Origin of the sequence: Natronoarchaeum philippinense (assembly GCF_900215575.1) — an archaeon.
Lineage (GTDB): Archaea > Halobacteriota > Halobacteria > Halobacteriales > Natronoarchaeaceae > Natronoarchaeum > Natronoarchaeum philippinense.
Window position 1 is genome coordinate 887,436 of the sequence record NZ_OBEJ01000001.1, and the last position, 111,262, is coordinate 998,697.

The 111,262-nt window shown below is 65.3% G+C and carries 108 protein-coding genes, 1 tRNA gene and 1 pseudogene (2 of these 110 only partly in view); 63 read left to right on the forward strand and 47 right to left on the reverse strand.

From position 1 onward, the window contains the following. A protein-coding gene (locus CRO01_RS04475) for a LamG-like jellyroll fold domain-containing protein (RefSeq protein ID WP_097007894.1) crosses the window boundary here: on the forward strand, positions 1–2,985 show its 3' portion. The gene continues 1,125 nt to the left of window position 1, outside the view; only the last 2,985 of its 4,110 coding nucleotides appear in the window; its start codon lies off the left edge, out of view; it ends in the stop codon at positions 2,983–2,985. 76 nt (positions 2,986–3,061) lie between these two features. Continuing rightward, complete coding sequence (hmgB, locus tag CRO01_RS04480; RefSeq protein ID WP_097007895.1) at positions 3,062–4,399, forward strand: hydroxymethylglutaryl-CoA synthase; 1,338 nt, start codon at positions 3,062–3,064, stop codon at positions 4,397–4,399. A gap of 34 nt (positions 4,400–4,433) precedes the next feature. Here the strand turns inward: hmgB and CRO01_RS04485 are convergent, their stop codons facing one another. Beyond that, positions 4,434–5,147, reverse strand: coding sequence for a helix-turn-helix domain-containing protein (locus CRO01_RS04485; RefSeq protein WP_097007896.1), 714 nt, complete (start codon positions 5,145–5,147; stop codon positions 4,434–4,436). A 92-nt stretch (positions 5,148–5,239) separates the two neighbouring features. After that, a complete protein-coding gene (locus CRO01_RS04490; RefSeq protein WP_245838499.1) occupies positions 5,240–5,959 on the reverse strand; it encodes an MBL fold metallo-hydrolase in 720 nt (239 codons plus the stop codon). Between the two features lie 182 nt (positions 5,960–6,141). Between CRO01_RS04490 and CRO01_RS04495 the strand changes: the two genes are divergently transcribed. From CRO01_RS04495 to CRO01_RS04515, 5 genes are all read left to right on the forward strand, one after another. Beyond that, the gene (locus tag CRO01_RS04495; protein ID WP_097007897.1) at positions 6,142–6,789 is read left to right on the forward strand and encodes a metal-dependent hydrolase; all 648 of its coding nucleotides are present in this window, start codon (positions 6,142–6,144) and stop codon (positions 6,787–6,789) included. A gap of 69 nt (positions 6,790–6,858) precedes the next feature. Next, positions 6,859–7,299 (forward strand): universal stress protein, encoded by a 441-nt coding sequence (locus tag CRO01_RS04500; RefSeq protein WP_097007898.1) that lies wholly within the window; start codon positions 6,859–6,861, stop codon positions 7,297–7,299. Between the two features lie 64 nt (positions 7,300–7,363). Continuing rightward, complete coding sequence (locus CRO01_RS04505) at positions 7,364–8,041, forward strand: class I SAM-dependent methyltransferase (protein ID WP_097007899.1); 678 nt, start codon at positions 7,364–7,366, stop codon at positions 8,039–8,041. A gap of 47 nt (positions 8,042–8,088) precedes the next feature. Further along, on the forward strand, positions 8,089–9,597 hold the full coding sequence (locus CRO01_RS04510; RefSeq protein ID WP_097007900.1) for a replication factor C large subunit: 1,509 nt from the start codon (positions 8,089–8,091) through the stop codon (positions 9,595–9,597). 100 nt (positions 9,598–9,697) lie between these two features. Then, the gene (locus CRO01_RS04515) at positions 9,698–10,270 is read left to right on the forward strand and encodes an HdeD family acid-resistance protein (protein ID WP_097007901.1); all 573 of its coding nucleotides are present in this window, start codon (positions 9,698–9,700) and stop codon (positions 10,268–10,270) included. Here CRO01_RS04515 and CRO01_RS04520 read toward each other — a convergent pair. Further along, positions 10,242–11,663: a TIGR00341 family protein gene (locus tag CRO01_RS04520; RefSeq protein WP_097007902.1), complete on the reverse strand. Its 1,422-nt coding sequence runs from the start codon at positions 11,661–11,663 to the stop codon at positions 10,242–10,244. The genes CRO01_RS04515 and CRO01_RS04520 overlap by 29 nt on opposite strands. 183 nt (positions 11,664–11,846) lie before the next feature. Here CRO01_RS04520 and CRO01_RS04525 point away from each other — a divergent pair, with 183 nt between their 5' ends. Both CRO01_RS04525 and CRO01_RS04530 read left to right on the forward strand, forming a co-directional pair. Beyond that, positions 11,847–11,990, forward strand: a complete 144-nt coding sequence (locus tag CRO01_RS04525) for a DUF4177 domain-containing protein (protein WP_218839150.1) — start codon at positions 11,847–11,849, stop codon at positions 11,988–11,990. Next, the gene (locus CRO01_RS04530; protein WP_097007904.1) at positions 11,987–13,012 is read left to right on the forward strand and encodes a hypothetical protein; all 1,026 of its coding nucleotides are present in this window, start codon (positions 11,987–11,989) and stop codon (positions 13,010–13,012) included. Before CRO01_RS04525 ends, CRO01_RS04530 begins: the two co-directional genes overlap by 4 nt. A gap of 89 nt (positions 13,013–13,101) precedes the next feature. Here CRO01_RS04530 and CRO01_RS04535 read toward each other — a convergent pair whose 3' ends face one another. Further along, positions 13,102–13,386, reverse strand: a complete 285-nt coding sequence (locus CRO01_RS04535; protein ID WP_097007905.1) for a hypothetical protein — start codon at positions 13,384–13,386, stop codon at positions 13,102–13,104. A 245-nt stretch (positions 13,387–13,631) separates the two neighbouring features. On the opposite strand from CRO01_RS04535, the gene gcvPA reads away from it, so the two are divergent. The 3 genes from gcvPA to nikR all read left to right on the forward strand — a co-directional run bounded on the left by gcvPA (position 13,632) and on the right by nikR (position 16,857). Further along, complete coding sequence (gene gcvPA, locus CRO01_RS04540; RefSeq protein ID WP_097008338.1) at positions 13,632–14,909, forward strand: aminomethyl-transferring glycine dehydrogenase subunit GcvPA; 1,278 nt, start codon at positions 13,632–13,634, stop codon at positions 14,907–14,909. Continuing rightward, positions 14,906–16,366 (forward strand): aminomethyl-transferring glycine dehydrogenase subunit GcvPB, encoded by a 1,461-nt coding sequence (gene gcvPB / locus CRO01_RS04545; RefSeq protein ID WP_097007906.1) that lies wholly within the window; start codon positions 14,906–14,908, stop codon positions 16,364–16,366. The genes gcvPA and gcvPB overlap by 4 nt, the downstream gene beginning before the upstream one ends. A 68-nt stretch (positions 16,367–16,434) precedes the next feature. Continuing rightward, the gene (gene nikR / locus CRO01_RS04550) at positions 16,435–16,857 is read left to right on the forward strand and encodes a nickel-responsive transcriptional regulator NikR (RefSeq protein ID WP_097007907.1); all 423 of its coding nucleotides are present in this window, start codon (positions 16,435–16,437) and stop codon (positions 16,855–16,857) included. Between the two features lie 4 nt (positions 16,858–16,861). On the opposite strand, the gene CRO01_RS16510 is transcribed toward nikR, so the two are convergent. After that, positions 16,862–17,026, reverse strand: coding sequence for a DUF7838 family putative zinc beta-ribbon protein (locus CRO01_RS16510; RefSeq protein ID WP_179747393.1), 165 nt, complete (start codon positions 17,024–17,026; stop codon positions 16,862–16,864). 191 nt (positions 17,027–17,217) lie between these two features. Here CRO01_RS16510 and CRO01_RS04555 point away from each other — a divergent pair, with 191 nt between their 5' ends. Next, positions 17,218–18,399, forward strand: coding sequence for an ABC transporter substrate-binding protein (locus CRO01_RS04555; RefSeq protein ID WP_097007908.1), 1,182 nt, complete (start codon positions 17,218–17,220; stop codon positions 18,397–18,399). Between the two features lie 44 nt (positions 18,400–18,443). Beyond that, positions 18,444–18,977, forward strand: a complete 534-nt coding sequence (locus CRO01_RS04560) for a cob(I)yrinic acid a,c-diamide adenosyltransferase (protein ID WP_097007909.1) — start codon at positions 18,444–18,446, stop codon at positions 18,975–18,977. On the opposite strand, the gene CRO01_RS04565 is transcribed toward CRO01_RS04560, so the two are convergent. Next, positions 18,974–20,704 carry an adenine deaminase C-terminal domain-containing protein gene (locus CRO01_RS04565; protein WP_097007910.1) on the reverse strand — a complete coding sequence of 577 codons (1,731 nt, stop codon included), beginning with the start codon at positions 20,702–20,704 and terminating at the stop codon, positions 18,974–18,976. The genes CRO01_RS04560 and CRO01_RS04565 overlap by 4 nt on opposite strands. Next, positions 20,701–21,651, reverse strand: a complete 951-nt coding sequence (locus CRO01_RS04570) for an MBL fold metallo-hydrolase (protein ID WP_097007911.1) — start codon at positions 21,649–21,651, stop codon at positions 20,701–20,703. Before CRO01_RS04570 ends, CRO01_RS04565 begins: the two co-directional genes overlap by 4 nt. Positions 21,652–22,061: 410 nt before the next feature. On the opposite strand from CRO01_RS04570, the gene CRO01_RS04575 reads away from it, so the two are divergent. Together CRO01_RS04575 and CRO01_RS04580 are read left to right on the forward strand one after the other, a co-directional pair. Next, the gene (locus CRO01_RS04575; protein ID WP_245838500.1) at positions 22,062–22,319 is read left to right on the forward strand and encodes a DUF7553 family protein; all 258 of its coding nucleotides are present in this window, start codon (positions 22,062–22,064) and stop codon (positions 22,317–22,319) included. 53 nt (positions 22,320–22,372) lie between these two features. Then, positions 22,373–22,447: transfer RNA gene (locus CRO01_RS04580), tRNA-Val, on the forward strand. A 273-nt stretch (positions 22,448–22,720) separates the two neighbouring features. On the opposite strand, the gene CRO01_RS16315 is transcribed toward CRO01_RS04580, so the two are convergent. The 4 genes from CRO01_RS16315 to CRO01_RS04595 all read right to left on the reverse strand — a co-directional run bounded on the left by CRO01_RS16315 (position 22,721) and on the right by CRO01_RS04595 (position 27,339). After that, on the reverse strand, positions 22,721–23,491 hold the full coding sequence (locus CRO01_RS16315; protein ID WP_143824903.1) for a hypothetical protein: 771 nt from the start codon (positions 23,489–23,491) through the stop codon (positions 22,721–22,723). Positions 23,492–23,555: 64 nt separating this feature from the next. After that, on the reverse strand, positions 23,556–24,554 hold the full coding sequence (locus CRO01_RS04585; protein ID WP_097007912.1) for a tyrosine-type recombinase/integrase: 999 nt from the start codon (positions 24,552–24,554) through the stop codon (positions 23,556–23,558). 437 nt (positions 24,555–24,991) lie between these two features. Continuing rightward, on the reverse strand, positions 24,992–26,263 hold the full coding sequence (locus tag CRO01_RS04590; protein ID WP_097007913.1) for an AAA family ATPase: 1,272 nt from the start codon (positions 26,261–26,263) through the stop codon (positions 24,992–24,994). Positions 26,264–26,337: 74 nt separating this feature from the next. Then, positions 26,338–27,339 carry a DMT family transporter gene (locus CRO01_RS04595; protein ID WP_097008340.1) on the reverse strand — a complete coding sequence of 334 codons (1,002 nt, stop codon included), beginning with the start codon at positions 27,337–27,339 and terminating at the stop codon, positions 26,338–26,340. 226 nt (positions 27,340–27,565) lie between these two features. Here CRO01_RS04595 and CRO01_RS04600 point away from each other — a divergent pair, with 226 nt between their 5' ends. Further along, positions 27,566–28,360 (forward strand): helix-turn-helix transcriptional regulator, encoded by a 795-nt coding sequence (locus CRO01_RS04600; RefSeq protein WP_097007914.1) that lies wholly within the window; start codon positions 27,566–27,568, stop codon positions 28,358–28,360. 5 nt (positions 28,361–28,365) lie between these two features. On the opposite strand, the gene CRO01_RS04605 is transcribed toward CRO01_RS04600, so the two are convergent. Genes CRO01_RS04605 through CRO01_RS04615 form a run of 3 tightly spaced genes read right to left on the reverse strand, consistent with a single transcriptional unit; the run spans position 28,366 to position 31,352 of the window. After that, positions 28,366–29,463, reverse strand: a complete 1,098-nt coding sequence (locus CRO01_RS04605) for a glycosyltransferase (protein ID WP_097007915.1) — start codon at positions 29,461–29,463, stop codon at positions 28,366–28,368. Position 29,464: 1 nt separating this feature from the next. Then, positions 29,465–30,436, reverse strand: coding sequence for a glycosyltransferase family 4 protein (locus CRO01_RS04610; protein WP_097007916.1), 972 nt, complete (start codon positions 30,434–30,436; stop codon positions 29,465–29,467). 49 nt (positions 30,437–30,485) lie between these two features. Continuing rightward, positions 30,486–31,352 (reverse strand): hypothetical protein, encoded by an 867-nt coding sequence (locus CRO01_RS04615; RefSeq protein ID WP_097007917.1) that lies wholly within the window; start codon positions 31,350–31,352, stop codon positions 30,486–30,488. A gap of 243 nt (positions 31,353–31,595) precedes the next feature. Between CRO01_RS04615 and CRO01_RS04620 the strand changes: the two genes are divergently transcribed. Further along, positions 31,596–32,984 carry an aryl-sulfate sulfotransferase gene (locus tag CRO01_RS04620; protein WP_097008341.1) on the forward strand — a complete coding sequence of 463 codons (1,389 nt, stop codon included), beginning with the start codon at positions 31,596–31,598 and terminating at the stop codon, positions 32,982–32,984. Positions 32,985–33,036: 52 nt separating this feature from the next. Here the strand turns inward: CRO01_RS04620 and CRO01_RS04625 are convergent, their stop codons facing one another. Both CRO01_RS04625 and CRO01_RS04630 read right to left on the reverse strand, forming a co-directional pair. Further along, positions 33,037–33,558: a DedA family protein gene (locus CRO01_RS04625; RefSeq protein WP_097007918.1), complete on the reverse strand. Its 522-nt coding sequence runs from the start codon at positions 33,556–33,558 to the stop codon at positions 33,037–33,039. A gap of 88 nt (positions 33,559–33,646) precedes the next feature. After that, a complete protein-coding gene (locus CRO01_RS04630) occupies positions 33,647–35,218 on the reverse strand; it encodes a sulfatase (protein ID WP_097007919.1) in 1,572 nt (523 codons plus the stop codon). A 115-nt stretch (positions 35,219–35,333) separates the two neighbouring features. On the opposite strand from CRO01_RS04630, the gene CRO01_RS04635 reads away from it, so the two are divergent. Both CRO01_RS04635 and cysE read left to right on the forward strand, forming a co-directional pair. Beyond that, positions 35,334–36,350, forward strand: coding sequence for a lysylphosphatidylglycerol synthase transmembrane domain-containing protein (locus CRO01_RS04635; RefSeq protein ID WP_097007920.1), 1,017 nt, complete (start codon positions 35,334–35,336; stop codon positions 36,348–36,350). A 218-nt stretch (positions 36,351–36,568) separates the two neighbouring features. Beyond that, positions 36,569–37,087 (forward strand): annotated as a pseudogene (cysE, locus tag CRO01_RS16905) (serine O-acetyltransferase); the annotation flags it as partial. Between the two features lie 343 nt (positions 37,088–37,430). Here the strand turns inward: cysE and CRO01_RS04645 are convergent. The 5 genes from CRO01_RS04645 to CRO01_RS04665 form a co-directional block, all read right to left on the reverse strand. Beyond that, the gene (locus CRO01_RS04645; protein ID WP_097007922.1) at positions 37,431–38,594 is read right to left on the reverse strand and encodes an acyl-CoA dehydrogenase family protein; all 1,164 of its coding nucleotides are present in this window, start codon (positions 38,592–38,594) and stop codon (positions 37,431–37,433) included. Between the two features lie 54 nt (positions 38,595–38,648). Then, entirely contained in the window at positions 38,649–39,890 is a 1,242-nt protein-coding gene (locus tag CRO01_RS04650) for an alanyl-tRNA editing protein (RefSeq protein ID WP_097007923.1), read from the reverse strand. 51 nt (positions 39,891–39,941) lie between these two features. After that, the gene (locus CRO01_RS04655) at positions 39,942–40,448 is read right to left on the reverse strand and encodes a helix-turn-helix domain-containing protein (protein ID WP_097007924.1); all 507 of its coding nucleotides are present in this window, start codon (positions 40,446–40,448) and stop codon (positions 39,942–39,944) included. A gap of 109 nt (positions 40,449–40,557) precedes the next feature. Next, the gene (gene dph5 / locus CRO01_RS04660; RefSeq protein WP_097007925.1) at positions 40,558–41,331 is read right to left on the reverse strand and encodes a diphthine synthase; all 774 of its coding nucleotides are present in this window, start codon (positions 41,329–41,331) and stop codon (positions 40,558–40,560) included. Between the two features lie 47 nt (positions 41,332–41,378). After that, entirely contained in the window at positions 41,379–42,773 is a 1,395-nt protein-coding gene (locus CRO01_RS04665) for an NAD-dependent succinate-semialdehyde dehydrogenase (RefSeq protein WP_097007926.1), read from the reverse strand. Between the two features lie 107 nt (positions 42,774–42,880). Here CRO01_RS04665 and CRO01_RS04670 point away from each other — a divergent pair, with 107 nt between their 5' ends. After that, positions 42,881–43,111, forward strand: coding sequence for a hypothetical protein (locus tag CRO01_RS04670; RefSeq protein ID WP_218839123.1), 231 nt, complete (start codon positions 42,881–42,883; stop codon positions 43,109–43,111). A 39-nt stretch (positions 43,112–43,150) separates the two neighbouring features. On the opposite strand, the gene glmU is transcribed toward CRO01_RS04670, so the two are convergent. Next, a complete protein-coding gene (gene glmU / locus CRO01_RS04675) occupies positions 43,151–44,353 on the reverse strand; it encodes a bifunctional sugar-1-phosphate nucleotidylyltransferase/acetyltransferase (protein ID WP_097007928.1) in 1,203 nt (400 codons plus the stop codon). 208 nt (positions 44,354–44,561) lie between these two features. Between glmU and aglJ the strand changes: the two genes are divergently transcribed. After that, on the forward strand, positions 44,562–45,488 hold the full coding sequence (aglJ, locus tag CRO01_RS04680; RefSeq protein ID WP_097007929.1) for an S-layer glycoprotein N-glycosyltransferase AglJ: 927 nt from the start codon (positions 44,562–44,564) through the stop codon (positions 45,486–45,488). Positions 45,489–45,529: 41 nt separating this feature from the next. On the opposite strand, the gene CRO01_RS04685 is transcribed toward aglJ, so the two are convergent. Further along, the gene (locus CRO01_RS04685; RefSeq protein ID WP_097007930.1) at positions 45,530–45,853 is read right to left on the reverse strand and encodes a hypothetical protein; all 324 of its coding nucleotides are present in this window, start codon (positions 45,851–45,853) and stop codon (positions 45,530–45,532) included. A 120-nt stretch (positions 45,854–45,973) separates the two neighbouring features. On the opposite strand from CRO01_RS04685, the gene CRO01_RS04690 reads away from it, so the two are divergent. Further along, positions 45,974–46,183 (forward strand): ribbon-helix-helix domain-containing protein, encoded by a 210-nt coding sequence (locus tag CRO01_RS04690; RefSeq protein ID WP_097007931.1) that lies wholly within the window; start codon positions 45,974–45,976, stop codon positions 46,181–46,183. On the opposite strand, the gene CRO01_RS04695 is transcribed toward CRO01_RS04690, so the two are convergent. Both CRO01_RS04695 and CRO01_RS04700 read right to left on the reverse strand, forming a co-directional pair. Further along, a complete protein-coding gene (locus CRO01_RS04695; RefSeq protein ID WP_245838502.1) occupies positions 46,184–46,618 on the reverse strand; it encodes a hypothetical protein in 435 nt (144 codons plus the stop codon). Between the two features lie 78 nt (positions 46,619–46,696). After that, positions 46,697–47,404, reverse strand: a complete 708-nt coding sequence (locus CRO01_RS04700) for a hypothetical protein (RefSeq protein ID WP_097007932.1) — start codon at positions 47,402–47,404, stop codon at positions 46,697–46,699. Positions 47,405–47,479: 75 nt separating this feature from the next. Between CRO01_RS04700 and CRO01_RS04705 the strand changes: the two genes are divergently transcribed. Further along, entirely contained in the window at positions 47,480–48,172 is a 693-nt protein-coding gene (locus CRO01_RS04705) for a VOC family protein (RefSeq protein WP_097007933.1), read from the forward strand. 8 nt (positions 48,173–48,180) lie between these two features. On the opposite strand, the gene CRO01_RS04710 is transcribed toward CRO01_RS04705, so the two are convergent. Next, on the reverse strand, positions 48,181–48,480 hold the full coding sequence (locus CRO01_RS04710; RefSeq protein ID WP_097007934.1) for a DUF5779 family protein: 300 nt from the start codon (positions 48,478–48,480) through the stop codon (positions 48,181–48,183). A gap of 105 nt (positions 48,481–48,585) precedes the next feature. Continuing rightward, on the reverse strand, positions 48,586–49,041 hold the full coding sequence (locus CRO01_RS04715; RefSeq protein WP_097007935.1) for a ferritin-like domain-containing protein: 456 nt from the start codon (positions 49,039–49,041) through the stop codon (positions 48,586–48,588). Between the two features lie 301 nt (positions 49,042–49,342). Here CRO01_RS04715 and CRO01_RS04720 point away from each other — a divergent pair, with 301 nt between their 5' ends. The 8 genes from CRO01_RS04720 to CRO01_RS16515 all read left to right on the forward strand — a co-directional run bounded on the left by CRO01_RS04720 (position 49,343) and on the right by CRO01_RS16515 (position 57,137). Then, positions 49,343–50,578 (forward strand): LeuA family protein, encoded by a 1,236-nt coding sequence (locus CRO01_RS04720; RefSeq protein ID WP_097007936.1) that lies wholly within the window; start codon positions 49,343–49,345, stop codon positions 50,576–50,578. 445 nt (positions 50,579–51,023) lie between these two features. Then, positions 51,024–52,841 (forward strand): biosynthetic-type acetolactate synthase large subunit, encoded by a 1,818-nt coding sequence (gene ilvB / locus CRO01_RS04725; protein ID WP_097007937.1) that lies wholly within the window; start codon positions 51,024–51,026, stop codon positions 52,839–52,841. 2 nt (positions 52,842–52,843) lie between these two features. Next, the gene (ilvN, locus tag CRO01_RS04730) at positions 52,844–53,464 is read left to right on the forward strand and encodes an acetolactate synthase small subunit (RefSeq protein ID WP_097007938.1); all 621 of its coding nucleotides are present in this window, start codon (positions 52,844–52,846) and stop codon (positions 53,462–53,464) included. Positions 53,465–53,518: 54 nt separating this feature from the next. Beyond that, positions 53,519–54,565, forward strand: a complete 1,047-nt coding sequence (gene ilvC, locus CRO01_RS04735; RefSeq protein WP_097007939.1) for a ketol-acid reductoisomerase — start codon at positions 53,519–53,521, stop codon at positions 54,563–54,565. After that, entirely contained in the window at positions 54,558–54,824 is a 267-nt protein-coding gene (locus CRO01_RS04740) for a hypothetical protein (RefSeq protein ID WP_097007940.1), read from the forward strand. The genes ilvC and CRO01_RS04740 overlap by 8 nt, the downstream gene beginning before the upstream one ends. After that, the gene (gene leuC, locus CRO01_RS04745; protein ID WP_097007941.1) at positions 54,821–56,242 is read left to right on the forward strand and encodes a 3-isopropylmalate dehydratase large subunit; all 1,422 of its coding nucleotides are present in this window, start codon (positions 54,821–54,823) and stop codon (positions 56,240–56,242) included. Before CRO01_RS04740 ends, leuC begins: the two co-directional genes overlap by 4 nt. Further along, the gene (gene leuD, locus CRO01_RS04750) at positions 56,239–56,874 is read left to right on the forward strand and encodes a 3-isopropylmalate dehydratase small subunit (protein ID WP_097007942.1); all 636 of its coding nucleotides are present in this window, start codon (positions 56,239–56,241) and stop codon (positions 56,872–56,874) included. Before leuC ends, leuD begins: the two co-directional genes overlap by 4 nt. A 101-nt stretch (positions 56,875–56,975) precedes the next feature. After that, positions 56,976–57,137 carry a hypothetical protein gene (locus CRO01_RS16515; RefSeq protein WP_179747394.1) on the forward strand — a complete coding sequence of 54 codons (162 nt, stop codon included), beginning with the start codon at positions 56,976–56,978 and terminating at the stop codon, positions 57,135–57,137. A 230-nt stretch (positions 57,138–57,367) separates the two neighbouring features. Here CRO01_RS16515 and CRO01_RS04755 read toward each other — a convergent pair whose 3' ends face one another. Next, positions 57,368–58,234: a hypothetical protein gene (locus tag CRO01_RS04755; RefSeq protein ID WP_143824904.1), complete on the reverse strand. Its 867-nt coding sequence runs from the start codon at positions 58,232–58,234 to the stop codon at positions 57,368–57,370. A gap of 231 nt (positions 58,235–58,465) precedes the next feature. On the opposite strand from CRO01_RS04755, the gene CRO01_RS04760 reads away from it, so the two are divergent. Together CRO01_RS04760 and CRO01_RS16520 are read left to right on the forward strand one after the other, a co-directional pair. Beyond that, positions 58,466–59,446, forward strand: a complete 981-nt coding sequence (locus CRO01_RS04760) for an isocitrate/isopropylmalate dehydrogenase family protein (protein ID WP_097007944.1) — start codon at positions 58,466–58,468, stop codon at positions 59,444–59,446. Positions 59,447–59,517: 71 nt separating this feature from the next. Next, a complete protein-coding gene (locus tag CRO01_RS16520) occupies positions 59,518–59,661 on the forward strand; it encodes a DUF7557 family protein (RefSeq protein ID WP_179747395.1) in 144 nt (47 codons plus the stop codon). A 16-nt stretch (positions 59,662–59,677) separates the two neighbouring features. On the opposite strand, the gene CRO01_RS04765 is transcribed toward CRO01_RS16520, so the two are convergent. The 3 genes from CRO01_RS04765 to CRO01_RS04775 form a co-directional block, all read right to left on the reverse strand. Further along, entirely contained in the window at positions 59,678–60,139 is a 462-nt protein-coding gene (locus CRO01_RS04765; RefSeq protein ID WP_097007945.1) for a DUF5799 family protein, read from the reverse strand. A 144-nt stretch (positions 60,140–60,283) separates the two neighbouring features. Beyond that, positions 60,284–60,661: an OsmC family protein gene (locus CRO01_RS04770; RefSeq protein WP_097007946.1), complete on the reverse strand. Its 378-nt coding sequence runs from the start codon at positions 60,659–60,661 to the stop codon at positions 60,284–60,286. Positions 60,662–60,751: 90 nt separating this feature from the next. Continuing rightward, complete coding sequence (locus CRO01_RS04775; protein ID WP_097007947.1) at positions 60,752–61,474, reverse strand: metal-dependent hydrolase; 723 nt, start codon at positions 61,472–61,474, stop codon at positions 60,752–60,754. A gap of 101 nt (positions 61,475–61,575) precedes the next feature. On the opposite strand from CRO01_RS04775, the gene CRO01_RS04780 reads away from it, so the two are divergent. The 4 genes from CRO01_RS04780 (at position 61,576) to CRO01_RS04795 (ending at position 66,246) form a co-directional block, all read left to right on the forward strand. Next, positions 61,576–61,839: a hypothetical protein gene (locus tag CRO01_RS04780; protein WP_097007948.1), complete on the forward strand. Its 264-nt coding sequence runs from the start codon at positions 61,576–61,578 to the stop codon at positions 61,837–61,839. A gap of 121 nt (positions 61,840–61,960) precedes the next feature. Further along, positions 61,961–64,084, forward strand: coding sequence for an OB-fold nucleic acid binding domain-containing protein (locus tag CRO01_RS04785; RefSeq protein WP_097007949.1), 2,124 nt, complete (start codon positions 61,961–61,963; stop codon positions 64,082–64,084). Positions 64,085–64,258: 174 nt separating this feature from the next. Beyond that, positions 64,259–64,525, forward strand: coding sequence for a hypothetical protein (locus tag CRO01_RS04790; protein ID WP_097007950.1), 267 nt, complete (start codon positions 64,259–64,261; stop codon positions 64,523–64,525). Between the two features lie 62 nt (positions 64,526–64,587). After that, a complete protein-coding gene (locus CRO01_RS04795; protein WP_097007951.1) occupies positions 64,588–66,246 on the forward strand; it encodes a tRNA uridine(34) 5-carboxymethylaminomethyl modification radical SAM/GNAT enzyme Elp3 in 1,659 nt (552 codons plus the stop codon). A gap of 683 nt (positions 66,247–66,929) precedes the next feature. Here CRO01_RS04795 and CRO01_RS04805 read toward each other — a convergent pair. Beyond that, positions 66,930–67,406, reverse strand: coding sequence for an Lrp/AsnC family transcriptional regulator (locus CRO01_RS04805; RefSeq protein ID WP_097007953.1), 477 nt, complete (start codon positions 67,404–67,406; stop codon positions 66,930–66,932). Positions 67,407–67,447: 41 nt separating this feature from the next. Continuing rightward, positions 67,448–69,631: an amino acid permease gene (locus CRO01_RS04810; protein ID WP_097008343.1), complete on the reverse strand. Its 2,184-nt coding sequence runs from the start codon at positions 69,629–69,631 to the stop codon at positions 67,448–67,450. A 316-nt stretch (positions 69,632–69,947) separates the two neighbouring features. Here CRO01_RS04810 and CRO01_RS04815 point away from each other — a divergent pair, with 316 nt between their 5' ends. Both CRO01_RS04815 and CRO01_RS04820 read left to right on the forward strand, forming a co-directional pair. Beyond that, positions 69,948–70,361, forward strand: a complete 414-nt coding sequence (locus CRO01_RS04815; RefSeq protein WP_097007954.1) for an SHOCT domain-containing protein — start codon at positions 69,948–69,950, stop codon at positions 70,359–70,361. 291 nt (positions 70,362–70,652) lie between these two features. Then, positions 70,653–72,053: a S8 family peptidase gene (locus CRO01_RS04820; RefSeq protein ID WP_097007955.1), complete on the forward strand. Its 1,401-nt coding sequence runs from the start codon at positions 70,653–70,655 to the stop codon at positions 72,051–72,053. Positions 72,054–72,086: 33 nt separating this feature from the next. On the opposite strand, the gene CRO01_RS04825 is transcribed toward CRO01_RS04820, so the two are convergent. Further along, a complete protein-coding gene (locus tag CRO01_RS04825; protein WP_179747396.1) occupies positions 72,087–73,004 on the reverse strand; it encodes an AEC family transporter in 918 nt (305 codons plus the stop codon). 94 nt (positions 73,005–73,098) lie between these two features. Between CRO01_RS04825 and rqcH the strand changes: the two genes are divergently transcribed. The 3 genes from rqcH to CRO01_RS04840 all read left to right on the forward strand — a co-directional run bounded on the left by rqcH (position 73,099) and on the right by CRO01_RS04840 (position 77,183). Continuing rightward, positions 73,099–75,243, forward strand: coding sequence for a ribosome rescue protein RqcH (gene rqcH, locus CRO01_RS04830; protein WP_097007956.1), 2,145 nt, complete (start codon positions 73,099–73,101; stop codon positions 75,241–75,243). A gap of 2 nt (positions 75,244–75,245) precedes the next feature. Beyond that, positions 75,246–75,980, forward strand: a complete 735-nt coding sequence (locus CRO01_RS04835) for a DUF4013 domain-containing protein (RefSeq protein ID WP_097007957.1) — start codon at positions 75,246–75,248, stop codon at positions 75,978–75,980. 135 nt (positions 75,981–76,115) lie between these two features. Then, entirely contained in the window at positions 76,116–77,183 is a 1,068-nt protein-coding gene (locus tag CRO01_RS04840) for an mRNA surveillance protein pelota (RefSeq protein WP_097007958.1), read from the forward strand. A gap of 21 nt (positions 77,184–77,204) precedes the next feature. Here CRO01_RS04840 and CRO01_RS04845 read toward each other — a convergent pair whose 3' ends face one another. From CRO01_RS04845 to CRO01_RS04855, 3 genes are all read right to left on the reverse strand, one after another. After that, complete coding sequence (locus CRO01_RS04845) at positions 77,205–77,963, reverse strand: TrmB family transcriptional regulator (protein WP_097007959.1); 759 nt, start codon at positions 77,961–77,963, stop codon at positions 77,205–77,207. Further along, a complete protein-coding gene (locus tag CRO01_RS04850) occupies positions 77,956–80,964 on the reverse strand; it encodes an MMPL family transporter (protein ID WP_097007960.1) in 3,009 nt (1,002 codons plus the stop codon). Before CRO01_RS04850 ends, CRO01_RS04845 begins: the two co-directional genes overlap by 8 nt. A 219-nt stretch (positions 80,965–81,183) precedes the next feature. After that, a complete protein-coding gene (locus CRO01_RS04855) occupies positions 81,184–81,918 on the reverse strand; it encodes an MBL fold metallo-hydrolase (protein ID WP_097007961.1) in 735 nt (244 codons plus the stop codon). Positions 81,919–82,046: 128 nt separating this feature from the next. Between CRO01_RS04855 and CRO01_RS04860 the strand changes: the two genes are divergently transcribed. The 3 genes from CRO01_RS04860 (at position 82,047) to CRO01_RS16320 (ending at position 83,453) form a co-directional block, all read left to right on the forward strand. Further along, a complete protein-coding gene (locus CRO01_RS04860) occupies positions 82,047–82,322 on the forward strand; it encodes a 4a-hydroxytetrahydrobiopterin dehydratase (RefSeq protein ID WP_097007962.1) in 276 nt (91 codons plus the stop codon). A 3-nt stretch (positions 82,323–82,325) separates the two neighbouring features. Beyond that, positions 82,326–82,694 carry an LWR-salt protein gene (gene lwrS, locus CRO01_RS04865; RefSeq protein WP_097007963.1) on the forward strand — a complete coding sequence of 123 codons (369 nt, stop codon included), beginning with the start codon at positions 82,326–82,328 and terminating at the stop codon, positions 82,692–82,694. Between the two features lie 264 nt (positions 82,695–82,958). Next, positions 82,959–83,453, forward strand: coding sequence for a hypothetical protein (locus CRO01_RS16320; protein WP_143824905.1), 495 nt, complete (start codon positions 82,959–82,961; stop codon positions 83,451–83,453). Positions 83,454–83,593: 140 nt separating this feature from the next. On the opposite strand, the gene CRO01_RS04870 is transcribed toward CRO01_RS16320, so the two are convergent. Both CRO01_RS04870 and CRO01_RS04875 read right to left on the reverse strand, forming a co-directional pair. After that, positions 83,594–84,829 (reverse strand): ABC transporter permease, encoded by a 1,236-nt coding sequence (locus CRO01_RS04870; RefSeq protein ID WP_097007964.1) that lies wholly within the window; start codon positions 84,827–84,829, stop codon positions 83,594–83,596. Continuing rightward, positions 84,829–85,578, reverse strand: coding sequence for an ABC transporter ATP-binding protein (locus CRO01_RS04875; RefSeq protein ID WP_097007965.1), 750 nt, complete (start codon positions 85,576–85,578; stop codon positions 84,829–84,831). The genes CRO01_RS04870 and CRO01_RS04875 overlap by 1 nt, the downstream gene beginning before the upstream one ends. A gap of 146 nt (positions 85,579–85,724) precedes the next feature. Between CRO01_RS04875 and CRO01_RS04880 the strand changes: the two genes are divergently transcribed. From CRO01_RS04880 to CRO01_RS04895, 4 genes are all read left to right on the forward strand, one after another. After that, on the forward strand, positions 85,725–86,357 hold the full coding sequence (locus CRO01_RS04880) for an HAD family hydrolase (RefSeq protein ID WP_097007966.1): 633 nt from the start codon (positions 85,725–85,727) through the stop codon (positions 86,355–86,357). A 67-nt stretch (positions 86,358–86,424) separates the two neighbouring features. Beyond that, positions 86,425–87,207: a GIDE domain-containing protein gene (locus tag CRO01_RS04885; RefSeq protein WP_097007967.1), complete on the forward strand. Its 783-nt coding sequence runs from the start codon at positions 86,425–86,427 to the stop codon at positions 87,205–87,207. A gap of 67 nt (positions 87,208–87,274) precedes the next feature. After that, positions 87,275–87,631: an Hsp20/alpha crystallin family protein gene (locus CRO01_RS04890; protein ID WP_097007968.1), complete on the forward strand. Its 357-nt coding sequence runs from the start codon at positions 87,275–87,277 to the stop codon at positions 87,629–87,631. Positions 87,632–87,637: 6 nt separating this feature from the next. After that, positions 87,638–89,311 (forward strand): ABC1 kinase family protein, encoded by a 1,674-nt coding sequence (locus CRO01_RS04895; RefSeq protein ID WP_097007969.1) that lies wholly within the window; start codon positions 87,638–87,640, stop codon positions 89,309–89,311. Positions 89,312–89,339: 28 nt separating this feature from the next. Here CRO01_RS04895 and CRO01_RS04900 read toward each other — a convergent pair whose 3' ends face one another. From CRO01_RS04900 to CRO01_RS04920, 5 genes are all read right to left on the reverse strand, one after another. Beyond that, a complete protein-coding gene (locus CRO01_RS04900) occupies positions 89,340–89,729 on the reverse strand; it encodes a pyridoxamine 5'-phosphate oxidase family protein (RefSeq protein ID WP_097007970.1) in 390 nt (129 codons plus the stop codon). A 66-nt stretch (positions 89,730–89,795) separates the two neighbouring features. Continuing rightward, positions 89,796–90,404: a hypothetical protein gene (locus CRO01_RS04905; protein ID WP_218839152.1), complete on the reverse strand. Its 609-nt coding sequence runs from the start codon at positions 90,402–90,404 to the stop codon at positions 89,796–89,798. A gap of 59 nt (positions 90,405–90,463) precedes the next feature. Then, positions 90,464–91,114, reverse strand: coding sequence for a hypothetical protein (locus tag CRO01_RS04910; RefSeq protein WP_097007972.1), 651 nt, complete (start codon positions 91,112–91,114; stop codon positions 90,464–90,466). Positions 91,115–91,185: 71 nt separating this feature from the next. After that, positions 91,186–92,238: a metal-dependent hydrolase gene (locus tag CRO01_RS04915; RefSeq protein WP_097007973.1), complete on the reverse strand. Its 1,053-nt coding sequence runs from the start codon at positions 92,236–92,238 to the stop codon at positions 91,186–91,188. 217 nt (positions 92,239–92,455) lie between these two features. Continuing rightward, positions 92,456–94,096 carry an MFS transporter gene (locus CRO01_RS04920; protein WP_097007974.1) on the reverse strand — a complete coding sequence of 547 codons (1,641 nt, stop codon included), beginning with the start codon at positions 94,094–94,096 and terminating at the stop codon, positions 92,456–92,458. 569 nt (positions 94,097–94,665) lie between these two features. On the opposite strand from CRO01_RS04920, the gene CRO01_RS04925 reads away from it, so the two are divergent. The 3 genes from CRO01_RS04925 to CRO01_RS04935 all read left to right on the forward strand — a co-directional run bounded on the left by CRO01_RS04925 (position 94,666) and on the right by CRO01_RS04935 (position 98,869). Next, positions 94,666–95,895: a putative manganese transporter gene (locus CRO01_RS04925; RefSeq protein WP_097007975.1), complete on the forward strand. Its 1,230-nt coding sequence runs from the start codon at positions 94,666–94,668 to the stop codon at positions 95,893–95,895. A gap of 105 nt (positions 95,896–96,000) precedes the next feature. Then, a complete protein-coding gene (locus CRO01_RS04930) occupies positions 96,001–96,345 on the forward strand; it encodes a universal stress protein (RefSeq protein ID WP_310731931.1) in 345 nt (114 codons plus the stop codon). A gap of 244 nt (positions 96,346–96,589) precedes the next feature. Further along, the gene (locus tag CRO01_RS04935; protein WP_245838503.1) at positions 96,590–98,869 is read left to right on the forward strand and encodes a heavy metal translocating P-type ATPase; all 2,280 of its coding nucleotides are present in this window, start codon (positions 96,590–96,592) and stop codon (positions 98,867–98,869) included. Between the two features lie 6 nt (positions 98,870–98,875). Here CRO01_RS04935 and CRO01_RS04940 read toward each other — a convergent pair whose 3' ends face one another. Then, on the reverse strand, positions 98,876–99,631 hold the full coding sequence (locus CRO01_RS04940; RefSeq protein ID WP_097007977.1) for an aldo/keto reductase: 756 nt from the start codon (positions 99,629–99,631) through the stop codon (positions 98,876–98,878). A 156-nt stretch (positions 99,632–99,787) separates the two neighbouring features. Between CRO01_RS04940 and CRO01_RS04945 the strand changes: the two genes are divergently transcribed. The 8 genes from CRO01_RS04945 (at position 99,788) to CRO01_RS04980 (ending at position 107,534) form a co-directional block, all read left to right on the forward strand. After that, positions 99,788–100,234 (forward strand): DUF2085 domain-containing protein, encoded by a 447-nt coding sequence (locus tag CRO01_RS04945; protein WP_097007978.1) that lies wholly within the window; start codon positions 99,788–99,790, stop codon positions 100,232–100,234. 51 nt (positions 100,235–100,285) lie between these two features. After that, positions 100,286–100,717 carry a TM2 domain-containing protein gene (locus tag CRO01_RS04950; RefSeq protein ID WP_097007979.1) on the forward strand — a complete coding sequence of 144 codons (432 nt, stop codon included), beginning with the start codon at positions 100,286–100,288 and terminating at the stop codon, positions 100,715–100,717. A 68-nt stretch (positions 100,718–100,785) separates the two neighbouring features. Beyond that, entirely contained in the window at positions 100,786–102,483 is a 1,698-nt protein-coding gene (locus CRO01_RS04955) for a pentapeptide repeat-containing protein (RefSeq protein WP_097007980.1), read from the forward strand. Between the two features lie 137 nt (positions 102,484–102,620). Further along, the gene (locus CRO01_RS04960; RefSeq protein WP_097007981.1) at positions 102,621–104,000 is read left to right on the forward strand and encodes an FAD-dependent oxidoreductase; all 1,380 of its coding nucleotides are present in this window, start codon (positions 102,621–102,623) and stop codon (positions 103,998–104,000) included. A gap of 265 nt (positions 104,001–104,265) precedes the next feature. Further along, on the forward strand, positions 104,266–105,045 hold the full coding sequence (locus tag CRO01_RS04965; RefSeq protein ID WP_097007982.1) for a basic amino acid ABC transporter substrate-binding protein: 780 nt from the start codon (positions 104,266–104,268) through the stop codon (positions 105,043–105,045). A gap of 4 nt (positions 105,046–105,049) precedes the next feature. Beyond that, entirely contained in the window at positions 105,050–105,766 is a 717-nt protein-coding gene (locus tag CRO01_RS04970; RefSeq protein ID WP_097007983.1) for an amino acid ABC transporter permease, read from the forward strand. Next, a complete protein-coding gene (locus CRO01_RS04975) occupies positions 105,763–106,494 on the forward strand; it encodes an amino acid ABC transporter ATP-binding protein (protein ID WP_097007984.1) in 732 nt (243 codons plus the stop codon). Before CRO01_RS04970 ends, CRO01_RS04975 begins: the two co-directional genes overlap by 4 nt. Further along, positions 106,491–107,534, forward strand: a complete 1,044-nt coding sequence (locus CRO01_RS04980; RefSeq protein ID WP_097007985.1) for an amino acid ABC transporter permease — start codon at positions 106,491–106,493, stop codon at positions 107,532–107,534. Before CRO01_RS04975 ends, CRO01_RS04980 begins: the two co-directional genes overlap by 4 nt. A gap of 83 nt (positions 107,535–107,617) precedes the next feature. Here the strand turns inward: CRO01_RS04980 and CRO01_RS04985 are convergent, their stop codons facing one another. After that, positions 107,618–108,232 carry a class I SAM-dependent methyltransferase gene (locus CRO01_RS04985; RefSeq protein ID WP_097007986.1) on the reverse strand — a complete coding sequence of 205 codons (615 nt, stop codon included), beginning with the start codon at positions 108,230–108,232 and terminating at the stop codon, positions 107,618–107,620. 143 nt (positions 108,233–108,375) lie between these two features. Between CRO01_RS04985 and hpt the strand changes: the two genes are divergently transcribed. Both hpt and CRO01_RS04995 read left to right on the forward strand, forming a co-directional pair. Continuing rightward, positions 108,376–108,924: a hypoxanthine/guanine phosphoribosyltransferase gene (gene hpt, locus CRO01_RS04990; RefSeq protein ID WP_097007987.1), complete on the forward strand. Its 549-nt coding sequence runs from the start codon at positions 108,376–108,378 to the stop codon at positions 108,922–108,924. Positions 108,925–109,140: 216 nt separating this feature from the next. Beyond that, complete coding sequence (locus CRO01_RS04995; RefSeq protein ID WP_097007988.1) at positions 109,141–110,517, forward strand: uracil-xanthine permease family protein; 1,377 nt, start codon at positions 109,141–109,143, stop codon at positions 110,515–110,517. Positions 110,518–110,594: 77 nt separating this feature from the next. Here the strand turns inward: CRO01_RS04995 and CRO01_RS05000 are convergent, their stop codons facing one another. After that, on the reverse strand, positions 110,595–111,262 hold the 3' portion of the coding sequence (locus tag CRO01_RS05000) for a hypothetical protein (protein ID WP_097007989.1). 67 nt of this gene lie beyond the right edge of the window; the window shows 668 of its 735 coding nt (coding positions 68–735); its start codon lies beyond the right edge, outside the window; the stop codon is at positions 110,595–110,597.

Sequence of the window (111,262 nt, forward strand, 5' to 3'; positions counted from 1 at the left end):
AGCGTCTCGACGACCCCGGCTGTCGGCGGCCCGTTTGACGACACGACGGCCACGAACGCGTCGCGGGCGCTCCGTGTCGTCGCCGGCGGTAGCGGCGATTCGGGCGCATACGCGGTCGAGTGGGCCGGCGACGTAATCGAGGTCGTGCCGGGCGAGGACGGCATCGACGCCCGAGCGACGGCCGGCGTCGACGACGGGCCGGTCGAGTTCGCCGTGCAAAATCGGAGCATCCTGCTCCGAAACGACGCCGCGACCGCCGACCGGTTCAGCGACGGCAACGCCTCGTTCGTCTTCGGCGTCTCCGAGACGGTCGCACGTGGATCCGAGTGGTACGCGTACGTCTCCAGTCGGGGGAGCGGCGACAGGCTCGCCGTTCGCGTGCTCGAAGCCGCCGGGTTGCTCTGGGACACGCAAGCCGACTGGGCGGATTCGAGCCGCGAGAACGGCGTCGTCCACGCCGTCTTCGGGGACCGGCAGAAGGATACGATCCAACTCGGCTACGGGACCGAAGAGAGCGGGCTGGTCGGCTACTGGCCGCTCGACGACGCCGGAGCGGCTGGCGTCTCGGACGTGTCCGGTTCCGGCAACGACGGAAGCCAATCGGGCGGTCTCGGAAACGCGAGCGGCCTGTTTGGAACCTCGGCGTACGACTTCGACGGCAGCGACGACGCCGTCACCGTCCCCCACGACGAGAGTATCGAAATGAGCGACGAGGACGCCGTAACGGTCTCGGCGTGGGTGAAAAAAGACGCCGCGCAGTCGGGCTGGGTCGCCATCGCACAGAAGAGCGACCAGTCGTACAACCTCCAGTTCGAGAACGGCAACCAACCGACGTTCACGATCTACGACGGGGACTGGAACATCGTCAACAGTGGCGTCTCCCTCTCGAACGATCAGTGGCACCACGTCGTCGGTACGTACGACGGCAGTGAGGCGCGTATCTACGTCAACGGCACGCTGAAGGGAACGCAAGCAGTGTCCGGAACGCTGGCGAACGCGAGCGGATCGCCGCTGGGCATCGGCGAGAACCTCGCAACCGGCGGGCGCAATCTCGACGGGACGATCGACGAACTCCGGCTCTACGACCGGGCACTGAGCGACGCCGAAGTGCAGGCGCTGTACGGCGTCCAGTCGGGGCAGTACACGAGCGGCTGGCGCCGGGCGTCCCGGTCGCTGGCGGTCGAGAATCTGGCGCTAACGAACGTTTCGGCGTCGATCGGTGGCGGCACGATCACCGTCACCGTCGAGTCAGACACGAACGGTGATGGGATACCCGACGAGACGAGCGACCCAGTGCCGATCGCGTCCTACGATACGTACGACCTCGATGGACTCTCGACGGACGCCGACCGGTTCCGGCTGCGAGTCGAGATGACTGGGGACACACCGACGCGATCGCCAGTGCTCTCGCGGGTGGAGGTCGCCGAGGAAACCGTGATCCCTGCGACGTTCGAGGTGACCGATCTCGGACCCGCGACGGCAAGCCCCGACGAGCGGTTCAATGCAACAGTCAGCGTCGAGAACACCGGCGACCGACCGGGTAACGCGACGGTCGCGTACGATCCGGACTGGCGGTCCGTCGCAGTGGTCGACCAGAACCTCGCCCACGGAACCGAGATCGCCGATACGCTCCGGAATGAGCTCCCGTCCGATTACGACGTCCGCGCCCTTCGGACCGGCGCCGCAATCGACGAGATCGACCACCACGACGTATTCGTCGTGCAACGATTTGGCAACGAGACTGTCGCCGCCGAGTTCCAGCAACAGCTCGCGGACGCCGACGCCGGCGTTGTCTATCTCGATCAGTGGGACGAGCGCGGTAACGAAAACAACTACCCGTCGGAAACCTACAGCGACGCGATCCGGCGACTCGCTAACAGTTCTGTCCGCGGCGATCCACCGACGTACGACGACGAGTTTAGGGGGACAGCACCGCCCGAGTTCACCGTGCAACAGGACCACCCGATCTTCGACGGCGTCGCCGGCGTCGGGGAGACGATCACCGTCCACAACGCGGCAGAAGCCGATCGGGCTTGGTTCAGCGGCTACAACGGGACGACGCTGGCGACCGTGAGAGATCAGTCCGGTGGCGCTGGCGGCCCCTCGATCGCCGTTAACGACAGTCGCGGTGAAGTGTTGCTTGGCGCCGGTCGGTCGAACTACGTTCCAAACTCGGCGTACACGGCTGACTCGAATCAGATCCTCGCTAACGCCGTCACCTACGTCGACGAACAAGTGGCACGGACCGAGACGGTACAGCTCGATCCCGGTGAGCGCGGGACGGTGACGTTCCCGACGGTCGCACCGTCGTCCGGCGGCGAGTACGCACAGACAGCAAGCACTGCGAACGGATCGACGACCGAGTCGATGACCGTCACGACCGCCGAACAGTTCGGCTCGTTCTCGGGGGCCGTGTTCGACAACGCGACGGGGAACCCGATCACAGATGCTGAACTGACCGTAACTGTCGACAGTCAGAACTACACGGCGACGACGGACGCGAACGGGAACTACGAGGTCAGCGGCGTCCCGGCCGGAACGCACGACGTGACGGTCGACACCGCGCGGTACAAGGCCACCGGGCCGTTCGAGGTCACCGTCCAAAACGGCTCGACGACGACCGGCGTCGACGTTCACCTGTCGCCCGAGCCGCCGGAGTTCGAGTCGTTGAGCGCCACTGCAAACCAAGACGGGACGTTCTTCGGAATTCCGTACAGCCAGTCGGTGACCTACGAGTACGACGTGCTCGGTGCTGAAGACGTGGATTCGATGACGTTCACCGTCTTCGATGCCGATGGCAACCAGATCGGGACGACGACCACCACGTCACCGGCCAGCCCCACGACGGTCACCCTCGACAGTGGTCAACTCCAGTCGGTCACCGCCAGGGTCGAGATCGACTCGGCGGCCGGACAGCGCTGTCTGGAGGGCTCTGTCGCACCGGGATCGACGATCAGTCGCTCGTCGTTCTCGTCGTGCGGGTGATGTAACTCCCATCACATAGACGATCGTCGAACTACCTATCGACAAACCCATATAGCACCTGCACTCACACACGACCATGACAGCCGTCGGTATCGACGCGATCGAGATCCGGACTGGCAGACTCAAACTCGACCTCCCGGGCACGTTCGCGCCCGAGCAGGGAGAAGACCCCGAGAAGTACACGAAGGGACTGGGACTACACGCCAGTTCGTTCCCCGACAGCTACGAGGACATCGTGACGATGGGCGCCAACGCGGCCCACCGTCTGATGGAGCGCAAGGGGCTCGAGCCCGAGGATATCGGCCGGATCGACGTTGCGACCGAGAGCGCGTTCGACAACTCCAAGCCCGTCTCGACGTACATCGCGGGCTGTCTCGAACAGGTGTACGACGGGGACTTCCACCACGCCAACAAGGGCGAGCGCAAGTTCGCCTGCGTCGCGGCGACCCAAGCCGTCGACGACGCGTACAACTGGATCCGGGCGGGCCGAAATCGCGGCCGCGCGGCGCTGGTGATCGCCACAGACACCGCGCTGTACGCCCGCGACGATCCCGGCGAGGCGACCCAAGGCGCCGGCGCCGTCGCCATGCTGATCGACGAAGACCCGAGCGTCGTCGAGATCAGCACCGAGCAGGGGTACGGCAGCGCCGACGAGACGGACTTCCTCAAGCCCCAACAGCAGTTCCCCAGCGTCGACGGCAAGCGTTCGATGCAGGTGTACCTCGCACGGATGCGCGAGGCGCTGGAGGACTTCGAGCACCTCTCGGGCGACACCCATCCCGACGACTACGCGTACATCCCGTTCCACACGCCGTTCCCGGGGATGGTCCGCAAGGCGGGCCTGCTCGGATATCGCCACATGATCCGGGACACCGGCGTCGAGGACGAACTGGCCGAGGAGATCGGCCGCCAGCCCCGACGTGAAGCGTTCGACGACGAGGAGGCCTACCAAGAGGCGATTCGGGAGTACGTCGACGCACTGGCCGAGACCGAGCGCTATCAGGAGTGGTACGGCAACACCGTCGAACCGACGCTGTCGATCTCGCGCGAGGTCGGCAACTGGTACACCGGCTCGGTCCACATCGCTCGCGCGAGCGCGCTTCGGGACGCCGACGAGAAGGACATCGATCTGACGGGCCAAGAGCTACTGGTCGGTTCCTACGGCTCGGGCGCGCAGGCCGAGATTCACGCCGAGACGGTCCAAGAGGGCTGGCGCGAGGAGATCGAGGCGATGAACGTCGACGAGCAGCTCGATCGACGCTACGACATCTCCTTCGAGGAGTACGAGGAGATCCACGACGCCCACAACCACGATGTCGACTCCGACGTGGAGGAACTGACGACGCCCGAAAACGAGTTCGTCTTCGACGGCTGGGGCCGCATGGGCGAGCGCAAGTACCGGTACGTCGAGTAACGGCGGCTGGGCCGACGGCTTCTTTTTGGGCCGATCAGGGAAGCTCGCGCATCGCGTCGAGCATCCCGTCCAAGTCGGCGTTCGACACCGCCAGCGAGTAGTCGTCGATCGTCGCCAGTTTCGGCGCGTGTTCCCAGAGTTCGTCGGGCTCTAACCCGTGGAGCACGACGGCGTTTGGCGTCGGGTTCACCACGCGCAGGGCGACCAGCGGCGACTCGCCGCGCGTGACGCCGGTGAAGACGAGCGCGCGATTGGTGCTTTGGCCGTACATCCGGTAGAACTCCTCGCTGGAGAGTCGGGTGATTGCCCGGATACTGTCGATCACCGTGTGGCCAGTGATCGAGTCGCGGCTTCCCTCGGCGACTTCGGTGGCGTCGATGGCGTCGTAGAACCGTTCCAGCGGGGTTGTCGCCGAGTACTCACGCAGGTCGAGCACGACATCGCTCTCAAAGCCCGCCGAGAGGACGCGGCCGTACTGGCGGATGCGGTCGCCGCCGCGGCGCTCGTCGATGTCGAGTAGGCCGCCGACGACCCGCTCGACGACGCCGATGCCGGGACTGGATCGGCGGCCGCTCTCGTAGTCGCTGATGACCGACGAGGACACGTCCAGTTCGCCGGCGAGTTCGGTCTGGGAAACGTCGAAATCGGTTCGCCACTTGCGCAGCGTCGCGCCGGGGTCGTCGCTGAGCGTGATCTCGCCCGCGATCTTCTCCGCGAGGTCGCGGCGCGGATCCTGACGCTCGGTCATAGCTCATCGTGTGCGGGACCGCCCCAAAAGCACATCGAAAGTAACCTTCGACGCGCGTCGAACGCCCGTCGAGCGGCGGCGACCAGTTCGGACTACTCGAGGCGTCGCGCCAGATCGGCCAGTGCCGCAGCGCCGCCCTCGACGACCGGATCGCCGTGGCCCATTGCGACGATGTCTATGTCCAGTTCCCGGCCCGCCAGCTCCCGGATGCTCCGAGCGTTGCGGGCGGTGCTTCGGGTCATCGGGCTCGGAGACGGCGACAGGACGCCGTCGTCACCTCGCACGAGGTCGCCGACGAGAGCGATTCCGAGCCCTTCGTGGACGAACGCGGTGTGGCCGGCCGTGTGGCCCGGCGTCGCGTGGGCGTCGAAGCCGCCGATCGAGTCCCCGTCTTCGATCCGATGGGACGGCTCGTCGGGCGGCGTCAGCCAGACGCCGACGACGCGCTGAAACAGCCCCTTGCGGTTGGTCAGCGACGGCGACGCCGATCCCTCGACGTAGCTCGCGTCCGGTTCGCGAACGTAGATCGGCGCGTCGAGGTCGAGTCCGGTGATCCCGCCGACGTGATCGAGGTCGTAGTGCGTGATCAGCACTCGATCCACGTCGCTCGGCTCGTACCCGATCTCGGCCATGCTCGACCGGATGTCGTCGGGGGAGCGCGGCGTTCCGGCGTCGACGAGCGTCACCTCGCCGTCGTCGACCAGAAAGGCGTTGACCATGCCGAGGTCGAGCTGCCAGACCGCCCCGTCGATCAGCGGCGTCGTCACGACGCCACCCCCGGAGCGGCGGTCGAGCAGGCGGCGTCGTCGCATCGGTGCGATGCCATCGTCTCTAGGTGGGCGTGCCGGCGGAAAATCGTTGGCGTCCCGGCGAGCGCCCGCCTCGCTTCGGCGCCGCGGCGTCGTGTCCGGAAGCGACCGTCGAGCCCGCGAAACCACTATCGACCATCGAACCCGCGAAACCACTATACCGACCGAGTCCTCACTCGTGTGATATGCCATCGACGCTCGTGCACGTCGCGCTCGCCGGCCTGATCGGGACGGCGCTGCTCGCCGACCGATTCGACGCCCGGTCGATCCTCGTCGTGCTGGGCGCGACCGCGCTCGTCGATCTGGACACGTTTTTGGATCTGGTGGTGATCGGCGCCCACCGATCCGTGTTGCACAACCTCGTCTGGCCGGCGCTTGCGGCGCTGGCGCTGTGGTGGGATCTGCGGCGCGAGGAGTCGTACGTCCGCGGGCGCTGGGGCGGGCGCGGCGTCCGAGTGGCGTGGGTGAGCCTGTTCGCCGTCGTGACCGCCGGCGTTCTGCTCGACGCCTTCTTCAATGGCGTCAACCTGTTCTGGCCGCTCCACGACCGATTTTACGATCTCTCGGGAAAACTACTGTACTCCGACCAGCGCGGCATCGTCCAGACGTTCGTCGAGTTCGCTCAGTCGTCCGACGGCACCCGAGCGCTCTCGGAGGCCACGGCCGACGGGTCGGTCGGTGAGACGCACTACCGGACTGGCGTGAAGCCGACCGCTGACGGCAGCGACGCCGAGCGCCTGTTCCCGATAGCGATGACCGGCGAACGGTTCGTCCTCTTGCTGTCGGGCTACGGCGTCGTCGGCTGGCGCCTGTTCGAGGAGCGGTCGGACTGATCACCGGAGCGTCCACGCTGACGCCGAAATGCCCGCAACCTCCTTTGTCCCGGCGACGTAGTCTATCGTATGTACGAGACGGTGTTGCTGGCGACCGACGGGAGCGCTTGTGCCGACCGGGCGGCCGAGCGCGCGATCGACCTCGCGTCGACGTACGGCGCCGACCTGCACGCGGTCTACGCGATCGAGACGCGCACCGCCTACGACACCGCGATCGTCGAGCGCGACGAGGTGGAGGCGAATTTGCGCGCCGAGGGCGAGTCGATCCTCGGCGATGTCGCAGATCGGGCCGCCGAAGCCGGCGTCGAGGCCACCACAGCAATCGAGATGGGGGTCCCGGCTGACGTGATCGAAGCCTACGCCGAAGCGCACGACGCCGACGTGATCGTGCTCGGACGCCGTGGGCGGTCGGAACTCCGCCGAGCGCTGCTCGGAAGTACGACCGACGCGCTCGTCCGGGAGAGTCCCGTGCCGGTCATGATCGTCGGCGAGGACGAGGAGGCGTCGTGATCGCCGCGCACGGCGGGCGACGCCACCGGAACACACTTGCCAGCCGGGAGCGCCACTGCCGGCAATGACCGATCAGCGAGAACGCGTCCGCGACGCCTACGACGACCTCGCCGAGACCCACTTTGCGGAGCGATCCGACCGGCCGCCCGAAGCCACGCTGCTCGACGAGGTTCGGGACCGGATCGACGCCGACGCGCGCGTGCTCGACGCCGGCTGTGGACAGGGAACACCGGTTTCGAGCGCGCTGGCTCCCCAGTACGATGTCGTCGGGTTGGACTTCGCGACCGCACAGCTCCGGCTCGCCGACGGCGTCGTGCCTAGAGCACGACTTGTTCAGGGCGACATGACCGAGCTCCCGCTCGCAGCGGACTCGTTCGACGCCGTCTGTGCGTTCCACTCGATCATCCACGTTCCGGTGGCCGACCACGCGAACGTCCTTTCGGAGTTCGCCCGCGTGCTCCGTCCCGGCGGCGTCCTGCTGGTCTCCTCGGGGGGCACCGACTGGGCGGGCTCGAACCCCGACTGGCTCGACAGCGGCGTCGAGATGGAGTGGAGCTTTCCCGGACCGGAGGAGACGCGCCGCCTGCTCTCTGCGGCCGGCTTCAACCTACAAGAGTGGTGGATCGTCACCGACCGACTCGGCCGAGAGGGCGACGGTGCGGTGCTCGACCCGGACGGCGACGACGCCTACGAGGACGGCGAGCCGGTCGGCAAGCCCTTTTTCCTCGCCGTTCGGCGGTAGAGCGCGCTCCGCAATCCCTAAACGGAGTTCGTTCCTACCACACGCTAATGACCGACTGGACGGAGAAGTACCGCCCTGACACCCTCGCCGAGGTCCGGGGCAACGACAAGGCCCGGAACGCGCTCAAGAAGTGGGCCGACACGTGGGAGGACCACGGGAAGGCGGCGATCGTCCACGGGAGCCCGGGGATCGGCAAGACCTCCGCGGCGCACGCGCTGGCCACCGACATGGGCTGGCCGGTGATCGAACTCAACGCCAGCGACCAGCGTCAGGGCGACGTGATCGACAAGATTGCGGGCGAGGCGTCGAAAAGCGGGACGCTGACCGCGGGCGGGGCGGGACGCCGGCTCCTCATCCTCGACGAGGCGGACAACTTCCACGGCAACGCCGACTACGGCGGCTCGCGGGCGGTCACGCGCGTCGTCAAGGAGGCAGACCAACCGGTCGTGCTGATCGCAAACGAGTTCTACGACATGTCCCAGAGCCTGCGCAACGCCTGCGAGGAGATCGAGTTCCGCGACGTGTCGACGCGCTCGATCGTCCCCGTGTTGCGCGACATCTGCCGGCAGGAAGGCGTCGAGTTCGAGGACGACGCCTTACAGCAGATCGCAGAGCAGACCAGCGGCGACCTGCGTTCGGCGATCAACGACCTGCAGGCGGTCGCAGAACAGAACGACCGGCTGACCGTCGACGACGTGATGACCGGCGAGCGCGACACCAGCGAGGGGATCTTCGACTATCTCGACGACGTGATCAAAAAGCTCGACGCCGAGGCGGCGCTGAAGGCGTCCTACGACGTCGACGAGACGCCCGACGACATGATCAACTGGATCGAGGACAACATGCCCAAAGACTACGAGGGCCGCGAGTTGGCCGACGCCTACGGCTATCTGGCGAACGCCGACCGCTGGCTCGGTCGGGTGCGGGCGACCCAGAACTACTCCTACTGGCGCTACGCCGGCGACAACATGACCGCCGGCGTCGCCGCCGCACGGGACGGTCAGAAGGGCGGCTGGACCCGCTACGGCCCGCCGAGCTACTGGTCGAAGCTCGGGCGCTCGAAGGGGACGCGCCAGACGCGGGACGGCATCGCGCGGCGGGTCGCCGAGCGAAGCGGGACGAGCATCGGCACCGCACGCCGACGCGTCCTGCCGTTTCTCTCGGTGATGACCCACCACTGCAAGAACCGCGATCTCACGGTTCGGATGGCCGCAGCGTACGACCTCGACGAGAAGGAGGTGTCGTTCATCACCGGCAGTGGCAAGGACACCAACAAGGTCGAGTCGATCGTCGAGGACGCCGAAGAACTGCAGGCTGAAGCGGCCGTCGAGCACTCCGGCGGCGCGTTCGAGGGTGCCCGGCGGACGACCGACGACGAGAGCGAGGACGGTGCAGACGAGGCAGACGCCGACGCGCAGGCGACGCTCGACGCCGAAGCCGACGGATCGGGCGGCGACACCGAGGCGAGCGGGACGGGCAATGACGCCGATTCCGGGGGCGACGCCGACGGCGCCGCGGCCGACGACGATCAGTCCGGGCTCGACGATTTCTTCTAGAGCGCCCCGGCGCTGACATGTCACGTTCGGCAACCTCCCAGATCCCTGCAAGTGCCGTTTAGGATGGCTGCAGTCGTAGATACGACTGGAGGAGATACCAATGGCAGAAACATCTGTAGAAGGCATCGCTCCCGATCAAAACTGGCGCGTACCGGCGGGTGCTGGCGTCGCCCTGATACTACTCGGGCTACTGGCGATCGTGTTCCCGTTCGTCACCGGCGTCTCGCTGTCGCTACTGCTCGGAGCGCTCCTCGTGGTCGGCGGAATCGTCCACGGCGTGCACGCGTTCTCGGCACCCGGGTGGACCGGCAGCGCCGTGCAGATCCTGCTCGGCATCGTCTACGTCGTCGCCGGGATCGCGCTGGTGGTGAACCCGGTGTTCGGACTGGCGACGCTGACGCTGCTGGTCATCGCGTACCTGTTCGTCGGCGGCATCGTCGAACTGGTCGCCGGAATCGGGATGCCCCGCGAAGCCAACGGGCTCTGGATCGCCGCCAGCGGCGCGATCGGTATCCTGCTTGCGGGGCTGCTCTGGGTCGGCTTCCCGTCGACTGCGGTGTGGGCGGTCGGCACGCTGTTCGGCGTCAACCTGTTGGTCAGCGGCATCGCACTGCTGTCGGTCGGGTCGGCCGAGCGCCGCGTCGTCAAGGAGGGACCGACGACCGCAGCGTGATCGACCGACCACTATTTTCATTCCGTTTGAAATCCGGAGCGGCCGCGCCGTTCGGGTGCGGGCGCTCGATGCGCGCGCTCGTCGTGGCGTCGACGGTCGGCGGGATCGGTTCTGACTCTTGGCCGATGATAACCCCGACGCGCACTCCGGCGTCCTGCCCAGTCCGCTGCTCGATCTGTCGCTCCAGTCGTTCCGCGATGTCGGGCGGAACGTCCGCTGCGTTCGGCTGTCCGACGACGACAGAAACGGTCGGGTCGTTCCCGAGGATGATGTCTTGGGAATCGTAGTCGACCTCGATGGCTTCGAGTTGATACTCCGAAAACGCGGGATCGTCGAAAAACTGTTCGGTCTCGGCTGTCGCTTGGTTCTCGAACGTTGTCGTTTGATAGGCTGCGAACGTGGTCGCTCCGAGGATGATCGACAGGCCGACGAGAGCGACGACGAGCACCGCACCGCGTTTGAGCACCGACGCGCGCACGGAGTCGCGTTGTTCGGACAGTTCGGGACGGTAGCCGCTGAGCCAGAAGATCGCAAGCGCCGAGAGGTTGATCGACAGCAGATTGACAAGTACTAGCACCGCAGCCGACGCCGCGACGCCGGAGTAGCCCCACGCGATGCCGAGTCCGGACGTCGCCGCGGGCGGGATGAGCGCGACCGCGATGGCGACGCCGACGAGCGTCGATCCTGACCCCCGCGAGACGCTGATCGCGCCGGCGATCCCCGAGCCGAACGCGATAAACAGCGAGAGGAACCCGGGGCTCGTCCGTTCAGCGACCTGTGGGATCGTCCGGATGTCGGTCCCCGGCGGGATTATCACCGTCCCCTTGAGCACCGCGCCCACCGCAGCGGCGACGACAATGGCGAGGACGAGACCAGCGACCTGCAGCGCGATACCCCGTGCAGTGAGGTCTCGATCAGCGAGCACGCTTCCGGCGCTCGCGGTGATCGCCGGGCCCATCAGGGGCGCGACGACCATCGCGCCGATGATCGTCGCCGCCGAATCGAGCAGCAGTCCGCCGGTTGCGATGACAGTGCTCAGCACGATAAACGCGAAGTACGTCGCAAGCTCCGGCGCGAGCGACTGGGCACTGGCTTTCAGCTCTTCTCGCGAGAGGCGGTCGCCGGGATAGAGCGCTTTCAGCGCGTCGAGTCGCTCCGAAACGACCGTCTCGGTCGGCAAAACGATAGTGTAGGCGCTCTCGCTGATCCCGGCCGCGCGGATATCTTCGAGCACCGGCTCGACGCCCGTCGGTGGAACTGGAAACTGAACCATCGCCTCGAACTCGCCGCGACCGGTCTCCTCGAACACCGCGTAGTCGATTCCCTGCCCCTCCAGCACGTCGAGAACCGGCTGACGGCTTCCCTCTGGAATCAACACCTGTATGAGGCGCATACTGGCGATACGACGAGGTAGCTGTTAAACGAAGGACTGCCGTCTAACCGGCTCACCGAGTGGCCCGCCGTCTCTCTGCTAGCCGAATATGCTTATGTGGGACGGTCGAACGTTGCTGTAGTGACTGACAAGTATCCGGACCAGTGGGAGTATCGGAGTCTCAGACCGCCCCGCGAGGAGACGATGAAGGAAGCCGACGATCCGACTGACGAACTCAACGAACTCGGCGCGGAGGGGTGGGAGCTGGTCGAAACGATCGAGTACGCCGGCGGCGGGACGAAGTATCTGGTGTTCAAACGTCCGGCCGGCGCCGGGGACGACGGATGAGCAACGACGACGACTCGACGGCGGTGAGCACCGCGAACACGATGCGAGGTCGCTCCGGCGAGAGCCGACTCAAGATCTGGCTGCTGTTCCGAACGAACCGGTTCGCGCTGACGGCGGTGTTCGCCGGGCTGGTGTTCGTCTCGTTGCTCGTCTGCAGCCTGCTGCTCGATCCGTCGCTGTCGAGCGAGCTCACGTCGGGCGACACCGTCGAGACGACGTTCTCGGCGATGCTCGGTGCGATCATCACGGGCACGACGCTGGTCGTCACGATCAGCCAGCTCGTGCTCTCTCAGGAGAACGGGCCGCTGGGCGACCAGCGCGAGCGGATGAGCGACACGATGGACTACCGAAACTACGCGAAAGACCTCTTCGAGACGGTCGTCCCAGCCGATCCCTCGGCGTTTCTGAGCCAACTCGTCGAGGAGACCGAACGTCGCGCGGAGGTGCTCGACCGGATCGTCCGCGAGAGCGACAACGACGAGTTGGTCGACCAGACAGCCGAGTTCGTCGACAGCATCCACGGCAACGCCCACGAGGTACAGGACCAGCTCGAAGGGTCGAAGTTCGGTACGTTCGACGTGCTGTTCGCCGCGTTGAACTTCAACTACGCGTGGAAGATCTATCAGGTCGAGCGGATGACCGACGAGTTCGCCGAGTCGCTAAACGACGATCAAGAACAGGCGTTCGACGACCTCCGGACGGCGCTGTCGATGTTCGGCCCGGCCCGAGAGCACGTCAAGACGCTGTACTTCCAGTGGGCGCTGATCGACCTCTCGGTGTACATCATCTACGCGGCGATCCCGGCGCTGATCGTCTCGGGCGCCATGCTGACGTTCGTCACCGCCGAGACGTTCACCGGGTCGGTGCTGTCGATTCCCGTCGTGACGTGGGTGTTCAGCGGGGCCTTTACGATCACGCTGGTCCCGTTCTTGCTGTTTGCAGCCTACATCCTCCGGATCGCGCCGGTCGCAAAGCGGACGCTCGCCATCGGGCCGCTGATCCTCCGGGACTCCCAGCGTTGACATCCTCCCCGCGCTAAAGCGCGAGGCTTTCTCCTCGATTCTCCGTAAGGCGGCGACCGCAAGCAACACTCCGACGCCGCCCGATGGCCTCAGATCACGTCGTCGTGATCGTGCACCTCGGCCATGCGGGACGCCTCGGCGGCGTAGCGCTCCCGCAGATCGGCGTCGTCGACGGCCCCGAGGTTGTCGGGGTCGGCGTCGACGGCGGCCGTCGTATCTCGAACGTCGGTAAAGGACGTGAGCGCGCGCTCCTTGCGGAAGTACCGTTCGCCGTCGGTCGTCGCGTAGGTGAGGATGATGAGGTTCTGCTCGTCGTCCGAATACGTCCGTTCGACGAGCCACACGCGGACGCCGTCGTCTGAGGCTGCGCCCATAGTGGTACGTTCGGCTGCCAGCCGGATAGTCCTACCGGGCGTGCCGGTTGTGTTCGTTTTGTATCGCAGTATTCAATTTATCGCTGCGTTCGAAGAACCGGGACCCTAATATCCCCCTCGCGGCAACGTACGGACGTGACAGACGTAGTCAGCAAGCGGTGGGCGACGGGGGAACGCCCGTGACTCGGACCCCGGACGGGGCCGGAAGTCCGTACGCCCCCCACGACGACGCCGAGACCGCGGCGATGCTGTCGGCCGTCGGCGTCGACTCGACGGAGGAACTGTTCGACGTACCCGAATCAGTCCGGTTCGACGGCGACTTCGGCATCGAACCGCGGAGCGAGCGAGCGGTCCGGGAGGAAGTGGCCGCGATGCTCGGGCGCAACGACGACCTCGTCGAACTGCTCGGCCGGGGTCACTACGATCACTACGTGCCTTCACTGGTCGATCACATCTCCCAGCGCGCGGAGTTTCTGACCTCCTACACGCAGTACCAACCCGAGATCGCCCAGGGGTTCCTGCAGGTGCTCTTCGAGTACCAATCGCTGTTCGTCGAACTCACCGGGCTGGAGATCGTGAACTGCTCGATGTACGACGCCGCGACCGCGCTGGGCGAGGCGGCGACGCTCGCCGACCGCGTCCGAAGCGCGAGCGGGCATCGGGTGCTCGTCCCCGAGCAGTTGCGCGCCGAGCGCCGGGACGTGCTCGAAAACTACGTCTCGGGCACCGATCTGGTGGTCGAGCCGTACCCGATGGCAGACGGCAACGCCGACCGCGAGTCGCTCGCCGACCTACTCGACGAGGACGCCGTCATGGTGTACGCCGAGACGCCGACGGTTCGAGGGACGATCGAAGAAGGGTTATCCGAACTCGCCGATCTCGCCCACGATCAGGACGCCCTGTTCTGTCTGGGCTCCGACCCAGTGGCGCTCTCGCTACTCGAAGAACCTGCAAGCGTCGGGGCCGACGTGGTCGTCGGCGACGCGAGCGTGCTCGGCCTCCCGGCGAGCTACGGGATGGGGCTGGGCCTCTTTGCCACCCGCGAGGAGTACGTCCGGCAGGTTCCCGGCCGGCTCGTCGGCGCCAGCGACGACGCCGACGGCCGGCGAGCGTACACGCTCACCTTGCAGACGCGCGAGCAACACATCCGCAAGGAGCGAGCGACGAGCAACATCTGCACCAATCAGGCGTGGGTCGCGCTCCGAACGGCGATCCACGCCGCGTGGCTCGGGCCGTCGGGACTGGTCGAGGAAGCCGAACGCGCCGTCACGCAGGCCCGGGATCTCGCAGCCCGTCTCGACGCCGTTTCGGGCGTCGACGCGCCGGTCAACGACCGGCATCACTTCCGTGAGTTCGTCGCCCGAACCGACCGGCCCGCCGATGATGTGGCGGCGAAACTGGTCGATCGGGGCTTTGCGGTCCACGCCATCGACGACCACGAGCTACAGATCTGTGCGACCGACCACGACGAGGCGACGCTCGACGAGTTCGTCGCCGCGGTCGAGGAGGTGCTAGAGCAGTGAACTACGATCAAGCGCGCTGGACCAGAGACGACGAGGACATCTACGAGCCGCTGCTCTCCGAGAAAGACGAGACGACCGTCGATATCGGCGCGAACGCCGCCGACGAGAGCAGTGACGACGCCGACAGTTCACCGCTGCCCGACGATCTGACGCGGGACGAGCTGACGCTGCCCGAACTCTCGGAGCCCGAACTCGCGCGTCACTACACGCGGCTCTCGCAGATGACCTACGGCGTCGACAGCGGGCCCTACCCGCTTGGGAGCTGTACGATGAAGTACAACCCCAAGTTCACCGAGGACGTGGCCGCGCTGTCCGACGCCGCGGTCCACCCCGATCGACCGGAGCGACGCCAGCAGGGCTCACTAGAACTTCTGCACCGACTGCAGGACTACCTTGGCCGGATCGGCGGGATGGACGCCGTTTCGCTCCAGCCGCCCGCCGGTGCCGCGGGCGAGTTCACCGGCATCCTCGTCGCGCGAGCGTACCACGAGCACAACGGCGAAGGGCATCGAAACGAGGTGATCGTCCCCGAGAGCGCTCACGGAACGAACTTCGCGAGCGCCGCGCTGGGCGGGTACGACGTGGTCGAACTGCCCGGCGGCGAGGACGGGCGCGTCGACCTCGACGCGCTTTCGGGTGCGCTCTCGGAGAATACGGCGGCGCTGATGCTGACCAACCCCAACACCCTCGGGTTGTTCGAGCGCGACATCGAGGAGATCGCCGAGATGGTCCACGATGTCGGCGGCCTGCTGTACTACGACGGCGCGAACCTCAACGCCCTGCTCGGGCGCGCTCGCCCCGGCGACATGGGCTTCGACGTGATGCACTACAACGTCCACAAGACGTTTGCGACGCCACACGGCGGCGGCGGGCCCGGCGCGGGCCCCATCGGCGTCGCCGAGAAGCTGGTGCCGTTCCTGCCCGCGCCCCGCGTTCGGACCGGCGAGATGGGCTATGAACGCTTCGAGCCCGAGCACTCGATCGGCAAGGTCCACGGGTTCGACGGCAACTGGCTCGTCCTCGTGAAGGCCTACGCCTACATCGCCCGACTTGGCGACGCCGGCCTCGCCGACGCCAGCGCGAAGGCCGTGCTCAACGCCAACTACCTCGCCGAGCAGATCGACCTCGACGTTCCCTACGGGCCGTTCCACCACGAGTTCGTCGCCAGCGCGGGCGACCGCGACGCCGCCGAAGTCGCAAAGCGAATGCTCGACTACGGCGTCCATCCGCCGACGACCAAGTGGCCCGAGATCGTCCCCGAAGCGCTGATGACCGAGCCGACCGAGATCGAGAGCAAGGACTCGCTCGATCAGCTAGCGGCCGCGTTCGACGCCGTCGCGGCCGACGACGCCGAAGCGATGGCCGAAGCCCCCACCCGAACCGCTGCCCGCCGGATCGACCAGACGGCAGCGGCGCGGGACCTGCGACTCTCTTGGCAGACGCTGGACAGCGATTGACCGGCCAGCGGCGTCCTGCCGCTTTCGTGGTAGCAATCCTTAATAGCTGGAGCACCGGTGGTTAATACATGACCGTCGTCAGCGTCTCGATGCCCGAGGAACTACTCGAACGGATCGACGAATTTTCCGAGGATCACGGGTACACCGGCCGCAGCGAAGTAATCCGGGAGGCCTCCCGAAACCTGCTCGGCGAGTTCGAGGACAAGCGACTGGAGGACAAGGACCTGATGGGCGTCGTGACGGTCGTCTTCGACTACGAGACGACCAGCGTCGAGGAACGGATGATGCACCTGCGCCACGAACACGAGGACCTCGTCGCCTCGAACTTCCACAGCCACGTCGGCGACAGCTACTGCATGGAGCTGTTCATTCTCGAGGGAACGCTCGACGACATCTCGGCGTTCGTCGGGAGAATCAGAGCGACCCAAGATACGCTCTCGGTCGATTACTCGGTGTTACCGGTCGACGAGTTCTCGCAAGCGTTCGTGTAGGCGATCAGGCCGAGGCGCTGGTGTCGACCGTGTCGTCAATCTGCACGAAGCCGTAGTTACACTCTGGACAGCGCCACTTCGTTTTCTTCCCGAGATGCAGTTCCGTGCTCGCGGCGAGCCAGAACGTGCGCTCGGCTTCACACTGCGGACAGTACTGGTCCAGTTCCATGTTCGTACGTACCCGGTTCTCCAGATTTAACCCCACTGGTTTCCGCAACGACAGCAGATGTAGTCGAGCGACTTGCTGGGGGAGATTGGCGTTGATAAACCATATTATGCGATATCAAATTGGCGATAGCGGGGAGAAGATCGGGATATCGAAACGGCAACTGTTTTAATTCTTTAGGCCGACCTAAAACCATGAACAATACGACGCGAGACCGCAGAGGGCCATCCCGGCGAACGTATCTTCAGTCCCTTGGCGCGCTCGCCGCCGGCGCACTCGCAGGTTGTACGAGTAGTACGTCCACACCGGAATCCGACGGGGGCGCCTACTCCGTTACACTGGCGCCGATGGGTGAGATAGAGTTCGACGACGTGCCAAACGACGTGTTCACCATCTACCCCCAGTACGTCGACATGGCGGTCGCGCTGGGTCACGGAGACGCCATCAACTCGATGTTCGCCACGGAGATGGCGGGAACGACGATGAACCACTACTACGAGCACCTCGACGGCGTCTCCTTCGAGTGGGACAACCTGACGAATCCGCTCAGCGGAGAGTTTAGCCGGGAGTTGGTGTACGAGCAGGAAAGCGACCTGCATCTCGCCGATCCCGCGTGGGTCGTCACCCAGAGCAACTGGGACCAGTCGAAGGTCAAGTCGATCGGCGATCAGCTTGGGCCGTGGTTCGGGAACTTCTACAGCGGCACCCACGACGACCCGCCGGAAGCCTACCGAGACCAGTACGAGTACTACAGCCTCTGGGAGCTGTTCGGCAAGGTCGCTCAGGTGTTCGACGAAACCGAGCGCTACGAGGCGATCAAGTCAATCTACGACGACACCCTCGCAACGATCACCAAGAACCTGCCGCCCGAAAGCGAGCGACCGACCGCGGTTCGGGTCACTTACAGCGCGCAGACGGACCAGTTTTTCACCTACCATCTCAACAAGCCCGGCTACTGGCTGGCCGACACGCGTCCGCTCGGTGCGACGGACGCGTTCGCGGACCAAGACTGGGAGCAGCTGTGGGGCACCGTCGACTACGAGACGATGCTCGAAGCCGACCCGGACGTGATCTTGCATCTGTGGGGCCTGACCCCGCGAGACGACATGGCAGAAGTGCGAAGCCAACTCGAAAACGACGCGTCTGGACAGAAACTCACCGCCGTCCAGAACGACCGCGTGTACGCCGCCGGGATGCGCTATCAGGGACCGATCATGAACCTGTTCCAGCTCGAGATGGGCGCAAAGCAGCTCTACCCCGAACAGTTCGGCGAGTGGCCGGGAACACCCGACGGCGGGAGTGCGTACCCGGAAATTCCCGAAGGCGAACGGCTCTTTGACCGGCAAGAGTTGGCCGACGTAATTAACGGAAGCTGACGCGACCTCGCAGAACTAAGGGCGTCCACCACGTCTGCCCGGACATGAAGATATACACCGGCCGCGGCGACGAGGGGATGACCGACCTGCGAGATATGTCTCGCGTGTCGAAAACGAGCGCGCGCATCGAGGCCTACGGGACCGTCGACGAACTGAACGCCCTGCTGGGGACCGTCCGGCCGACGGGCCACGACGATGTCGACGACCACCTCGAAACGGTCCAGAACCACCTCCACGTCGTGCAGGCCGACCTCGCCAATCCCAATCCGGACGACGACGATCCCGTAGTCGAGTCCGGCCACACCAACCAGCTGGAGGCGCTGATCGACTCCTACGACGACGAGTTAGACCCACTCGAACAGTTCATCCTGCCGGGCGGAGCTGACAGCGGCGCCAGCCTCCATCACGCGCGGACCGTCTGCCGGCGCGCCGAGCGCCGGGCCGTCGCGCTGGCGGCCGAGGAGACGATCAACGACGACGCCGTCGAGTATCTCAACCGGCTTTCGGACGCGCTGTTCGTCCTCGCGCGCGTAGTGAACAAACGCGACGGCGTCCGCGAGGAAAATCCCGAGTACTAGAGTTCGAGTCCGACCAGTTCCTGTCGGATAACGTCAGCGTACCCGTCGGGAGTGAGTTTCATCGTCGGGACGCCGACGAACGGGAGCGACGCCAGCGAGATCAGCGGCCGGTCGACGCCGACGCCGAGCGTGCCGAGCGCGTTCTCGACGGCGTCCAGCAGCTTCGCGGTTTCTTCGACCTCCAGATCGGCAGCACAGCCGCCGACGCGGTAGGGGAGCTCGGCGATCACGTCGCCGTCGCGGACGACCGCCCAGCCCCCGCCGAGGTCGTCGACCCGTTCGGCGGCCGCCCGGAGGTCGGCGTCGTCGGCGCCGACGGCGAGCACGCCGGTCGCTTCCATCGTCATGCTCGTGGCGACGCCGCCGCGTTCGATGCCGTAGCCCGACAGGAAGCCGGTGAACCCTGTGCCGTCGGCGTCGGGATGGCGGTCGAGCAGGGCGACCTTGGCGACATCGCGCTCGGGCGCCGCGACGAGCGCGCCGTCCTCAACTGCGGGTTCGACAGTTGTTTCGGCCGACACCAGTCCGTCGCGGAGTTCGATCCCGCGCACACGACCGTCGGCGTCGGCGGCGTCTGCGGGAACGCGGAACTCCTCGGGGTCGGTCCGTACGTCGACGGCGTCGTAGAAGCGATCGGGGTACTGGTGGCTCCGGGGCGCGACCCGGACTTCGTTGTTGTGGACGACGACCTCGCCGTCGCTGACGACGGTCGTGACGTTGACAGTTTCGAGGTCGTCGACGATCAGGATGTCCGCGGCGTTGCCGGGCGCGAGGCTTCCCCGGTCGTCGAGGCCGAAGTGACGCGCCGGATTCAGCGTCGCCATCGGGATCGCGTCGGCCGGCTCGACGCCGGCGTCGATCGTCCGCCGAACGACGGCGTCCATCAGCCCCTCGTCGATCAGTTTCCGGGGCCACATCCCGTCGGTCGACAGCGACAGTTCGGCGGCGCCGACGCGGTCGACCGCCCCGGCGATCGCCTCGATGTCGTCGCGGACCGACCCGTACCGGCCGATCGCGTGGATGCCGCGTTCGACGCGTTCGACGACGCCCTCGGTCGAGATCGCCTCGTGGTCGTTGTCGACCGCGCCCGCAAAGGCCGAGAGTTTGGCGCCGTCACAGCCCGCGCCGTGGCCGCAGTTGCGCTTGCCCTCGCGGCGCGCGCGCTCGTGGAGGCGCTCGATGGGCGAGTCGCGCCCGACGACGTGGATCCAGTCGGTCTCGCCGACGCCGACGATCCGGTCGTCGTCGAGCAGGTCGACCAGTTCGTCGGCCTCGGAATCGCTGGCGCGGGCAGGGCCGAACGTGTCGGCCAACGATTGTGGCGGGACGGTCGCCTTGACCGTGATCGGCAGATAGGCGGTAGCGGCAAGCAGCGCCTCGACGCCCTCGGCGCCGAAGACGCCGCCCAGTCCCGAGGTTTCGGTGACGAGCGTCGTCGTCCCGCCCTCCAGCGCGTAGTGGTAGGCGTTTTCGAGCGTCTGGACCGTGTCGACGTGCGTGTGCGCGTCGATGAAGCCGGGGAGGACGGCCCGGCCGTCGGCGTCGATCACGCGGGTGTCCTCGCCGATCACATCGCTCGCGTCGTCGGGAAGCGCGGCGACCTCGTTGTCACAGACGGCAACGTCGAGCGCACGGAACTCGCCGGTTTCCGGAAGGAAGACGCGCCCGCCGGCGACGACCAGATCGGCCGGCGCCTCGCCGAGCGCGACAGCCTGTGCGCGCTTCATGCTGCCTCGTACCGGACGAGTCCGTCCTCGTCCTCGAAACTGGCGACCGCGCCGCGCGCTTCGAGCACGTCGAGGTGGCCGATCGCCTCGCTCATCGCCGGGAAATACTCCGTGACGGGCAGGTCGTCGAACAGCCCCTCCATCACCGCCGTCGCGGTGATCGGCTCCTCGACCAGCGCCCGGACGTTCTCGGTGCGGTCCTCGTGGGCGGCCAGCATCTCGTCGATCCGCCCGAGCGGGTCGTCGATCCGGTCGCCGTGGCCCGGCAGGAACTGGTCGAACTCGCGCGTCCGGAGCGTTTCGAGCGAGTCGTTGTACGCCGGGAGCACGCGGGGACGCTCGCCGCCCTGTTCGGCGGGCGGTTGCAAGAGCGGGTTCGGCGTCACCTCGCCGAGCACGTGGTCGCCGACGATTGCACGCTCTCCGCCGGCGGCCTCGAAGGTAAACAGCAACTCGCCCGCGGCGTGGCCCTCGACGGCCTCGGCGGTAATGGTATCGTCGGCGACTTCGAGCGTTTCGCCGTCGGCCAGCGTCCGGTCGATCTCGCAGTCCGGCGCGTAGGGGAGATACGCCTGCGGGAGATCGACGACCGTGCTGGCCGTCGATTCGGACATCCCGTGAGCGGCGAACAGCTCGCTGAAATAGGACTGCTCGTACTCCAATCGGTCTTCGAACGCCCCGACGATCTGTGCAGTCGCAGGGGCGGCGAGCACCTCGACGCCGGCCTCACGAAGTCGCTTTGCGGCGCCGAAGTGGTCGGGATGGGGATGAGTTATCAGTGCGCGATCGAGATCGCCCGGTGCGAGGTCGCGGGCCGCGAGCCCCTCGGTCAGGGCGTCCCACGACTCGTCGCTGTCGGGACCGGGATCGACGATCGTCCGTCCGGCGAGGTAGGCGTTGACCGGGCCTACTTGGAACGGCGTCGGGATCGAGAGCCGGCTGAACATTCGTGGTGGGGTTCGACGGCCGAGTAGTAAAACCGTTTGTGAACCGGTGACTCGGCGTCGAGCGTTGTCGGAAAGAGAGAGATGCTACGGGACGTGTCGAGTCCGATGCCCACGGAACCTCGACCGTCTGTCGGGACCGTCGCCGGTCCAACTGCTGGTACACCACGGGACGGAGGAGCAGGAGTCATCCACCGTAACCTCCGACGCCGTGATTTTAGGTATGCCTAACAATATGTTAAAGCCACCGATTTCGGCTAGCCTAAAAGATCCACCACGCCGGACGATGCGTCAACGAAACGGCATCGACACCGTTGTGGCTGGCTCGTCGGGCGTTCTGGTACAAAATGGCCGTGACACGTCACCAGCCTGACGCCGGAAGTGCTATATCTGTTGCTTGCGTACGAACAGATATGGTGAACAGGCACTTCCACGATGCGCGGTACTATCTGGGACGCACGGTCGAACACGCGACGCTCGGCGTCGTCGAGACGCTCGATCCCGTCGTAGCGAAAGGCCGCGAACTCGCCGGGACCGAGGACGAACCCGAACCGACCCGTGTCGATCGGGTTCGCACGTCCCTCCACGACGCCGACGAGCGCGCGGTCGAGGCGGGTCGTGCCCTCGCGGGCGATGCCCGCCGTCGCGTCCGGCGATACCGCGGGACGTGATCACTCCGAGAAGCAAGTCTTAAGTCTCGGCTCCGAGTATCCGAGTCTGTACCGGGTTGGTGGTCTAGCCTGGTTATGACGGCTCCTTCACACGGAGCAGGTCGGCGGTTCGACTCCGCCCCAACCCATTTGGTACCTTCTTCCTGATGAAGTAGCGAATCGCCAGAGGGTAGTGTGACGGCGTCAACAGTTGATCCAATTCACTGGGTGACCATGCTGATTTGTCGATACCCCGCCACGGGAAGAAGATCTCGTTAGGGAAACCGGTCATCTGAGCCAGTCTTGAATGTAGCTCTCTCCCTCACCCGCTCAATGCATCAAGGCGCATAATTCACTCCCGAGAACTAACTAACAAGTAACAATAGAGACATCATAAAGAAGGTGCAGTGTCTCGTTTTGCTTTATTGAGGATCTTTTTGATAGTTCTCTGTGGCTGTATGAACGGTTGAATGATCAATGGGTTCGATCTGCTCCATTCCGTATTTGAATATTTGGATAGCAGCCCGGTAGGTAGAAATGTTGTTTTTTGTAGCATAGATAGAGATCACACGATAAGTATTAATGATCAGACGCAACCGATGAAGGTGATGTTGATACACTCCGTATAGGATCTCTGGCAATTTTCTAATCTTCCGTATGGCAAGTAAAGCACTCAATGAATTAGAAATAATTCTGGAGCCACCATTAGCAGTTACAGCTGCGAAAAACATTATAATGCTGGCTACCCCAATCAGAATTAGGATTTCTATCAAAATATCAACCCCCTCACTAGCTCCTGCGGAAGTTATATTTTCAAAATATCCAATAGTCGCAAAGAACCCAATGAAGCCACCTGTAAAGAGGAATCCACCGGATAAGAAGTCTAGAACCGGATGTTGGTCATGAGGATCAATATATGATAGGTATGAAAGCAGTCGAATCTTGTAAATGATTGCCGAGAAGAGGGCTATTGTGACACTGAGTGGAGGAGATGCAAGAAACAAATCGATAGCGATTGCTATGAGCTCCGTAGGGGGTTCTGCGATATAGACAATTCCGGTCAATACGAGGAGAATTGTTGAAATAGAATACGCAAATATGGAAAAGCTGGCAACTGCCGCTTGTTTTGAATAATGGAAGATATTGCCAGTGTGTTTGCGGAAGAAGCGAATTGTTTTGGCGGCTAAGAACATGATCGGTTTAAATCCCTCATGTCAGAAAGATCTAACGACAGGCCTGTAAAAGAAGCCAATTCACCTATTTTATATTGAATTGTTCTGATCGAAGTTCACGCTTTTCACTCTCTGTCCGCGCATCGTAGTGTTTGTCGAGCGTTTTCGGACTCACATTCATTCGATCTCCGATCAGTTCTTTCCGATGACCCTCGTTGAGCCAATTGGTGATTGCGGCCCGTCGAAGCGAGTGGGGAGACACAGACGATGGACACCGTTGAGCGTATTTGTAGGAGTTTGCCTCGCAGTCGGAAATCGTCCGTCCATGCGGACAATCTCCTGTATAGTGGCATGGCCGAGTCAACCCGGCAATCTGCTGTCGTAGCGTTGACCGAGCTGGACGACCCTGCGAAGTTGTGAGTAGAGGGTCCCGTCCGTGATCGTCCGTCACGTCGTGTCGATGCATCTCGAAGTAGTCGTCCAATATTTCACAGACCCAAGCGTGGAGATTCACCTCTCGATTTGCCTCGACTTTGTTCTTGAGCGGCGTACCCGATTCAGGGCGATGCACGACCTCAATGTAGTGCTCCTCTGGATAGTAATCGTCAAGATCGAGTGACCGGACCGTTCCGATTCGGAAGCCCGTCGTCCACAGTACGGCAAAGAGTGCGTGGCGGAGCGTTCCGTACTCGAACTTGTCTAAGTAATCAAGAATCTTCTCCGCAGTCTCCTCGGTGATCATCTCGTCGCGCGCATCGTCGTCGGGATCGGGGATCATCATCCCCTCAGCAAGACCCTCATCAACGAGTTCCATCGACTCCAACCACCGGACGAATACGCGGATGGTGCAGAGGTTGCCGTAGAGCGTGACTTCGTTGATGCCCTGCTCTCGACGATACAGTTTGAACTCGTGGAGGTACATCCCGTCGAGTTCCGACACGGCCTCAATGTCCACTTCTTCGGTCCACTCTACGAACGCATTGAGCGTGTATTTGTGATTGTGATAGGTCGATTCAGCGATCTCCGGTTTTCGTTCTTTCAGGTAGCGATCTACTGCTCCTTGGGGTGAGATGTTTCGCGTCATGGTATACCGACCCCCCGATCCGAGTGTGCGATCTAGATTTCCACATGACGGTTCTCGGGTTGGAGCTTCTCGCGTCCCCGGCGAAACGGCCGTATTTTCGGTGTACGGCCCCGTTTCGTCGGGTGTCGGCGGTTCGACTCCGCCCCAACCCACTACGCGTTTTGCGACGAACGAAGGTGAGGAGCAACGCGTAGCGTTGGGCGGATCGAACCCTAGAAGACGCGCGCAATGAAATGATCACGTCTTCCTCCGGTTCGACTCCGCCCTAACCATATTCTGGCGGCGCAACGCGGCGAGCGTAGCGAGGAGCCTTCGCCGCCTACTATGGGCTGCGGAGTCGAAGCAGGCGAGTCGCGCGCAGCGGAGCGAGCACGTCTCGACGCGGTTCGACGCCAAACCCGTCTACATAGGATAATTGTAAATTTCACTAGTGGATACTAATGAAGGTGCGGTTCTAAATCAATTTTATCTGACCATCGGAGATAGAACACCAGATATGGATCTGGAATTTCTAAATTTTTCCGATCATCAACCCACTCAAATACGTGCTCATCTCCATTTGATTCAGAAATCCACTTATCAACTCTCTGAATCGCTTGAGTCAAATTTCCGCTTTGTGGTTTGTTATTATAACAAATATCATCAACTTTTTTAGTGATTTCGGATTGATCAAGAGTGAGTTTTGGCGGGTTAGACGCAATCACTCGGGCGATCACATCGTAGACATCCCCATTCTGTCTATTCCCAAAATTGAAGATGTTCCGCTGTCCACCGCGCTTTGCCGCACCGCCACTCATTATATCATATATTGTTGAATAATCCAGTCCATTCCCCGTTTTACGAAGAACATTTTTTATGTCACTTGATTCTACAGTCATTGGACTCATCTCGTCTTTCTGATTTAGAACATTAATCTCATTGCAGAGTTCTAAACATAGCTTCTGCATCAGATGTGGTGAGCCAATCGACTCTCGTGCGAGGTTTTGTAACATCAACTCCGGTGGATGTAAATTCAGTTTTTCGAACCCCTTTTCGCCAATTGACATTAAATCTGAAATGTCCCAATAGTCTAACTTGATAGCATCAATTCGGCCTGAAAGGTCTGGGTTTGCTCGGATCAGATCATCACTTCGATATGGAATAAACGCTACACAAATAGACATTCCCCGTTCGTATGCATCTTTGATAGATTCAGCAATTTCCGCATGAAGTTGTTTATCAATATAATGAGCATCATCAATAAACAGCACAAATTTATTAATATCTACTAAGTCAATCACTTGACTCAAGCCTCTTCGGTCATAGACTTCAGCCTGTTCAGTGGACTCTTTGTTTCTTTTTGTTCCTCCGGCTCCAATATTCACCACAGGAGTATTGACACCCGCTTTCCCATCTTTTATTGCTTCTTCTTCTTCTGATGAAATCTGTTCAGTACTCTGCGGAGCAGTTAATTCATCTAAGGTCTTTGACCACAGATCCTCTGCAGACCCTATATTTGACCCATGAACAGTCACTAAATTATATCCTAGTTTCTCAACCACATTATTTAATAACATTGATTTTCCAGATTTGGATGGGCCAGAGAGAGATATAATAGAGGCAGATCCTTGGAGGCGGAATTGTAAGTCTTGTTCATACTCTCCTTGTTCCCTCTCTACATAGGTATAATCAGGATAGTCGCCGGGTGTAAAAACGTCGTGAACTAACATCGTGTTGGTTCTTAAAGCGAACAATGAATAAATAATTGTCGTGAAATTGGAACACCCCAATTTCGACCGCCCGATCAGTCCGACTCGAAGCCCCGCGGTTCCTCGCCGAGTCCCAGCCGGTCGTCGGCGTCCGCACGCTCTGCGACGGCGTCAGGCAGCCGCGTTGCGAGCCGGCGGCGTAGCGCCGCCGCGTCGACCTCCTCGCTGCCCAGCACCGCGAAGCCGGCGAAGATCGTCAGGAAGCCGAGGATCGCCAGCGGCGCGATCGACTCGCCGAGCAGTGCCCAGCCGCCGAGCGTCGAGACCGCGGGGACGACGTAGAAGATCAGGTTCGCCCTGATCGCGCCGGCCCGGTCGAGCAGCCCGAAGTAGGCAATGTAGGCGACGGCGCCGGCGAAGAGGCCGACGTACGCCAGCGCCAGCACGGCCTCCGGCGTCCAGACGATCGCGGCCGGAGACTCGCCGGCACCGAGACTGAGCGCGTGCGACAGCGCAGCGCCGAGCGGCAGGCCCCACGCGGTCCGAACGGTGCTCGACAGCGTGCTCTCGGCTCGGCGGATGAGGACGCTCCCGAGCGCGCCGCTGACGGCGCCCGCGAACAGGAACAGCTTGCCGACGCCGCCGTCGACCAGCATCGCAAGCGAGGGATCGACGACCAGCGCGACGCCGACCAGTCCCAGCACCATCCCGACGGCGCCGCGGGCCGAAAGCCGTTCGTCGGCCAGCAAGACGGCGGCGAACACGGGCGTGAGGATCGGGTTGAGGCTGAACACGATCGCGCCGACGGCGCTGGTGGCGTACTGCTGGCCGACGAACAGCAAGGCGTTAGCCAGTCCGATCGCCAGCACGCCGGTGGCGACGATGCCGACGGCGTCGCCGCGGGTGCGCGGAATCAGTCCCTCGCGGTCGGTCGTCGCCACCGCGAACGCCGCCAGCGCGACGGCAGCAACGTCGAAGCGCAGCGCGACGAACAGCAGCGGCGGGAAGTAGGACAGCCCGGCCTTCGCGGCGACGAACGTGCCGCCAAAGAGGACGCTTGCGGCGACGAAGGCGAGGATCGTCCGGCGGTCGGCCACGATTACGCCCACCTCCGTGTGATTGCGGGACCGAGCACCGAACGAAGAAGCGTCGGTGCGCGAAGTGAGAGACTCATCTTACATATCGGTAGGAGATGCGGGCATATAGTTTCGTTCAGAAAGTATTTCACGGCAAGAAATTCAGAAAGTGGCGCGCGGTCGTTGCACGTAGTGCAATCGTTTCAGCGTGCGAAAGGAGTATAGGGCGACGTGACCGAGGTCCGATATGGAATCCGCGTTAGAGGAGATCGAGTTCCTCGCGCTCTCGTCGAACCGCGTCGAAGTGCTTGGCCACCTCGCGTCGGGCCGTCACACCCGAACCGAGCTGGCCGACGCCACCGGCGCCTCGCAGGCGACGCTGGGGCGGATTCTGGGCGATTTCGAGGACCGGTCGTGGGTCCGCCGCGAGGAGGGCCAGTACGTCGCCACGGCGACGGGACGGCTCGTCGCCGAGGGCTTTACCGACCTGCTCGATATTCTCGAAACCGAGAGCGAACTGCGCGATATCGTTCGGTACCTGCCGACTCACGCGATGGACTTCGATCTGCAGCATCTGGCCGACGCCACGATCACCGTTCCGAGCCAGACGCGGCCCAACGCGCCGGTTCAGCGGCTGCTCGATCTCGAACGGTCCGCCGACGAGATTCGGGCGTTCTCCCACGCGTTCAACGAACAGAGCCTCGCGGTGATCGAAGATCGGGTGACGGCCGGCGAGCAGACGTTTCGGGTCGTTCTCTCCCAGAGCGCGGTCGACGCGCTGGCGGGCAGTGCGGATCTTCGACAGCGGCTGGCGTCGCTGCTCGACGCCGACGACGCCGCCGTTCGGGTCCGAGAAGACGGCATCCCGCTCGCGGTGACGATCGCCGACGATGTCGTGCATCTACTGCTGCGCGACGAGAACGGCGTCCTGCAGGCGTCGGTCGACACCGACGACGCCGCCGTCCGGTCGTGGGCCCACGACACGTTCGATCACTACTGGCGGGCGGCGACGCCGCTGTCGGTCGAAGAGTTCGAAGAATAGCGGGCTCAGTCGGTGTGCTCGCGCTCGGAGAACTTGCGCGCGCCGGCTGGTTCTGCTGTCGCATCCGCGGCCAGCGTCACCTCGCGGTAGAGCTCTTCGAGGCGGTCGAGCGTGTGGGAGATGGAGTACTCCTCGACGGCGCTGCGCGTGTCCCGCGAGTCTGTCAAGCACGACTCGACGGCCGCGGCCATGTCGTCGAGGTCGTCGTACTCGAACCGGACGCCGTTGTCCCGTTGGATCGTCGTCTCGAACGGCGCGGCGTCGGTCGCGGCCACCGGCGTGCCACAGGCGTTCGCTTCCAGCGTGGATAGCCCCAGCGTGTCGGCTGTCGAGGCGGTGACGAAGGCGTCGATCGACGAGTAAAACGTCGGCAAATCCTCGCGGGGCAGAAAGTCCTTGAACTCGACGTTGTCGGGCGCCCGATCTTCGAGCTTCGACCGACACGGCCCCTCGCCGACGATGACGAACTGCTGGTCGGGCAGTCGCTCGGCCAGCTCGACGACTCGATGGACGTTCTTCTCGCCGCTGATCCGGCCGCTGTAGCCGACGACCGATCGGTCGGGATACCAGTCCTCTTCGGTCGGCTCGAAGAAATCGAGGTCGATGCCGACCGGGAGCTGGACGTGGTCCACGTCGCGCTCGATGCGCTCGGTCGAGGCGGTCACGGCGTCGAAGCTATCCAGCAGGGAGTTCTCCCACGGGACGTACGCCGAGGCCAGCATCGAGCCGAGACGCTCCGATTTGACGCTCTGGGGGAAGTACTCTTCGAGCGGTGTGTGGTGGGTGTAGATCGACGGCACGTCGTTTTTCCACGCGTACAGTCGCCCGAGAATGCCGACCGGTGCCGGGCCGTGGCAGTGGACTACGTCCAGTTCGGGGAGCGTCGACAGACGGACGAACAGTGGGACGCGATAGCCTCTGTAAAACGGGTTCGGGACAGAGGGGACGGGAATCTCGCGGTCGCCGGGCTCGTAGTCGCCGTCGGGGTAGACGACGTACACCTCGTGACCGTCCTGCTCTAGCTTCTCGCGCCAGTGTTTGATCGTGTAGGTCACCCCGTCGATCTCGGGAAAATAGCTGTCGGTGAAAAATCCGATCTTCATATCAAATCAACTCCTCGTACAGCGTTCGCAGCTGCTCGGACGTGTTCGAGAGGGCGAACTGCTCGCTCGTGTCGGCGGCGTTTTCACCGAGTTGGTGTCGTAGCTCTGGTTGTTTCAATCTATCTAACTGGGCGCGGAACTCGCCGTCGGTCTTGAGACAGTCGTGGCCGTCTTCGAGCCACTGGAACGTGTCGATGTCCCGAACGACGACCGGCTTGCCGGCGGTCATCGCCTCCAGCAGCGCGATGCCTTCGTTTTCCTCGTGGGTCGGGAAGAAGAACACGTCGCCGGCGGCGAAGGCGCCGCGGATGTCGTCGATGAAGCCGGGGAACGTGCAGTTATCGGGCGACTCCCGGATCAACTGCTTCGTCTCGCGGCCCTTCAAGGAAAGTTCGAGCGGCCCGAACCACGCGAAGTCCAGTTCGGGCATCTCCCGGGCGGTCTCGACGAACGTCTCCAAGCCCTTGCGCTTGATCACGTGGCCGACCTGAAACACGGTCGGCTCCGAGAGGTCGTAGCGCTCGCGGTACTCGGCTTCGAGCGATTCGAATCCCTCTAGTTTCTCGCGGTCGACGCCGTTAGAGATCACGGTCGTCGGCGTGTCGGTGTACGACCGGAGCAAGTTCTGGTTGTATTCGGAGGGACAGATCAGCCGGTCGCCGAGCGCGTACGCCCGGCGGAGGTACGGCCGAAGCGGTTTGGCTAGCGCGTTCGTAAATCGGAAGCTGTCCCCGAAGTCCTCGGCGGTGACGTGGGTGTGGATGACGACCGGCACGTCGTTGCGCCGGGCTCTGACGGCATGGGCCACCGATCGGGGCCCCATCAGATTGAGATGGAGCACGTCGGCCGACAGCGTCGGCTCGACGGTGTAGTCGATCCCTTGGCGGTCGAGCATCTTGCGCTGGTGACGGACCGACTCGGCGATGCCGCCAGTGATCGAATCCGAGAACTCGAAGTAGTGGCTGACCTTCATTTCGATCCCTCCGGGCGGTGAGCGACGGCATCCGCCGACGCGGAGCTGGCTACTTGTCGACTTCGAGCCACGGAACCTCCATCAGCGCGGGGATGTGCGTCTCGATGTGATGTTCCCAGACGCCCTCCTCGCCGAAGGCCTCTCCGTGGTCCGCGGTGACGACGACATCGCCGTCGAGTTCCTCGACGAGGTCCTCGACTTCCTCCAATGCGATCCGGAGGTTCTCCTCGTAGTACGACATCGCCGTCGCGCGGGTGCCGTCCCGGAGCAGACTCACGGGGTCGAGTTCGAGCCACAGTCCCGCCTTCATCGCAAACTGGCTCTCTTCGAGGACGCTCTCGACTTTCGGACGGACGGTGTTGCCGATCGACGACAGGATGCCGCCGCCGCTGCCATCCTCGCCGGACTCTTCTTCCTCCTGTCGCCGGATGCCCTTGCGGATCTGCTTGAGCTTCTGGCCCTTGCCGCGCGTGAGATACGGTGCGTGGGGCTGCATGAAGTGGATCACCGTCCGGTCAGCCTCCTCGACGGCGTCCTGATTCTGGCGGAACGCGTTAGTCATGCTCTCGGGTGGCACCGTGCCCAGATCGTCGTCCCAGCCGGTCTTCCAGACGTCGAACACGTTCGAGATGTGATTCGATGCCGTCCACTCGTAGTCACAACTGGCACCCCACTTGAGTTCGTTCAGCGGGATGCCCAGATCGTTGATAAAGGGGTTCGAGGAGAAGTAGGCGATGTCGTGATCGCCATCGAGCGTGCGATAAGCCCACTCGGGCGTCGAGGAGCCCTTGCTCCAGCGCTTTTCGAGCGACCCGTCGAGATAGTCGTCGTAGACGTCACTGAAGACGTCGTACCGGGCCGCGTCAAGTACAATGCAGTAGTCCCACTCTGATTCGAGGAAGCGCTGGTCCTGCATCAGTCGTCGGAAGATTCGAACGTAGCTCTATATGCTTTCCGATACGTTCGACGGGCGGTAGAGCGTATCAAACGGGTTGCTATCGCCGGTACGTGCAGTGTTGAGAAAGCACAACTCCTATTGTGCCGACATTGGAACACCGAGTATGGACAGGTCTGCTGTGAATCGACGTGCGGCGACGCGAGGAGTACCGTGACCAACGACGAGCAATCCGAGTCGGACCTACGGGAACCGGCCGGCGAGTTGGTCAGCCGAGCGCGCAGCGGCGTCGCGCAGGCACGCGATCGGATCTCGCGGAACCACCTTCGCATCGCGTTCGTCGGCGTGCTGTTGCTGTGTGCGGGTGTGCTCGCCTACGGCGCCGCGACGGCGACGACGACCGCCAACGCCGAGGCGGTGCCCGAGGCGCCGCCGACCGAGAATCATACGGTCATCACCGAGTCCGGACGCTACGGGACGATCATCGCGTACAACCCCAACGGGAGTCTGCAGTACTACAACAACAGCCACACGAAGTACTTCGACGTGGACCCCGTCGAGGGGACCTCGATGACCGTCGAGTACGCGGCGACCGACACGATCCACACCGAAGGTCCGAACTGCCGGGCGCCGCCGTGTGCGCGTAACCTTCTGGAACGGACGAATCTCTCGACCGGCGAAACCGAGATCCTCTACGAGCGGATGGATTATCAGGAGACCGCCGCCGAGTGGCACGACATCGACCGGATCAACGAGACCCACGTCGCGGTGGCCGACATGATCGCCGATCAGGTGTTCATCGTCAACACCGAGACCGAGATCATCACGTGGATGTGGGACGCCCAGAGCGAGTTCCCGCTCGACGAGGGCGGTGCTTACCCCGGCGACTGGGCCCACCTCAACGACGTTGAGGTGCTCCCCGACGGCCGGATCATGGCGAGTCTGCGCAATCAGGATCAGGTCGTGTTCATCAACCGGACGACCGGGATGCAAGACGACTGGACGCTCGGCGAGGAGGACAACTACGACATCCAGTACGAGCAGCACAACCCCGACTACATCCCCGAATCGCAGGGCGGCCCCGCGGTCGTCGTGGCCGACTCCGAGAACGGCCGCGTGCAGGAGTTCCAGCGCGAGGACGGCGAGTGGGTTCGTACGTGGGAGTGGGCCGACGAGCAGATGCAGTGGCCCCGCGACGCCGACCGACTGCCCAACGGCAACACGCTGATCGCCGACTCCAACGGCAAGCGCGTGCTGGAAGTGAACCAGTCGGGCGACATCGTCTGGGAGGTCCCGATGTCGCTTCCCTACGACGCCGAGCGCCTCGAAACCGGTGACGAGAGCGCCGGCGGCCAGAGCGCCCGCCAGCTCGGCCTCGAATCCCAAACCGTCGCCGAGAGCGACGAGAGCGACGGCGGCGCCTTCGGCTTCGATCCGTTCGACCGCGTCGAGTCGACGGTCGTCGGACTGGTGCCTCATCGCATCCACAACGCGATCGTGTTCGTCTCGCCGGTGTGGATGGGCGACACCGAGTTCGGTGCGGCCTTCGTCGCCATCCTGATCGCGCTGAGTTGGATCGGCCTCGAAACGCGGTGGCGCCTCGGCGACGCCGGCATCACGTTCCGGTCGCCGGTCACGCGCCGCGGCGGCTGACGGTTACGGTACGACTTTTTTCGGCGCACGACGCCGCCGGACGGGACGGCCGTCAGAACAGCAGCACGTGACCGAACACCAAGTAGAGACCGGCGAGAATCGTCTGGAAGGATAGCGAACCGATCGCCGAGAGGACGACGAACTTCCTGTGGTCCATCTCCGAGAGCCCGGCGGGAATCGTCAACAGCCCGCGGATCATCAGCATCGAGTTGCTCACCGGAACGGCGATGGGCCCCCAGCGATCGAACCACCGGTCGAGCGTGTCGAGGCGGGACTCGGAGACGCGGAACCAGCGCTTTTCGAGCAGGTACTCGCGGCCGCCCCGGCGGAGCAGGCGAAAGAGCAGGTACTGGCCGATCGTCGTCCCGATGACGGCGATGATGACGACGAGGACGACGGTGCTGGGCGAAGCGCCCATCACCAGCAGCGCGCCCGGCACGACGAGTTCGCTCGGCATGAACCGCAACATCATCGCGCCTTCGAGGATACAGATGCCAAAGAGCACGAGCAGGCCGAGCTCGGAGCTGAGCCACGTCTCGACCCACTCTGGCAGATACTCGGCCTGTAGCAGCATTCTTCCGTCGCTTGACCGGTGGCGAAGTTAAGGGTTGCTTGTCAGGATTCGGAACAGCCGACGACAGCGCGGGGGCGGCCGATGCCGCTTACTCCATGTAGCCCAGATCGCGCAGGCGCTCGCGCATCTCCTCGTCGGCGTCGTCGAGCGCGTCCGCGCTGCCGGTCTCGACGCCGTCGGCGTCGGTCCACGCGCCGCCGACCCCCTCCTCAAACTGGGCCAGCGCGCGCTCGGTCGCAGCGGCGGCCTCGTCGTCGGCGGGATCGACCGGAGACAGCTCGTTCGGATCGTCGTCAAGGCGATAGGCTTCGTCGTCGATCCGGTCGGCGCGGACGTACTTGGCGTCGAGACGCCGAGCGGCGCGAAGCCGCGAGTACGCGCGGTGGTCGTCGGGGAGTTCGATCCCCGCCTCGGACGCTTTCTCTTCGAGGTGGTGGAGCTCGATCACCGGCTGGGAGTACTCGACGAAGCCGTAGTCGGCGTCGCCGTCCTGTGCGGTGACGGCCCGCTGTCCCGGGTCGGGGTCGTCGGCCTCGGCGAACTCCCGGTAGCTCGCCGAGAGCAACGATCGGGTCCGATCCCGCGAAACGGCGTCGAACTCGTACCCGCCGGCGTCGGCCGGGTCGAGGCCGACGGCGTCGAGCACTGTGTGATACAGGTCGACGAGTTCGACCTGCTCGCCGCGGCGGTCGGCGTCCAGTTCGGGATGTTTGACCATCAGCGGAACGTTGATCAGCTCGTCGTACAGCGCGAACTCGTGGCCGTAGAGGTCGTGCTCGCCGAGGTTCTCGCCGTGGTCGGCACAGACGACGACCGTCGTGTCCTCCCAGCGGCCCGTCTCGCGGAGCCAGTCGAACAGGCGCCCGAGTTCGGCGTCGATGTGGGCGATCTCGGCGTCGTACAGGCCTCGGATATCCTCCCACTCCTCGTCGTTGATCTCGCGGGCGCCGGAGTTGAACTCCTTGGAGTTCTGGCAGACCTCCGAGGAGTCGACGCCCGGCGCGAACTGCTCGCGGTACTCGTCGGGCGGGTGATACGGCAGGTGGGCGTCCATCAGGTTGATGAAACCGAACCAGCCGGGATCCTCGTCGCTCTGTTCGATGAAGGACTTTGTCTGATCGATCACGGCCGGCGTCTTCGAGGCGGCGTCGTCGTCGCCCGCCAACTTCGCGTGGGCCTTCGCCCCGAGGTGGACGATCCGATTGGCCAGATCGCGCAGGCGCTCGTTGTCGTTGATCGTCTGCCAGAGGTTTGCAAGAGTTCCCGAGAGGAAGTTCCCGGGCATGATCTCGAAGGAGGTGTCGTGGTGCTCGAAGCCCCGGGTGAGCTTGGTGTAGGGCGTGATCCATGCGTTCGAAGAGTAACACGCCGTGTCGTAGCCCCCCGCCGACAGCACCGACGCCAGCGTCGCCACGTCGTCGAGGTAGGGACTTTCCTGGTCGGCGCCGTGCTGGCTCGGATACAGACCGGTGAACATCGACGCGTGGACGGGCAAGGTCCACGGCGCCGGCGCCACCGCGTCGTCGAAGACGGTCGCCTCCTCGGCGAATTCGCCGAGATTCGGCGTCGTCTGCCTGTCGTAGCCGTACGGCGTCAGATGGTCCTTTCGGACCGTGTCGAGCACGACGAAGAGAACGTTAGACGGACTCGAACTACTCATTACCGGGCGTTCCGCGCAATCACGGATAAAACGCTCGAAACGGACGTTTGATTCGCGGCCGCACAACGGTTAACAACGGAAACATTTTGAAGGGGCGCATCCACCGTGAATGTGAATGGACGGGCGCAACTGGAGGATGCTCGCAGCGGGCGTGGTGGGCGCCCTCGTCATCTTCGCCGTGCTGTTCTATCTCGTCGGCGGGCAACGAATTATCGAGGAGCTGACTCATGCGACGCCCTCGCTGGTCGGGGCGACAGTCGGGCTCGGGCTCCTCTGGCTGGTCGCTTGGAGTCTGATGCTTCGGACGATTCTCGGGACGCTCGACGTTCCCGTCGCCGTTGTGCGCTCGTTTGCGATCTACGCCGCTGCGGTGTTTGCCAACAACGTCACGCCGTTCGGACAGGCGGGCGGCGAGCCGGTCGCTGCCCTGCTGATATCGCGGTCGTCAGACGCCCGCTACGAGACCGGTTTGGTCGGTATCGCCAGCCTCGACGTTCTCAACGTCGTGTCTTCGCTTTCGCTGATCGGCCTCGGCGTCAGCTACTACGCTGTCAACTTCACGTTGGGCGAGCGTCTCGAAACCGCCGTCATCACTGTCGGCGTGCTCGCCACCGCCATTATCGTGGCGTTCACGTTCGTCTGGCACCACCGCGACCAGTTCGTCGAGTACGTCGCGGGCGGCCTCGCCCGCGTGCTCGGTCGCATCCCGCTCGACCGGTTCGACGACACCGACGAGGACAGCCTCGTCGAACGGATGCAGCGCTTTTTCGGACACGTCGAGCGCGTGGCCGTCAGCCGCCGCCGACTGGCGATCACGATCGGGCTCTCGACGGTCGGCTGGCTGTTCCAAGGCGCCGCGCTGATGGCTGCGTTCGCGGCGGTCGGCTACTCGGTGCCGTTCTACGTCGTGCTGTTCGTGATTCCGCTGGGCAACATGGCGGGCGCGGCGCCACTGCCCGGCGGGCTGGCCGCTATCGAAGCGACGTTCGTCGCGCTACTGGTTCCGACGACGGGACTGCCGGGCTCTGCGGTGGCCGCCGCTGTGCTGATCTACCGATCGGTGATCTACTGGATGCCGATACTGATCGGCGGCGGCTCGATGACGGCCTTCGGCGTCCGGTCGTTCGCGTGACCACCGAAGCCAACCGAACGCCTTTTTGCGCTGATCGCGTCAGTTCAACACCATGGCGACGAAAGCTCGCTCTCCGAGGACAGTCCGTCAGCAGCGCCGCCGAACCGCGGACCGGTGTTGCTGTCGGGGCGGCGGGGTGCGAGTGACGCCTGCAGGACGACGGGGAACGCACGGAGACCGCGTACTGGGCGCGCCGGGCGCCGACGGACGAGCCACCCATGCTTGATCGGGTTCGAGAGGATGTCCGGACGGCCTTGGAGAACGACCCCGCGGCGAGAAGCCGACGCGAGGTCCTCACCAGCTATCCGGGACTGCACGCGGTGTGGCTCCACAGGGTTGCCCACGCCCTGTGGAACCGTGGCCTGACGTGGCCAGCGCGCCTTCTCTCACATCTCTCGCGCTTTCTCACCGGCGTCGAGATCCATCCCGCCGCGACGATCGGCCGGCGGTGCTTCATCGACCACGGCGCCGGCGTCGTGATCGGCGAGACTGCCGAGGTCGGCGACGACGTGCACATGCACCACGGCTGCACGCTCGGGGGCAACTCGCCCAGACCCGAGAAGCGCCACCCCACGCTCGAGGACGGCGTCACGCTCGGCGCCGACGCGACGCTCGTCGGCGACATCACAATCGGCGAGGGCGCGACCGTCGGCGCCGGCGCGGTCGTCGTCGACGACGTTCCCCCGGAGACGACGGTGATGGGCGTCCCGGCCGAACCAGTCGAGACGGGGGCGGCGACCGCCGACTCCATCGCGGACGCCGACTCGGACGCCGAGGCCGACCCCCCAGATGACGCTGACCGATCGGCCGACATCGAACAGCCGGACGACGCCGAACCGGAGGCAGCTCGCGCCGCGACGGCGGCGTGTGGCGACGCCGGCCGAGGCGGCACCGTCGCGCTCCTCGAGGAACGCGACGCCGAGGAGCCCGATCCCGACGAACTGCTGGATGCGATCGACGCGGCGCTGGCCGACGCCGAAGCCCGCCAGCGCGAACTCCGCGAGTTGCGCGAGGACGTAGAACGGCTGACCGATCGGTAGTGAGCTGTTACTCGGCTGCTCGCCGGAAGCCGGTCTCCGGCTACTCGTCGAGCAGGTGCCGCGCGATCACCGTTTTTTGAATCTCGCTGGTGCCCTCGTAGATCGTCGTTACCTTGGCGTCCCGGTAGAGCCGTTCGACCTCGAACTCGGTGACGTAGCCGTAGCCGCCGTGGACCTGCACCGCCTCTGAGGTGACGTCGACAGCCGTCTCGCTGGCGGCGTACTTGGCCATGCTAGCGAGCATCACGGGATCGTACAGCGACGCCTCGCGTCCGCGCTCGTGGGCGGCCGCGGCGTCGTAGGTGAGCGCTCGGGCGGCCTGAATCTGCGTGGCCATCTCGGCGAGTTTGTGGCGGATCGACTGGATCTCGGCGATCGGCTGGTCGAACTGCTCGCGCTCGGTGGCGTACTCGCGGGCCCGGTCGAAGGCGTCCTGCGCGAGTCCGACCGACTGAGCGGCGATGCCGATGCGGCCTTCGGTGAGGATCGACAGGGCGGCGCGAAGCCCGGCACCGACTTCGGTCAGCCTGTTTTCGGCGGGTATCTCGACCCCGTCGAAGCGCAGTGCGGCGGTGTCGCTCGCGCGCAGGCCCATCTTGTCTTCGGTCTTCTCGACGACCAGTCCGTCGGCGTCGGCCGGGACGACGAACTGCGTGATCGAGTTCGGGTCGGCTCGGTCGGTCTTGGCGAACACGACGACGACGCCGGCCCGCGCGCCGTTGGTGATCCACTGCTTGCGCCCGTCGAGGACGTACGACTCGACCGCGCCGTCGTCACCTTCGACGGGACGGGCTTCGGTGGACATTTCGGCGGGATTCGAACCGGCGTCGGGCTCCGAGAGCGCGAACGCGCCGACCGGACGCCCTTCTGCCATCTCGGGAAGCCAGCGCTCTTTCTGATCAGCGTCGCCGAACGTGGCGATACAGGCCGTCGCCAGACAGTGGACCGACAGCGCCGTCGCCACGGCGAGCGAGCCGTAGGCCACCTGTTCGTTGACGACGGCGTAGGTCGTCTGGTCGGCACCGTAGCCGCCGTATTCCGTCGGCGTCGTCAGCCCCGTGAGGTCCAGATCGGCCAGTCTATCCCAGATATCCTCGGGGAACTCGCCGGTCTCGTCGGCCTCGGCCGCGATCGGCTGGATCTCCTCGACGGCAAACTCCCGGACGACATCCCGGACCGCTCGCTGCTCTCCGGTGAGGGTCATACCCTGACTTCAGATTCCGAATGGAAAAAGATGATCTTCTCGCAGACGGGCCACTCACGCCTCACGAAGGTAGGCAACCACGTCGCCCGGATCGGCGTCGAGGCCGCCGCCCTGTGCGAGGTCGGCGTCGCCACCCCCACCCCCGCCGAACGCGTCGGTCACGTCCTCGATCTCCGCCGCGGCGTCGACGGCGTCGCCTGCCGCGACGACGACGACGAACGGCGGGCGCTCGGCGCCGACCAGCGCGACGGCGTCCGCTGGGCTTGCTTCCGGGTCGTCACTCTGCACTCGCTCCCGAAGGGCGTCAGCGGCGTCGTTGGGGCCGACACCCTCAATCGTGCCGACGCGCCAGACGGCATCGTCACGCTCGGCGTCAGGAAGGGCCGCGATCCGGGCGTCGACCAGAGACTCCCGGAGATCGGCGGCCTTGTCGGCGAGATCGTCGCGCTCCTCGCGGAGTCGGTCGAGCGCTTCGGGGACCGTCTCGACGTCTACGTCGAGGCGCCGCGCGGCGGCCGTCGCCGCGACCGTCTCGTCTCGGCGGCGCCCGATGCCGGCCGGCCCGACGGCGAACTCCACGCGTGTTCGGCCCGCGCCGGGGTTCGACCGATCGACCAATGTCACGGGCCCGATCTCGCGGGTGTTCCGGACGTGGGTGCCGCCGCAGGCTGCAACGTCCCAGTCCTCGATCGTGACGAGTCGGACGGCGTCGGCATCCCCGCCCGCGATTCCCTCCTCGGTCGCAGCGTTGTACGCCACGTCGTCCCGCTCGAACGCCTCGTCCGCTGGTGTCGTCTCCCACGCGACCTCGCGAGCGTCCCAGACGACCCGGTTGACCGCGCGTTCGAGGTCGGCGAGCGTCTCGTCGTCGATTTCGGCGTCGGTCAGGAAGTCGATGCGGACCGTCTCGTCGCCGCCGAGTTCGCCCTCGGGCGCGCCGATGTCGAATCCGGCGTAGTCCACCTCGTCGAACAGCCGGCGCGCCGCGCCGTACAGCGCGTGACTGGCGGTGTGAGCGCGCATGCAGTACATCCGGCGCTCCCAGTCGATCGTACACAGCACGGACTGGCCGGGGCGGACGGCGTCCGGTTCGGCGAGTTCGTGGACGACGGCTCCGTCGTCCAGTCGGACGTGCTCGACTCCGTGCGTGCCGATCCGTCCGGTATCTGCCGGTTGGCCGCCGCTCTCGGCGTAGAAATACGTCGTCTCGAGGTACACGTCACAGCCGTCGACGGCACGCACCGACGTGGAGAACTGGGTCGTGTACGGTTCGGCCGCCGCGCGTTGTCCGCTCATCACTCGCAGGTCACGAGGCGCCTACAAAAGTTATCGGGCCGCCGGCCGGCGTCACTCGGCCAGTTCGACGCCGAGTCGCTCTTCGAGGGCCGCGATCATCGACCCGGAGACGCCGGCCTGATTGGCACGGCCCTGCTCGATCGCCAGCAGGTCAGACTCGGGGAGCTCCAACTCCTCGGCGAGTTCCTCGCGCTGGAGGCCGGCGTCCTGCCGGGCGGACTCGGCGACCGAGCCGTAGTCGGTCACGAGATACGGCAGGGGGTCGTCGTCGTAGTGGGTGCCCTCTTCCTCCCAGCGGGAGGTGTCGCCGTCCCACATCGACGTTTCGGAGTTGGCCGCTTCGACCGGGTTGCGGTCGGTACCGGAGTCGCCGCCGGACTGGTCCGTTTTCTTCTGATCCTTGTGCGCGTTGTCGTCGTGAGGGGCACAGTCGGGACAGACGTCCAGCTCGGCGCCGGCGACGTTTGCCGGTCGCAGCGACGCGCTGGTCGCCCCGCAGAGCTCGCAGGCGTCGGCGTCGCCCGACCCCGACGAACTGCCCGTCGAATACTTGGCCATGGGTCCGTGTAGGGAAGACTCTCATTTCAATTGCGCGGTGCCGGGTCATCGGCACACGACGCGGTGGCGACTCGGTGAGGCGCCGACGAGACAGCAGACTCGGCGAGAATCAGACGGGGTCGAGCAGGTCCTCGGGCGCGTCGCCGAGCGCGCCGAGCGCGTCGGCCTCGATGTGGTGGAGATCGCCGGGGATCACGAGCAGGTGCAGCGGGTCGCCGAAGCTCCGCTCGGCGAGGGCGTCGATCCGATCGGCGGCGACGAGCGGGTCGGGACTGCCGGCGCGGGCCACGACGACGCCAAGCTCCTCGCCGAATTCCTCGGCGAACTGCTCGGCGGCGATGTCAGCGGTCATGTACTCCTCGCGCTCGGCCTTGATGTCGAGGTAGACCAGCGTGTGAAGCCCCCGCTCGCGGTTCGCGCTGATCGTCTCGACGACGCTGTCGGGGACGCCCTCGGCGCCGTGGGCGTACTCGAACGGCAGGGTCGTCGCCTTGCCGAATCGGTAGTTCTGCAGCCCGGTCAGGCCGCTGGCGGCCGATTGGGCTGTGACGCCGTGGACGACCTGCGTGTCGATGCCGCGCTCGTGCGCGCGAAGCCGGAGGTCAACGTGGGTCGTCGAGACCATCGTGTCGCCGGCGGTCAGAAAGACGGCGTCACCCTCCGCGGCGGCGTCGAGGATCGGGTCCGGATCCTGTTCGACGCCCGCCCGATCGCGGACTTCGATCTCGATGTCGTGGTGCGATTCGAGCTCCTCGACGGTCGCGCCGACGAGCTTGCTGGTGTAGAACTCGGCGAACGCGCGATCGGCGTCCCGCAGGGCGTCTCTGCCCTCGACCGTGATCGAGCGCTCGTCGTAGAGTCCGAGCCCGACGAAAGTGAGCATGCTCCCACTGGGTGCGTGCGAGTGAAAAGTCGTGCGAGTCGCGCCGGTCACTCCGTGGCCACGTCGTCGGGGCCGCCGGCCTGCTGAACCCAGACCGTCTTCCGGTTGACGAACTCCCGGATGCCCATGTGGCTCAGCTCCCGGCCGTAGCCCGAGTCCTTGATGCCGCCGAAGGGCAGGCGGGGATCGGACTTGACGAGTTCGTTGACGAACGTCGCCCCGGCGTCGATCCGGCGCGCGAGGCGCTCGCCGCGCTCTAGGTCTTCAGTCCAGATCGACGCACCCAGTCCGAGATGCGTGTCGTTGGCCAATTCGACCGCCGCCTCGGCGTCCTCGACGCGGAACAGCGCCGCCGCGGGGCCGAACACCTCCTCGGTCGCCATCGGCGCGTCGCGGGGCACGTCGGTGACGACCGTCGGCGGGTAGAAGGCGCCCTCGCGGTCCAGCGGTTCGCCGCCACACCGGATCGTCGCGCCGGCGTCGGCGGTGGCCGTGACCTGCTCGTGGAGGTCTTCCATGAGATCCTGTCGGGCCTGCGGGCCGACATCCGTCTCCTCTTCCATCGGATCGCCGACCGTGAGCGCCTGCATCTGCTCGACGAAGCGCTCCTCGAACTCGTCGTACACGTCGTCGTGGACGACGAATCGCTTCGCGGCGATGCAGGACTGGCCGGAGTTGAGCGTCCGCGCCTGCACGCCAGTCTCGATGGCGGCGTCGAGGTCGGCGTCGTCGAGCACGACGAAGGGATCGCTCCCGCCGAGTTCGAGGACGTGTTTTTTGAGATTTCGGCCGGCACTCGCAGCAACGGCTCGGCCGGCGCCTTCGCTCCCGGTGAGCGTGACGGCCCGGATCCGGTCGTCGGCAATCACGCCGTCGACCCGGTCGGAGCCGATCAGTAGCGTCGAGAGCGCGCCCTCGGGCGCGCCCGCCTCGGCGAAGATGTCCTCGATGGCCAGCGCGCAGCCGGGGACGTTCGAGGCGTGCTTGAGCACGCTCGTGTTGCCCGCCGCCAGCGCGGGGGCGACGAAGCGAAACACCTGCCAGAACGGGAAGTTCCACGGCATGATCGACAGCACCGGCCCGAGGGGTTCGTAGGAGACGAACGTCTTCGATTCGGGCTCGCTGCCGATCACCTCGTCCTGGAGGTGCTCGTCGGCGCGCTCGGCGTAGTAGTCACAGACCCACGCGCACTTTTCGACCTCCGCGCGGGCTTCGGTGATCGGTTTTCCCATCTCCGAAGTCATCAACTCGGCGTACTCGTCGGCGCCGTCGCGCAGCACGTCGGCGGCGTCGCTCAGGAGCTCTTGGCGCTGTTCGATGCTGGTGTCGGCCCACGACGACGCCGTCTCGGCCGCGGCGTCGAGCCGCTGCTCGACATCGTCCTCGTCGTGTGTCTCGTACTCGTCGATCACCTCGCCGGTGGCAGGGTTGGTGCTTTCCATATGGCGTTCCTCCTGTAGTGTTACGCCAGAGAGGACAAACATCTGGGGGGTGACCGACGCGCCAGAGAAGCAGACGGCTCTGCGAAGGGCGGTGGATTTTTCGAGGTATGGGAAAAACGTGCGCCGCACAGATGTCCGCCGAGAAAGTCTGTCCGGACTGCGAGGAGCCGCTGGTGGAAATGGAGTTGCAAGGAACGAGCGCGATGGGTTCGCTCACGATCGTCGCAGAGGCGACAGACGACGGGTTTCTGAGCGGCATCCGGGCCGACGAGATTCTCACTCCGGTTCCGTACGTCTGCCCCGAGTGCCGACGAACCCTCGTGTACGCGGAGGAGTAAGCGGCGATTCGAGGTGATCTGAGAGCGCCGTATCGCTTCTCAGACGCCGTCGCCGCGGTCTGACATCACCGACTCGCCGGGCCGCGTCATGGCGCCGACGCCGAGCTTGGTGCCGGCGTTGAGGCTCGTGTTGATGCCGGTCTTGACGCCGTCGGCCAGCACCGTCCCGAGCTTCCGGCGGCCGGTGTCGACCTGCTCGCCCTTGACGGCCATCCGGACGGACTGGTCGTCGTGGCGGAGGTTCGCCACCTTGGTACCGGCACCGAGGTTGGCGTCGGCGCCGATGATCGAGTCGCCGACGTACGACAGGTGGCCGGCGCTGGCGCCGGAGAGCAGGATCGAGTTTTTCACCTCGACCCCGTTGCCGACGCGGGCGTCGGGACCGATCACGGTCGCGCCCCGGACGTAGGCGTTGGGGCCGACATCGGCGCCCGATTGGACGAGAACGGGGCCTTCGACGTACGCGCCCGACCGGACGCGGGCGCCCTCCTCGACGACCACGTCGCCTTTCAGCGTTGCGCCGTCTTCGATCTCACCGTCGAGTCGGCGCGAGCAGTTGGCCAGCAGATGCTCGTTGGCGTCGAGCACTTCCCACGGCCGGCCCACGTCGAGCCACTCGCCCTCGTGCTCTGCGGCGACGACGCGGTCGCCGTCCTCGATCAGCATCTCGATCGAGTCGGTGATCTCGTACTCGCCGCGTTCGCTCCTGCCTGTGCGATCGATGTACTCGAAGATGGCCGGATCGAAGGCATACAGGCCGAGATTCGCCAGATTCGACGGCGGGTCGTCGGGCTTCTCGGCGATGCCGACGACGCGCTCGCCGTCGCGCTCGACGACGCCGTAGGATCGGGGGTCCTCGACGCGCATCGTCGCCATCGCGGTGCCGTCGGCGGCCGCGAGCTTGGCGACCAGTCCGTCGTCGATGACGACATCGCCGTTGAGCGCGAGAAAGCGCTCGTCGACGTACTCGTCGGCCCGGCCGATGGCGTGGGCCGTCCCGCGCTGTTCTTCTTGGTCGACGTACGTGATCGGCTTGCCTCTGTGAGAGTCGCCGAGGTGGTCGCTGATCGCGTCGGCGCGATAGCCCACGACGAGCACGTAGCCGTCGACGTACTCGGCGGCGGCGTCGAGGACGTGCTCGACCAGCGGCTTTCCGGCGACAGGAACCATCGGCTTGGGTCGCGTCGCCGTCAGCGGGCGCATGCGCGTCCCCTCGCCGGCCGCGAGGACGACCGCTTTCACGACGCTGACACCTCCGACAGCTCCGTGCCGCGACGCTCCGATCGCCGCCGACCCGGCTTCGTTCCCGTTGCACTGCGGACGGTCAGTAGCGTTGTCACAGGCCCCACTTCGAGAGCCGGGTTGAATACCTTGGCGTGTAACAGGTCACTTCCGTCGGTGGTAGGGAACCAATAACGCTTTTGCACCCGTGGCGTCCAATCCGGGTACGATGGCCGAGACGGACGTCTGCGTCGTGATCCCGACGCTGGACGAAGCCGCGACGATTGGCGACGTGATCGAGGAGTTCCACGAGCGGGGATACGAGAACGTCCTCGTGGTCGACGGCGGGTCCAGCGACGGCACCCGCGAGATCGCCGAGGACAGCGGCGCGCGGGTGTTCGTCCAGTCCGGTTCGGGAAAAGGGCAGGCGGTGCGCGAGGCGCTGACTCGGATCGACGCCGAGTACGTGCTGATGCTCGACGGCGACGGCACCTATCGGCCCGGCGACGCCGAGGCCCTGCTCGAACCGCTCTGGGAGGGCCGCGCCGAGCACGTGATCGGCGACCGCTTCGCCGAGATGCATCCCGACGCGATGTCGCGGCTCAACCGGTTCGGAAACGGGATCATCAACCGCGCGTTCGGCGTCGTCCACCACCGCGATCTGGGCGACATCCTCAGCGGGTATCGGGCGTTCACGCTGTCCTCGACCGAACATCTCGATCTGACCGCCGACGGGTTCGGTATCGAGACCGAGTTCTCCGTCGAGTGCGTCCGTCACGGGATCGACACGGAAGTCGTCCCGATCCACTACGACCCCCGGCCGGACGGCTCGGAGACGAACCTCCACCCGATCCGGGACGGCGCGACGATCATGCTGACGCTGTACCGGTTGGCGAAGATGAACAACCCGCTATTTTACTACGGCAGCATCGGCGTCGCCGCGATCCTGACCGGGATGCTGGTTGCGGTGTGGGTCGCCTATCGGTGGTTCGTCGTCGGCATCAGCCACGAGGTCATGGCGATGCTGTCGGGCTTTGGCGTGTTGCTCGGCGTGCAACTGCTCATGTTCGGCGTCCTCTCGGATATGATCGTCACGCTCCACCGCGAGCAGCGCCAGCGCCTCGAACGGACCACGAACGGGCGCGACGAGGACTGATAGGCCGCACGACCGCAGCGGGAGGATGGCGCGGCGCGGCGTCAGAACGGCAGAATAGCGCGCAGTTGGCCGAGCATGCCGGTGTCGGCGCGTCGGGCGTCGAACACGGGATAGAGCGCATCGAGCAGTTCGTTCTGCGAGTCGTACTCCGATTCGTCGACGGCCGCGAGCGCCTCCTCGATGGCGATGGTCCGGCCACGGGCGTCGTAGGGAATCTCCGCGCCAGCGAGCGCCTGCCGGATCTCTTCGTCGGTCGCGGGGAACCTGACATCGGCGTCGTCGAGACGCGCGTCGAGGGTCGCGATGCCGAACGCGATCGTCTCGGGCTCGTCGCCGTCGTCGCCGGTCGGTGGGCGGGCTGCCATAGTCGAGACGAGGCGGCTCCCCGCTCATCAACGCTGTGTTTCGGACGGGCGCGACGGCGTCGAGGATCGGCGAAAATTCCGTTCGCAAGGCCTTTCGTGATCGCCGACCCAGCCATCGGCATGACCGAGTACACGACGGTTTCGATCCCGAAGGATCTCGCCGATCGAGTCGAGGAGACGATCGACGGGACGAGCTTCTCGTCGACGAGCGATCTGGTCCGATTCTTGCTGCGCAGCATCGTCATCCAGCACCAACAGGAAGGCGAACTGACCGAGGCAGAGTTCGAAGAGATCACCGACCAGCTCCGCGAGCTGGGCTACATCGACTGATCAGTTCTCGAAGTCGTCGAGGTCGTCGACCGGCGGCGCGGCGTCGAGCACGACCAGCGACCGGCGTCGCCCGCGGCGGTCGAACGCGGCGACGGCGTCGCGGTCCCACGGGGGGATCGCGACGAGCACCACCTCGTGGAGATCATCTTCTTTCGTCACGTCGAGGCGACCGAGCGGGTGCGAGACGAACCGCCCCTGCGTCTGATGGGGTGGTGTCGTGACATCCATTCCGAAGACGGCGTTGACCGAGCGGTGCTGGCGAGGAACGAACAGATCCGTAAAGACCGGCGTCTCGGGGTCGAGATCGACGCCGCCGTCGAGATCACTAGCGGGCGTCACGGCGAGCGCGGCGCTAACTCGATCGGGGTCGTCTCCGGCGGCGAGATCGAGCAGTGCGTCGAGCAGCCCCTCCGTGACGTACACATCGGTCGGCACGTGCCAGGAACTACCGGCGGGGGAGGGTTAATCGTATCGAACGGGGAACCGTGGCGGCGCGGCGCTAGGGACGAACGCTCAGACCGGCAAGAAATCGCGTAGCGTCCCGACGTACAGCCGCGGGGAGCGGCGCCGAGCGCCGGCGAGTGCGTCGTCGAGGGCGCGTTTGGGGTCGTCGACGACCGGCGCGCCGTGGCCCACGACGATGCGCTCGGGCGAGAGGCCGCCGAGCGATCCGCGGGGCGGGAGCAGCCGCAGCATCGGGTGGACGCCGAGGCGCTCGTCGCCGGCGAGGAAGTAGTCGACCGCACCGAGCGCCTCGGGGACGACGAGCGTCCCGTCGGCGGGGGAAAACAACGCGACCTCGGTCCAGAACCCCCGATCGAGTACGCGGATCGACCGGTAGCCGGTATCGGCCAGTTCGGCGTCGAACCGCTCGACATCGGCGTCGATCTCGGCGGCCACGTCGTCCATCGTCGCGTGGACGTACACCGGAACGTCGTGGCGCCGCGCGACGGCCGCCGAATCGCGCTTGTGGCGGTCAAGCAGGATAACGACGCCGGCGATCCGACCGGGATCTGCGATCGTCTCGTCGAGATCGACGGTGTCGACGGGATCGACCAGCCACACGTCGGGTTCGTCGTCTTCGTCCTCGTGGGGGCCATCGACGACCAGCGCGTGGCTGGCTCGCTGCATCGTCTCGTCGGGATGGGCGATCCACGTCAGCCCGCCCTCCCAGCGGATCGTCTCGCTGTCGTCGGCCACGCCCGAGCCTTTCATCGGCATGTGCCGAACGAGGGGCGCCATTTAAATAAAGCCCGTCCCCCCGGCCAATTTGACGCCGCGGCGCGTACTGCCGATATGCTCACCGCGCTGTCACACCTAGCGCTGGAAGCCAAGCATCTCGCTCCGGTGCGCGAGTTCTACGAAGACACGCTCGATCTCGACGTGGTCGACGAGCGGGACGAGGAAGTGACGTTCGCGGCCGGCGAGTCGCGGCTCGTCGTCCGGCGGCCCTCGGGCGTCCCGCGGGGCGGGCTTCACACCCACTTCGCATTCTCGATCCCGGACGCCGAGTACGACGACTGGTGGGACCGACTCGCGGCGACCCACGAGCTAGAGGAGCACACCTTCGGCTCGGCGTCGTCGCTGTACTGCTACGACCCGGCGGGCAACTGCGTCGAGTTAGGTCAATCCGAGGTCGAGGGGCCGGGGATCGACGGCATCTTCGAGGTCGTGCTCGAAGTGGCGGACCTCGATCGGGCGCTCGAATTCTACGAGGCGCTGGGGTTCTCGGTGGTCGATCTCGGGACGGATCGGCGTCGCGTCCGGCTCTCGGGACCGGTGGATCTGGAGCTTTGGGAGCCACAGCTCGGACTCGCAGACGCCCGCGGCGGCGTCCACGTCGATCTCGGCTTCACCGCGTCGGATGTCGACGCCGCCGTCGAAGCGGTCGCGGATCGGGCCTGTCGAGTCCAGCGTCGCGGCGAGGTCGGCGTCGTCCGTGATCCCGACGGACACGTCGTGACGATAACTCCCGAACGGGATCGGTAGAAGTGCGGTTACAGCCGGTCGGTGTCGATCGAGACGCCGGGCGGCGAGACGATCAAGAAGCCGCGGAAGTGAACGAGTTCGCCGCCGCCGTCGCGGACGCCGCGGGCGAAGCCGGCTGCCAGTTCGTTGATGTCTCCCTCGACGGCGAGCACGAGAACGTTCCCGGCAAGCACCGTCCGGGACCACTCCTCGGGATCGGTCGTGCCGTCGAGCACGCCGAGCACTACCTCGCCCCCGATCGGCTCGTCCTCGTCGTCCTCCTCGATCTGATCCTCGACGGCGCCGAGATCGAGGCTGAAGTCGGTCATACCCCACCCCACGGAACCCCCCGGCAAAAATCCTTCTCAGTCCGGTTCGAGGGCGTTCGGTCTAAGAGTAGTCGAAAATCCGACGGCTGGGAGACAGCCCGCCGATCAGTCCTGCACGTACTCCTTCCGGAACCCGCGGAACTCGGTTCGGTGGGCCTCCTCGTCGGTCAGCAGCGTCACCGCGATGTCCTCGGTCACGAGGTCGTCGTTCTCCTCGGCGGCCTTCGCGAGCTGTTTGTACGTCTCGATGGCGTCGTCCTCGGCCTCGATGACGCCCTCGATCACCGAGGGAACGTCGGTCGTGTCCTCGGGCGGCTGAAGGGACTCCTGACTGGCCTCGAACTCCATCGACCCCGGCGGCTGCTCGTCGAGTTGCTTGAGCCGCTCGGCGAGCATCTGCGCGTGGTTGAGTTCTTCCTGTACGTCGGCTTCCAAGCTATTCTTGATCTCCTCGGCGCGGACGCCGTCGAGAACGACGGCGTTCGACAGGTAGTTCATCACGGTCTCGATCTCGTCGCTGTAGGCCTCTTTGAGCAGTCGGGTTACCTCGTCGTCAGACATAGCAGGCCGAGATACGGTCGGCCGGTAGATAGGTCTGGTGCCGAAGTAGCAAACCGAGGGCCGGAGAGCGACCGCGCGCGAGCGTCCGAAGCGGGGGAGGAGGTGCGGCGGAAGGGCAAAAAAGGGCGTCCGAGCACCGTGTGTGACTAACCAGCATCCGAACATGCAAATGTCTACTAGGAGTCATAGGCCGTTGAAGTGCGGCGATTCGGCGAGGCGGCCTGTCAATCGTGAACGTCATCTCGCCCGAAGCGTCTGTCCTAAAGACAGTTTTATATATGGAGAAGCGACTGTGATGTAGATACCATGTCCGACGACACGTCCATGGATTCGTCCTCTGGCACCAGCCAGGGGGGTCGAGTTCTTCCAGGGCACGTTAGATTCCACTGACGAGATCAAGTCAGCACGCGTTTTCGACACGACGCTCCGCGACGGGGAGCAATCGCCACGTACGTCGTTCTCCTACGAAGACAAACGGGAGATAGCGGCAGTACTGGACGAGATGGGTACCCACGTCATCGAGGCGGGGTTCCCGGTCAACTCCGACGCGGAGTTCGAGGCGGTTCGTGACATCGCAGAGAGCACGAGTTCGACCACCTGCGGGCTCGCCCGCGTGGTCGACAAGGACGTCGAGGCCGCCATCGACAGCGGCGTCGAGATGATCCACGTGTTCTCCTCGACCAGCGACGTTCAGATCGAGGATTCGATGCACGCGACCCGCGAGGAAGTAGTAGAGCGTTCGGTCGAGGCCGTCGAGCGAGTCAAAGAGGCAGGCGTGACCTGCATGTACTCGCCGATGGACGCGACCCGCACCGATGAGGACTTCCTGATCGAAGTGATCGAGGAGGTCAGCGACGCCGGCACCGACTGGATCAACATCCCCGACACCTGCGGCGTGGCGACGCCGCGCCGGTTCTACGACCTGATCAGCACGGTCGTCGATCACACCGACGCGCGCGTCGACGTCCACACCCACGACGACTTCGGGCTGGCGACGGCCAACGCCCTCTCGGGCATCGAGGCCGGCGCCTCGCAGGCCCAAGTCTCGGTCAACTCCATCGGGGAGCGGGCCGGCAACGCCGCCTACGAGGAGTTCGTGATGGCAGTCGAGTCGGTCTATCAGGTCGACACCGGCATCGACACGACCCGAATCACGGAGCTGTCCCGACTCGTCGAGGAGCTGAGCGGCATCGACGTGCCGGGCAACAAGCCCGTCGTCGGCGAGAACGCCTTCTCCCACGAGAGCGGCATCCACGCCGCCGGCGTCATCGAGAACTCCGACACGTTCGAGCCGGGCGTCATGACGCCCGATATGGTCGGCGCGAACCGAAAGCTGGTGTTGGGCAAGCACACCGGCAACCACTCGGTCCGCGAGCGACTGGAGGACGCCGGCTTCGAGCCGACCGAGGAGGAGGTCCGCGCGGTCACCCGCCGCGTCAAGGACTTCGGCGCCGAGAAAAAGCAGGTCACGATGGAGACGTTAGAGCGGTTTGCCCGCGAGGAGGGCGTCACGCGCACGGAGGAGGTCCGGGTCTGATGCCCCACGCCGGGATCGTCGTTTCTCCCCTCGGGGAGCGACGGGTGGAGTGGACGCAAAGCGCTCGCCGGCCCAGATGCGGGACCGCCGGCCGCGCCCACCCCAGCGACGGGCCCGTTTTCAGGAACAGACGCCCGACCGAAACGCGCAACAATTATTACGGCCGAGAGCATCAGATCGTCAATGATGAGACGGACCACCGCTGCCGACGGCGCACGCCCGGTCAGCGCCCGGTTCGTCGCGGCCATTCTCGTGACGCTCGGTGTGATCGTAGGGGCCCGATAGCCCCTCACTCACCCACTTCTCGACACCTGATCGCACCGGCTTCAGATCGTCCAGCATCCGCTCGACACATGTATCGAACCACCACACACCGACGACAGTATCGACAGCCAACCACCACGACGCGGCGCCACAACGCACCGGCAACGGCCAGTGATGCGGCATGAGCGAGCGCGCTCCCGTCACCGAAACCGAGAAGGAAGCGACCGACGCCGGCGACGCCGCGGACGCCGCGGCGTCCGGCGCCAACCGAACTCCCGAGGAGCGCGCCGACGACCGCCCCGTCGAAACGGGCGCACAGTCAGTCGTTCGCTCGCTGGAGAACGCCGGTATCGAGTACCTGTTCGGCGTCCAGGGCGGTGCGATCATGCCCGTCTACGACGCGCTCTATGACTCCGACCAGCTCACCCACTTCACGATGGCTCACGAGCAGGGCGCGGCCCACGCCGCCGACGCGTACGGCATCGTCGCCGGCGAACCGGGCGTCTGTCTGGCGACCTCGGGGCCGGGCGCGACCAACCTCGTGACCGGCATCGCGGACGCCAACATGGACTCCGATCCGATGATCGCGCTGACCGGGCAGGTTCCCTCCGATTTCGTCGGCAACGACGCGTTCCAGGAGACCGACACCACCGGCGTCACCGACCCCGTCACGAAGACGAACTTCTTCGCCGATGATCCCGACGCCGTCGGCGACGACGTTGGACAGGCGCTCGCGCTGTCGAACACCGGCCGCCCCGGTCCGACGCTGGTCGACCTGCCCAAGGACATCACGCAGGCCGACACCGAGGTCGAACCGGGCGAGCCCCAAACTCCTGATACGTTCCACGCGCCCGAGGAGGCCGACGACGACGCCGTCGCCGAGGCCGTCCGCGCCATCGAGGCCGCAGAGAAGCCCGCCATTCTGGCGGGCGGCGGCATCATCAAGGGCGACGCCACCGAGGAGCTCTACGACTTTGCGACGACCTACGAGATTCCGGTCATCACGACGATGCCGGGTCTGGGGTCGTTCCCCGAGGACCACGAGCTCTCGATGGAGATGGCCGGCATGCACGGCACCGGCTTCGCCAACATGGCGATCACCCATTGTGACGTGCTGATCGGCATCGGCACCCGGTTCGACGACCGGCTGACCGGCGGCATCGACACGTTCGCGCCGGACGCCGAGATCGTCCACGTCGACATCGACCCCGCCGAGATCAGCAAGAACATCCACGCCGACTACCCGCTGATCGGCGACGCGGGAACGGTCATCGAGCAGTTAGACGCCGAACTGGACTTCGCGCCCGACGCCGACGAGTGGCGCGAGCAGTGCCAGACGTGGAAAGACGAGTACCCGATGGACTACGGAACGCCCGACGACGAGCCCCTCAAGCCGGAGTTCGTCGTCGAGGCGCTGGACGAAGCCACCGGCGACGACGCCGTCGTCACGACCGGCGTCGGCCAGCACCAGATGTGGGCCTGCCAGTACTGGACCTACACCGAGCCCCGCACGTGGGTCTCCTCCCACGGGCTGGGGACGATGGGCTACGGCCTGCCGGCGGCCATCGGCGCCCGCGTCGCGGCCGACGACGATCAGGAAGTCGTCTGCTTCGAGGGCGACGGCTCGTTCCTGATGACGATTCAGGAGCTGTCGGTCGCAGTTCGTGAAGACATGGACATCACCGTCGCCGTCCTGAACAACGAGTACGTCGGGATGGTCCGACAGTGGCAGGACGCCTTCTTCGAGGGGCGCCACGCCGCCTCGGAGTACTCGTGGTGTCCCGAGTTCGACAAGCTCGCCGAAGCCTTCGGCGCCCGCGGCTTCGCCGTCGACGACTACGACGAGGTCGCAGACGCCGTCGAGGCCGCCGTCGAGTACGACGGCCCCTCGGTGATCGACTTCCACATCGACCCGCGCGCGAACGTCTATCCGATGGTTCCCAGCGGCGGGGACAACGGCCAGTTCGCACTGAGCGAAGCCCAACTGGAGGAACTCTAACGATGACAGGAGGACTGCAAGGACCCGGTCCGAAGGATCGTCCCCGACCCGACGGTCGGCGCAACAGCCAAGGCATCCGCGTCGATCCCGACGCCGAAGCCGAGCCCGACGTTCGCCGCGCGGTGCTGTCGGCGCTCGTCAAGAACGAGCCCGGCGTCCTGTCGGAGGTGTCGAGCCTGTTCAGCCGACGCCAGTTCAACATCGAGAGCCTGACCGTCGGCCCGATCGAGGACAGCTCGAAGTCCCGTATCACGCTGGTGATCGAGGAGCCAGAGCCCGGCATCGAGCAGGCCAAAAAGCAGCTCCGGAAGCTGCTGCCGGTCGTCTCGGTGACGGAGCTGCCCGAAGACGCCAGCCAGCGCGAACTCGCGCTGATCAAGGTCGGCTCGACCCGCCCGGACGAGGTCCGCGCGGTCGCGGACATGTACGACGGGCAGGCCGTCGACGCCGGCCGGGAGACGATCACCGTCGAAGTCACGGGCAGCAAGCAGAAGATCGACGCCGCGGTCGACGCGTTCGACCAGTTCGGCATCCACGAGATCGTCCGCACCGGCACGGCGGCGCTGTCCCGCGGGGCAGACTACACCGCGACGACGCCGGACGGAGCGCCGGCCGACGACTGACCGACGAGCGATTCGCAACGTATAGGCAACACAAGGAGCGACAGACAATACACAATGGCAGAAGAGTTCACTACCACGGTATATCACGGCGAAGACGCGGACAGTTCGTACATCGAATCGGAGACGGTCGCGGTGCTTGGCTACGGGAGCCAAGGCCACGCGCACGCGCTCAACCTGCACGAGAGCGGCGTCGACGTGATCGTCGGCCTGCGCGAGAACTCCTCCTCGTGGGACGAGGCCGAGGACGCCGGCCTGCGCGTCGAGACGCCTGACGTTGCCGCCGCGGAGGCCGACATCGTCAAGATGCTCGTGCCCGACACCGTCCAGCCCGCCGTCTACGAAGCGATCGAGGACGGTCTGGAGGCCGGCGACACGCTGCAGTTCGCCCACGGCTTCAACATCCACTACGGCCAGATCCGCCCGCCCGAAGACGTCGACGTGACGATGGTCGCGCCCAAGTCGCCCGGCCACCTCGTGCGCCGAACGTACGAGCGCGGCGAGGGCGTCCCCGGCCTGATCGCGGTCTATCAGGACGCGACCGGCGACGCCAAGGAGCGCTCGCTGGCGTACGCGCAGGCGATCGGCTGCACCCGCGCCGGCGTCGTCGAGACGACGTTCCAAGAAGAGGTCGAGACCGACCTGTTCGGCGAGCAGGCCGTCCTCTGTGGCGGCGTCGCCGACCTGATGAAGATGGGCTACGAGACGCTCGTCGACGCGGGCTACAGCCCGGAGATGGCCTACTTCGAGTGCATGAACGAGATGAAGCTCATCGTCGACCTCATCTACGAGGGCGGGCTGATGGGCATGTGGAACTCCGTCTCCGACACCGCCGAGTACGGCGGTCTCACCCGCGGCGAGTACGTCATCGACGAGGACGCCGCCCGCGAGGGAATGGAGCAGGTGCTCGAAGAAGTCCAGACCGGCGAGTTCGCCCGCGAGTGGATCACCGAGAACCAGACCAACCGGCCCAGCTACAAGCAGCTGCGCGGGGCCGAGGAGGACCACGAGATCGAAGACGTCGGCGCTCGCCTGCGCGACCTGTTCGCGTGGGAGGCCCAAGAGGCCGACGACGAAGCCGAACAAGTGACAGCAGATGACTGACACGATGCGAGCGGTCGACCACACCCATCCCCACGACGAACGCAGCGTCGACAGCAGTTTCCGACGCGGGCGCGGCGTCGCGGCGGACGGGAGTGGCCGGCCGACGGACCGATCGACCGAACGCGACGCCATCGACGACGAGTCGATGGCCGAGGTGGACCACCAGCCCCCGAACGGCGACGGGGCAAACCCCGTGTTCGAGCGGGGACGCAAGCGTCAGGGAGACGCATCGAACGACGTAGACGAGGACACAGAATGAGCGAGGGAACGCTGTACGACAAAGTCTGGGAGAATCACAAGGTAACCGAACTGCCGACGGGACAGGATCAGCTGTTCGTCGGCCTGCACCTCATCCACGAGGTGACCAGCCCGCAGGCGTTCGGGATGCTCGAAGAGCGCGACCTCGAAGTCGCGTACCCCGAACTGACCCACGCGACGGTCGATCACATCGTCCCGACGGCCGACCAGTCCCGTCCCTACAAGGAGGACGCCGCCGAGGAGATGATGGCGGAACTGGAGCAGAACGTCCGCGACGCCGGGATCGACTTTTCGGACCCGACGACGGGCGATCAGGGCATCGTTCACGTCATCGGCCCGGAGCAGGGGATCACCCAGCCCGGCAAGACGATCGTCTGTGGCGACTCCCACACCTCGACTCACGGCGCCTTCGGCGCGCTCGCCTTCGGCATCGGGACGAGCCAGATCCGCGACGTGCTGGCGACCGGCACGGTCGCCATGGAGAAACAGAAGGTCCGCAAGATCGAGGTCACCGGCGAACTCGACGAGGGCGTCGAGGCCAAGGACATCATCCTCGAAATCATCCGCCGGCTCGGCACCGAGGGCGGCGTCGGCTACGTCTACGAGTACGCCGGCGAGGCCATCGAGAACCTCGACATGGAAGGCCGGATGTCGATCTGTAACATGTCCATCGAGGGCGGCGCCCGCGCGGGCTACGTCAACCCCGACGAGACCACCTTCGAGTGGCTGGCAGAGACGGACTACTTCCAAGAGAACCCCGAGAAGTTCGACGAGCTCAAGCCCTACTGGGAGTCGATCCAGACCGACGACGACGCCGAGTACGACGACGTCGTCACGATCGACGGCTCCTCGCTCGAACCCGTCGTCACCTGGGGCACCACGCCCGGGCAGGGCATCGGCATCACCGATCCGATCCCGGCGCCCGAGGAGCTGGCCGAGGAGAAACAGGACACCGCCCGCCGCGCACAAGAGCACATGCGCGTCGAGCCCGGCGAGACGATGGAAGGCTACGACATCGACGTCGCCTTCCTCGGCTCGTGTACGAACGCGCGCCTGCCCGACCTGCGCCGCGCGGCCCGCATCGTCAAGGGCCGACAGGTCGACGACGACGTGCGCGCGATGGTCGTTCCCGGCAGCCAGCGCGTCCAAGAGGCCGCCAAGGAAGAAGGGCTCAAGGACATCTTCGAGGAGGCCGGCTTCGAGTGGCGCAACGCCGGCTGTTCGATGTGTCTCGGTATGAACGAGGACCAACTGGAGGGCGACGAAGCCTGCGCGTCCTCGTCGAACCGCAACTTCATCGGCCGGCAGGGCAGCAAGGACGGCCGCACCGTGCTGATGAACCCGCGGATGGTCGCCGCGGCGGCGATCAACGGGGAAGTCTCTGACGTGCGCGATGTCAAGGAGGTGAGCCTCGCATGAGCGACGAGGTCGAGATTCCCGAAGTCGACTACGTGTCCGGAACGGGCGTCCCGATCCGGGGCAACGACATCGACACCGACCAGATCATCCCCGCCCGGTTCATGAAGGTCGTCACGTTCGACGGCCTCGGGGAGTTCGCGTTCTTCGACGTCCGCTTCGACGACGAGGACAACCAGAAAGAGCACCCGATGAACGAGGAGCAGTTCCAAGACGCCAACGTGATGGTCGTCAACAACAACTTCGGCTGTGGCTCCTCGCGCGAACACGCGCCCCAAGCCCTGATGCGCTGGGGCATCGACGCGCTGATCGGCGAAGGCTTCGCGGAGATTTTCGCGGGCAACTGCCTCGCGCTCGGCATTCCGACCGTGACGGCCGACAGCGAGACGATCCAGGAACTGCAGGACTGGGTCGACGCCAACCCCGACGGCGAGATCGACATCGACATCGAGGCCGAGACGGCCACCTACGGCGACAACGAGATCGACGTCACCGTCGACGATGCCCAGCGCAAGGCGCTGGTCGACGGCGTCTGGGACACCACCGCGCTGATGAAGTCCAACGCACAATCGGTCCGCGAGAAGGCCGAGGAGCTGCCGTACGTCGAGGACTCGGCGATTCCGGAAGCCGAGTAACCGCTCAGGCCGGCTACGATTTCGTTTTCGGACTCGACGATTTCTCTCGAACGCGTCGTCGCACGGACGCCACTTTTTGGGCCGACCAACGTAACTTCGGTATGGCATCGAAACCGCCCGTCCAGTGCCCGCTGTGCGCCGACGAGATACCTGAGCAGAAGCGGCTCGAAGAGCATCTCGTCGACGAGCACACGAAGCGGGAACTCGCCCGCGATGTCGTCTCCACCTACGAACAGCTAGAGGAGAGCGAACTCTCCGGCTGAGACCACTATCGGACCTCCAGTGCACCATCGAAAGTCGAAGATGTGGGCGGCGATGTACTGAAACACTTTTACCCGCCCGGTGATTCCGTTCAGTCGGCCTTCCTAGGATCGGAAGTCCACCCCGCGTGTCACCACGCGGGTGCGTTTCAATACTCCCGAGCAGCAGGACCCGATCGATCCTTTCCATGCGAGGTGCTGCAAGCGACCCCTCCGAATCGCGTCCGCGATCGTCAGTCGGCTGGCTGCGACATCCGGGCGTCGGACGCACCCACGGGGTCGACGAGTTCGTCGGCGTCAGCCGACAGTGCCGTCGGTAGTTCCCCCTCGGTCGCGTAGCGGTACAGCGCTGTTTTGAGGATGCCGTCGACCGTGAACTGGACGAGGATTGCGGCGAGAATGCCCGAAACGCCGACGATTACCGGCAGCGTAAACGGTCCGAGCGGACCGGCGTCGACGGCGAAACGGGCCGTGAACGCCCCGGCGGCGAGCACCACGGCCGCGACGATGCCCGCCCACGCCATCACCATTCCGAGCAGTTGCGTGCTAGCAGTCGCGATCAGCGACTTGCCCCACTCCGCTTCGACCGCGGCGACGACGTCCTCGAACGCGTCGTCGAGATTGCCCTCAGTGGTTGCGACGGCGGGAAACGCGAACACGCTCCCGATACGAAGCGCCCATGCGGAGCCGAGGCCGGCGATGGACCCGACGGGCAGCGAGTCGCCCACCGAGCGGACGAGAAAGCTTCCGATGCCGACGACGAGCCCCGCGACGGCGACTAGCTTCGCTCGTCCGGCGGCGACACGGAGACCCGCACCGAACGAGGGCGATCGCCCCTCGAACGCCTCGTTGAGTTCGTGACAGTACGCCACCATCAGAAACGCGAAGACGATGGGAAAGACGAGCATCGACAGCACGACGCCGTACTGCAGGAAGCGCGGCGCCAGAAGATACGTTCCGCCGGCCAGCCCCACTGGGACGCCAATGCCGAGAACGGCCGCCAGCATTGGATAGAGGAGCATCTGTGGGGCTGATAGCAGCGTTCGTACGGCGTCGAGGGCGATCCCGAACTGGCGCCGAACCGACGCGAGGCTATGCATCGCCACCCTCGGGGATCGGATTTTCCGCGGTCGTAACCTGGCTCGCAGTCGTTTCGGACGGGGGATTCCGGCACACGATTTGCGGACTCTGGCCCCGCTATCGCATAAAAATGTGTTGCGCTCGACTCACGGTCCGATCGGTGGCGAACCCCGACCGTCGCGGTGCCGGTCGCCGCTTGGCCGTCGGCCGAACCGAATCCCTTTCCAACCCCCGCCGCATCAGGACAAGCAATGACCCACCAGATCGCCGTCATCCCCGGCGACGGTATCGGACAGGAAGTGACGCCCGCGGCCGTCGACGTGCTCGAAGCGGTCGACGCCGAGTTCGAGTTCGTCGAGGGCGACGCCGGCGACGCCGTCAAGGAAGCGACCGGCGAGGCGCTGCCTCAGGAAACCCGCGATATCGCCGCCGAGTCCGACGCCACGCTGTTCGGCGCCGCCGGCGAGACCGCCGCCGACGTGATCCTCCCGCTGCGCGAGGTCGTCGGCTCCTTCGCCAACGTCCGTCCCGCCGTCTCCTACCCCGGTCTGGACGCCGTCCAACCCGATACCGACCTCGTGTTCGTCCGGGAGAACACCGAGGGCGTCTACTCGGGCATCGAGTCGGAGATCGCCGACGGCGTCACGACGCTGACGCGCGTGATCACCGAGGACGCCTCCCGCGAGATCGCCGAGTTCGGCTTCGACTACGCCGAGGAGAACGGCTACGACGACGTGACGATCGCCCACAAGGCCAACGTGATGCGCACGACCGACGGCGAGTTTTTGGAGGCCGCAGAGGCCGTCGCCAAAGAGCGTGACGCCGACTACGACACCGCGCTGATGGACGCGCTGGCGATGCACCTGATCATGCATCCCGAGGATTACGGCGTGATCATCTGCCCCAATCTCGCGGGCGACGTGCTGTCTGACCTCGCGGCCGGACTGGTCGGCGGGCTGGGCCTGCTGCCCTCCGCGAACGTCGGGACGGACAACGCCCTGTTCGAGCCGGTCCACGGCTCGGCGCCGGACATCGCCGGCGAGGGCGTCGCCAACCCCTCGGCGATGATCCTCTCAGCGGCGATGCTTCTGGACCATCTGGGCTACGACGAGCAGGGCGACCGCGTCCGCGACGCCGTCGAGACGGTGCTGGACGAGGGGCCGCGCACGCCCGATCTGGGCGGCGACGCCTCGACCGAGGAAGTGACCCAAGCCGTTCTCGACCGGCTGTAACTCCGTTCTCTCCCCGGTGGCGCTTGCCACCGACGGCTGTTCTTAAGGTGCTTGACGCCGAAGGACGGCGTATGCCGACAGTCCACCTCGACGAGGAGACGATCGCACGGCTGGACGCGCTGCGGACCGAGGACGAATCGTACGACGAGCTCGTCACCGAGCTGGTCAACATCTACGAAGCCGAGGAGCTGACGCTGTTTACCTCGGAAGGCTAGTCAGACGATCGGGTCGTCAGTTCTGACTTTCGGCGGCTGCGTTGCAGGCCCGTGTCCACTTGCCCTGTGACTCCAGTCGCTCCTGAAACTGCTCGGCGTACTCTTGGGCGAGTTCGGCCGCAGCCTGCTCTCGCTCGTCACCGCCCCCGCCGCCGCTGCCGACGAGCAGGTTCTTGATCGATCCGACGATGCCGTCACCGCCGGAGCCACCGGAGGACCCGCCGGAGGGCGCACCGCCCATCCCGCCCATCTGGTCGCGGACGTCGTCGAGCGCCGGCATCACCTGCGGGATCTTGTCGGTGTCGGCGACGAGTTGCGCGGTCTCGGGATCGTCGGGATTCTCGATCTCCAGCTCGACCGCGGTCATGATCATCCCCCACTCCTGACTCGAAAATTCGGACTGATCGACGCGCTGGTTGAACTCCTGATCGACGGACATCCTGTCGCCGACGAACCGATCGGTCCAGTTGTTGCTCATGCGCGGTACGTACGGGGAGACACCGTATCAGGATTGTGCTAGCAGTCGTGACCGACGAAGTTGCTCGCGTGAACACGGTGTCGCCCCCCGGCCGCGTCGCTGCGCCGAGCGATCTACGCAGCAAAAAGGGGTATGTTGTGTGCGCTACAGATTCATCTCGGCGTGCAGGCTGTCCTTGACGGCGTCGTGGACCTTGCAGAGTTCGTTGGCCCGCTCGATCACCTGCTCGCCCTTGTCGCCGACGTCTGCGTCCGTCTCGATCTCGAACGCGATCGACTCCAGCTTGTCGTCGTCGTTGAGTTCGCCCGTCGCGTCGATCGATATCTCGCCGAGGTCGCCCACGTCACGCTGCTCGGCGGCGACGCGCAGCGCGGGGACATAACAGGACGCGTAGGCCGCGAGCAGCGCCTCCAGCGTGTCCGGAGCGTCCTCGCCGGTAGCGTCGATCGTCGTCTCGAAGTCGCGGATCTGGTTCGTCGTGGAGTACCCCTCGGTCGACGTGGAGTGGACTTCTTTCGCCATAGCGGGTCGTACGTCCACCGCGAGCGACGTAAGCATTGGTCCAGCGGCAGGCGAGACAAAAAAGGAGCGGGCGGCGAAGCGAGGCAGCGCTCAGTAGCCGGCCGAGAGATCGAACGTCTCGTCGCCGTCGAGCACGTGTACTTCGGCGTCGCTGCCGGTACCGGCCACCTCGTTGACGAAGTCCTCGACTTCGATCTCGATTGGGCCGAACGTGTCGTAGTGCATCGGGAACGCGTGGTCGACATCGAGCCAGTCGACCGCGACGGCGGCCTGCCACGGCCCCATCGTGAAGTGGTCGCCACAGGGGACCGCGGCGGCGTCGGGTTCGAGATAGGGCGCGATCACGTCGCGCATCTCGGTCATCAGGCCGGTGTCGCCGGCGTGGTAGAACGTCGTCGACTCCTCGTCGTCGACCTGCGTCGGCTTCGTGTCGCTGATGACGTAGCCCGTCGGCGGACCGGCGGAATACTCATAATCCGTCTCGAAGCCGTTGGTGTGGTCGGCCCGATGCATCGTAACGAAGGCGTCGCCGAGTTCGATCGTCCCGCCGATGTTGAACCCGATCGTCTCCTCGACATCGTACTCCTCGTCGGCGTAGGTGGCCAGCTCGGGCGTCGCGGCGACCGGCACGTCGGTGAACGCGTCGAGACTTCCGATGTGGTCCGCGTGGCCGTGGGTCAGGAGGACGTAATCCGGATCGAGGTCGGCCGGATCCGTGGACGTGATCGGATTGTCGAAGAAGGGATCGATCAGCAGGTCCGTGTCGCCGACCGAAACGTACCACGTCGAGTGGCCGTGCCAAGTGAGTTCCATAGTCACGCAAAAGTTCCGGCGACAGCCACTTAAGGGTACTCGGACCGGAAATTCGGACTCCCTTCGGTCGGGTATTGTACCGGCGCGTCGAACGGTCGCACATGCTCACACTACAACTCGACGAGTTCATGGTCGAACTGCAGGAGGGATCGCTCAAGAACGTCGGTCCGACGAACAAATCGGGCACTGCGAAGCTGTACGACGTGGAATCGGCCGAAGCCCGCGAGTTCGGCGATAAGCGCGTCAAGTTCGTGTTCGAGGACGACGAGGGCAACGAGGTGCAAGTCGCGCTGTTTCCCGAGGACGTTCGTGCGATCGCGTCAGATATCGAGGCACTGGAGGCAGACAGCCCCGTCTTCGAGTAAGAGTCCGGAGTCAGAGCGGCGATGTGTCTCGGAGCAGACACAGTCCGCCGCGCGAGGACGCCGCGGCGCCGCGAGTTCGTTTCGACAACAGTTTTAGGCCGGGGCCATTCAGACCGATCAAATGGGTAATTGTATCATCTGTGGCGCGCCCGTCGACGGGCTAGTCTGCAGTACTCATCAAGAAGACGTCGCCTTCGAGTTCGAGGGTGACTCGCCAGAGCAGCTGACCGCAAACCGCTACTACCGAGGCTCGGTCGACGGCTTCGCCGATTTCGGCGTGTTCGTCGACATCGGCGACGCCGTCACCGGCCTGCTGCATCGCAGCGAACTGGATCGCCGGCTCGACAGCCTCGATTGGGACTCGGGCGACGAAGTGTACGTGAAAGTGAAATCGGTCCGCGACAACGGCGATATCGACCTCGGCTGGTCGATCCGCCAGTCCGCCGACGAGTTCCGTGGCACGCTCGTCGACACGCCCGAGGGCGACATCCACGCCGACGAGGAGTCGAGCGCGGGAAACGCGAACTCGGCCGACGCGACGCCTAACGGCGGTCACGTTGCGACGGTCGACACGGACGACGCGAGCGACTCCGAGAGCGACGCCGACGCCGCGGCGTCCGACGCCGAAGACGAGCAGCCGACCTCCGAGGCCGAGCAGTCGGCCACCGAAGACGAGCAGTCGGCCGCCGAAGACGAGCAGTCGGCCGCCGAAGACGACCAACCGACCGCCGACAGCGACGATGTCGAAGCGGGCATCGACCGCACCGCCATCGAGTCCCTCGGCGAACTGGTCGGCGAGGACGTTCGAATCGAAGGCGAAGTCGTCGGCGTCCGCCAGACGAGCGGTCCGACGATCTTCGAACTGCGCGACGAGACGGGCGTGATCGAGTGCGCCGCCTTCGAGGAGGCCGGCGTCCGCGCGTACCCCGACATCGAGATCGACGACGCCGTCCGTCTGGACGGCGAGGTCGAACGGCGCCGCGACGAACTACAGGTCGAGACCGAGACGCTCCTTCGGCTGGAGGGCGAGGAGGCCGCCGCGGTCGAGGACCGACTCCAGTCGGCGCTCGACGACGCCGCCGCCCCCGAGGCGATGGAACTGCTCGCCGGTCACGACGACGTGGCCGCGATCGAGGGCGACCTCGAAGCCGCGGCGACGGCGATCCGGCGTGCGATCCTCGAAGCGCGGCCGATCGTGGTCCGCCACAGCGCGACCGCGGACGGCTACGCCGGCGGCGCCGCGATCGAGCGCGCCGCGCTCCCGCTGATCCGCGAGGAGCACTCCCGACAGGACGCCGTCTACAACTACTTCCAGCGCCGCCCGATCGAGGGCCACATCTACGACATGGACGCCGCGACCAGCGACGTGACGGACATGCTCGAAGACCGCGAGCGCCACGGCGACCAGCTCCCGCTCGTGGTGCTGGTCGACGCCGGAAGTACGGTCGAGTCCGAGGACGGCTACGACCTGCTGGACGTCTACGACGTCGAAACGGTCGTCGTCGACGCCCACGCGCCCGACGACGCCGCCGCCGACGCGGTCGACACGTTCGCCAACCCCGGCAGCGACGACGTGACGACGCCCGCGCTGGCGGCCAACGTCGCCGCGGCGGTCAACGAGGACGTGCGTGAGGAGATGTACCACGTCCCCGCCGTGGGCTACTGGGAGGAGGTGCCGGACGCGTACGCCGCGCTCGCAGCCGAGGCCGGCTACGCAGCCGATCCCGTCCGCGAGATCCGCGAGGCCATCGCGCTGGAAGCGTACTACCAGACGTACAAGGACAAGCGCGAACTGATCGCCGACTTGCTGTTCGAGAAGGCCGAAGGACTGGCGGGCCACGTCAGCGGCCAGTTCCGGACGAAACTCGACGGAGAGATCGAGACCGCAGAGCGCAACCTCACGATTCGGGAGGCAAACGGCGTGACGTTCACGGTGCTCGACACCGACGCCTTCACGCACCGGTTTGACTTCCCGAACACGACGCTGCTGGTCGACGCGTTGCACCGCCACCAGCGCGACGAGCAGGGCGCGCCGCTGGTGACGCTTGGCGTCGACGAGGACGAGATCCACGTCCGATCCACCGAATCGGTCGACGTGCGCGACATCGGCGACGCGGCCGCAGAGCGCGCCGACGAAGCCGGCGTCTCGGTCGTCGGCGGCCGCGACGGCCACGTCGAGTTCCTCGCGGGCCAGCGCGACGCCGTGCTCGAAGCCGTCGTCGCCTCGATCGCAAGCGAACTGTAAGGCGCCGTTCTCTTTCACCGTTCACGACGCGATAGCCGCGGTGCTCGTCAGAGCTGTTGTTTCCCTGTCGATGTCGATGCTCGCCAACATCGGCACCAAACTGGTCGACGGCGTCGTTCCGAATCCTATCTTTGCGCGAACAAGACTATATGACCGGACGGTCTACGACGGCGTATGGAGCCCGAAAACGTCCGCGTCGACGTCGAGGTAGAGGTCGAAGTAGACACCGACGAGCTCGAAATCGAGGTCGGCGACGCCAAAGAACTCGAAGCCGAACTGGAGTCCGACGGCGTCGAGATCGAAGTCGAAGCCGAAATCGAGGTCGAAGGCAGTGAGGACGACGAGGAGCACGACGACGGCGAGGAAGCCGGCGCCGAAGACGAGAAGCACGATGAAGACGGCGACGAGGAGCAGGCCGACGCCGAAGACGACGAAGAGTAGTCCGCAGCTCGTCGGTCGCCAGTCGACATTCTTATTCGGCCGAACCCGCTTCATACAGCGTAATGAGTACCGAGCCGGACGTCACCGAGACCGACGCGTTCGAGCGGGTCTGCGAGGAGCTGATCGACCGCATCCTCGCCGGCGAGATCGAGCGCGACGACCTCGAATCGGCGAAGCTCGACGTCTGCTCGGAGTTCTCCGCGCCGAAAGTCCCGAAGAACACCGAGCTGTTGGACTACGCCCCCGAGGAACGCCGCGAGGAGTTGGAGGAAGTGCTCCAGCGCAAGCCCGTCAGAACCGCGTCGGGCGTCTCGCCGGTTGCGATCATGACCAGTCCCCACACCTGCCCGCACGGGAAGTGTCTGTACTGTCCGGGCGGGCCGGCATCGGACTTTTCGAGTTCCCAGAGCTACACCGGCCACGAGCCCGCCGCGGCCCGGGGCGAGCAAAACGACTACGATCCCTACGGACAGGTCACCTTGCGGCTCGAACAGCTCCGCGAGATCGGCCATCCCGTCGACAAGGTCGAGCTAATCCTGATGGGCGGGACGATGACCGCCCGGAGCCACGACTATCAGGAGTGGTTCGTCAAGCGCGCGCTAGAGGCGATGAACGACTACGACCTCGATGCAGAGCCCGAGCCGGCCGAGGGAGAGAGCTTCGCGCAGGACCCCGAGGAGTACGAGTTTTCCTACCTCGAAGACGTGATCGCCGAGAACGAGACGGGCCAGATCCGCAATATCGGAACGACCTTCGAGACGAAACCGGACTGGTGTGACCCCGAGCAGATCGACCGGATGCTCGATCTGGGCGGTACGAAGGTCGAGGTCGGCGTCCAGACGACCTACGAGCGGATCAACCGCGAGATGCATCGGGGACACGGCGTGCAGGCGTCGATCGACGCCAACCGCCGGCTGCGCGACGCCGCGTTCAAGGTCGGCTTCCATATGATGCCCGGCCAGCCCGGCATGTCCCGCGAGATGTGTCTGGAGGACTTCCGACGCATCTTCGAGGACGAAAAGTACAAGCCGGACTACCTCAAGATCTACCCGACGCTGATCGTCCGGGGGACGATGACCTACGACATGTGGTACAACGACGAGTACGAGCCCCTCACCAACGAGGAGGCCGCCGAACTCGTCGCCCGCATCAAAAAGGAGATTCCCCGGTACACTCGCCTGCAGCGCGTCCAGCGCGACATCCCCGCGGACTTCATCGACGCCGGCGTCTGGAAGTCGAACCTCCGCCAGCTCGCCCGCAAGCGCATGGACGAGCACGGTTGGGAGTGCGAGTGTATCCGCTGTCGAGAGGCCGGGATGAACGACGAGGAGCCCGAAAACGTCGAACTCGACGTGATGACCTACGAGGCCGGCGGCGGAACGGAACACTTCATCAGCTTCGAGGACTTCGAGAAGGACCTGCTCGTCGGCTTCTGTCGGCTCCGGTTCCCGAACGATCCCGTCCGCCGCGAACTCGACAACGCCGCGCTCGTGCGCGAACTGCACGTCTACGGCAGCGAGGCCGCGATCGGGCAGGACGCCGAACTCGGGCAGCACCAGCACAAGGGCTACGGGCGGCGCCTGATGGACCGCGCCGAGGACATGGCCGCCGACGCCGGCTTCGACAAGGTCAGCGTCATCTCGGGCATCGGCGCCCGCGAGTACTACAAGCAAAAGCTCGGCTATCATCAGGACGGCCCCTACGTCAGCAAGCGCATCTGAGCATCCGCGAACGAAGTGAGCGGTTCACGCGGCCGAGCGGGGCGAGGCCGCGCTTTTTTGGCCGAGATTTTTGCGGTGGGTGGTGGCTGAGCGCAGCGACGCCACCCGAACCGGAAAAAGGTCGTCGATAGCAAGCGCATCTGAGCATCCGCGAACGAAGTGAGCGGTTCACGCGGCCGAGCGGGGCGAGGCCGCGCTTTTTTGGCCGAGATTTTTGCGGTGGGTGGTGGCTGAGCGCAGCGACGCCACCCGAACCGGAAAAAGGTCGTCGATAGCAAGCGCATCTGAGGGCCGTTCGGCTGCGTTCTCCGCAGTCCGCGTACCGTGCTTCGATATCTTCTCGCACTCTGATCAGCGCGTGCATCCGGCTCGTGATGGCGCCGAATCTCGGTATCAGCGGCGGGAGCGCGCCCAGCGACAGGAGGAAAACGATCGCGACGCAGCCGACCACCGCAGCTCCGTGGCTGCTCATAGATCTACGTTCGAGACCCGTCTCAAGAACCCGGCGATGGACACGGTCGAGCAGCGGCTCACAGTCGTTCAAGAGACGGGGTAGGTCGGCAGCCGAGACCCACGTGGAAACCACGCGAGTTGAAAGGCGGCCCCGACCGTGCCGTCTACCCGAGCCTCTCTTCTATCGCTATAAAACACCTCCGGTAGTCGGCGCTCTCCGCGTCGAACGATTACTCGCCGCTACAGTCCGCCTCGAAGTCGTCGTAGGGGCGGGTGTGCTCGCTGTGGACGAGTTCTTCCTCTGCGATTTCGAGGCCGAGCCCCGAGAGCTCGCGGCTGATTCGGTTGAGGTCGTCGCTGTCGCGGCCGACGGCGACGACGTGGAGGTTCTCCTCGCCGGTCATCAGTTCGCGCACCGAGACGACGCCGGGGACCTCTAGGGCCTCCTCGGCGAGCTGTTCGCGATCGGGGATCGGCGCCGTACAGAAGATCAGCGTGTAGAGGGGGTAGCCGACGAGTTCGTAGTTGACGTCGAGGTGGGCGCCCTCGATCACCTCGTCTTCGACGAGCTGGCTGATCCGGTTGCGGACCGTGCTCGGCGAGACGCCGTAGTCCTCGGCGATTTCGGCCGCCGAGGTCGTCCGGGCGTCGCCTTGGAGTCGGTAGATGACGTACTTGTCCAGCTCGTCCAGATCGCGCGTCTGCATACCAGTTCCGGCGAGTCCGGACGCCTAAGAAGTTGTGATCTTCAGAACAGGCGCCGCTGGATCGCCCGTCCAAGCCGTCCCGGGACCTCGTCGGAGCGCGGCCGCACGACGAGCGCAGAGGAGTCGACGCCGTCGACGAGTCCGTCGGCGAGGCCGTCGTCGTCCGGTCCCGACCCTACGATCAGTAGGTCCGTCTCGTCGCCCTCGAACGCCGTCGGTTCGCCGGGCGCGACGACGTTCGTCGAGACCGGCACGGAGACGAGGTCGGCGACCTCGTCGTGGTAGCGTTCGATCGTGGCCCGTCGGTCGTCAGTGCCGGCGTCGAGCGGGAACTCCAGCGTGATAGCGGCGTCGTGAGCCGAGGCGATGGCGTCCGCGACCGCGATCTTCGAGGGATCGTATGGGCCGTCGTCGGTGACGACGGTGACGCCGTCGATCGCATCGACGTTTCGGTCCTCGACCAGCACGGCGTCGCAGTCGGTGTGTTCGAGGATCCACTCGACATCGCTGCCGAACAGTCGGGACTGGAGCCCGTCGGGTTCGCGTTCGAGCACGAGCACGTCCGGTGCCGTCTCGCCGACGTAGTTGGCCAGCGCGCGGCACGTGTCGTGGCTCACGATCTCACTCGCTCGAACCGGAACGTCGCCGTCGGCGGCGAGTTCGTCGGTTCGGTCCTCGAACTCGATATCGGTCGGTGACTTCTCGGTCGCGGCGGCCAGCGGGACCTGATCGGCGACCTCGTCGAACTGGACGACCGAGACGTGCCCGTCGTGAGGCCGTGCCAGATCGGCTGCCACGGACAACAGCCCGGCTTCCGTTCGTCGGTTGGAGCCCTCCGGGATGGCCACCAACGCCTCGTAGTCGTCGGTCTGGGCGACGGCGTCGCGGGTGCGGTCGACCGCTTTGCGGCCGACTTCCCGACGGACGGCGTCGGCAGCGGCACCCTCGCGATCGACGCGGGGGCGGCCGTAGTAGTAGAACCACGCGACGCCGCCGAGCGTGATGACGACGGCGCCGACGATCGCCACGAGGCCCATCTGAGTGAGCAAGGCGAGGCCGGTCACGACGCCGAACAGCTGCATCCACGGGTACAGCGGCGACCGGAACGTCGGCTCGTAGTCGACGCCGCTGCGGCGAAACGAGATCACCGCGAGGTTGACCAGCACGAACACGAGGATCTGGAAGGCGCTGGCGAGCTTTGCGATCTCTAGGATGGGAACAAAGGCGATCAACACGAGCAACACGGCGCCGGTCAGCAGGATCGACCGGCTGGGCGTGCCAAAGCGGTCGCTGATCTCCGCCAGCGACGGCGGCGCCAGATCGTCCCGGCTCATGGCGAACGGGTACCGCGACGAAGACAGCAGGCCTGCGTTGGCGGTGCTCACCAGCGCGAGAATCGCGGCGATCACGACGCCGGCGACGCCCGCGGTCCCGAGCGTCTCGCGGGCTGCGACGATCATCGGCGTCGCCGAGCCGGCGATGGCGTCCAGATCGGCGACGCCGAGCATGACGACGACGATCAGCGCGTACAGAAGCGTCGTGAAGGCGAGCGAGCCGAGGATGCCCAGCGGGATGTTGCGCTCGGGATTTTCGATCTCCTCGGCGACGCTTGTCACCTTGGTGACGCCCGCGTAAGAGACGAAGACCAGCCCGGTCGCGGCGAAGATGCCGCCGGCGCCGCTGTCGAAGGCCGTCGAGAACGCGCCGCCGTCGACGGCGGGGACGCCGCCCACGACGAACCACGAGAGCACGGCGAGCATGACGCCGACGATAGCGATCTGGAGGCGCCCGGTCTGTTTGGCTCCGATCAGGTTTACCAGCACCAGCACCGTCGCCAGTCCGAGTGCGACGGCCGTCGTCACGATGTTCGGAACGTCGAACGCCCACAGCAGGTAGGGGACGCCGCCGACCAGTGCCAGCCCGCCCTTGAACGACAGCGCGAACCACGTTCCGATGCCGGCGACGGTGCCCAGCAACGGCCCCATCCCGCGCTCGATGTAGATGTAGGTGCCGCCGGCTTGGGGCATCGCCGTCGCCATTTCGGACTTCGAGAGCGCTGCCGGGACGACGAGCAGCCCCGCGAGAACGTACGCGATCACGACGCCCGAGCCCGCCGTTTTGACGGCCAGCGCGGGTAGAATGAAGATCCCGCTACCGATCATCGCACCGATGCTGATCGCGAGCACCGACGGAAGCCCGAGGTCCTGTTCGAGTTTCTTCGGCACGCTCACCCACCTCCTGCCGTCGTTGACGGGGTCGTGATCGAGGGACGTTCGAGCAAATCAACGGATCGGGCCGGCCGCGCGGCGGCGTGACGCCGCGAATCGGTTCGCCAATAGAAGTTCTCGGTTCCGGTCATTACTACACGGTTCGAGACGGGATCGTAAAAGCGGATCGTTTTAATTCACGTATCGTTATTATTCACGGGATATTCTGACGTTTCGTTTTCACACGGTTACCGCGGTCGGCGTTCTTGCCCGAGAACTGTTGGTGCCGCACCGGACCGGCGCGAATTTAACGGATGCCGTCCCATGCGCACCCATGAGCGAGACGGCGGGCGAGCGACTTCGAAATAACGCCGTGGAGATAACGTCGATCCTGATCACCGGACTCTGGCTCTCCGGACTGCTTCTGACTGACCAGAACTGGTGGCTCGGCGTGCTGATCGTCGGCTATGCGGCCGTAATTCCCCTCGTCCAGACGATCTTCGGCGACGACGAAGACGAGTACGACGACGAGGAGTGGTCCCACTGGACGGGCCGGAGCAAGGACGAATCCGCAACTGAGAGCGACGCCGAGAGCGATCCGTTGGAGACGCTCCGGGAGCGATACGCCCGGGGTGAACTGACCGACGAGCAGTTCGAGCGCAAACTCGAACGGCTGCTGGAAACCGAGACGATCGAAGACGTCGAGGATCGGCGTCGCGCCGAACGGGAACCGGAGTTCGAGCGCTGAGTCGGACCGCCAACACGAGACCGTCGGTGTCGTAGCGAGCGACCGAGCTGCTGATCGTCATCGCCCGAGAACGGTGCGACTTCGGCGGCCTCCAGTAGCAACACCGGCGACCGGAGGGATCACCGACGTGAGTGAAAACCGACGGAATGCGGTCCACTTTCGTACTCGACGTTCGGGTGACGTTTACTTTGAGATACGTTACCAAGTAACTTTGTTCTTGTTCGTTCCATCAACTATAATATTTATTTATTTGAATCCTGCAGTTGCACACGTCCGCGAGGTGAGACGAAGATGACACACTACAGACGGACGGTACTGAAGGGCATCGGATCGGCGGGACTGATCGCGAGCGTCGTCGGGACGGCGAGCGCGGGGAGCGGCGACGCGCGTTACGTCGTCACGGCGGGCGGCGGCGCCGAGAAGCGAATCGAACGAGTCGGGTTTGCGGTCCGGCACCGACTCGCCGACGGGTCGGTGCTGATCGTCGAAGGGCCGGCCGACGAGGGCTCGGCGCTCAAGTCCGTTGGCGGCGTGCGCACCGTCGCGCGCGATCTCAGGCTCGCGTTCGAGGAACCAGTGCTTGAGACGGCGCCAGACACCGAGGACGAAGCCTTGTACGACCTCCAGTGGGACAAGCAGGTGACCCGCGCGGGGGCGGCCCACGACATCACGACCGGCGAGGGCGCGACGCTCGCGATCCTCGACACGGGCGTCGACCACGACCACCCGGATCTGACGCCGAACCTCGACGCCGATCGGAGTCGGCTGTTCCGGGCGGGCGAGATCCGCGACGGGTCGGGAGAGATCGAGGTTCCCGTCGACCGGAACGACGAGCGGAAGGGGACGACGACGATCGAGGCGCCGCTGGCCGACGACGTGTACGGCCACGGCAGTCACGTCGGCGGCATCGCCGCGGCGCCGCGCAACGACGCCGGAATCGTGGGGACCGCGCCCGACGCGTCGCTGGTCTCCCTGCGGGTGTTCTACTACGACGAGGTCGAGAACGAGGACGGCGAGCTGGTCTCGTCGCTCACGACGACGACCGCCGACATCCTGCTGGCCATCGACTTCGCGGCCCGCATGGGCGCCGACGCGGCCAACATGAGCCTCGGGACGCCCCCGCTGCCGCCGAAGTCGCGTTCAGAGGGGATGCACGTCGCCTACCAGCGCGTGATCCAGTCGGCGACCCGCCGGGGGACGCTCGTCGTCGCGAGCGCCGGCAACGCCGAGACCGACCTCCAGCACGGCGGCCAGTACTCGCTGCCCAACAGCGTACCGGGCGCGATGAGCGTCAGCGCGACCGGGCCGAACGGAGAGTTGTCGTTCTACTCGAACTACGGAACCGGCGAAATCGATGTCGGGGCGCCCGGAGGGGCCTACGAGACGACCGAGAAGTCGCTGTCGGGAGAGACCGAGTGGCCCTACCCGACGAACTTCGTGCTGTCGACCGTGCCGCCGGAGTACTACGGCGGACAGACCCACGCCTACTTCATCGGCACTTCGATGGCGGCGCCCCAAGTCGCGGGGATTGCCGGACTCGTGCGGTCGATCGACCCGGACCTGAGTGCGAACCGCGTCGAGCAGGCGATCGCCCACGGCGCCGTCGGCTCGAACGGCCGCTCCAGCCCGGATCTGGGCGCCGGCCGTGTCGACGCGCTCAACACCGTCGAGCGAGTGTCCGACGGGCGCTGATCCGGCCGCTGTCGAAGGGGTCCTTCGGGAATCTCAGACTGGCCCGATCACGAACCCGAGCAGGACGAACACCGTGCCGAGCGAGACGACCGTCGTGGCGAACACGTCGATCGACGCGAGTTGCTCGTCGCCGCCGTACTCCGTCGCGTACACGTACGTCGAGACGGCCGTCGGCATCGCCAGCATCACGACGCCGGCGTTGACCGTCGACGGCGAGGACGCGAGCGTCGAGAAGACGACGAGCGCGAGCGCCGGCATCAGAAACACCTTCAGCGCGACGACCGAGCCGACCGTCGAGAAGTCAACGTCCGCGGTATCGAACGAGAGCGCGCCGCCGACACACAGCAGCGCGATCGGCAGCGCGAACTGCGAGAGGACGCCGAGTCCGGCCGTCGCGGCGTCGGGAATCGGAACGCCGACCAGCGAGACCGACAACCCGGCCACGAGCGAAATGATCACCGGATTGCGCACGAACTCCGCCAGTTCGTCGACGATCGAGGCATCGCGGTCGTTGAGCGAGACCAGTATCAGGATCGTCAGGGGGATCTGCGTGAGCGCGCCCATCCCGAGGATGATGCTCGCCTTGGCCGTCGTGACCTCCCCGAACGTCGCCGCAACGATCGGCAACCCGAAGAAGCCGAGGTTGCCGTGGTACGACTGGACGATGGCGACGCTCCGGGCCCGGTTCGAGCGCGCCGACCGATGGACGATCCAGCCCACGCCCGCCATCACCAGCAACACAACCCACAGCCCGGCCAGCAACGACGGCGTGACGACCGTGCTCAACGGCTGGTCGTACGTCGACGTGAAGACGAGCGCCGGGAGCGCGACGTAAAACGCCAGCGCGTTCAGCGCGTCCCTGCGATCGGGTGTGAGGACGCCGAGCGACCGCCCGGCGACGCCGGCGCCCAGCAGCGCCAGCATGAACGCGAGATTCGAGACGAGCGACACGGCTACAGGAAACGCGAGGGCGCTAATGGCTCTTTGGAATCGCACGCGCTCTCGGAGCGACACGCCTTTCCCCCGCGCGTCGGACCACTCCAGTATGGACCGCAAGCAGGAGATGACCAGCGTCGACCTAGCCGCCCTCGCCGCGGAGTTGGGGAGCTACGAGGGCGCGAAGGTCGACAAAGCCTACCTCTACGGCGACGACTTTCTGCGGCTGAAGCTCCGGGACTTCGACCGCGGCCGGGTCGAACTCCTCGTCGAAGTCGGCGATGTCAAGCGCGCCCACGCCGCCGCGCCCGAGCACGTCCCCGACGCGCCGGGGCGCCCGCCGAACTTCGCCATGATGCTTCGGAATCGGCTGTCCGGTGCTGACTTCGTCGGCGTCGAGCAGTTCGAGTTCGACCGGATTCTGGAGTTCAAGTTCGAGCGCGACGACGAGAACACCTCGATCGTCGCAGAGCTGTTCGGCCCCGGCAACCTCGCCGTGCTGGACCCGAACCGAGAAGTGATCGACTGTCTCGACACGGTTCGACTCAAGTCACGGACCGTCGCACCGGGTGCCCAGTACGAGTTCCCCGAATCCCGGATCAATCCCTTAGAGATGTCCTACGAGGCGTTTGCGGCGCTGATGGACGAATCCGACTCGGACGTGGTTCGGACGCTTGCGACGCAGCTCAACTTCGGCGGCCTGTACGCCGAGGAGCTGTGTTCCCGCGCCGGCGTCGAGAAGACGCTGGACATCGACGAGGCCGGCGACGAGCAGTACGAGCCGCTGTACGACGCCGCCGAAGAGTTGGCGGTGAGCCTCCGGACCGGCGCGCTCGATTCGCGGGTGTACTACGAGCCCGACGAGGAGGGCGACGGCATCGAGAACGCGACCCGCGTCGACGTGACGCCGCTCCCCTTAGAGGAGTACGAGCACCTGCCCGCCGAGGCGTTCGACACGTTCACCGACGCCGCCGACGACTACTTCCACCACCTCGATCTCACCGAGGACGAGGACGCCGGCGGCGGCACCGACCGCCCCGACTTCGAGGGCGAGATCGAGAAGCAAAAGCGCATCATCGAGCAACAGGAGCAGGCGATCGAAGGGTTCGAGCAGGACGCCGAAGCCGAGCGCGAGAAGGCCGAATCGCTGTACGCCAACTACGGGCTGGCCGACGAGATTCTCTCGACGGTCCGGGAGGCCCGCGAGAACGACGTGCCGTGGGAGGAGATCGAAGAGACGTTCGAGGCCGGCGCCGAGCAGGGGATCGACGCCGCCGAGGCCGTCCGTCGAGTCGACGGCGAGAACGGCCGGGTGACGATCCGGATCGACGGCACCGACGTGACCCTCGACGCGAGCGAGGGCGTCGAGCACAACGCCGACCGGCTCTACACCGAGGCCAAGCGCATCGAGGACAAAAAGGAGGGCGCGAAAGCGGCCATCGAGGACACCCGCGAAGCGCTCGAAGACGTGAAACAGCGCCGCGAGGAGTGGGAGGCCCGACAGGAGGCGGGCGACGACGGTGGCGACGGTGAGGACGACGAAGACGACGAACAAGAAGAGATCGACTGGCTCGACGAACCGTCGATCCCAGTGCGCAAGTCCGAACAGTGGTACGAGCGGTTCCGCTGGTTCCACACGAGCGACGGCTTCCTCGTGATCGGCGGGCGCAACGCCGACCAGAACGAGGAGCTCGTCAAGAAGTATCTCGATCGGGGCGACCGCTTTTTCCACGCCCAAGCCCACGGCGGCCCGGCGACGATTCTGAAGGCCACGGGCCCCAGCGAGTCGGCCAGAGACGTTGAGATTCCCGAGTCCAGCGAGCAGGAGGCCGCCCAGTTTGCGGTGTCTAACTCCTCGGTCTGGAAGGACGGCAAGTACAGCGGCGACGTGTACGCCGTCGACTACGATCAGGTGACCAAGACGCCCGAGAGCGGCGAGTACCTCGAAAAGGGCGGGTTTGCGATCCGGGGCGACCGCGAGTACTTCCGCGATGTCGGCGTCGGCGCCGCGGTCGGGATCACCTGTGAGCCCTCGACGCGCGTGATCGGCGGCCCGCCGAGCGCGGTGCAAGAGCACGCCGAGACGCTGATTCAGGTCGAACCGGGCCGGTACGCGCAGGGCGACGTGGCAAAGCGAATCTACCGGGAGTTCCGCGAGCGCTTCGCGGACACCTCCTTCGTCCGGTCGGTCGCTAGCCCGGATCGCATCCAGCACTTCCTCCCGCCGGGCACCAGCAGGATCTCGGAGGAGTAGCCATGCGGATGCAAGAGGGTCTCAAGTACCCGTTTCGGGCCGATCGGCCGATGGATCTGTTCGCCGTCGGGGTCGTTCTCGGGTTGGCGGTTGCGGTGCTGGCTCGCTTCGCCGTCGCTCTGTACCCGCTTGTCTTCTGGATCCCCGCGGTCGCGCTGGCGGCGGTGCCGGCGATCGCACTACTTGGCTACCTACTGCGATCGTTCGCCGCGACGGTCGAGGGCGACGAGACGCCGCCGTCCTTCGGGTCGCCGACAGAGATACTCAAAGACGGCGTGCGCGCGCTGGTCGTCTCGCTGGTGTATCTCCTCGTCCCGCTTGCGATCGTGTTGGTGACGCTGGTCGGCGCGATGGGATCGCCCCTGTCCGGCGAGAGCGTTCCTCCCGGTGCGGTGATCGGAATCTACGCCGCCGGGACGATGACGCTGGTGCTCGTCGGGCTGTTTTGCTACGCCTACCTCGCCGCGTTCGGCGCGGCGGCCCGCGGCGAATCGCTCCGGGCTGCGCTCGATCCGCGAGGACGCCGCCGGACGCTGGCCGACGCCCGGTACTTCGTCGGCTGGGCGATGGCGTCGATACTCGTAGTGACGGGCTGGGCGGCGATGCTGGTCGCGGTGAACCAGAACCTGCTCGGACTGCTGGCGGTCGTGGTCGCGTTCTACGCACACCTCGCGGCCGCCCGCGTCGGCGCCGAGGGGTATCGTCGCTCGCTTGGACTGCACCGAGACAGCCGGTAAGCGGCGTCTCGACGCCACGCCAACTGCACGGCGGTGTCCCGACGCCGCTGTGAAGTCATCGGAACAGCGCACCGGCGATTTTCCGCCCCCGACCGAATAACAGCGCACTTACGACAGGGGAACGGAGCCACGGCCATGCGAATACAGGACCGCCATCACGTCGACGGCCAGCGCGAGCGGGTGACGCTCGTCCCCGAGAGCCTCGACGACCTCTGGCACCTCCAGTACGTGCTGGAGCCGGGCGATCTCGTCTCCGGCGACACGACCCGGCGCATCCAGCGCAACGACGACCAGATGCGCGACACCGGCGGCCAGCGCGAGCCGATGCACGTCACCATCGACGTCGAGGACGTGGAGTTTCACAAGTTCGCCAATCGCCTGCGCGTCAGCGGCGTCATCGAGGACTGCTCGCGGGAGGACCAGCTCGGGCTCCATCACACGCTCAACGTCGAAGAGCGCGAGGAACTCACGGTCGAGAAGGTGTTCAAGCCCGATCAGGACGAGCGCCTACAGGAAGCCGTCGAGGCGACCGAGAATCCGGACGTTGCGGTCGCCACCGTCGAGGAGGGACAGGCCCACATCCACACCGTCGCCCAGTACGGCACCGAGGAGCGCGCCCGGTTCACCGGGACGACCGGCAAGGGCGAGTACAGCCGCGGCCGGGACGAGCTGTTCGACGAACTGGCGACCGCACTGGCACGGATGGACGTGGACGCGATCATTCTGGCTGGGCCGGGCTTTACCAAGCAGGACGCGCTCGATTACATCCAAGAAGAGACCCCCGAGGTCGCAAAGAAAATTTCGACCGTCGACACCAGCGGTGTCGGCGACCGCGGCGTCCACGAGGTCCTCAAACGCGGCGCCATCGACGAGGTCCAAGAGGAGACTCGCATCGCCGAGGAAGCCGAGTACATCGACGAGCTGACCGCCCGGATCGCCACGGGCGCGAAGGCGTCCTACGGCCCCGAAAACGTCGCGGAGGCAGCCGACTTCGGCGCCGTCGAGACGCTACTGATCCTCGACGAGAAACTCCGCGAGGAACGCGGCGCCGACGGCGAGTGGGAGATCGACGTGGACGAAGTCATCACGAAAGTCGAGCGACAGGGCGGCGACGTGACCGTCTTTTCGGGCGAGTTCGACCCCGGCCAGCAGCTCTCGAATCTCGGTGGGATCGCGGCGTTGCTGCGCTATCGGCTGGAATAAAGAGAGAGTCCGCAGCGTCGTCTAGACGCCGAGGTTCGCCTCGACGATCTGGATCAGCATTCTCGCGAAGTTCGACTCAGCGCTCCAGATCGCCGTCTCCCGGTCGCCGCCGGGTACCGAGTCGTCGCCGACCACGCTCAAGAGAAGCGTGTCGCCGTCGACGAACACGACCCGGCCGGCCGGCGACTCCTCGCCGTGGTGGACGGGCGGATCCGCGACGTGGACGCCGTCGACCGACTCGAAGTACGCTCGAACGTCGGGGTTCTCGCTGACGACCGCCACGACCAGTCCGTCGTCGACGCGTTCACGGAGCGTGCGCTCGATCTCGTCGCTGATCAGCGATTGATCGCCCGACCCGAACACGACGCGTTCGTCGGCCTCGCGGATGAGTTCGATCGCGCGCTCTTCGACTCGCTCGGAGCCCCGCAGCGTCCAGATCGCTTCCTGCTCCTCGGCGCCGTCGTCGTGCTGGTCGCGCACGTCCTCGACGTAGTCGAACGCCTGCTCTTGCTCGCGCTCGAACCGGGAGCGCAGCGTCTCGCGCGCCTCGTCGATGCCGACGGGGCGGTACTGGATCGGACTGGACTGCTGGACCTCAATCAGGCCGCGGTCGGCGAGGTTTTCGGCGACGCTGTAGACCTGCGAGCGTGGCACGTCCGTGATCCGGTGTACGTCCCGCGCGGTGCCCGCGCCCAGTTTCTGGAGCGCGATGAACACCTTGGCCTCGTAGCTGGTCAGCCCGAGGCGTTCCAGCGATTCGACGGCGTCGGATTCACTCATCGGCGGATGGCGTAGCGTCGGCAGCGGGCGTTTCCTCGCCGGACGCGTCGAGCGTCTCGGCGGGACCGAAGTAGCGCGTCCACACGACCAGCAGACTCGGCAGGACGACGACGCTGGCGACGAAGGCGTAGATAATCGTCATCCCGGTGATGATGCCGAACTGCTGGAGCGGCGGCATGATCGAGAACACGAGCACGCCGAACCCGCCGACGGTCGTCGCCGCGCTGCCAAGCAACGCGCCGCCGGTGCCGGTGAGACTGACGCGCATCGCCTCCCACGCGTTGTCCTGCCTGTCGAGTTCGATGTTGTAGCGCTCGCTGAGGTGGATGCTGTAGGCCACGCCCATCCCGATCGTCAGGCTGGTGATCATCCCCGTCAGGACGTTGAAGGACATCCCGAGCAGGTACATCGTCCCGAGGATCCAGCTGACAGACAGGGCGACGGGCAACAGCGTCACGATGCCAAGCGTCGCGCTGTCGTACTGGAACCGGTAGACGATCGCCAAGAAGGCAAAGACCGTCACCAGCGTCACCAGCAGGCTCTGGATCACCGTATCGAGCAGTTCGTTCTGGCCGACCTCGTTGACGATCGGCGTCCCGGTTGCGACCGCGGAGCGCGTCTCGCTCGCGCCGTCGTCGTCGATGGTGGCAGCCACGCCGCGGACGTCCTCCGTGATCGCGCCGGTGCTCGCACCGCCCTTAACTGAGATGGACATCCGGAGCGCTTGGTACTCGTACTCCCCGGAGCCGGTTCGGTGAACCACCTGTGCGGCCTGAGTGGGCGCGGTGCGGTAGAGCGCGTCGTACACCTGCTCGACGTTCTGCTCGGGGACGCCGTCACCGTCTGTGTCGGCGGCGGTGAGCGTCGCGTTGAACGTCTCGTTCGAGCTGGCCGCAGACTGCATCACCGTCAGTGGGCTTTGAACGTCGGCCCGATCGTTCGAGAGAATAACCGCCGTGTCCATCTCGGCGGCCTCCGCTTGGGCCTCGTCGATCCGGTGTAACGTCTCTGGTGAGGAGACGCTCCCCCTGACGAGGACCTCGCCTTGGGAGTTCTCGACGACGAAGTTGTCGTAGACGTAGTCCATGTGGTCCTTGGCGTTGTACTCGCCGGGCTCGAGCGGTCCGGGGAGGCTGTCCATCCAGTCCGGCGGGTCGCCGGCGATGAAGTCCTCCTGCTGGAAGCTCGTGTCGACCTGCGTCGCGGCGGCGCCGCCGGCGACGCTGACGACGAGCGCGATGGCGATGACGACCATTGGCGCCTTGCGGGCCAGCGTCTCGCCGGTCGACAGGAGATCACCCAGCCGACCGCCGCCGGTCCCGAAGGCGCGCTTCTTGCGGTCGAAGCCGCGGGCTTCGAGGAACTCGTCGAGTTCGACCTTGACCGCCGGCACGAGGACGCCGAAGATCACCAGCGCCGAGAGGATGCCGACGGAGCTGACGATGCCGAAGTCGCGGATCGGCCCCATGGGACTGACGAGGTTCGACAGGAAGCCGATGGCGGTCGTCGCCGTCACCCACACCAGCGTGGCGCCGACGCCGCCCAGTGCAACCCGCATCGCGCTGCGGACGCCGTCACCCGCGTCGGCGCTGCGATCCTGGCGCTGTTCGCGGTGGCGCATGAACACGTGGATCGCGTAGTCCACCGACAGCCCGATCAACAGGACCGGCACCGCGATGAAGATCATGTTGAACGTGATCCCGGCCCAGCCCATGAACCCGAACGTCCAGAGCAGCACCGCGATGATGCCGACGAAGCCGAGCGCGATGTCGAGCAGGTCGCGGTAGGCGACGATGAGGGCCAACAGGACAAACAGCATCGCCAGCGGCCCGACGATCGCCAGACTGTCGTTCATCGAGCGGGTGATCTCGTCGCTGATCAGCCCGAAGCCGAAGACGATGTAATCGCCCTCGACCATCTGAGCGTCGGCAACGTCCTGCATTGCCAGTTGGCTCTCGATGAGCACGTCGCTCGCAGAGCCGGTCTGGACGTTCCCGGTAGCGATCTCCTGCCGGAGAATCATCATCCGGGCGTCCGCTGTCGTCGGGTTGTCCGGATCGTACTGCGTCGAGAGCAGTTGATAGGCCATTCCCTGCCCGCTATCGGGGTCGAGGGTTCCGACGAGAACGGCGTCGACCTCGCTCTCGTTCATCGACTCCAGCTGCTGGAGTTGGGCGTCGAGCGAGGGCTGGCTCTCTTGGCTCTGGAGCGCGGCGAACTGCTCGGCGAACACGCCGCGAGTACCCCGCTGATAGGCTTGCTGAAGTTGCTGATCCAACTCGGCGGATCGAGTCTGGTAGGTCGACTCGTTGATCGCATCGCGCTCGTACTGGCGCTGCAGAGCGATCTGCTGGGCGGTCAGGTTCCGCACGGAACTCGCGGAGGCGTTGAACTGCGTCGCCTGCTCTGCTGAGAGCTCCGCGGTGGCGTCAGCGCGAACCGCGACCAGCGATTGCTCGATCTCGGCCGACCGCGCCTGATACGTCGACTCGTTGATCTCGCCCTGCTGGTAGGAGGCGTTCAACTGGGCGTACTGTCGTTGCAGGCCAGCCGTCTGATTCAGCGCGTCGCTCAGTCCACCGGCCCGCGCCTGCAGTTCGGCGGCGCGCTCTTGGCTGATCGCCGTGATGGCGACGAGATTGGAGACGCCGAGCGCGGGCTGTTGTTGATCGAGCGTCGCGTTGATCGTCTCGTTGTCCAACAGCGCCTGCTGGTACTCCAGCGACGACACCAGCGACTCCTTGCTGAGGACGTTACCGGACTCGTTCCGGACGATCACTTGCACTCGGGAGACGTTCTCCTCGCCGGGCGGAACGAAGTTGTTAGTGATGTAGTTCTGTGCTTCGACGGCGTCGTTGTCGCTCTGGAAGGCGTCGAACGACGACGACTGTTCGACCATGCCGGCGCCGCTGCCGAGCGCGAGCGTCATCACGAGCATCGCCGCGATGACGATCCGCGAGTGGCTCATCACGATCGACGCGAGGCGGTCGGGGAGGCTCACCGCGATCCCTCCGGACGACTGTTCGACGGTATTCTGTTAGTATCCTGCATACAACACCACTGTTGTTATGGCGCTACTAACAGTACGTTCGATTTAGGTGTGACGGTATCAGCCAACCGGAGCGACGACCGCGACATCGGCGTCGAGCACCGCTGCTGGGCGCCTCTACGACGTTTGAGAGCAAGCAGCAGTGCGGGACGGCCAGCAGCGAGACGTTGCTCAGTCGATCCGGACAGTCGTCAAGTCCTCAGCGAACCGCACGTCGCCGTCGTAGTGGGCACCGACGCTCTCTAACATCTCCTCGTGACGCCCCTCCGTGTGAGGATAGAGGTGTGTCAGGTAGACGCGACCGAACTCGTGGCCCGAGAGCGCCCGGCCGAGCGACGCTGGCGTCGGGTGGTTATCGACTTCGACATCGTCGGGAAACGAGCAGTCGTGAACCAGCACGCCAGAGCCGTCGGCGAACGACGCCAGCCCGGCGAACGCCTCGGTGTCGCCGCTGACCGTGAGCCGATCGTCGAAGCGGTAGGCCAGCCCGAGCTTGGAGTGGCGGACCTCGCGGGCGCGAATATCGAATCCCGCGACCGAGAACTCGCCGGGGTGGACCTCACGGACGCCGAGGTCGATCCGGTCGCGCAGGTAGTCGTGCACGTCGAGCAAGTCGTCGACGAGCGCCTTCGTGCCGGACGGCCCGACGACGGTCAGGTTCTCCTCGCCGGCGAGCCAGCGAGCCTTCAGGATCGGGAGGAGATCGGCGACGTGATCGAGATGGTGATGGGTCAAAAGCACCGTCGAGACGGACTCGTAGCCGACGCCACACTGCTGGAGGCGCTGGAGGACGCCGCTGCCACAGTCGACCAGCAGGGTTCGCCCGTCGTCCTGTACGAGCAGCCCCGACTGGTAGCGATCGCCCGTCGGCATCGCGCTGCCGGTCCCGAGAAACGTGACGCGCATGGTCGAACACCCGACCCGGACCCCCATAACGGCTTTGCACCGCCCGACGGCGTCGCGGCCAGCCGACGCTCCCCGACGATGCTGTTTCGGGGACATACTTTATTTCGGAGGAGCGCGTTGCGGGGCGTATGGCCGACCTGCTATCGGACGACGAGATCGCGGAACAGTTGCCCGAAGAATGGGAGCGCGACGGCGACGAGGTCGTTCGCGTCTACGAGTTCGACGACTACCTCCGCGGCGTCACGTTCGCCCAGATGGTCGGCGAGATCGCCGAAGCGGAGTTCCACCACCCGACGATCGAGATCCGCTACAAGGAAGTCGAGGTCCGCTTTACCAGCCACGAGGAGGGCGGCATCACGGACCAAGACATCCACATGGCGGAACTGATCGAAAACGAACACTGAGCAGTGACTGCCAGCTACGTCTTCTCCGTGCGCTTTCGTCTGTCTCCTGACGCGGCCGTGAGCGTCGAGCCCGAGACGTTCGAGACGACGCTGTACCGCCCGGCAGACCCGCCGGGCGAGGACGGCTGGCTGTTCTTCCGCGACAATCTCTGGCGCGGCGAGGTGAACGACCAACGCCACGCGAGACGCCTCGCCGAGGACGCGCTTGGCGTCGATGTCGAGGCCGTCGAGTTCCGCCGCTTCGAGACCGACCGCGAGCACTACGACGCGCTGAAGGCGGCGATCGCCGACGATCTGGCGACGTTCAACGCCGACAGCGTCAGCGAAGTCCTCAACAAGTATTTCGGGAGTTCGGTGGAAGTCGTGTCCTGATAGTTACGGGATAAGGGGAAACAGAATGTATCCCGGTCAATGATAGATACAGGTGAAATGTGTAACAGAGCGACGACCTAATTGTCGGGGAGATAGCAGAAATTGCCTGCTGAATAGAGAGATTGGGCCCAGCAGAGACGCAGAACTGCAGCCCGCTCCTTTTACTAGCTACGCAGTGACTCAGCCTCTCTACTAATCCACATAACACAGGTACACGTACAAGAAAACGGTATTATTTTGTTATCGGATTCACACGTCTCACGCATGCCCTCCCGACGTGCTATTCTTGCTGGCGCGGTAGCAGGGACTGCTGGATTGTCAGGCTGTCTGGCATCAGCCTTCGAACGTACCGGTTCCGTGAAGCGATACGTCCAGCAAAAAACTATCAAGGGCTGGCCACGAGATGGTGCCAACGAAACCGTTCTGGACGTTGCCTATGATGATCGCGAAGAAAGGGTGACCGGCTATGTTTCCGAACAGTGGAGTGATTACGTTGATGACCCCGATCAACCGACGATCTCGGAGGCGCTTCACGAGGAATTACACCAGACATACGAGCACGTGTGGTACTCGATGGGCGTCTGTAGTGAGCAATGGGAAACTGGTGATTCCACGGGTTGTCAGAACGATTTTACAGACCGTGAAAATTTCAATCAAGCACAGGTCCACGACCGGGTAAAAGCGTCCTATCTAGAAGACAAGGAACACATCGAAATCCACGACGTCATTGGTACGAAGGCAAAACCATCTCCGGAATAACGAATCATAATCAAGCGCCTCTGTTGAATCTGCTTGTCTCGAAAACTTTCCTGCAGGAATAGCCGTTAGATAGGCATACCTACCGAACGGCCGTTTCGGCGACTTCCAGTCGAATATAATCTCCGGAAGCGGCTCCGCACTCACTCCCGCCGGAGCGCCTCGATCGGGTCGACCCGCGCCGCGTTCCACGCGGGATACAGCCCGGCGACGACGCCGACGCCGACGCCGACGAGCACGGCCGCGGCGAACCACTCGGGCGCGAACGTCAGCGGGAGATCGAGATAGCTCGTCGCGGCGTAGCCGCCGGCCAGTCCGACGAGCGTCCCGAGCACGGCGCCGGCGATGCCGAGCGCGACCGCCTCGACGAGGAACAACTGGAGCACGTCGCGCCGACGCGCGCCGACGGCTTTCATGATGCCGATTTCGCGGGTGCGCTCGGTGACGCTGACCAGCATGATGTTGGCGATGCCGACGGCGCCGACGATCAGCGAGATGACGGCGATGCCGGCGACGAATCCGGTGAAGGTCGAGATCACTTCGCGGATCTGATCGACCAGTTCCTCGTTGGTCTGGACCGAAAACTCGTATTCGGTCGGCTTGAGCGTGCGGGCGTCCGACTCGTCTTCGAGGTAGGTTTCGACGGCCGACTGGACCGACGGCACCGCTTCGTAGTCTTCGGCGACGACAGTGAGCGAGGGGTAGACGCGCTGGTTCTCGCCGGTCGCCGGACTCTCGGCGGTCGTCCCGTAGAACGGGTCCGTCGGGACGTACACCTGCGGGATCGAGATATCGCCGAAGGGGCTACTCCCCGTGCTCTCGACGATGCCGACGACCGTCGCTTCCCGGGTAGTGTTCTGCCCGACGCGGAGCCCGAGCGTGTCACCGACTTCCAGTTCGGGATCGAACAGCGATGCGGCCTCGCTGTTGATGACGACCTCGGTCGCGCCTTGCTCGAACGGCCCGCCCGACGCGAACTCGTTGTCCTCGAAGAACGCCGGCGACGTTGCTGTGGCGCTCTCCCAAGCGATCGATCGCCCCTCGTGTTGTAACGTCGAAGTCTGGACCGTCCCTTGAGGTACCACCCGATCGACATCCTGCAGTGACTCGATCTCGTCGACATCGCGCTCGGTGAACGCCGGCACCGTCGACGTGCCCGGCGGGCCCTGCTGGCCCTCGGGACCGACCGTCACCTGCATCTCCGGCGGCGCGTCGCCGGATACCTCACCGATGACCGCGGTCTGGAGGCTCGCGCCGAGCGTGACGAAGACGATCACCGCGGCGATCCCGATCGTGATGCCGACGACGGTCAGCGCCGACCGGAGGCCGTGCTCGCGGATCGCTCGCAGACTCAACTGGAGGCTCTCTCGTAGTTCCATCAACGATCGCCCTCCGTGGCGCGACGCCGATCCTCGACGTGCTCGATCCGGTCGATCTCGCCGTCCCGAAGGTGGACGATCCGCTCTGCGTGCTCGGCGACGGCGCGCTCGTGGCTCACGAGCAGTATCGTAGTGCCGGCCTCGTGGAGGCGCTCGAACTCACCCATGATTCGCTCGCCCGTCTCCGTGTCGAGGTTGCCAGTCGGCTCGTCGGCCAGCACGATCGCGGGATCGTTGGCGAGCGCCCGCGCGATGGCGACGCGCTGGCGCTGGCCGCCCGAGAGCTCGTTGGGGCGATGGTCGACCCGATCCGCGAGACCGACGCGAGCGAGCAGGTCGTCGGCACGTTCCAGTCGGTCGGCGCGGCCTGTGCCGCGAAAGACCAGCGGGAGCGCAACGTTCTCGCGGGCGGTCAGGCGCGGCATCAGGTTGAACGTCTGGAAGACGAAGCCGACCTGCCGCCCGCGAATACGAGCGCGCCCGTCGTCAGCCAATCCGGTAACGTCCTCGCCGTCGACCAGCACGGTTCCGGCCGTCGGCGTGTCGAGACAGCCCACGAGGTTCATCAACGTGCTCTTGCCCGACCCGCTCGGGCCCATCACCGCCGTGTAGGATCCCCGGGGGAGATCGAGCGAGACATCCGCGAGCGCGTTGACGACCTCGCCGCCGCGCTCGTAGGTCTTCCCGACCGCCGAGAGCGACACGGCCGGTGTGTGGGTCTCGGATGTCGACTCTGTTGGACCAGTCATAGGAGCGATACCTAGAGCATAGCGCTCGTTGCACCTATTCTACTGGGTTCGGCCGACGTTCTGCCGGCATCGGTCCCACCAGCACTGAACGGAGATTGACCGGGGGAGAACCCTTATTCGCTCGCGGACCGTACTGGTGTGTCCCGATGGCCCCCACCGACTACGACTTCTGGCTGCTCGACCTCGACGGCACGCTCGTCGATGTCGAACCGGGCTACGTCCACGACGTAATGGGCGAGGTCGGGAACCGGCTGGGAGTCGAGATCACCGACCGGGAGGCCGAAGTGCTCTGGCACGGCTACGGCGGACAGCGCGAGCGCGTCATCGAGTCGCTGGATACGGATGCCGAGACGTTCTGGGCGACGTTCCACGAGGTCGAGGACCCGACCAAGCGCTCGGAGTCGACGTTTCTCTACGAGGACGCCGCCGTCGTCGCCGGCCTCGACCGACCGACGGGACTGGTCACCCACTGCCAGCAGTATCTCACCGACCCCGTCCTGCGGCATCACGACATCGCGGACTGGTTCGACACGGTCGTCTGCTGTACCGACGACCTCGGCTGGAAACCCGATCCCGCCCCGGTTCGGGAGGCGATGACGGACCTCGGCGTCGCGCACAACGGCCACGTCGGCACTCTCGTCGGCGACAGCGCCGAGGACATCGGTGCGGCCCGGAACGCCGGCCTCGACGGTATCCACGTCCAGCGCTACGATCCCGACGAGCGCGGCGTCACCGTCTGGGGCGACCGGCGCATCCGGTCGTTCGAGGAACTGATCTGAACCGACTGCCGATTCGGTGTCCTGACAACACAGTTATTTATACGCATTCGGAGAGAACGTCGGCACGATGATCGGATCCCTCCCATCGTGGCTGCTGGTCGTCGGCGCCGTACTGGTGGCGGTGCTCGGATGGTTCTGGTGGCGCGCCGCGACCGAGTTCTGGCAAGGCTGGACAGTGTGGCGAAACGACCCGGTCGCGGTGATGGATGCCGCCAACGCCAGTGGCGTCGTCGAGATCGAAGGCACGGCGGAATCGGGCGGGCCGGTCCTCGAATCGCCGTTTACCGAGACGCCGTGTCTGCTCTGCCAGTATGAGGTCAAAGAGTGGCAGAGTTCGGGCCAGAACAGCCACTGGAAGACGCTCTACGAGGGGCAGGACTCGGTCCCGTTTCTGGCCGAGGACGACACCGGCAGCGTCACCGTCGACCCCGAGGGCGCCGAGTTCTCGCTTGACGAGGACGCCGACATCGAGTCCGACGGCGGCGAGACGCCGCCCGAGCGAGTGCAGCAGTTCCTCGATCAGATCGGCGTCGACCGCGAGGAGGGCGGGGAGACCTCGATCGGGCCGATCTCGATCAACCGCGGCGACCGACGCAAGTACGTCGAGAAGCGCCTCGACGCCGGCGACCCCGTCCACGTCTACGGGCAGTCTCGAAGCGGCCGCACCGCCGGCGAGGTCTCGGGAACGGTCAACGCCGTGATCGGCGACGGCAAGGCGACGCCGAACTTCCGGATCTCCGAGGGCGACGAGTCGGCGGCGATCCGGCGTCACGTCACGTCCGGCGTGATCTACGCGGCCATCGGAGCCGTTCCTGGCGCGATTCTGGCAGCGCTCGTTGCTGGGATCTGAATGCGGCACTGCGAACGGGCTCGCCGCGACCACGGGCTTTAACGCTTCCCGCTCCTAAGTGGCGGGCATGTCAGCGCTGCGCGATGCCCTGCGCGATCTCCCCGACGCCGTGTTCGCCGACCTACTCGAAAGCGACGAGGCGTACAAACTGGTGATCGACCTGCCGGGCGTCACGGCCGAGACGCTAGACGTTCGCGCCGAGGACGGCCGCCTGACGATCGAAGCGCGGCGCCAGAAGTCCGCCCCCACCGAGTTCCGATACCTCCGCGAGGATCGGTCGCTGTTCTTGGACGCCGAGCTCCCGCTGCCGCCGGACGCCTCGGCCGAGAACGCCGAGGGAACCATCTCCGGCGGCGTGCTGGAGCTCACCGTCCCCAAGCGCGGCCGGGACGTGGAGACGACCATCGACATCACCGCCGAGTAGCACGGGGTGGTGACGCTGGTCAACCTTCGTGCCTACTGGCGGTTTTTCGTGGTCGCACGGCGCTTTCTGCCCCTGTTGCTCGCCTACGCCCGGGACCGTAACCGGTTCCTGCTGTTCGGCCGCAGTCGGCAGGTCGACGCCGAAACGCGGCAGCGCCGCGCCGAGCACCTGCTGGACGCCCTGCTGACGCTGGGACCGACGTTCATCAAACTCGGGCAGTTGCTCTCGACTCGGCCGGACATCCTCCCGCCGGAGTACGTCGACGTGCTGGCCAAACTGCAAGACGAGGTGCCGCCGGCGAAGTGGGAACCGGCCCGGGAGGTGCTCGAAGACGAACTCGGTCCCGTCGACGAGCGATTCGACGAGTTCGACACCGAGGCGATCAGCGGCGCCAGCCTCGGGCAGGTGTACCGGGCGACGGTCGACGGCGAGGAGGTCGCAGTGAAGATCCGCCGCCCCGGCATCGAGTCGCTCGTGAACGCCGACCTGCGAGTCATCAAGTGGTCGCTCCCGCTGTTGATGCCCTTCGTCGGCGAGGGACGAGCGTTCTCGCTTCGCAACCTCTCGGACGAGTTCGCCAAGACGATCCGCGAGGAGATGAGCTACGAGCGCGAGGCCGAGATGCTGACCGAGATCCGGGAGAACTTCGCCGACAACGAGACCATCCGCATCCCGCCGGTCGTCGAGAGCCACTCCGGGCCCCGCGTGCTGACGATGGAGTACCTTCCCGGGACGAAGATCAGCCGCGTCGACGAACTCGACGAACAGAACATCGACCGCTCGGAGGTCGCCGAAAACCTCCAGCGAGCGTACATGCAGATGATCGTCGACGACGGCGTGTTCCACGCCGACCCCCACCCCGGGAACCTCGCCGTGCAGGACGACGGGACGATCGTCTTCTACGACTTCGGGATGAGCGGGCGCGTCGACTCGTTCATACAGGAGAAGATCGTCGACTTCTACGTCGCCATCGCCAACCAGAACATCGACGGCATCCTCGACGCGCTGGTCGAGATGGGGACGCTCAGCCCCGATGCCGATCGGTCGGTGATGGCAGACGTGATGGAGTTGGCGATCGCCGACGCCCGCGGCGAGGACATCGAGCAGTACCGCGTCCAACAGATCGTCGGCCAGATCGAAGACTCGATCTACGAGTTCCCGTTCCGACTGCCGAAGAACCTCGCGCTCGTGTTGCGCGTCGCAACCGTCGTCGAAGGGGTCTGTGTCACGCTCGACCGGAAACACGACTTCATCACGAGCGCGACGGAGTATCTCGCCGAAGAAGGCTACCGCGAGGAGACGGCGCGGCGCTACGTCGCCGAGGCGGGCGAGCAGTTCCAAGAGTCGGCCGCGGCGGCGGTTCGCGTGCCCCCGAAACTCGAGAGCGCGCTCGACCGGATCGAGCGCGAGAACTTCCAGTTGCAGGCTGACTTGGAGGACTCGAACGATCTGCTCGACAAGCTGGCCAAGCGCATCGTCTACGGAATGTTAGGAGCCGCCGGGACGCTATCGACCGCGCTGTTGTACGCGTGGGGCACCGTCCAGTCGGCGGCGGTCGCCGGCGTTCTCACGCTCGTCGTGGTCGCGTTGCTGTATCGGTCGTTCCGAAGCCGGAGCGGTCTCAGGGCGACGCCCCAGTTCACGCGACAGGGCATGAAACAGCGCCGCGACGGCGAGTGACGGCGCCGACGACGGATCGAGTGCGGCGTCAGTACTCGCTGACGTGGGCCGACCCGACCGCAATCCGCACCAGCACGTTCTCGTCGTAGGCGTCCTCGCTCGCGCCGTACTTCTCGTTGATTCGAGCAGTGGCGTCGCGCGTCGCCGCCTCGTCCTCGACAACCGTCGCCGTGCCGTGGAGCGCGACCATCCACTCGGCGTCGCCGTCGGTGTCTTTCTGGACCGAGAGTGCGACCCGCGCGTTCTCTCGGATATCCCGGAGCTTCCGGCCGCCGGTCAGTACCTCGACGACGCCGTCGTCGTACTCGTACCAGACGGGTGCGACGTGGGGACGGTCATCGACGCTGGTCGCCAGATGGACCATCAGCGGCTCGCTCGTCAGGAGTTCCTCGGCTCGCTCGGGGACGGCATCCGTCATAGCGGGACTACGGACGGCATCGCAAAAACAGTCGTCCTTGCGCAGTCGCCCGACAAAGCGGCCGACTCAGGCGAGTCCGAGCCGCTCCGCGATCGCGTCCGAGATGTCAGTCAGGTAGACGCCACCCCACAGCGCGACGATGACCGCGCCGATCGAGTTGTACACGACGTCTTTGAGCGTGTCGTAGACGCCGTACTGGGTGAGCACCGACGCGGTGCCGAACTCGGTTGCGGCGACGCCGATTCCGAACTCCAAAAGCTCCCACAGCACCGCGAAGGCGAGCACGAACAGCAGGATGATGACGGCGATGAACTTCGGCGGCAGGTACACGTCCTCGGAGTGCTCGTCGACGGCCCGCACCGTCGCGTAGCCGGCGGCCGCGACGACCGACGACGACAGGGCGTGGGTGATGTGGTCCCAGTACTCGCTTACGACCGGGACGCCGGAGTAGAAGTTTCCGTCCGTCAGACCCGGGATGCCGACGACGCCGACGCCGTGGAGAAACGCGGCGGTCGTGATCCACAGCGTGAGCCGCGGGTCCATCGGCAGTTCGTAGTCGCGTTCGAGGATCGGCGGGATCTGCGTCACCGCGAGGCACATGCCGGCGTTGACGATGATGCCGACGCTGCCTCGTTCGAGGCCGACGAACAGCAGGCCGACCAGACTGATCTCCATGAAGTACGACAGCTGGCGCTGGCGTCGCTTCGAGGGGAGTCCCCGCGAGAGCAGGTTGTTCACAGGCGCTCACCTCGCTGGTCGCCGAGAACCTCGTCTTTCATCTCGTCCGGCACGCGGTCTTCCATAGTGATCCGGCGCCGGAAGTACAGCGTAAACACGACTCCGGCGAAGAGACCGGCGATCGTCGAGTAGATCCACTCGTACATCAGATTCGCGTTCGCTTGGTCCGGATCGTCGACGGGGGTGATGTAGCTGGTATCGAGATAAACGTCGAACCCCCACTGAGCAACCCCCCACAGCGCGGCGGCGGCCATCGTCGAGATGACGACGAGGGCGGCCGCAAAGCCCGGCGAGAGTTGGATGGTCGTGAACGACTGCAGTTCGACGGCGATCACGAGCGCGATCGCGGCGACCGCGAAGTACGCCGCGAACTGGCTCGATAGCACGTCCGATCCGAGCGCGAGCCCGACGACCGGCAGCGCGGCCATCAGCAACACTTCCCACGGCAACATGATCCGCGGCGTCCGGTAGGCCGCGGGCGGGATCAACGCTAAGCCGAGCAAGACGAGCGCGAACAAGGACCAGAGCCTGCCCGCATTGACGACGATACCGACAATCGCGGCTGCTAACACGGTGACCAACAGCCACGCGATAGCGGCGTTCCGTCGACCGTCGTCGAGCAGTTGGTCGAGTTCGGACAAAGACATACCGCTTGCAAGGGGTTCACACGTTAAAGTAGTCATGGGTCGGCGGCTCAGAAGCGACCGGGCCGACGCATTCAGGCGATCGAAGCAGCCAGCGCTGCGTAGACGAGCACGTAGCTCGCCAGTGCGGCCGTGATGCCGGCCAGCGACGTTACGGCGACGCCGAGCGCGTGATCCCGTACGCCGACTGCTGTTCGACTGGCGGGGGTAGCGCTCGAAAGGGGGCGGAAATCGAACTGTCGGCGGAGCCGTCGCGGTATCGAGACGGCGGCCGATCGCGCCGAGACGCCGCCACAGAGCAGTCCGACCGAGAGAATCGAGAACACGAAGTGATACGACACGTCGAGCGTCGGCGGCGCCATCGCAACGGCTGCGACGCCGTAGGCGACGCCGATGCCGGCGCGTCGGTCGACCAGCGACGGCCACGAGCGGTCGGCGACGTGAGCGATCGCCAGCGCCGCGAGCCAGATCGTCGCCAACTCGAGCGCGAACGCACCGAGCAGGTGAACGGTGGGGTCACCGTGCAGTAACACGCGGGCGTCGAGTACGCGGGCGTCGAACGGGTAGAACAGCCGCGGCGGCGCGCCCGTCACGAGGTCGCCCCACGGGTGTGACAGGAGCCCGGCCGTCGCCGCGAGGCCGACCGTCCGCGCCGGAAGATCGGTCGCCAGCCGGCACAGCGCCGCGACGCCGACGCCCGCCACGGCGAACATGCTCATGACGACGCCGCCCAGCGGGCCGCTTGTGAGGTAGGCGACGCCAATCAAGCCCGCGAGCACGACGACGGCGACGCCGCGGCCCGCGATCCGGGAGTTCCGAGAGCCGGTCTCGGTGACCGCCCAGAGCCCGAACGCGGGCCCGGCCAGTATCGAAATGACCAGCGAGTGTGTCATCGTGCGGTGAACGTCTCGCGTCGCGTCCCAGAAGGTGCTCGGTTGGGCCATCGCTCCCGGCGTGAGCCCGCCGAAATCGAGCGCGAACGCGGCGTAGGCGACGTCGACATCGGGAATCGCGGCGAACGCGCCGGTGACCACCCCGAGCGTCAGCGCGCGGCGCGCCGACCAGCCACGCCAGTCCGCAACCAGCGTGGCCAGCGCGAACGCCAGCAGCGCGTGTCCGAGAAACACGTCGTGCCAGCTACGTTCGCGGGCGATATAAGTCACTCGGCGGCCTGACAGCTGTTGTCGTTCGACAGGCGTCTTGCGGGCGGTTTTTCACCGGCGAGCGCGTACGACCCGACGGCCGATGACGAAGGCTCCGCTCCGAGTCGGACTCGGCACCCGACGACGACGAGCCCTATGAGTGCCGAGGCCGACCTCTCATCTGCCGAGTTGCCGGTTCCGCTTAGTCCTCCGTGATCCCATCAGATCCCTCGCGTGCTGAATCTGAGTCTGATTCGGAGCTGTTGTTCCGTTCGTCCGTGTCCGGAATCTGCCGCGGCAAGAACGTCGACGCGATCAGCAAGAGTAACACGAACAGCACCAACAGAAGCAGCGCCGCCTGTTGGGCGTCGAACATCGAAGCCTCGAAGACGGTTTCGAGCAGTTGTCGTTGTCTCGGCGCAAGTTGGTCCAGAAACTGTTGTCGAGTAGCTTCGGTTGCCGTCTCTGCTGCATCTTCGAGCGCGATCACCAAGTCGTTTCGTTGCTCCGCTGAGACGGTCACGCGCTCTGACCGGAGGACGCCATCGACGACACCCCCATAGAACTGTCCGAGAAAATACGATCCAACGACCGCTGTCCCCAGCGCGTAGCCGATCGAACTGCTCACGTTCAGGACGCCGGACGCCTCGGCGGAGTCCGCGGTAGGGACGGCCGACATCGTCATATTTGAAATCTGTGCCAGTATGAGTCCGACGCCGGTTCCGACAAGCGCCACTGGGAGGGCCATGCTGCGAATGGTCTGTCCCGGGGCCGTCTGCTCGTACAACAGCAACAGTCCGATTCCCATACACACGATACCGACCTGAATGAGCGTCTTCGGCGAGATGTGCTTCCTCCAACCGGTCGTAAACGTCGCAAAGAGAATCGACGCGAGCGAATACGGTAACAGCGCGACCCCGGTTTCGAAGGCGGTGTATCCGAGGACGGCTTGGAGATAGACCGGGAAGATGAAAAAGAAGCCGGCCGAGATGATCGAGCGGATATTGTACGTGATGACGCCGGAGACAAACGGGCGATTCGTCAGGACGTGCAGCGGAACGAGCGGCGACTCCCCAGCACGTTCCAGTCGGCGTTCGTACTGAATAAACGCAGCGAACGTGAGCAGTCCAAACCCGAGAAACCAGATCGCCGGCGAGGTCCCGAGCGGGTTGAACTGCACGCCGCCGACGGAGAACGGCCGTCGTTGAAGTAACCACCCGTACTTCCCGGTGAGAATGAACCCAGTGACGAGCGCCGTCGAACCGACGACAGACAGCGCGGTTCCACCTCTATCCAACGAGCTACGTGTCTCTGACAGCGGGGTCTGGCTCACGTACTGAACGAAAAAGAGAATCACACCGACGCCGACGAGTTGGATCGCAAACCCCCACCGCCAACTCGCGTACGTGGTTAGTGCACCACCGATAATCGGCCCAAGCGCACCGCCAACTCCGCTCACGCCAGCCAACAGCCCGAACGCCGTCGCCCGGTCGTCGCCGTCGTAACTGGCTCTCAGTTCGGTGTATGTCAAGGGGAACAGGACAGCGGCCGCGGACCCTTCGAGAAAGGACCAGCCAAGATAGAGGAGCGGAGTGCTCCAGCTGATCGCCGCCACCAGCGTCCCAGCGGCGTAGACGATCAGTGCGACTGTCATCACGCGTCGACGACTGTGTCGAGACGGCAGCGTGCCGGCCGGAAGAACCAGCGCAGCGATCACCAGCGAGTAGAGTGCGACTGCACCCTGAATCACGGTGACCGTGGTATCGAACTCGTCGACCATCGTGGGGATCGCCACGTTCATCAGAGACGCGTTGATGACCACGATGAACGTCGTCAGACTCACGGCGATTGCTGGTGCCCAGTGCTGTATTCTCGGCTTGAAGTCAGTAGAGCGATGAGCACTCCCGTCGGAAGCAGACTCATCTGGGGGCATACTATTGTATAGGGCTTGTGACCCACAAGTAGCATAGACCCAGCCAGTTATCGGAGATCAACGTACTGCTGGCCCTTCGAGACGGAGAGAGTGTCAGTTGAGTTCTTCGGAGACCGATGGTCGCCACGTTCTCACTGCAGACTACCGACAACAATTCCGAATCGTCGAGTGTCGCGCGTTGGAGTTTGGGACCGTCAAGACCGCACTACGCGTATATCGAGTAGGTCGTGTGGTTGTGCAAAGATTAGACGCGTCTAATTCTGGAGTTAGACAGAAGCTTTTTTGTTGTTAGACATACCATCATAGCGTGATCAGAAACTCATGCTGTCAGACTGCGCGTATCGTCTGCGAGAGGAGACGCCGCACAAACACCGGCCGCTGGCGCTCAGTTCGCGGGGTTCTCACAGATCAGGCGCCAAAACGGCGGGTGACGACGAGTGATTCCGCTACAGTTGCCTGCGGGGACATTTGACCCCGCAATGCAGGAAGCCCTCAACATCCTCATCGGCTCGTGGCGCGAAGGGTTCGTGCAGGTCTCGGGCTTCGTCGGCGCGACGATTCTCCTGTTTAGCCTCGTCCAGTACCGGTTCGACGGCCGGCTTACCGAGTGGCTCAAGGAGAACCGACGCGCCCAGCCGCTCGTCGGCGCGCTCCTCGGCCTGACGCCGGGCTGTGGCGGCGCGATCATCGCCATGCCGCTGTACATCCGCGGAACGGTGAGCTTCGGGACCGTCGTCGCGGCGCTGGCGGCGACCGCGGGCGACTCGGCGTTTATCATTCTCGCGCTCGCGCCCGAGGCGGCGATCTACGCCTACGGGCTGGCGTTTGTTTCCGCAGTCCTGTTCGGCTACGCCATCGACATCTGGGGTCTCGGCGTCGGCCGCGTGGACGACGCCGTCGAGCGAATCGGTCGCCCGATGACCGATGGCGGCTTCGCCACGACCAGCGTCGCCGAGGGGGGCCCGAGCGTCCCCGACTACGAGACCCCCAGCTGTCACGACCACGATCACGGCCGCGATCTACCGAGCTACCTCCCGGACTCTCGATTGCTCGAACGGGCAAGCCACGCGATCCACGTCCTCTGGTGGATCGTGCTCGCGGGCGCGCTCGCTGCCGGCGTGACGTATCTCGCCCGCGGCGCCGAGGAACCCGTCTGGGAGATCGCAGCCACGTACGACGGGCTGTTCACGATCGCCGGTCTCGCCGGTACCACGCTGTCGTTCTATCTGTACTTCGTCGGCCGCCACTACATCGGCGACGGTGAGACCGGTCGCGTCCGGGACTCGTTCGCCAGCGTATACACGACCTTCCAGCACGCCGCCATGGAGACCGCGATGGTCACCGTCTGGGTGATCGGCGGCTACCTCGCCTACGAGTACGGAATGGCGCTCTTCGCGCTCGACATCCAGTCGCTCGCAGCGTCGGCCGGCGTGCTCGCGCCGATCGGCGGCGCCCTGCTGGGACTCATCCCCGGCTGTGCGGCCCACATCGTGTTCGCACAGCTGTACGCCGTCGAGGAGGCCGTTCCGTTTTCCGCCCTGACGGCAAACGCGATCAGTCAAGACGGCGACGCGTTGTTCCCGCTGATGGCGATCGACCTGAAGGCCGCGATCATCGCCACGATCTACACGACAGTCCCGGCCGTCATCGTCGGCGTCGGGGTGTACTACTTCTGGCCGTTCGCCCAGTTCGGCTTCGGGGTGCTCTGACGTGTACGATCGAATGTTGGTCCCGACCGACGGCGGCGAGCAGTCGATGGCTGCGGCGCGACACGCACTGAGCTCGCTGCAGTCCACGGCGCGACCGTCCACGCGCTGTACGTCGTCGAAACCGACACGAGTTGGCTAACGGTCTCGAAGAACGAGGTTCGAGCTTCACTGCAGGAGATTGGCGAGGACGCCGGGGCGAAAGCGCTCGCTGAGATCGAGGCCCTCGCCGCCGAATTCGATGTCGAACTCGTCACCGAACTCCGGGAAGGGACGCCCGACGAGGAGATCGTCGAGTACGTCGACGACGAAGCCGTCGATCTCGTGGTGATGGGCACCCACGGTCGGGAAGGCATCCGCCGCCGGCTCGTGGGCAGTGTCGCCGAACGCGTCGTCCGTGAGGCGCCTGTTCCGGTGACAACAGTGACCGACGCCGGCGACACAGAGCAGTAGCTCGGAATCGGACAGTGTTCTCGGCGTACGCAACGAGTTATTAACTTACTCCAGATACTGTAGCAATTTCTTAATACTACGGCCGCAGTATTAGCAGCTAATTTAATACACTTGGACCACTTACGAGTTACCAATGAGCTCTGCCGACGCGGATCAAAGCGAAGACGATCCACCGGACCGATGCCAAGACAGTTGCGATCAGGATTACGCAGGCTCCGCCACTGCTGAGAGCGATGAGACGCAGATGAGACTCTCGGTCCCGGATATGGACTGTGCGTCGTGTGCCGGGAAAGTCGAGAGCGGACTCGACGGCGTCGACGGCATCGACACTTACGAGACACAGCCGACGACCGGTCGCGTCGTCGTGACCTACAACGCCGAGCAGACGAACGAGTCCAGCGTCATCGGGGCGATCGAAGGGGCGGGCTACGACGTGACCGACACCGAGAGCGACGAATCGTCCGAACGGGACGAGAACGGCAACGGCCACGACGAGCCGGCCGCGGGCGTCTGGCGCAGTTCCCGGGCGATCAAGACCGCCATCAGCGCCGTCTTTCTCGCGCTGGGGCTGGGCTTGGAGTTCGTCGCGACCGGGATGAACGCACAGTTCGCGAGCGCCCTCGGAGAGCCGCTGTTCGTCGCCGACGCGCTCTTTCTGGTCGCCGTCGCCGTCGGCGGCCAAGAGATCGCCCGGAACGGCTACTACTCGGCCAAAAGCCTGAATCTCGACATCGACTTCCTGATGACGGTCGCCATCGGGGGCGCGCTGGCAGCGAGTCTGGCCTTCGGCGAGGCGCTGTACTTCGAGGCCGCGACGCTGGCGACGCTGTTTAGTTTCGCCGAGCTCCTCGAACGCGCCTCGATGGACCGGGCCAGAGACTCGCTACAGGAACTGATGGACCTCTCGCCCAACGAGGCGACGGTCAAGCGCGGCGAGAGCACCGAAACCGTCCCGGTCGACGCCGTCGCCGTGGGCGATATCGTCGTCGTCAGGCCCGGCGAGAAGATCCCGATGGACGGCGAGGTCGTCGACGGCGACAGCGCCGTCAACCAGTCGCCGATCACCGGCGAGAGCATCCCGGTCGACAAGACGACCGGCGACGAGGTGTACGCGGGCACGATCAACGAGCAGGGGTATCTCGAAGTAGAGGTGACCTCGGCGGCGGGCGACAACACGCTCTCGCGCATCGTCGAGATGATCGAGGACGCCCAGTCGAACAAGACCGAGCGCGAGCAGTTCGTCGAGCGCTTCGCAGCCTACTACACGCCCGCAGTCGTCGTCTTTGCGATCCTCGTGACCGTCGGCGGGCCGTTCGTCCTCGGGACGACGTGGCCCGACGCGGTCGTCAACGGGCTGACCCTGCTCGTGCTGGCGTGTCCCTGCGCCTTCGTCATCTCGACGCCGGTGTCGGTCGTCTCCGGCGTCACGAGCGCCGCCAAAAACGGCGTGCTGATCAAGGGCGGGAACCACCTCGAATCGATGGGGAGCGTCGACGCCGTCGCCTTCGACAAGACGGGGACGCTCACGAAGGGCGAACTCAGCGTGACCGATGTCGTCCCGCTCAACGGGAACACCGAGGACGACGTGCTTCGGTGCGCGCGCGGGCTGGAGACGCGGAGCGAACACCCCATCGGCGAGGCCATCGTCGGCCGGGCCGACGCCGCCGACGTTGCCGACCGGGAGGTCGAGGCGTTCGAGAGTATCACCGGGAAAGGCGTCCGCGCGGACCTCGACGGGACGCCGCACTACGCCGGCAAGCCGGGGCTGTTCGACGATCTCGGCTTCGATCTGTCCCACGTCCACGCGACGACCGACGGCGGCGTCGTCACGCAGACGAGCCAGCAGCTGTGCGAGCGCGCCGGCTGTCTGGACCTGCTCTCCGAGACCGTCCCGAAACTGCAGTCCGAGGGCAAGACGGTCGTGCTGGTCGGGACCGAAGACGAACTGGAAGGGCTCATCGCCGTCGCCGACGAGGTCCGGCCCGAAGCGAAACGGACCGTCGAGCGACTGAAAGAGCGCGGCGTCGAGCGAACGGTGATGCTCACCGGCGACAACGAGCGGACCGCGAGTGCGATCGCGGCGGAGGTCGGCGTCGACGAGCACCGCGCCGAACTCCTGCCCGACGAGAAAGTCGAAGAAGTCGAGGATCTCGTCGACGAGTTCGAGGACGGCGTGGCGATGGTCGGCGACGGTATCAACGACGCCCCCGCGATGGCGACGGCGACCGTCGGCGTGGCGATGGGCGCCGCGGGCACCGACACGGCGCTCGAAACGGCCGACATCGCGCTGATGGGCGACGACCTCTCGAAGCTGCCGTATCTCTACGCACTCGCCGGCGACGCCAACAGCGTCATCCGGCAGAACATCGGCGCGAGCCTGCTGGTCAAAGCCGGCCTCGCGCTGGCGGTGCCGTTCGGCTACGTGCCGATCTGGCTCGCCGTCCTCGCCGGCGACGCCGGCATGACCGTCGGCGTCACGGGCAACGCGATGCGGCTCTCGCGGGTGCAGGCCGACGGCGAGTGATCGGCGCTACTCGGGGTACAGTTCGTTCTCTCGCTCGATGCCGTCGATCGCTTCGACATCGTCGGCATCGAGGTCGATGTCCAGCGCCGCCCGGTTCGCTTCGAGATGTTCGCGGCTCGACGCCTTCGGGATCGGATGGATGCCCTTCTCCAAGAGCCACGCCAGACTCGCCTGCTCGGGCGTGACGCCGTGACGGTCGGCGACCTCGACGACGGCGTCGACATCTCGGGCTTCGCCGCCGGCCAGCGGGGAGTACGCAACCAGCGGGTAGTCGTGGTCGCGGGCGTCGGCCAGCCGATCGGCGGGCTGGAACAGCGGGTGATACTCGATCTGGTTGGCGGCGGGCGCCCGGCCGAGCACGTCCCGGAACCGGTCGAGGTCGCCGACCTCGAAGTTGCTGACCGCGACGGCGTCGGCGATTCCGTCCTCGCGCAACTCGTCGAGCGCCGCGAGGGTGGCCTCGGGATCATACTCACCTTTCGGCCGGTGGACGTACAGCACGTCCACGCGATCCAGTCCGAGGCGGTCGAGGCTCTCTTCGGTGCTCTCGCGAACGCGGTCGAGTTGATCGATCCAGAGCTTCGTCGCCACGACGAGGTCGTCGCGGTCGACCCCGGCTCGGTCGATGCCGTCGCCGACAGCGGCCTCGTTATCGTAGATCTGTGCGGTGTCGAGATGTCGATAGCCCATCTCGATCGCCGTCTCGATCGTCGCGGGGTCGTCGATACCCATCGTTCCCAGACCCAGTTTCGGGATATCCATACCACGTCCACTGAGTGTGCGCTAATGGAACTTGCGTACTCGCCACGGGATGCAACGGCGTCGTTGCTGGCACGCTTCTCTGCCGGCAGGTAGCATCGCGTCACAACTCTCTCCCTGTCCAGTAGATTCATGCCCGCTGACTGCCGTCCACATCGCATGGAGGTGGATACGGCCGAGTTACGGCGTGGTCTTCGCAGGACACGACGGTACCTGCTCAGCCACCACCGGCCCGCAGAGTACCATCGGTGTTATTCTCCGGAGCTTCGCGGTCGCCGGATCCACGTCTGTGCGCGCTGTCTCGGAATCTATCCCGGGATCGTCGTCGGGATGTTGGGATACGTACTCGGGCCTTGGCGCGGCACCGCGGTTCTGCTGGCCGCGATCTTGCCCCTGCCGGCACTCGTCGACTGGACGCTCACCACGTTCCGCGAGTCCGACGGGCACAATTTCGTCCGGACGGCTACGGGCGCGTTGCTCGGTTGTGGCTACGGGCTCGGACTGGCTGCGCTGGTTCTCGGAGCAAACGTCCGCGTCCTCGGCATCGGCATCGCCTACGGGCTCACGGCAGCGGCGTTGTTGTCGATATCTACGACGAATGAGTGAGACACAACCATATGCTTAAGTGAGATACGGAAAGAAGCCGAGAAGCGAACAATGAAACACTGTATCAACTGCGGTTCCCAAATCGACGACGACGCGGAGGTGTGTCCCGACTGTGGGGTCAATCAATCCACGTCCATCGATGGCGGCCACCGGGAGCGACCGGACGACGAAAAGTACTGCGTCGAGTGCGGTGAGCTGATCAATAGGCGAGCAGAAATATGTCCGCACTGTGGCGTTCGCCAACCCGGAACCGGGTCGTCTGACTCGGATAAGATCGCGGCGGGCGTACTGGCGCTCCTGCTCGGTGGACTGGGCGCGCACAAGTTCTACCAAGGGAACGTGAAACTCGGCGTCATCTACCTGTGTTTCTTCTGGACGGGGATCCCTGCGCTCCTCGGGATCGTCGAGGGGATCCTCATGCTGGTCGCCGACGACGCCGAATACGAGGACAAGTATGCCGACGGAAGCCTGCTCGGGAGATAACAACCGGGAATGAGCGGCGTTTCGATAACTCGGATAGCTTCAAGTAGAGACGACGCAACCGTCAGGCAATGACCGTCAGCGGCGGGACCTGTAGCCACTCGATCCGAGTGGTCGAAGACGACGCCTATCGAGACCGAGACGTTCCGGACGGCAGTCTCGACGACGACGGCGTGTGGCACTGCCCGCACGACGCGCGCGAGCGCCGGTCCGAAGCGCCGGACGCCGAAGTCAGCCGAGATGGGGGTGCAGAGCTGTGTCTCTTTCACGCGCCGATCGAGACGAAGCGCGATGCCGAAGTCGCCGAGGCGTTCGCCGCGGCGGTCGGCGGCGACACCGATTCCGACACCGACCTCGCCGACCGCCGTCGGACCGAGTTTGTCGACGCCGAGTTCGGTGAGCTACGATGGCCTGAGGGCGGCGTCGTCGGTGACGCCGACGACGAGGCGCCGATCTACCTCTCGCACGCGACGTTCGACGGCGGCGTGGCGTTCGAGGGCGCGCGATTCGCCCGCGGTGCCTTCTTCACCGGCGCGACGATTACGGGGCGGGCCAACTTTTCGGGCGCGACGTTCGAGGGCGACACGCGGTTCAACGGCGTCACGTTCCGCGAGGACGCCGCGTTCGATCACACCCGCTTCGAGGAGGAGGTACGATCCGGCGGCGTCACCTTCGAGGGCGAGGCCGACTTCTACCGCGCGGCGTTCGAGGCGGATCTGAACCTCAAGTACGCCACGTTCGCGGGGAAAGCGACGTTTTGGAAGGCGACGATCGACGAGACGGTGCGGTTCAACGACGCGGAGTTTCGGCCGCTCGACGACGGCGTCCACGAGCTACAGGAGCTCGATCTCACGAACGCCAATTTCACCGACGCCACGCTCCGGGACGTGAACCTAGAAGCCAGCGGGCTGATACAGGCCAAACTGTTCGGAACGGACCTGCGGGGCGCGCGGCTGTACGGTGCAGTCCTGACCGACTCACGCATCGATGACGACACGCGATTTCTCGGCCCGCCGGGCGCAGCCCGGTTCTCGCTCGGCGGGCTGGTCCGGTTCTGGCACAAGCCCCGGTGTGCCTACGATCCGAGCTACGACGGCGAGACGGTCGGGGAGGACACCGCCGACCAGCGCAACCGGGCCAAGAGCACGTACCGGTCGATCGGCGAAGTCGCCAGAGCGGCGTCCCGACCGGCGTTGCAGTCGCTGTGTTTCGTCAATCGACAGGACATCCACCGGCGGGCCCACCGCGACGAGCTGTCGCGCGGACTCGACCACGCGAGTGCGGACAGCGATACCGGCGGGCACAGTGCGGACGGCGATGCCGGCGGGCACAGTGCAGGCGGCGATGCCGCCGGGGCGCCGTCGACGCGCGGTCGACTCACCGAAGGCACACGAAATGCGCTGTTTCGGACGGTGAAGCTGTTCCAGTGGCTCCGAGCGGAGCTGTCGCGGTGGACGCTGCTCTACGGCGAGAGCCCGTGGCGAATCATCGCCACGGGGCTGACGATCATCGTGGGGTTCGCGCTCCTGTACCCGCTCGGCGGGCTGGTGCCGAACGCGGGTGCGGCGGTCACGTACGCGACCATCGCCGACGATCCGCGGCTGTTCTTCGACAGCGTCTACTTCAGTACACTGACGTTCACGACGCTCGGGATGGGCGATTACCAGCCGATCGGGATCGCTCGCGTGCTCATGTCCGTCCAGACATCGCTGGGCGCGATTACGGTCGCGCTGCTCGTGTTCGTGTTCGGCCGGCGAGCCGCACGGTAGCCGACTCCTGCGAGCGCCCGAGCGGCCCGCTCGACGCGTCTCGGCCGGTCGGAGCTATCGTCCGAACATCGGGATACAAAAGTAGCTGAAACCCAATCGACGAAGCAGGACCGACCGTACCAACCAGGTGTCAGTTAATGACAGAAAAATACGACCTAGTCATCGTCGGCGGCGGCATCAGCGGGGCTGCACTGCTCTACACAGTAGCGAAGTTCACGGACGTCGAGCGGATCGCGCTACTGGAGAAAGAAGAGGAGATCGCCGCGATCAACTCCCACAGCACCAACAACTCCCAGACGTTGCACTTCGGCGACATCGAGACCAACTACACGCTCGAAAAGGCCGAGGAAGTCAAGGAGGGCGCCGAGATGCTGGCGGGGTATCTCGAAAACGTCGACCCCGACCGCGAGATGCACAGCAAGCGCAGCAAGATGGTCCTCGCCGTCGGCGACGAGGAGGTCGAGAGCCTCGAAGAACGCTACTACGACGAAGGCTTCGGCGACCTCTATCCCAAGCTTCGGGACATCGGCCGCGAGGAGATCGCGGAACTCGAACCGAAGGTCGTCGAGGGCCGAGACCCGAGCACCGAGATGCTGGCCCTGCAGACGCCCGACGGCTACGTCGTCGACTACGGCCAGACCGCCAAGTCGTTCGTCGAGGACGCCCGCGAGGAAGCCGGCGTCGACGTGTTCGTCGGCACCGAAGTCACCGACATCGACGAGACTGACGACGGCTTCGTCGTCGACACCGGCGGCGCCAAGTTCGAGTCCGACGTGGCCGTCGTCGCGGCGGGCTCCCACAGCCTCCAGATCGCCAAGGAGATGGGCTACGGCGAGAACAAGTCGCTCCTGCCGGTCGCGGGGAGCTTCTTCCTCGGCGGAGACATGCTCAACGGCAAGGTCTACACCCTTCAGATGAAGAAGCTACCCTTCGCCGCGGTCCACGGCGACGCCGACGTGCACGACGGCGACGTGACCCGCTTTGGTCCGACCGCAAAGCTCGTCCCGACGCTGGAACGGGGCCGCATCTCGACGGTCGGGGACTTCGCGGACGTGTTCGGGATGAACATCGACTCGTTCCTGAGCTACGCCAACATCCTCGCCGACCGCATCCTGTTCCCCTACGTCGTCAAGAACCTGATCTACGACCTCCCCGTGGTCGGCAAGCGAGCGTTCCTGCCCGACGTGCAGAAGGTCGTGCCGACGGCCGAACTCGACGACATCGACCGCGCCAAGGGCTACGGTGGCGTCCGGCCCCAGATCGTCGATACCGAGGCCAAATCGCTGGACATGGGCGAGGCCAAGATCACCGGCGACGGAATCATCTTCAACATCACGCCCTCGCCGGGCGCGTCGACGTGTGTCAAAAACGCCATGCGGGACACCCAGCAACTCTTGGAGTTCTTCGAGGACGACCACGAGTTCGACGAGGAGGCGTTCCGCAGCGAGACGATCGGGAACTTCCCGCACGCCGACGACGAAGCGGAAGAGCCCGACCCGATTCCGGCCGAAGACTGAACGGTACGGACACACGAGACGGTCGGCGGCACCGAGTAGTCGGTGCGCCGCCGGCGTTCGATACGCCACGAGGCGTCACAGTCCTAGGAACCGATAATACACGCTTTTCCAGCTATCTAAACTAACAGTTATACTCAGGTATCTTTTACCTATTTGGGTAGGATGAAAACACACATTCAAAGAAATTAGATATATCCGGAATATCACTCACTAATTCCGATCCTACGTCGAAACGTTGAAACCCGTTTCACGCGTCGAAGCGGGTATGGCCAGAGAATTCAGTATGGACCGCCGGGCGTATCTCACGACCGTCGGCGCCGCCGGAGCGTCGACGGCCGTGGCCGGCTGTCTCGGCGGTAACGGCGGCAGCGACGACGTGATCGTTCCGGGGACGAACTCCGGCTTCGCACCGTTCGAGTTCACCCAAGGCGGCGAGCTCGTCGGTTTCGACATCGATCTCGCAGAGGAGGCGATCAGCCGAGCCGGCTACGAAGTCGGCGACTGGACCGACATCGACTTCAAATCGCTGATTCCCTCGCTCAATGAGGATAATATCGACCTCATCGCTGCCGGGATGACGATCACCGACAAGCGCCAGCAACAGATCGCCTTTACCGACCCCTACTACGAGTCGAACCAGTCGGTGCTGGTCAGCTCCGAGCGCGATTTCAGCCCCGAGTCGGAGTCAGACCTCTCGGGCGCGATCGTCGGTGCCCAGAGCGGGACGACCGGCGAAGGTGAGGTCGAGCGCCTCGTCGAAGAGGGCGTCCTCGATGCCGAGAACGTCCGGCAGTACGACAACTACACGCTGGCGGCCCAAGACCTCGAAAACGGCAACGTCGACGCCATCGTCGTCGACGTGCCCGTGGCGCAGAACTTCGCCGACAGCCGCGCCGTCGAGGTCGCCTTTATCATCGAGACGGGCGAGTCCTTCGGCTTCGGGATGCGACAGGACGACGACCGCATCCAAGACATCAACGACGCGCTCGCGGAGATCGAGGAGGACGGCACGTACGACGACCTCGTCACCGAGTGGTTCGAATAGAGCGATGGACCCGATCGCGTTGCAGGCCGGCGACTGGCAGTTCGTGCTCTCGAACTGGCGATACCTGCTGTTGGGCACCGCCGTCACGATTTCGCTGACAGCGACCAGTCTCGCGCTCGGGTTTCTGGCCGGCTTCCCGGCCGGCGCGATCGAAGTGTACGGGAGCGGCAGGCTCAAGTCGGCTGTCAGCACCGCTGGCGTCGTATTGCGCGGGACGCCGATCGTCGTGCTGATGGTGCTCGTCCACTTTGGGCTACCGATTCCACAGCTCGGGACGCTACCAGTGTTGGACATCCAGTTGGAAGTGTTTCTCGCGGCGACGCTCGCACTCGGGTTGCGCAGCGCCGCGTATCAAGGACAGGTGTTTCGCGGAGCGATCCAATCGCTCAGTGAGGGCCAGATGGAGGCCGCTCGGTCGGTCGGACTGACGCGGCGGCAGGCGATCCGTCACGTCGTGTTTCCACAGGCGGTGCGGCGCTCGATCCCCGGCTTCCAGAACGAGTTCACGATCGTGCTCAAAGACACCAGCGTCGCGATCGCGATCGGACTGGCCGAGCTGTTGACCCGCGCCGAGAACCTCTATCTCCAGCCCGGACAGGGCACCGCTGTGATGGAAGTTATCCTCGCAATTAGCGCGGTCTACTTCGTGCTCACGTTCACGACGAATCGGGCACTCGACTACGTAGAACGGCGCTATGCCGTCCCCGGAGGAACGAAATGAGTCTGTTACGCGTCGACCACGTCGACAAATCGTACGGCGAAGAGCGAGTACTGCGCGACGTTAGCTTCGAGATGGAGCGCCAAGACGTCGAAGTGATCGTCGGCCCGAGCGGCTCGGGCAAGTCGACGATGCTGCGGTGTGTCAACCGGCTCACCGAGATCGACGACGGGGAGATCTACCTCGACGGCGAGGAGATCCACGACCTCGACCAGAACGATCTTCGGCGTCGCGTCGGCATGGTGTTTCAGGACTTCAACCTGTTCGCCCACCGCACCGCGCGGGGCAACATCACGCTCGGGCTCGAAGAAGTGCTGGGCAAGTCCCACGAGGAGGCCACCCGAGTCGCGGAAGACTACCTCGAACGGGTCGGACTGGCCGATCAGGCCGACTCGTACCCGGCCGAGTTGTCGGGTGGCCAGCAACAGCGCGTCGGCATCGCCCGCGCGCTCGCCATGGAACCGGAGCTGCTCCTGTTCGACGAGCCGACGAGCGCGCTCGACCCCGAACTGATCGGCGAGGTGCTCGACGTGATGCACGATCTGGCCGAGGAAGGGATGACGATGCTGTGTGTCACCCACGAGATGGACTTCGCCCGCTCGGTCGCTTCGACGCTGACCGTCCTCGACGACGGCCAGATCGTCGAACGCGGCCCGCCCGAACAGCTGTTCGAGAACCCCGAACACGAACGCACGCGGGCGTTCCTCGGCGACCTCACCGACGTACGATGACAGCCACAGAGGAGTCGTCCACGGCGCCGGAGGAAGCCCGCGGATCGACGGTCGGCGAGCTTCCTGGCCGGCGTCGACTGATCGTCGGTGGCGTCGGCGTCGCCTTCTGGGCGTGGCTGTTGACTCGCTGGGCGTACCACAACTCGTGGGTGGACCGGCTGTTCACGGCAATCGGACTGCCGGACTTGATCCGGTCGGAGGTGCCCGTCCGCCTGCGCGAACCGTGGATTCCTGCCGGGCCGTTCGAGACAGCCGGCGCAGCTGTCGGAGAGTTCGCGGCGTCGCTCGGCCCCGCGAGCTTCCTGATCGAGTGGCTCGCGTGGCTGCTCAACGTTGCGGGCTTCGCCACGACGATGGCGCCGCAACTGGCCGCCGGTGCGTTCATCACTGCGTACCTGACGATCCTGTCGATGCTGTTCGGACTGGTGATCGCCGTCCCGCTGTCGGTCGCGCGGATCTACGGCGGATTCATCCTCAGGAGCCTTTCGCTCGTCTACACGGAGCTGATCCGGGGGACGCCGCTGCTCGCGCAGCTGTTTTTGCTCTACTTCGGCCTCGGGCTGGCAAACGATATCAGCGAAATCGGGATCGTCGGCAACGGCGCCGTTCCGCGGGCCGCGATCTTCGTCGCCATCATCGGGTTTACGATCAACTCCTCGGCCTACCAGTCCGAGTACATCCGGTCGGCGCTGCAGTCTGTCGACGACGGCCAGATGACCGCGGCCCGGTCGGTCGGGCTCTCGAAGCTCCAGAGCATCCGCCACGTTATCCTGCCACAGGGGCTTCGCTTTGCGATCCCCGGCTGGACCAACGAGTTCGTCTACCTGATCAAGTACTCCTCGCTGGCCGCGTTCATCACGGTGCCCGAACTGTTCCGCCGCGCGCAGGACATCGGCTCCGATACGTTCCGCTTTACCGACGCCTACGTGATCGTTGCAGTGTTCTATCTCGCGTTGGTGCTGACGACCGCGCTGGCGATGAACAAGGTCGAATCGGTCGTCGCGGTTCCGGGCGTCGGCCAGTCGACCGATCGGGAGTGATCGGTTCGGCGACGCCGTTCCTGCGTGGCCGTTCCGCCGCGCCGTGACGCCGCTGGACAACGCTCGCGCACCAAATCGTACCGTCAACGCTCGCGCGGCCGAAAGGTCCGCAGCGTGTCTCGTTTGGTTGGCTCGGCAGAAATCTGCTCGAAGCCGAGGTCGCCGAACACGGAGTCCCAGTCCCGGTAGTACAGCGGCAGCTCCTCGCGGACGTAGTTCACGTCGGGGTCGCCCTCCCGATGGTCGCCCTCGTTTTCGACGGTGAGGATCCGGTCCGACGCGATTCGGGCCACCTCGGCGAAGGCGTCGGTCGCGTCGGGATGGACGTGTTGGAGCGTTTCGACGGAGAAGACGGCGGCGAACTGATCGGTGTCGAACTCCTCGACGACCTCCTCGATGGCGCCGACGTGGAAGGTCCCGGCGTCGGCGAGGTCGGGGTAGGTTTCGGCCATCACGTCGAAGGCGTCCTCGTTGATGTCGAGGCCGTGGAGGGACTCGAAGCCGTGGTCGTGGAGGTGCGCGAGATGTCGGCCGGCGCTACAGCCGAGTTCGAGAATCGGGTCGCTCGGCGCGACGACGCCGTCGAGCGCGGCGCGGATCGCCTCGCTCGTCTCGTCCGGGCCGCGGTGGGCGTAGTAGTCGGGCGAGTACTCCCCGCTGCGCTCGGCCCAGAAGCGACGATTGTCAGAAGGATCCACTACCGTCACGAGCGCGCCGAGGTGTATAGGTGCTCGGATGTCGACGTCACGGCGGGCCACGTTCGGCCGAGATCTGGTGGGCCCGAGCGCTGGCGTCCGCCCGAGAACGAACGGCTTTTCCTGTACTCTCGGAAACGGGGTGTATGGAACGGTTACAGCAGTCGCTCCACGAAGCGCCGATCGTCGACAAAGGCGATTACGAGTATCTGGTCCACCCGATCAGCAACGGCGTCCCGATGCTCGACCCCGAACTGCTCCGTGAGGTCGTCGTCGGCGTCATGCAGGCCGCGGATCTGGAGGGCGTCGACAAGATCGTCGCGCCGGAGGCGATGGGTATTCACATCGCAACCGCGCTCTCCCTGCAGACCGACATCCCGCTGGTGGTCATCCGTAAGCGCAAGTACGGCCTCGACGGCGAGGTTGCGCTCCACCAGACGACCGGCTACTCCGAGTCAGAGATGTACATCAACGACGTGGAAGAGGGCGACCGCGTGCTGATCGTCGACGACCTGCTCTCGACCGGCGGGACGCTGGCGGCCGTCACGGGCGCGCTCGACGACATCGGCGCCGAGATCGCGGACATCGTCGTCGTGATCCGCAAGGTCGGCGGCTCCGCGCTCGACGACACTGACTACGAGGCGACCAGCCTCGTCGACATCACCGTCGAGGACGGCGAGGTTACGATCCACTGAGACGAGCCAGCGCCCCAGAGTAGAGGACGATATTTCTCGGACGACGATGTCGACGCGAAGCCGACGCTGAACCCGACGGCGTGCGTTCAAAACTCGAAGCGGGCGTCGCGTTACCACCCCACTATCCACGAGCGTGTATATTCTATCCCATCGACGGCGAGATATGCGCTCGAACACGAAACTATTATTGAACCCGCCCCGCAGGTTGGGAGCAAGATGGCGACAGAGACAGACGGGGAGATCGAGCTCGAATACGAACTCGACGAGCGGCCGCCGTTGCCCAAGTCGATCCTGCTGGGACTGCAACACGTCGCAGTGATGATCGTCCCGGCGACGGCGGTGGCGTACATCGTCGGCGGCGCGGTCGGCGGCGTCGACGTGGCCTACATCGTTCAGATGGTGCTCCTGTTCTCGGGGCTGGCGACGGTCGTGCAGGCGTACACCGCCGGTCCGGTTGGGGCCAAGCTCCCGATCGTGATGGGAACGAGTTTCACGTTCGTCGGCGCAGCGACGACGATCGGCGTCGACTACGGCCTCGGCGCCGTGCTCGGCGCGATTCTGGTGACCGGATTCACCGTCGAAGGACTGATCGGCTGGCAGTTCAAGCGCATCAAGCCGTTCTTCCCGCCGCTGGTGACGGGACTTGTCGTCGTCATCATCGGCCTGTATCTGATCCCCGTAGCGATCGACTACGCCGCCGGCGGCGTCGGTGCCAGTGACTACGGCGCACCCTACAACCTCGGCCTCGCCGCGCTCGTGCTCGGCGTCGCACTCGTTCTCAACCTGTTCGCCGACGGCGTCGCGCGGCTCCTGAGCATTCTCGCTGGAATCACCGTCGGCTACGGCACTGCCGTCGCGCTGGGGTACGTCGACTTCAGCGCGGTATCCGCGGCCGCGTGGGTCGCGCTTCCCCAACCCGGGAAGTTCAGCCTCTCTTTCGAGCCGGTTCCGATCGTCACGTTCGCGTTCCTGTTTCTGGTCTCCGCGATGGAGACCGTCGGCGACATGTCGAGTGTCACCGCCGCTGAGGGGCGCAACCCGACCGACGATGAGTTCCGCGGAGGCCTGTTCACCGACGGTCTCCTGAGCTCGCTCGGCTCGATGTTCGGCGCTTTCCCCGTCACGTCGTTCTCGCAGAACGCCGGCATCATCAACTTCACCGGCGTGATGAGCCGCCACGTCGTCGGGATCGCAGGTGGCATGCTGGTCGTGCTGGGCCTCAGCCCGAAGGTCGGCGCCGCGGTCACGACGATCCCACAGGCGGTCTTCGGCGGCGCCGTGCTGCTGATGGCCGGGATGGTCGCCGCCAGCGGCTTCCGGCTGATCATGCTCCACACCGATCTCGATCGACGGAACATGGTCATCGTCGCCGCCTCGCTCGGACTCGGCCTCGGCGTGACGACCCGTCCCGAGGCGCTTGCGGAACTGCCCGGCGCGGCTGAGACGTTCTTCAGCGAACCGGTAATCATGACCGCGCTGACGGCGTTGGTGCTCAACACGATCGTTCCCGGCGAGAACAGCCCGCTGTTCGACGCCGACTCCGAAGACCAGTCCGCCGGGACGCCGACGGTCGAGACGCCGACAGACGACTGACGCCGCGTCTCACACTCAACTCCGCAGGACACGGTCGCTTTTTCTCTCCGTCACTCGACTGCGAGAACTGTCGCCGCTCAGTTCGTACCGTCGACCGACACCGTCCGGAGGTCGGACTCTAACTCCTCGACGTGGTCGTTGTACGCCGCGACGAATCCAGAAAAGGCCGGGGCGTACTCGCGGATGTCGGCGGCCGATGGCGGCTCGTACTGCGAGAGGACGTAGACGCCGCCAGAGCCGCCAGCGCGTAGGTACGAGGTGCCGTCTTGATCCCACTTGAGTTCCCAGCGCGTCCCCTCGATCCGGGTCGCAAAGGTGCCGTAGTCTCCGCCCTCGTAGCGCTGTAGCTCGCCGGCGATCACGTCGCAGATCTCGCGGATGCGCCCGAGCACGCGGTCGCGCTGGGCGACGACGCCGTCGGTCGGCTCGACGCTGGGAAAGTCGGTCGACACGTCGTCGAGGACGCCGTCGAGCGAGTCGACGTGTGCGTTGAACGCGGCGACGAAGGCCTCGTAGTCGGCCAGCGCCGTCGCCAGCGGCTCGGGCTCTGGGGGTTGTTTCGTCGAGACGACGTACGTCTCCGAGCCAGAGTTGGGGTCGAAGCGGAGGTACTCTAGGTCGCCGGCCTCGTACTTGACTGTCCACTCCCCGCGCTCGGTGGTGAATGTCTGTTGTCCGTAGTCGCCGCCCTGCAACCGGGCGAGTTGATAGGCGACGCGTCCGGCGTGGTCGGTCACTGCGGCGA

What these genes read in the sequence shown, in the direction of transcription:
- hmgB (WP_097007895.1), top strand. Translation starts at nt 3,062, where the DNA reads ATGACAGCCGTCGGTATCGACGCGATCGAGATCCGGACTGGCAGACTC.
- CRO01_RS04485 (WP_097007896.1), bottom strand. Translation starts at nt 5,147, where the DNA reads ATGACCGAGCGTCAGGATCCGCGCCGCGACCTCGCGGAGAAGATCGCG.
- CRO01_RS04490 (WP_245838499.1), bottom strand. Translation starts at nt 5,959, where the DNA reads ATGCGACGACGCCGCCTGCTCGACCGCCGCTCCGGGGGTGGCGTCGTG.
- CRO01_RS04495 (WP_097007897.1), top strand. Translation starts at nt 6,142, where the DNA reads ATGCCATCGACGCTCGTGCACGTCGCGCTCGCCGGCCTGATCGGGACG.
- CRO01_RS04500 (WP_097007898.1), top strand. Translation starts at nt 6,859, where the DNA reads ATGTACGAGACGGTGTTGCTGGCGACCGACGGGAGCGCTTGTGCCGAC.
- CRO01_RS04505 (WP_097007899.1), top strand. Translation starts at nt 7,364, where the DNA reads ATGACCGATCAGCGAGAACGCGTCCGCGACGCCTACGACGACCTCGCC.
- CRO01_RS04510 (WP_097007900.1), top strand. Translation starts at nt 8,089, where the DNA reads ATGACCGACTGGACGGAGAAGTACCGCCCTGACACCCTCGCCGAGGTC.
- CRO01_RS04515 (WP_097007901.1), top strand. Translation starts at nt 9,698, where the DNA reads ATGGCAGAAACATCTGTAGAAGGCATCGCTCCCGATCAAAACTGGCGC.
- CRO01_RS04520 (WP_097007902.1), bottom strand. Translation starts at nt 11,663, where the DNA reads ATGCGCCTCATACAGGTGTTGATTCCAGAGGGAAGCCGTCAGCCGGTT.
- CRO01_RS04525 (WP_218839150.1), top strand. Translation starts at nt 11,847, where the DNA reads ATGAAGGAAGCCGACGATCCGACTGACGAACTCAACGAACTCGGCGCG.
- CRO01_RS04530 (WP_097007904.1), top strand. Translation starts at nt 11,987, where the DNA reads ATGAGCAACGACGACGACTCGACGGCGGTGAGCACCGCGAACACGATG.
- CRO01_RS04535 (WP_097007905.1), bottom strand. Translation starts at nt 13,386, where the DNA reads ATGGGCGCAGCCTCAGACGACGGCGTCCGCGTGTGGCTCGTCGAACGG.
- gcvPA (WP_097008338.1), top strand. Translation starts at nt 13,632, where the DNA reads ATGCTGTCGGCCGTCGGCGTCGACTCGACGGAGGAACTGTTCGACGTA.
- nikR (WP_097007907.1), top strand. Translation starts at nt 16,435, where the DNA reads ATGACCGTCGTCAGCGTCTCGATGCCCGAGGAACTACTCGAACGGATC.
- CRO01_RS16510 (WP_179747393.1), bottom strand. Translation starts at nt 17,026, where the DNA reads ATGGAACTGGACCAGTACTGTCCGCAGTGTGAAGCCGAGCGCACGTTC.
- CRO01_RS04555 (WP_097007908.1), top strand. Translation starts at nt 17,218, where the DNA reads ATGAACAATACGACGCGAGACCGCAGAGGGCCATCCCGGCGAACGTAT.
- CRO01_RS04560 (WP_097007909.1), top strand. Translation starts at nt 18,444, where the DNA reads ATGAAGATATACACCGGCCGCGGCGACGAGGGGATGACCGACCTGCGA.
- CRO01_RS04565 (WP_097007910.1), bottom strand. Translation starts at nt 20,704, where the DNA reads ATGAAGCGCGCACAGGCTGTCGCGCTCGGCGAGGCGCCGGCCGATCTG.
- CRO01_RS04570 (WP_097007911.1), bottom strand. Translation starts at nt 21,651, where the DNA reads ATGTTCAGCCGGCTCTCGATCCCGACGCCGTTCCAAGTAGGCCCGGTC.
- CRO01_RS04575 (WP_245838500.1), top strand. Translation starts at nt 22,062, where the DNA reads ATGGTGAACAGGCACTTCCACGATGCGCGGTACTATCTGGGACGCACG.
- CRO01_RS16315 (WP_143824903.1), bottom strand. Translation starts at nt 23,491, where the DNA reads ATGTTCTTAGCCGCCAAAACAATTCGCTTCTTCCGCAAACACACTGGC.
- CRO01_RS04585 (WP_097007912.1), bottom strand. Translation starts at nt 24,554, where the DNA reads ATGACGCGAAACATCTCACCCCAAGGAGCAGTAGATCGCTACCTGAAA.
- CRO01_RS04590 (WP_097007913.1), bottom strand. Translation starts at nt 26,263, where the DNA reads ATGTTAGTTCACGACGTTTTTACACCCGGCGACTATCCTGATTATACC.
- CRO01_RS04600 (WP_097007914.1), top strand. Translation starts at nt 27,566, where the DNA reads ATGGAATCCGCGTTAGAGGAGATCGAGTTCCTCGCGCTCTCGTCGAAC.
- CRO01_RS04605 (WP_097007915.1), bottom strand. Translation starts at nt 29,463, where the DNA reads ATGAAGATCGGATTTTTCACCGACAGCTATTTTCCCGAGATCGACGGG.
- CRO01_RS04610 (WP_097007916.1), bottom strand. Translation starts at nt 30,436, where the DNA reads ATGAAGGTCAGCCACTACTTCGAGTTCTCGGATTCGATCACTGGCGGC.
- CRO01_RS04615 (WP_097007917.1), bottom strand. Translation starts at nt 31,352, where the DNA reads ATGCAGGACCAGCGCTTCCTCGAATCAGAGTGGGACTACTGCATTGTA.
- CRO01_RS04625 (WP_097007918.1), bottom strand. Translation starts at nt 33,558, where the DNA reads ATGCTGCTACAGGCCGAGTATCTGCCAGAGTGGGTCGAGACGTGGCTC.
- CRO01_RS04630 (WP_097007919.1), bottom strand. Translation starts at nt 35,218, where the DNA reads ATGAGTAGTTCGAGTCCGTCTAACGTTCTCTTCGTCGTGCTCGACACG.
- CRO01_RS04635 (WP_097007920.1), top strand. Translation starts at nt 35,334, where the DNA reads ATGGACGGGCGCAACTGGAGGATGCTCGCAGCGGGCGTGGTGGGCGCC.
- CRO01_RS04645 (WP_097007922.1), bottom strand. Translation starts at nt 38,594, where the DNA reads ATGACCCTCACCGGAGAGCAGCGAGCGGTCCGGGATGTCGTCCGGGAG.
- CRO01_RS04650 (WP_097007923.1), bottom strand. Translation starts at nt 39,890, where the DNA reads ATGAGCGGACAACGCGCGGCGGCCGAACCGTACACGACCCAGTTCTCC.
- CRO01_RS04655 (WP_097007924.1), bottom strand. Translation starts at nt 40,448, where the DNA reads ATGGCCAAGTATTCGACGGGCAGTTCGTCGGGGTCGGGCGACGCCGAC.
- dph5 (WP_097007925.1), bottom strand. Translation starts at nt 41,331, where the DNA reads ATGCTCACTTTCGTCGGGCTCGGACTCTACGACGAGCGCTCGATCACG.
- CRO01_RS04665 (WP_097007926.1), bottom strand. Translation starts at nt 42,773, where the DNA reads ATGGAAAGCACCAACCCTGCCACCGGCGAGGTGATCGACGAGTACGAG.
- CRO01_RS04670 (WP_218839123.1), top strand. Translation starts at nt 42,881, where the DNA reads ATGGGAAAAACGTGCGCCGCACAGATGTCCGCCGAGAAAGTCTGTCCG.
- aglJ (WP_097007929.1), top strand. Translation starts at nt 44,562, where the DNA reads ATGGCCGAGACGGACGTCTGCGTCGTGATCCCGACGCTGGACGAAGCC.
- CRO01_RS04685 (WP_097007930.1), bottom strand. Translation starts at nt 45,853, where the DNA reads ATGGCAGCCCGCCCACCGACCGGCGACGACGGCGACGAGCCCGAGACG.
- CRO01_RS04690 (WP_097007931.1), top strand. Translation starts at nt 45,974, where the DNA reads ATGACCGAGTACACGACGGTTTCGATCCCGAAGGATCTCGCCGATCGA.
- CRO01_RS04700 (WP_097007932.1), bottom strand. Translation starts at nt 47,404, where the DNA reads ATGCCGATGAAAGGCTCGGGCGTGGCCGACGACAGCGAGACGATCCGC.
- CRO01_RS04705 (WP_097007933.1), top strand. Translation starts at nt 47,480, where the DNA reads ATGCTCACCGCGCTGTCACACCTAGCGCTGGAAGCCAAGCATCTCGCT.
- CRO01_RS04710 (WP_097007934.1), bottom strand. Translation starts at nt 48,480, where the DNA reads ATGACCGACTTCAGCCTCGATCTCGGCGCCGTCGAGGATCAGATCGAG.
- CRO01_RS04715 (WP_097007935.1), bottom strand. Translation starts at nt 49,041, where the DNA reads ATGTCTGACGACGAGGTAACCCGACTGCTCAAAGAGGCCTACAGCGAC.
- ilvB (WP_097007937.1), top strand. Translation starts at nt 51,024, where the DNA reads ATGAGCGAGCGCGCTCCCGTCACCGAAACCGAGAAGGAAGCGACCGAC.
- ilvN (WP_097007938.1), top strand. Translation starts at nt 52,844, where the DNA reads ATGACAGGAGGACTGCAAGGACCCGGTCCGAAGGATCGTCCCCGACCC.
- ilvC (WP_097007939.1), top strand. Translation starts at nt 53,519, where the DNA reads ATGGCAGAAGAGTTCACTACCACGGTATATCACGGCGAAGACGCGGAC.
- CRO01_RS04740 (WP_097007940.1), top strand. Translation starts at nt 54,558, where the DNA reads ATGACTGACACGATGCGAGCGGTCGACCACACCCATCCCCACGACGAA.
- leuC (WP_097007941.1), top strand. Translation starts at nt 54,821, where the DNA reads ATGAGCGAGGGAACGCTGTACGACAAAGTCTGGGAGAATCACAAGGTA.
- leuD (WP_097007942.1), top strand. Translation starts at nt 56,239, where the DNA reads ATGAGCGACGAGGTCGAGATTCCCGAAGTCGACTACGTGTCCGGAACG.
- CRO01_RS16515 (WP_179747394.1), top strand. Translation starts at nt 56,976, where the DNA reads ATGGCATCGAAACCGCCCGTCCAGTGCCCGCTGTGCGCCGACGAGATA.
- CRO01_RS04755 (WP_143824904.1), bottom strand. Translation starts at nt 58,234, where the DNA reads ATGCATAGCCTCGCGTCGGTTCGGCGCCAGTTCGGGATCGCCCTCGAC.
- CRO01_RS04760 (WP_097007944.1), top strand. Translation starts at nt 58,466, where the DNA reads ATGACCCACCAGATCGCCGTCATCCCCGGCGACGGTATCGGACAGGAA.
- CRO01_RS16520 (WP_179747395.1), top strand. Translation starts at nt 59,518, where the DNA reads ATGCCGACAGTCCACCTCGACGAGGAGACGATCGCACGGCTGGACGCG.
- CRO01_RS04765 (WP_097007945.1), bottom strand. Translation starts at nt 60,139, where the DNA reads ATGAGCAACAACTGGACCGATCGGTTCGTCGGCGACAGGATGTCCGTC.
- CRO01_RS04770 (WP_097007946.1), bottom strand. Translation starts at nt 60,661, where the DNA reads ATGGCGAAAGAAGTCCACTCCACGTCGACCGAGGGGTACTCCACGACG.
- CRO01_RS04775 (WP_097007947.1), bottom strand. Translation starts at nt 61,474, where the DNA reads ATGGAACTCACTTGGCACGGCCACTCGACGTGGTACGTTTCGGTCGGC.
- CRO01_RS04780 (WP_097007948.1), top strand. Translation starts at nt 61,576, where the DNA reads ATGCTCACACTACAACTCGACGAGTTCATGGTCGAACTGCAGGAGGGA.
- CRO01_RS04785 (WP_097007949.1), top strand. Translation starts at nt 61,961, where the DNA reads ATGGGTAATTGTATCATCTGTGGCGCGCCCGTCGACGGGCTAGTCTGC.
- CRO01_RS04790 (WP_097007950.1), top strand. Translation starts at nt 64,259, where the DNA reads ATGGAGCCCGAAAACGTCCGCGTCGACGTCGAGGTAGAGGTCGAAGTA.
- CRO01_RS04795 (WP_097007951.1), top strand. Translation starts at nt 64,588, where the DNA reads ATGAGTACCGAGCCGGACGTCACCGAGACCGACGCGTTCGAGCGGGTC.
- CRO01_RS04805 (WP_097007953.1), bottom strand. Translation starts at nt 67,406, where the DNA reads ATGCAGACGCGCGATCTGGACGAGCTGGACAAGTACGTCATCTACCGA.
- CRO01_RS04815 (WP_097007954.1), top strand. Translation starts at nt 69,948, where the DNA reads ATGAGCGAGACGGCGGGCGAGCGACTTCGAAATAACGCCGTGGAGATA.
- CRO01_RS04820 (WP_097007955.1), top strand. Translation starts at nt 70,653, where the DNA reads ATGACACACTACAGACGGACGGTACTGAAGGGCATCGGATCGGCGGGA.
- rqcH (WP_097007956.1), top strand. Translation starts at nt 73,099, where the DNA reads ATGGACCGCAAGCAGGAGATGACCAGCGTCGACCTAGCCGCCCTCGCC.
- CRO01_RS04835 (WP_097007957.1), top strand. Translation starts at nt 75,246, where the DNA reads ATGCGGATGCAAGAGGGTCTCAAGTACCCGTTTCGGGCCGATCGGCCG.
- CRO01_RS04840 (WP_097007958.1), top strand. Translation starts at nt 76,116, where the DNA reads ATGCGAATACAGGACCGCCATCACGTCGACGGCCAGCGCGAGCGGGTG.
- CRO01_RS04845 (WP_097007959.1), bottom strand. Translation starts at nt 77,963, where the DNA reads ATGAGTGAATCCGACGCCGTCGAATCGCTGGAACGCCTCGGGCTGACC.
- CRO01_RS04855 (WP_097007961.1), bottom strand. Translation starts at nt 81,918, where the DNA reads ATGCGCGTCACGTTTCTCGGGACCGGCAGCGCGATGCCGACGGGCGAT.
- CRO01_RS04860 (WP_097007962.1), top strand. Translation starts at nt 82,047, where the DNA reads ATGGCCGACCTGCTATCGGACGACGAGATCGCGGAACAGTTGCCCGAA.
- CRO01_RS16320 (WP_143824905.1), top strand. Translation starts at nt 82,959, where the DNA reads ATGCCCTCCCGACGTGCTATTCTTGCTGGCGCGGTAGCAGGGACTGCT.
- CRO01_RS04870 (WP_097007964.1), bottom strand. Translation starts at nt 84,829, where the DNA reads ATGGAACTACGAGAGAGCCTCCAGTTGAGTCTGCGAGCGATCCGCGAG.
- CRO01_RS04875 (WP_097007965.1), bottom strand. Translation starts at nt 85,578, where the DNA reads ATGACTGGTCCAACAGAGTCGACATCCGAGACCCACACACCGGCCGTG.
- CRO01_RS04880 (WP_097007966.1), top strand. Translation starts at nt 85,725, where the DNA reads ATGGCCCCCACCGACTACGACTTCTGGCTGCTCGACCTCGACGGCACG.
- CRO01_RS04885 (WP_097007967.1), top strand. Translation starts at nt 86,425, where the DNA reads ATGATCGGATCCCTCCCATCGTGGCTGCTGGTCGTCGGCGCCGTACTG.
- CRO01_RS04890 (WP_097007968.1), top strand. Translation starts at nt 87,275, where the DNA reads ATGTCAGCGCTGCGCGATGCCCTGCGCGATCTCCCCGACGCCGTGTTC.
- CRO01_RS04900 (WP_097007970.1), bottom strand. Translation starts at nt 89,729, where the DNA reads ATGACGGATGCCGTCCCCGAGCGAGCCGAGGAACTCCTGACGAGCGAG.
- CRO01_RS04905 (WP_218839152.1), bottom strand. Translation starts at nt 90,404, where the DNA reads ATGGAGATCAGTCTGGTCGGCCTGCTGTTCGTCGGCCTCGAACGAGGC.
- CRO01_RS04910 (WP_097007972.1), bottom strand. Translation starts at nt 91,114, where the DNA reads ATGTCTTTGTCCGAACTCGACCAACTGCTCGACGACGGTCGACGGAAC.
- CRO01_RS04925 (WP_097007975.1), top strand. Translation starts at nt 94,666, where the DNA reads ATGCAGGAAGCCCTCAACATCCTCATCGGCTCGTGGCGCGAAGGGTTC.
- CRO01_RS04935 (WP_245838503.1), top strand. Translation starts at nt 96,590, where the DNA reads ATGAGACTCTCGGTCCCGGATATGGACTGTGCGTCGTGTGCCGGGAAA.
- CRO01_RS04940 (WP_097007977.1), bottom strand. Translation starts at nt 99,631, where the DNA reads ATGGATATCCCGAAACTGGGTCTGGGAACGATGGGTATCGACGACCCC.
- CRO01_RS04945 (WP_097007978.1), top strand. Translation starts at nt 99,788, where the DNA reads ATGGAGGTGGATACGGCCGAGTTACGGCGTGGTCTTCGCAGGACACGA.
- CRO01_RS04950 (WP_097007979.1), top strand. Translation starts at nt 100,286, where the DNA reads ATGAAACACTGTATCAACTGCGGTTCCCAAATCGACGACGACGCGGAG.
- CRO01_RS04955 (WP_097007980.1), top strand. Translation starts at nt 100,786, where the DNA reads ATGACCGTCAGCGGCGGGACCTGTAGCCACTCGATCCGAGTGGTCGAA.
- CRO01_RS04960 (WP_097007981.1), top strand. Translation starts at nt 102,621, where the DNA reads ATGACAGAAAAATACGACCTAGTCATCGTCGGCGGCGGCATCAGCGGG.
- CRO01_RS04965 (WP_097007982.1), top strand. Translation starts at nt 104,266, where the DNA reads ATGGCCAGAGAATTCAGTATGGACCGCCGGGCGTATCTCACGACCGTC.
- CRO01_RS04970 (WP_097007983.1), top strand. Translation starts at nt 105,050, where the DNA reads ATGGACCCGATCGCGTTGCAGGCCGGCGACTGGCAGTTCGTGCTCTCG.
- CRO01_RS04975 (WP_097007984.1), top strand. Translation starts at nt 105,763, where the DNA reads ATGAGTCTGTTACGCGTCGACCACGTCGACAAATCGTACGGCGAAGAG.
- CRO01_RS04980 (WP_097007985.1), top strand. Translation starts at nt 106,491, where the DNA reads ATGACAGCCACAGAGGAGTCGTCCACGGCGCCGGAGGAAGCCCGCGGA.
- hpt (WP_097007987.1), top strand. Translation starts at nt 108,376, where the DNA reads ATGGAACGGTTACAGCAGTCGCTCCACGAAGCGCCGATCGTCGACAAA.
- CRO01_RS04995 (WP_097007988.1), top strand. Translation starts at nt 109,141, where the DNA reads ATGGCGACAGAGACAGACGGGGAGATCGAGCTCGAATACGAACTCGAC.